This is a genomic window from Agromyces sp. LHK192, from assembly GCF_004006235.1.
In the GTDB taxonomy this organism is placed as follows: domain Bacteria; phylum Actinomycetota; class Actinomycetes; order Actinomycetales; family Microbacteriaceae; genus Agromyces.
In genome coordinates this window covers 3,707,028-3,822,370 of the sequence record NZ_CP034753.1, presented here as the reverse complement: position 1 = coordinate 3,822,370, position 115,343 = coordinate 3,707,028, and the positions used below count along the sequence as shown (strand labels likewise).

The 115,343-nt window shown below is 70.8% G+C and carries 90 protein-coding genes and 3 rRNA genes (1 of these 93 only partly in view); 63 read left to right on the top strand and 30 right to left on the bottom strand.

The window, feature by feature from the left end; genetic code table 11:
- The 4 genes from ELQ40_RS17350 to ELQ40_RS17335 are packed head-to-tail and all read left to right on the top strand — an operon-like array spanning position 1 to position 2,914.
- Complete coding sequence (locus ELQ40_RS17350) at positions 1–843, top strand: ABC transporter ATP-binding protein (protein WP_127794817.1); 843 nt, start codon at positions 1–3, stop codon at positions 841–843.
- Positions 840–1,676 (top strand): ABC transporter permease, encoded by an 837-nt coding sequence (locus ELQ40_RS17345; protein WP_127794816.1) that lies wholly within the window; start codon positions 840–842, stop codon positions 1,674–1,676. The genes ELQ40_RS17350 and ELQ40_RS17345 overlap by 4 nt, the downstream gene beginning before the upstream one ends.
- Complete coding sequence (locus ELQ40_RS17340; RefSeq protein ID WP_127794815.1) at positions 1,673–2,512, top strand: ABC transporter permease; 840 nt, start codon at positions 1,673–1,675, stop codon at positions 2,510–2,512. The genes ELQ40_RS17345 and ELQ40_RS17340 overlap by 4 nt, the downstream gene beginning before the upstream one ends.
- A gap of 9 nt (positions 2,513–2,521) precedes the next feature.
- Complete coding sequence (locus ELQ40_RS17335; RefSeq protein WP_164863685.1) at positions 2,522–2,914, top strand: RidA family protein; 393 nt, start codon at positions 2,522–2,524, stop codon at positions 2,912–2,914.
- A 141-nt stretch (positions 2,915–3,055) separates the two neighbouring features.
- Here ELQ40_RS17335 and ELQ40_RS17330 read toward each other — a convergent pair whose 3' ends face one another.
- Positions 3,056–4,132, bottom strand: coding sequence for an ABC transporter substrate-binding protein (locus ELQ40_RS17330; RefSeq protein ID WP_127794813.1), 1,077 nt, complete (start codon positions 4,130–4,132; stop codon positions 3,056–3,058).
- A 259-nt stretch (positions 4,133–4,391) separates the two neighbouring features.
- Here ELQ40_RS17330 and ELQ40_RS17325 point away from each other — a divergent pair, with 259 nt between their 5' ends.
- The 5 genes from ELQ40_RS17325 to ELQ40_RS17305 are packed head-to-tail and all read left to right on the top strand — an operon-like array spanning position 4,392 to position 8,785.
- Positions 4,392–5,459: an alcohol dehydrogenase catalytic domain-containing protein gene (locus tag ELQ40_RS17325; protein WP_127794812.1), complete on the top strand. Its 1,068-nt coding sequence runs from the start codon at positions 4,392–4,394 to the stop codon at positions 5,457–5,459.
- Positions 5,456–6,718: a CaiB/BaiF CoA-transferase family protein gene (locus tag ELQ40_RS17320; RefSeq protein WP_127794811.1), complete on the top strand. Its 1,263-nt coding sequence runs from the start codon at positions 5,456–5,458 to the stop codon at positions 6,716–6,718. The genes ELQ40_RS17325 and ELQ40_RS17320 overlap by 4 nt, the downstream gene beginning before the upstream one ends.
- Positions 6,715–7,578: an amidohydrolase family protein gene (locus tag ELQ40_RS17315; protein WP_127794810.1), complete on the top strand. Its 864-nt coding sequence runs from the start codon at positions 6,715–6,717 to the stop codon at positions 7,576–7,578. Before ELQ40_RS17320 ends, ELQ40_RS17315 begins: the two co-directional genes overlap by 4 nt.
- 20 nt (positions 7,579–7,598) lie before the next feature.
- Complete coding sequence (locus tag ELQ40_RS17310; RefSeq protein WP_127794809.1) at positions 7,599–8,438, top strand: hypothetical protein; 840 nt, start codon at positions 7,599–7,601, stop codon at positions 8,436–8,438.
- Positions 8,438–8,785, top strand: coding sequence for a hypothetical protein (locus ELQ40_RS17305; protein WP_127794808.1), 348 nt, complete (start codon positions 8,438–8,440; stop codon positions 8,783–8,785). Before ELQ40_RS17310 ends, ELQ40_RS17305 begins: the two co-directional genes overlap by 1 nt.
- Here ELQ40_RS17305 and cofD read toward each other — a convergent pair.
- Positions 8,773–9,798 (bottom strand): 2-phospho-L-lactate transferase, encoded by a 1,026-nt coding sequence (cofD, locus tag ELQ40_RS17300; RefSeq protein ID WP_127794807.1) that lies wholly within the window; start codon positions 9,796–9,798, stop codon positions 8,773–8,775. The two genes, ELQ40_RS17305 and cofD, sit on opposite strands and share 13 nt — an antisense overlap.
- Before the next feature lie 184 nt (positions 9,799–9,982).
- Between cofD and ELQ40_RS17295 the strand changes: the two genes are divergently transcribed.
- Both ELQ40_RS17295 and ELQ40_RS19290 read left to right on the top strand, forming a co-directional pair.
- Entirely contained in the window at positions 9,983–10,381 is a 399-nt protein-coding gene (locus ELQ40_RS17295; protein ID WP_127794806.1) for a hypothetical protein, read from the top strand.
- Positions 10,356–13,271, top strand: a complete 2,916-nt coding sequence (locus tag ELQ40_RS19290) for an HYR domain-containing protein (protein WP_127794805.1) — start codon at positions 10,356–10,358, stop codon at positions 13,269–13,271. Before ELQ40_RS17295 ends, ELQ40_RS19290 begins: the two co-directional genes overlap by 26 nt.
- A gap of 41 nt (positions 13,272–13,312) precedes the next feature.
- On the opposite strand, the gene ELQ40_RS17285 is transcribed toward ELQ40_RS19290, so the two are convergent.
- Both ELQ40_RS17285 and ELQ40_RS17280 read right to left on the bottom strand, forming a co-directional pair.
- The gene (locus ELQ40_RS17285) at positions 13,313–15,442 is read right to left on the bottom strand and encodes a bifunctional lysylphosphatidylglycerol flippase/synthetase MprF (RefSeq protein ID WP_127794804.1); all 2,130 of its coding nucleotides are present in this window, start codon (positions 15,440–15,442) and stop codon (positions 13,313–13,315) included.
- 134 nt (positions 15,443–15,576) lie between these two features.
- Positions 15,577–16,971 carry a PLP-dependent aminotransferase family protein gene (locus ELQ40_RS17280; RefSeq protein ID WP_240665846.1) on the bottom strand — a complete coding sequence of 465 codons (1,395 nt, stop codon included), beginning with the start codon at positions 16,969–16,971 and terminating at the stop codon, positions 15,577–15,579.
- 271 nt (positions 16,972–17,242) lie between these two features.
- On the opposite strand from ELQ40_RS17280, the gene ELQ40_RS17275 reads away from it, so the two are divergent.
- From ELQ40_RS17275 to ELQ40_RS17235, 9 genes are all read left to right on the top strand, one after another.
- Positions 17,243–18,091 carry a nitrilase-related carbon-nitrogen hydrolase gene (locus tag ELQ40_RS17275; RefSeq protein WP_127794802.1) on the top strand — a complete coding sequence of 283 codons (849 nt, stop codon included), beginning with the start codon at positions 17,243–17,245 and terminating at the stop codon, positions 18,089–18,091.
- 13 nt (positions 18,092–18,104) lie between these two features.
- Positions 18,105–19,541, top strand: a complete 1,437-nt coding sequence (hydA, locus tag ELQ40_RS17270) for a dihydropyrimidinase (RefSeq protein WP_127794801.1) — start codon at positions 18,105–18,107, stop codon at positions 19,539–19,541.
- 106 nt (positions 19,542–19,647) lie between these two features.
- Positions 19,648–20,664 carry a TIGR03842 family LLM class F420-dependent oxidoreductase gene (locus tag ELQ40_RS17265; protein WP_127794800.1) on the top strand — a complete coding sequence of 339 codons (1,017 nt, stop codon included), beginning with the start codon at positions 19,648–19,650 and terminating at the stop codon, positions 20,662–20,664.
- Positions 20,661–21,554: an ABC transporter permease gene (locus tag ELQ40_RS17260; protein WP_127794799.1), complete on the top strand. Its 894-nt coding sequence runs from the start codon at positions 20,661–20,663 to the stop codon at positions 21,552–21,554. Before ELQ40_RS17265 ends, ELQ40_RS17260 begins: the two co-directional genes overlap by 4 nt.
- The gene (locus tag ELQ40_RS17255; protein ID WP_127794798.1) at positions 21,551–22,462 is read left to right on the top strand and encodes an ABC transporter ATP-binding protein; all 912 of its coding nucleotides are present in this window, start codon (positions 21,551–21,553) and stop codon (positions 22,460–22,462) included. Before ELQ40_RS17260 ends, ELQ40_RS17255 begins: the two co-directional genes overlap by 4 nt.
- A complete protein-coding gene (locus ELQ40_RS17250; protein WP_127794797.1) occupies positions 22,462–23,325 on the top strand; it encodes an ABC transporter permease in 864 nt (287 codons plus the stop codon). The genes ELQ40_RS17255 and ELQ40_RS17250 overlap by 1 nt, the downstream gene beginning before the upstream one ends.
- A gap of 130 nt (positions 23,326–23,455) precedes the next feature.
- Positions 23,456–24,607: an ABC transporter substrate-binding protein gene (locus ELQ40_RS17245; RefSeq protein ID WP_127794796.1), complete on the top strand. Its 1,152-nt coding sequence runs from the start codon at positions 23,456–23,458 to the stop codon at positions 24,605–24,607.
- Between the two features lie 127 nt (positions 24,608–24,734).
- The gene (locus tag ELQ40_RS17240) at positions 24,735–26,048 is read left to right on the top strand and encodes an aspartate aminotransferase family protein (RefSeq protein WP_127794795.1); all 1,314 of its coding nucleotides are present in this window, start codon (positions 24,735–24,737) and stop codon (positions 26,046–26,048) included.
- A 2-nt stretch (positions 26,049–26,050) separates the two neighbouring features.
- A complete protein-coding gene (locus ELQ40_RS17235) occupies positions 26,051–27,583 on the top strand; it encodes a CoA-acylating methylmalonate-semialdehyde dehydrogenase (RefSeq protein WP_127794794.1) in 1,533 nt (510 codons plus the stop codon).
- A 42-nt stretch (positions 27,584–27,625) separates the two neighbouring features.
- Here the strand turns inward: ELQ40_RS17235 and ELQ40_RS17230 are convergent, their stop codons facing one another.
- On the bottom strand, positions 27,626–28,411 hold the full coding sequence (locus tag ELQ40_RS17230) for an enoyl-CoA hydratase/isomerase family protein (RefSeq protein ID WP_127794793.1): 786 nt from the start codon (positions 28,409–28,411) through the stop codon (positions 27,626–27,628).
- Positions 28,412–28,422: 11 nt separating this feature from the next.
- Positions 28,423–29,355 (bottom strand): LysR family transcriptional regulator, encoded by a 933-nt coding sequence (locus tag ELQ40_RS17225; protein ID WP_127794792.1) that lies wholly within the window; start codon positions 29,353–29,355, stop codon positions 28,423–28,425.
- A gap of 131 nt (positions 29,356–29,486) precedes the next feature.
- Between ELQ40_RS17225 and ELQ40_RS19285 the strand changes: the two genes are divergently transcribed.
- From ELQ40_RS19285 to ELQ40_RS17165, 13 genes are all read left to right on the top strand, one after another.
- On the top strand, positions 29,487–29,618 hold the full coding sequence (locus tag ELQ40_RS19285; RefSeq protein WP_255424707.1) for a hypothetical protein: 132 nt from the start codon (positions 29,487–29,489) through the stop codon (positions 29,616–29,618).
- 276 nt (positions 29,619–29,894) lie between these two features.
- On the top strand, positions 29,895–31,376 hold the full coding sequence (locus ELQ40_RS17220) for a threonine/serine exporter ThrE family protein (protein ID WP_127794791.1): 1,482 nt from the start codon (positions 29,895–29,897) through the stop codon (positions 31,374–31,376).
- 45 nt (positions 31,377–31,421) lie between these two features.
- Complete coding sequence (pyrE, locus tag ELQ40_RS17215) at positions 31,422–31,994, top strand: orotate phosphoribosyltransferase (RefSeq protein ID WP_240665845.1); 573 nt, start codon at positions 31,422–31,424, stop codon at positions 31,992–31,994.
- Positions 31,994–35,029, top strand: a complete 3,036-nt coding sequence (locus ELQ40_RS17210) for a septum formation family protein (protein ID WP_127794790.1) — start codon at positions 31,994–31,996, stop codon at positions 35,027–35,029. The genes pyrE and ELQ40_RS17210 overlap by 1 nt, the downstream gene beginning before the upstream one ends.
- Complete coding sequence (locus ELQ40_RS17205; protein WP_127794789.1) at positions 35,026–36,012, top strand: ribokinase; 987 nt, start codon at positions 35,026–35,028, stop codon at positions 36,010–36,012. The genes ELQ40_RS17210 and ELQ40_RS17205 overlap by 4 nt, the downstream gene beginning before the upstream one ends.
- Positions 36,009–36,941: a nucleoside hydrolase gene (locus ELQ40_RS17200; RefSeq protein WP_127794788.1), complete on the top strand. Its 933-nt coding sequence runs from the start codon at positions 36,009–36,011 to the stop codon at positions 36,939–36,941. Before ELQ40_RS17205 ends, ELQ40_RS17200 begins: the two co-directional genes overlap by 4 nt.
- A 206-nt stretch (positions 36,942–37,147) precedes the next feature.
- Positions 37,148–38,788: an ABC transporter substrate-binding protein gene (locus ELQ40_RS17195; RefSeq protein ID WP_127794787.1), complete on the top strand. Its 1,641-nt coding sequence runs from the start codon at positions 37,148–37,150 to the stop codon at positions 38,786–38,788.
- A complete protein-coding gene (locus ELQ40_RS17190) occupies positions 38,766–39,806 on the top strand; it encodes an ABC transporter permease (RefSeq protein ID WP_127794786.1) in 1,041 nt (346 codons plus the stop codon). The genes ELQ40_RS17195 and ELQ40_RS17190 overlap by 23 nt, the downstream gene beginning before the upstream one ends.
- Positions 39,803–40,708, top strand: a complete 906-nt coding sequence (locus tag ELQ40_RS17185) for an ABC transporter permease (protein WP_127794785.1) — start codon at positions 39,803–39,805, stop codon at positions 40,706–40,708. Before ELQ40_RS17190 ends, ELQ40_RS17185 begins: the two co-directional genes overlap by 4 nt.
- On the top strand, positions 40,708–42,411 hold the full coding sequence (locus ELQ40_RS17180; RefSeq protein ID WP_205649374.1) for an ABC transporter ATP-binding protein: 1,704 nt from the start codon (positions 40,708–40,710) through the stop codon (positions 42,409–42,411). The genes ELQ40_RS17185 and ELQ40_RS17180 overlap by 1 nt, the downstream gene beginning before the upstream one ends.
- The gene (locus tag ELQ40_RS17175; protein ID WP_127794783.1) at positions 42,408–43,904 is read left to right on the top strand and encodes an NtaA/DmoA family FMN-dependent monooxygenase; all 1,497 of its coding nucleotides are present in this window, start codon (positions 42,408–42,410) and stop codon (positions 43,902–43,904) included. The genes ELQ40_RS17180 and ELQ40_RS17175 overlap by 4 nt, the downstream gene beginning before the upstream one ends.
- Entirely contained in the window at positions 43,901–45,151 is a 1,251-nt protein-coding gene (locus ELQ40_RS17170; RefSeq protein ID WP_127794782.1) for an acyl-CoA dehydrogenase family protein, read from the top strand. Before ELQ40_RS17175 ends, ELQ40_RS17170 begins: the two co-directional genes overlap by 4 nt.
- Positions 45,148–46,563: an NtaA/DmoA family FMN-dependent monooxygenase gene (locus ELQ40_RS17165; RefSeq protein WP_127794781.1), complete on the top strand. Its 1,416-nt coding sequence runs from the start codon at positions 45,148–45,150 to the stop codon at positions 46,561–46,563. Before ELQ40_RS17170 ends, ELQ40_RS17165 begins: the two co-directional genes overlap by 4 nt.
- Positions 46,564–46,566: 3 nt before the next feature.
- Here ELQ40_RS17165 and hrpA read toward each other — a convergent pair whose 3' ends face one another.
- Positions 46,567–50,700, bottom strand: coding sequence for an ATP-dependent RNA helicase HrpA (gene hrpA, locus ELQ40_RS17160; RefSeq protein ID WP_255424731.1), 4,134 nt, complete (start codon positions 50,698–50,700; stop codon positions 46,567–46,569).
- Positions 50,701–50,719: 19 nt separating this feature from the next.
- Between hrpA and ELQ40_RS17155 the strand changes: the two genes are divergently transcribed.
- The 6 genes from ELQ40_RS17155 (at position 50,720) to pnuC (ending at position 60,425) form a co-directional block, all read left to right on the top strand.
- Positions 50,720–51,556 (top strand): aldo/keto reductase, encoded by an 837-nt coding sequence (locus tag ELQ40_RS17155; protein ID WP_127794779.1) that lies wholly within the window; start codon positions 50,720–50,722, stop codon positions 51,554–51,556.
- 686 nt (positions 51,557–52,242) lie between these two features.
- Positions 52,243–53,769 (top strand): 16S ribosomal RNA (locus tag ELQ40_RS17150).
- A 503-nt stretch (positions 53,770–54,272) separates the two neighbouring features.
- Positions 54,273–57,372, top strand: a 23S ribosomal RNA gene (locus ELQ40_RS17145).
- Between the two features lie 209 nt (positions 57,373–57,581).
- Positions 57,582–57,698 (top strand): 5S ribosomal RNA (rrf, locus tag ELQ40_RS17140).
- Together the 16S, 23S and 5S rRNA genes form the textbook arrangement of a ribosomal RNA operon.
- 112 nt (positions 57,699–57,810) lie before the next feature.
- Positions 57,811–59,781, top strand: coding sequence for a thioredoxin domain-containing protein (locus tag ELQ40_RS17135; protein WP_127794778.1), 1,971 nt, complete (start codon positions 57,811–57,813; stop codon positions 59,779–59,781).
- The gene (gene pnuC / locus ELQ40_RS17130) at positions 59,778–60,425 is read left to right on the top strand and encodes a nicotinamide riboside transporter PnuC (protein ID WP_127794777.1); all 648 of its coding nucleotides are present in this window, start codon (positions 59,778–59,780) and stop codon (positions 60,423–60,425) included. Before ELQ40_RS17135 ends, pnuC begins: the two co-directional genes overlap by 4 nt.
- Here pnuC and ELQ40_RS17125 read toward each other — a convergent pair.
- Complete coding sequence (locus tag ELQ40_RS17125) at positions 60,409–60,741, bottom strand: hypothetical protein (protein ID WP_127794776.1); 333 nt, start codon at positions 60,739–60,741, stop codon at positions 60,409–60,411. The genes pnuC and ELQ40_RS17125 overlap by 17 nt on opposite strands.
- 144 nt (positions 60,742–60,885) lie before the next feature.
- On the opposite strand from ELQ40_RS17125, the gene ELQ40_RS17120 reads away from it, so the two are divergent.
- On the top strand, positions 60,886–62,550 hold the full coding sequence (locus tag ELQ40_RS17120) for a methyltransferase (RefSeq protein ID WP_127794775.1): 1,665 nt from the start codon (positions 60,886–60,888) through the stop codon (positions 62,548–62,550).
- 31 nt (positions 62,551–62,581) lie between these two features.
- Here ELQ40_RS17120 and ELQ40_RS17115 read toward each other — a convergent pair whose 3' ends face one another.
- Complete coding sequence (locus tag ELQ40_RS17115) at positions 62,582–63,010, bottom strand: DUF1761 domain-containing protein (RefSeq protein ID WP_127794774.1); 429 nt, start codon at positions 63,008–63,010, stop codon at positions 62,582–62,584.
- A gap of 230 nt (positions 63,011–63,240) precedes the next feature.
- Between ELQ40_RS17115 and ELQ40_RS17110 the strand changes: the two genes are divergently transcribed.
- The 6 genes from ELQ40_RS17110 (at position 63,241) to ELQ40_RS17085 (ending at position 69,201) form a co-directional block, all read left to right on the top strand.
- Positions 63,241–64,569, top strand: coding sequence for an MFS transporter (locus tag ELQ40_RS17110; RefSeq protein WP_164863683.1), 1,329 nt, complete (start codon positions 63,241–63,243; stop codon positions 64,567–64,569).
- The gene (locus tag ELQ40_RS17105; RefSeq protein ID WP_127794772.1) at positions 64,566–65,579 is read left to right on the top strand and encodes an alpha/beta hydrolase; all 1,014 of its coding nucleotides are present in this window, start codon (positions 64,566–64,568) and stop codon (positions 65,577–65,579) included. Before ELQ40_RS17110 ends, ELQ40_RS17105 begins: the two co-directional genes overlap by 4 nt.
- Positions 65,500–66,303, top strand: a complete 804-nt coding sequence (locus ELQ40_RS17100) for a FadR/GntR family transcriptional regulator (RefSeq protein ID WP_127794771.1) — start codon at positions 65,500–65,502, stop codon at positions 66,301–66,303. Before ELQ40_RS17105 ends, ELQ40_RS17100 begins: the two co-directional genes overlap by 80 nt.
- Before the next feature lie 60 nt (positions 66,304–66,363).
- Entirely contained in the window at positions 66,364–67,299 is a 936-nt protein-coding gene (locus tag ELQ40_RS17095) for a DnaJ domain-containing protein (protein WP_127794770.1), read from the top strand.
- 10 nt (positions 67,300–67,309) lie between these two features.
- Positions 67,310–68,593 carry a M18 family aminopeptidase gene (locus tag ELQ40_RS17090; RefSeq protein ID WP_127794769.1) on the top strand — a complete coding sequence of 428 codons (1,284 nt, stop codon included), beginning with the start codon at positions 67,310–67,312 and terminating at the stop codon, positions 68,591–68,593.
- Between the two features lie 101 nt (positions 68,594–68,694).
- On the top strand, positions 68,695–69,201 hold the full coding sequence (locus ELQ40_RS17085; RefSeq protein WP_127794768.1) for a rhodanese-like domain-containing protein: 507 nt from the start codon (positions 68,695–68,697) through the stop codon (positions 69,199–69,201).
- 33 nt (positions 69,202–69,234) lie between these two features.
- Here ELQ40_RS17085 and ELQ40_RS17080 read toward each other — a convergent pair whose 3' ends face one another.
- Positions 69,235–70,104 carry a sulfurtransferase gene (locus ELQ40_RS17080; protein ID WP_127794767.1) on the bottom strand — a complete coding sequence of 290 codons (870 nt, stop codon included), beginning with the start codon at positions 70,102–70,104 and terminating at the stop codon, positions 69,235–69,237.
- A 115-nt stretch (positions 70,105–70,219) separates the two neighbouring features.
- Here ELQ40_RS17080 and ELQ40_RS17075 point away from each other — a divergent pair, with 115 nt between their 5' ends.
- Together ELQ40_RS17075 and ELQ40_RS17070 are read left to right on the top strand one after the other, a co-directional pair.
- Positions 70,220–70,786 (top strand): GNAT family N-acetyltransferase, encoded by a 567-nt coding sequence (locus ELQ40_RS17075; RefSeq protein WP_164863681.1) that lies wholly within the window; start codon positions 70,220–70,222, stop codon positions 70,784–70,786.
- A complete protein-coding gene (locus ELQ40_RS17070) occupies positions 70,783–71,505 on the top strand; it encodes a CoA pyrophosphatase (protein WP_127794765.1) in 723 nt (240 codons plus the stop codon). Before ELQ40_RS17075 ends, ELQ40_RS17070 begins: the two co-directional genes overlap by 4 nt.
- A 50-nt stretch (positions 71,506–71,555) precedes the next feature.
- On the opposite strand, the gene ELQ40_RS17065 is transcribed toward ELQ40_RS17070, so the two are convergent.
- The 5 genes from ELQ40_RS17065 to ELQ40_RS17045 all read right to left on the bottom strand — a co-directional run bounded on the left by ELQ40_RS17065 (position 71,556) and on the right by ELQ40_RS17045 (position 76,263).
- The gene (locus ELQ40_RS17065; protein WP_127794764.1) at positions 71,556–72,353 is read right to left on the bottom strand and encodes an HAD-IIA family hydrolase; all 798 of its coding nucleotides are present in this window, start codon (positions 72,351–72,353) and stop codon (positions 71,556–71,558) included.
- The gene (locus tag ELQ40_RS17060; RefSeq protein WP_127794763.1) at positions 72,320–73,375 is read right to left on the bottom strand and encodes a RimK family alpha-L-glutamate ligase; all 1,056 of its coding nucleotides are present in this window, start codon (positions 73,373–73,375) and stop codon (positions 72,320–72,322) included. Before ELQ40_RS17060 ends, ELQ40_RS17065 begins: the two co-directional genes overlap by 34 nt.
- A 194-nt stretch (positions 73,376–73,569) precedes the next feature.
- Positions 73,570–73,902: a UBP-type zinc finger domain-containing protein gene (locus ELQ40_RS17055; protein WP_127794762.1), complete on the bottom strand. Its 333-nt coding sequence runs from the start codon at positions 73,900–73,902 to the stop codon at positions 73,570–73,572.
- The gene (locus tag ELQ40_RS17050) at positions 73,899–75,545 is read right to left on the bottom strand and encodes a cyclic nucleotide-binding domain-containing thioredoxin-disulfide reductase (RefSeq protein WP_127794761.1); all 1,647 of its coding nucleotides are present in this window, start codon (positions 75,543–75,545) and stop codon (positions 73,899–73,901) included. The genes ELQ40_RS17055 and ELQ40_RS17050 overlap by 4 nt, the downstream gene beginning before the upstream one ends.
- 46 nt (positions 75,546–75,591) lie before the next feature.
- Positions 75,592–76,263 carry a metal-dependent transcriptional regulator gene (locus ELQ40_RS17045; RefSeq protein ID WP_127794760.1) on the bottom strand — a complete coding sequence of 224 codons (672 nt, stop codon included), beginning with the start codon at positions 76,261–76,263 and terminating at the stop codon, positions 75,592–75,594.
- Positions 76,264–76,306: 43 nt separating this feature from the next.
- Between ELQ40_RS17045 and ELQ40_RS17040 the strand changes: the two genes are divergently transcribed.
- A complete protein-coding gene (locus tag ELQ40_RS17040) occupies positions 76,307–76,993 on the top strand; it encodes a TrmH family RNA methyltransferase (RefSeq protein WP_127794759.1) in 687 nt (228 codons plus the stop codon).
- Positions 76,994–77,737: 744 nt separating this feature from the next.
- On the opposite strand, the gene ELQ40_RS17035 is transcribed toward ELQ40_RS17040, so the two are convergent.
- The 3 genes from ELQ40_RS17035 to ELQ40_RS17025 all read right to left on the bottom strand — a co-directional run bounded on the left by ELQ40_RS17035 (position 77,738) and on the right by ELQ40_RS17025 (position 80,925).
- A complete protein-coding gene (locus ELQ40_RS17035) occupies positions 77,738–78,613 on the bottom strand; it encodes an NAD(P)-dependent oxidoreductase (RefSeq protein ID WP_127794758.1) in 876 nt (291 codons plus the stop codon).
- The gene (locus ELQ40_RS17030; RefSeq protein ID WP_127794757.1) at positions 78,610–79,686 is read right to left on the bottom strand and encodes a substrate-binding domain-containing protein; all 1,077 of its coding nucleotides are present in this window, start codon (positions 79,684–79,686) and stop codon (positions 78,610–78,612) included. The genes ELQ40_RS17035 and ELQ40_RS17030 overlap by 4 nt, the downstream gene beginning before the upstream one ends.
- A 180-nt stretch (positions 79,687–79,866) precedes the next feature.
- Complete coding sequence (locus ELQ40_RS17025) at positions 79,867–80,925, bottom strand: hydroxyacid dehydrogenase (RefSeq protein WP_205649373.1); 1,059 nt, start codon at positions 80,923–80,925, stop codon at positions 79,867–79,869.
- A gap of 197 nt (positions 80,926–81,122) precedes the next feature.
- Here ELQ40_RS17025 and ELQ40_RS17020 point away from each other — a divergent pair, with 197 nt between their 5' ends.
- The 6 genes from ELQ40_RS17020 (at position 81,123) to ELQ40_RS16995 (ending at position 87,570) form a co-directional block, all read left to right on the top strand.
- On the top strand, positions 81,123–82,493 hold the full coding sequence (locus tag ELQ40_RS17020; RefSeq protein ID WP_127794756.1) for an ABC transporter substrate-binding protein: 1,371 nt from the start codon (positions 81,123–81,125) through the stop codon (positions 82,491–82,493).
- 104 nt (positions 82,494–82,597) lie between these two features.
- Complete coding sequence (locus ELQ40_RS17015) at positions 82,598–83,467, top strand: carbohydrate ABC transporter permease (RefSeq protein ID WP_205649518.1); 870 nt, start codon at positions 82,598–82,600, stop codon at positions 83,465–83,467.
- A complete protein-coding gene (locus tag ELQ40_RS17010; protein WP_240665844.1) occupies positions 83,464–84,351 on the top strand; it encodes a carbohydrate ABC transporter permease in 888 nt (295 codons plus the stop codon). The genes ELQ40_RS17015 and ELQ40_RS17010 overlap by 4 nt, the downstream gene beginning before the upstream one ends.
- 26 nt (positions 84,352–84,377) lie before the next feature.
- Entirely contained in the window at positions 84,378–85,625 is a 1,248-nt protein-coding gene (locus tag ELQ40_RS17005; protein ID WP_127795379.1) for an enolase C-terminal domain-like protein, read from the top strand.
- Positions 85,626–85,684: 59 nt separating this feature from the next.
- Positions 85,685–86,422, top strand: coding sequence for a sugar phosphate isomerase/epimerase (locus ELQ40_RS17000; protein WP_127794754.1), 738 nt, complete (start codon positions 85,685–85,687; stop codon positions 86,420–86,422).
- Complete coding sequence (locus ELQ40_RS16995; protein WP_127794753.1) at positions 86,419–87,570, top strand: Gfo/Idh/MocA family protein; 1,152 nt, start codon at positions 86,419–86,421, stop codon at positions 87,568–87,570. The genes ELQ40_RS17000 and ELQ40_RS16995 overlap by 4 nt, the downstream gene beginning before the upstream one ends.
- A 6-nt stretch (positions 87,571–87,576) precedes the next feature.
- Here ELQ40_RS16995 and ELQ40_RS16990 read toward each other — a convergent pair whose 3' ends face one another.
- On the bottom strand, positions 87,577–87,945 hold the full coding sequence (locus ELQ40_RS16990) for a nuclear transport factor 2 family protein (protein WP_127794752.1): 369 nt from the start codon (positions 87,943–87,945) through the stop codon (positions 87,577–87,579).
- 93 nt (positions 87,946–88,038) lie between these two features.
- On the opposite strand from ELQ40_RS16990, the gene ELQ40_RS16985 reads away from it, so the two are divergent.
- Positions 88,039–88,920: an oxygenase MpaB family protein gene (locus tag ELQ40_RS16985; RefSeq protein WP_205649372.1), complete on the top strand. Its 882-nt coding sequence runs from the start codon at positions 88,039–88,041 to the stop codon at positions 88,918–88,920.
- A gap of 63 nt (positions 88,921–88,983) precedes the next feature.
- Here ELQ40_RS16985 and ELQ40_RS16980 read toward each other — a convergent pair whose 3' ends face one another.
- From ELQ40_RS16980 to ELQ40_RS16970, 3 genes are read right to left on the bottom strand one after another with little or no spacing between them, the layout of a single operon-like run.
- Positions 88,984–90,843: a YhgE/Pip family protein gene (locus ELQ40_RS16980; RefSeq protein WP_127794751.1), complete on the bottom strand. Its 1,860-nt coding sequence runs from the start codon at positions 90,841–90,843 to the stop codon at positions 88,984–88,986.
- Positions 90,840–91,511 carry a hypothetical protein gene (locus tag ELQ40_RS16975; RefSeq protein WP_205649371.1) on the bottom strand — a complete coding sequence of 224 codons (672 nt, stop codon included), beginning with the start codon at positions 91,509–91,511 and terminating at the stop codon, positions 90,840–90,842. The genes ELQ40_RS16980 and ELQ40_RS16975 overlap by 4 nt, the downstream gene beginning before the upstream one ends.
- Positions 91,508–92,164 carry a TetR/AcrR family transcriptional regulator gene (locus tag ELQ40_RS16970; protein ID WP_127794750.1) on the bottom strand — a complete coding sequence of 219 codons (657 nt, stop codon included), beginning with the start codon at positions 92,162–92,164 and terminating at the stop codon, positions 91,508–91,510. The genes ELQ40_RS16975 and ELQ40_RS16970 overlap by 4 nt, the downstream gene beginning before the upstream one ends.
- A 75-nt stretch (positions 92,165–92,239) precedes the next feature.
- On the opposite strand from ELQ40_RS16970, the gene ELQ40_RS16965 reads away from it, so the two are divergent.
- The gene (locus tag ELQ40_RS16965; protein ID WP_127794749.1) at positions 92,240–93,262 is read left to right on the top strand and encodes a magnesium and cobalt transport protein CorA; all 1,023 of its coding nucleotides are present in this window, start codon (positions 92,240–92,242) and stop codon (positions 93,260–93,262) included.
- A gap of 12 nt (positions 93,263–93,274) precedes the next feature.
- On the opposite strand, the gene cls is transcribed toward ELQ40_RS16965, so the two are convergent.
- Positions 93,275–94,753: a cardiolipin synthase gene (gene cls, locus ELQ40_RS16960; protein WP_127794748.1), complete on the bottom strand. Its 1,479-nt coding sequence runs from the start codon at positions 94,751–94,753 to the stop codon at positions 93,275–93,277.
- A 72-nt stretch (positions 94,754–94,825) separates the two neighbouring features.
- Positions 94,826–96,253 (bottom strand): argininosuccinate synthase, encoded by a 1,428-nt coding sequence (argG, locus tag ELQ40_RS16955; RefSeq protein WP_127794747.1) that lies wholly within the window; start codon positions 96,251–96,253, stop codon positions 94,826–94,828.
- Between the two features lie 90 nt (positions 96,254–96,343).
- Between argG and ELQ40_RS16950 the strand changes: the two genes are divergently transcribed.
- From ELQ40_RS16950 to ELQ40_RS16940, 3 genes are all read left to right on the top strand, one after another.
- On the top strand, positions 96,344–96,886 hold the full coding sequence (locus ELQ40_RS16950) for a DUF3151 family protein (RefSeq protein WP_127794746.1): 543 nt from the start codon (positions 96,344–96,346) through the stop codon (positions 96,884–96,886).
- 1 nt (position 96,887) lies between these two features.
- The gene (locus ELQ40_RS16945; RefSeq protein ID WP_127794745.1) at positions 96,888–98,174 is read left to right on the top strand and encodes an adenylosuccinate synthase; all 1,287 of its coding nucleotides are present in this window, start codon (positions 96,888–96,890) and stop codon (positions 98,172–98,174) included.
- 149 nt (positions 98,175–98,323) lie between these two features.
- Positions 98,324–107,734, top strand: coding sequence for a DUF5979 domain-containing protein (locus ELQ40_RS16940; RefSeq protein WP_127794744.1), 9,411 nt, complete (start codon positions 98,324–98,326; stop codon positions 107,732–107,734).
- A gap of 120 nt (positions 107,735–107,854) precedes the next feature.
- Here the strand turns inward: ELQ40_RS16940 and ELQ40_RS16935 are convergent, their stop codons facing one another.
- Positions 107,855–108,073 (bottom strand): Rv0909 family putative TA system antitoxin, encoded by a 219-nt coding sequence (locus ELQ40_RS16935; RefSeq protein ID WP_127794743.1) that lies wholly within the window; start codon positions 108,071–108,073, stop codon positions 107,855–107,857.
- Between the two features lie 81 nt (positions 108,074–108,154).
- On the opposite strand from ELQ40_RS16935, the gene ELQ40_RS16930 reads away from it, so the two are divergent.
- Entirely contained in the window at positions 108,155–108,802 is a 648-nt protein-coding gene (locus ELQ40_RS16930; protein ID WP_127794742.1) for a GNAT family N-acetyltransferase, read from the top strand.
- A 19-nt stretch (positions 108,803–108,821) separates the two neighbouring features.
- Here the strand turns inward: ELQ40_RS16930 and ELQ40_RS16925 are convergent, their stop codons facing one another.
- From ELQ40_RS16925 to ELQ40_RS16905, 5 genes are read right to left on the bottom strand one after another with little or no spacing between them, the layout of a single operon-like run.
- Positions 108,822–109,562: a sulfite exporter TauE/SafE family protein gene (locus ELQ40_RS16925; protein WP_127794741.1), complete on the bottom strand. Its 741-nt coding sequence runs from the start codon at positions 109,560–109,562 to the stop codon at positions 108,822–108,824.
- 56 nt (positions 109,563–109,618) lie between these two features.
- Positions 109,619–111,106: a cation acetate symporter gene (locus ELQ40_RS16920; RefSeq protein WP_127794740.1), complete on the bottom strand. Its 1,488-nt coding sequence runs from the start codon at positions 111,104–111,106 to the stop codon at positions 109,619–109,621.
- Complete coding sequence (locus tag ELQ40_RS19250) at positions 111,103–111,534, bottom strand: hypothetical protein (protein ID WP_240665843.1); 432 nt, start codon at positions 111,532–111,534, stop codon at positions 111,103–111,105. The genes ELQ40_RS16920 and ELQ40_RS19250 overlap by 4 nt, the downstream gene beginning before the upstream one ends.
- Positions 111,531–112,268, bottom strand: a complete 738-nt coding sequence (locus ELQ40_RS16910; protein ID WP_127794739.1) for a LytTR family DNA-binding domain-containing protein — start codon at positions 112,266–112,268, stop codon at positions 111,531–111,533. Before ELQ40_RS16910 ends, ELQ40_RS19250 begins: the two co-directional genes overlap by 4 nt.
- Complete coding sequence (locus ELQ40_RS16905) at positions 112,265–113,458, bottom strand: sensor histidine kinase (RefSeq protein ID WP_127794738.1); 1,194 nt, start codon at positions 113,456–113,458, stop codon at positions 112,265–112,267. The genes ELQ40_RS16910 and ELQ40_RS16905 overlap by 4 nt, the downstream gene beginning before the upstream one ends.
- Positions 113,459–113,623: 165 nt before the next feature.
- On the opposite strand from ELQ40_RS16905, the gene ELQ40_RS16900 reads away from it, so the two are divergent.
- Positions 113,624–114,031 carry a DUF485 domain-containing protein gene (locus tag ELQ40_RS16900; RefSeq protein WP_127794737.1) on the top strand — a complete coding sequence of 136 codons (408 nt, stop codon included), beginning with the start codon at positions 113,624–113,626 and terminating at the stop codon, positions 114,029–114,031.
- A protein-coding gene (locus ELQ40_RS16895; protein WP_127794736.1) for a cation acetate symporter crosses the window boundary here: on the top strand, positions 114,031–115,343 show its 5' portion. Its footprint extends 301 nt past the window's final position; only the first 1,313 of its 1,614 coding nucleotides appear in the window; it begins with the start codon at positions 114,031–114,033; its stop codon lies off the right edge, out of view. The genes ELQ40_RS16900 and ELQ40_RS16895 overlap by 1 nt, the downstream gene beginning before the upstream one ends.

The window sequence follows — 115,343 nt, the reverse complement described above, 5'->3', positions numbered from 1 at the left end:
ATGACATCGATCGAACCGGGCGGTGCCGAGGCGCCACCCGAGCGGGAGCCCGAGGCGCTGATCTCGGTGCGGGGGCTCTCGGTCGCCTACGACGTGGCGAGGACCGGGCGCAAGCTCGTCGCGATCGACGGGGTCGACCTCGACGTCCGCGAGGGCGAGTTCGTCACCGTGCTGGGGCCGTCGGGCTGCGGCAAGACGACGTTCATGAACGTGATCGCGGGGCTCGTGAAGCCGACCGCGGGTGAGGTCGTCGTGGCCGGGGAGCGGGTGACCGGCCCCGGCCCGGACCGCGCCGTCGTGTTCCAGGATTACGCGCTGCTGCCCTGGCGCACCGTGTTCGACAACGTGCGGTTCGGGCTCGAGATGCAGAAGGGGCTGAAGGGCCCCGGGTGGCGCGACCGCGTCGCCGAGGCCATCGAGCTCGTCGGGCTCGGCGGGTTCGAGCACTCGTACCCGCGCGAGCTGTCGGGCGGCATGCAGCAGCGCGTCGGCCTCGCCCGGGCGATCGTGGCGCAGCCGCGGATCCTGCTCATGGACGAGCCGCTCGGCGCCGTCGACGCACTCACCCGCGAGGTCATGCGGGACGAGATCGAGAAGCTCATCGCCGCGACCGGCAAGACGGTGCTCTTCATCACCCACTCGATCGAGGAGGCGATCCTCCTCGGCGACCGCATCGTGGTGTTCAAGAGCCACCCCGGCGCGATCAAGGAGGTCATCGAGACCCGGCTCGAGCGCCCCCGGTCGGAGCGCAGCGTGCAGAGCGACCCACGGTTCCTCGAGCTGCGCGACCACCTGTGGGACGCGCTGCAGGGCGAGGCGACCGCGGCGGCGGTGTCGAAGTGACGAGCACGCTCCTCGCGGGCGGCCCCAACGTCGGACGCGGCGGCATCGGCGCGTGGCTGGCCGGGCTGAGCCCGCGCGGCAAGGCGGCGGTGCTCGCGGCCGAGGTCGTCGTGATGCTCGCCCTGTGGCAGCTCGTCGTCGGCGTGCTCGGCTGGATCAATCCCGTCTTCTTCCCGCCGCCGTCGGCGATCTGGCAGGGGTTCACCGAACTCGTCGCGAGCGGAACGCTGGCGACGAACGCGCTCGTCTCGCTCCAGGCCTGGCTCACCGGGTTCGCGATCGCGGTCGTGGTCGGCATCCCGATCGGCCTGCTCATGGGCACCTCGCTCCCGGTCGACCGGGTCGTCGGGCCGATCGCGTGGACGATCTACGCGACGCCGACGATCGCGTACCAGCCGCTCGCGAAGGCGTGGTTCGGGTTCGGCATCGGCCCGGTCGTCTTCCTCGTCACGATCAGCGCCCTGTTCCCGATCCTGCTGAACGTCGCGGCGGGCATGCGCACGACGAATCCGTCGATCATCCGCGCCGGCCGGGTCTACGGGGCCGGACGGATGCAGCTCTACCGGTCGGTGTACCTGCCGTCGACGGTGCCGTTCCTGTTCGCCGGACTCCGCCAGGCCGTCGTGCTCGCCACGATCGGCATGGTCGTCGCCGAGCTCACGGGTTCGGCGGAGGGCATGGGCGCCGTGATCATCAAGGCGTCGAACACGTACCAGACCGACCAGGCGTTCGCCGCGATCGCGCTCGTCGTGATCTGGAGCGTCGGCATGACGCAGGTGGTGACCCTCGTCGAACGGTGGGTCGCCCCGTGGACGAGGAAGGGCCGCCGATGAGCGTCACGTCTGCCACCGGCACGCGCCGGATCGTCCGACCGAGGCGGGTCGTGCGCACCGACGAGGCGAAGTGGGTGTGGCTGCTCGTCGGCGTGATCGCCGCGATCCTGCTGGTGTGGGAGGCCGCCGTCAGCTGGTTGCACCTCGTGCCCGCGGTCTTCCTCCCGCCGCCCACCGAGGTCTTCGGCGCGTTCGTCGCGCTCCTGTGGGATCCCGAGTTCTGGACCGCCTTCGCGTTCAGCATGCAGAACCTGCTGGTCGGTCTCGTGCTCGCGGTCGTCGTCGGCGTGGTGGTCGGCCTCGCGGTCGGCTGGTCGCCGGTGCTGCGGTTCACGGTCGCACCGTTCCTGTGGCTGCTGTACTCGACGCCGAAGGTCGCGTTGGCACCGCTGTTCATCCTGATCCTCGGTCTCGGGAACGAGTCGAAGATCGCGCTGGTGTTCCTCCTCGCCGTGTTCCCCATCATCCTGAACACGATGGAGGGCGCGGTCACGGTGAGTCCGTCGCTCGTGAACGCCGGGCGCGTGTTCGGCGTGAACGGCATCGCGCTCGGGTGGAAGGTGATCTTCCCGGCGACCCTCCCGTACAGCCTGTCGGGCATCCAGCGCGGAGCCGCCCTCGGGTTCACCGGCGAGGTGCTCGGCGAGTTCCTCGGCGGCACGGGCGGCCTCGGGCACCTGCTCGAGTACGCCGCCTACCAGTTCATGATGGCCGAGGCGATCGCGATGGTGATCGTGATGGTGATCATCGCGAACCTCACGCTGTGGCTCATCTCGACGCTGCGGCGCCGCCTGGCGCCCTGGTACGACGACCGCAGGATCGTCGGGGCGTCGTAGGGGCCGATGGTGCGACGCGAGATCGTGCGGCCGGAGGGCGTGTACCCGCCCACCGCCGACTTCAGCCAGGCCGTCCGGGTCTCCGGCGGCGACCTGGTGTTCGTGAGCGGCATCATCGGCATGCGGCCCGACGGCACGATGCCGGCCGGCGCGCGCGAGCAGGTCGAGCTCGCGTTCGCGAACCTCGCCGTCGTGCTGGATGCCGCGGGCGCGACCCCGGCCGACGTCGTGAAGGTGACCCTCTTCGTCCGCGACGACTTCGCGCTCGTGCGCGACGACGTGCGCGAGATCCGGGCGAGGTACTTCACGCACGACTTCCCGGTGTCGACGCTCGTGCAGGTCGCCGGCTTCGCCGGCGCCGACTACCGGTTCGAGATCGAGGCGATCGCCGCCGTCTCCTGAAGCCCACCGGCCCCCGTCTCATGCGCGATGACGGGGGCCGGTGTCGTGCCGGTGGGGTTGTCTGGTGCGAACCGCCGGGGCATGCGAAGGGCCCCCGCCGTCATGCGCTGCGGCGGGGGCCCTTCGTGGTGGCGGCCGGGATCAGGGGTAGGGCAGCGTCTCCGGGCCCGAGTTGTCGAGGTCGAGCAGTTCCTGCGCCTTCTCGAGGTACACGAGCTGTGCATCGTCGAACTCGATCGGCTCGAGCTCCTGCGTCTCGACGGTGGTGTCCCAGGCCTCGGCGTCGAAGTAGAGGTTCTGGCACGCCAGGTGTCCGTCGAGCACCCAGACGCTGTCCGACCCGCGGAGCGCCTCGACGTCGAAGTCGTTGGCCTCGTAGATCTCGAGCACCTCGCTGACGTTCTCGGGGAACTGCCCGGGCGCGGGTGCGGTCATGAAGTCGACGCCCTTGAGCGTCGCCCGCAGGAACCGCACCAGCGTGTTCGGGTTCTCCTGCGCGTACGACGAGCCGGCGACCATGACGTCGTTGGCCCAGTTGCGCAGCGCTTCGACGGGGAACTCCGCTCCGTGCTCCTCGAGCGCGGGACGGTCGTCGCCGTAGAAGGGCTGGAGGGTGATCTTGTCGTTGACGAAGAACTCGGTCCACGATTCCGACCCGGGGCCGGGGTAGACGACCTCGGTGTCCACGCCCTCGAGGTCCCAGCCCTCCTCGGCCAGCACGCGTGCGCGCTGGAACTCGGCGGGGTCGCCCGGCGTGCCCGCGAGCACGATCGAGGTACCCTCGAGGTCGTCGACCGACTCGATGCCCGGCTGGACCGCGAAATCGAAGTTCTGCCGGCAGTAGTGTCCGGAGACGAGGTCGACCTCGACGCCGCCGCGGATCGCCTCGATGACGGTTCCGGTCGACTCGACGCCGATGTCGGCACTGCCGCTCGCGACGGCCGCCGTCACGTTGTCGGCCGTGATGACCTCGACGGTGAGTCCTTCCTCCTCGTAGTAGCCCAGGTCGGTCGCGAGGATGAACATGGAGTACATCGTGATGTCGGGGAACGGGATGGCCACCGTGATCTCGGTGTCCTCGGCGGCGGCGGGCTCGCCGTCGGCGAGTTCGACGGGGTCGGATGCCCCGGCGGTGCCGCCGGCGCATCCGGTGAGCAGTGCGAACACGGCGATGCCGGCTGCGGCTGCGAGGCTCGATCGGGGGATGGATCTGCGCATGTCTCTCCATTCTTGGCGGGTGACTCGCGGTCGGCTCCCGCGGAGACTGGAGCCTCGCGCGAATTGCTGGATACGGTATCCAAAATGCCGTGCGATGTCCATGGATGGGCATGGATTGCGACGGAATCGGGATGGCTCGGGGCTTCCGGGGCGACCGTGGCGCGTCGAGCATGGGAGGGAGTGCTGGACGAAGTGGCGTAGTTTTGGATACAGTATCCAAGAATTGCAGTGACGCGGATCGAACGAGACAGGGGGCCACGTGCACGCAGCCGTCCTCATGACCCACGGTCTCGACGGCATCGCCGTCCGCCAGGTCGATCGTCCCGCGCCGGGACCGGGCGACGTGCTCATCGAGGTCGAGACCGTCGGCGTCAACCAGCTCGACCTCAACGTGATCGCCGGCCACGGACCCGGTGCCGCGGCACGGCTGCCGCGCGTCCTCGGCATCGACCCCGCAGGCACCGTCGTCGAGGTCGGCTCCGGGGTCGATCCCGCCAGGGTCGGCTCGCGCGTCGTGGTCAAGCCGAACGTTCCCTGCGGTGCCTGCCACGCCTGCATGGCAGGGCGTGAGTCGAACTGCCCCGCCCAGCAGGTGGTCGGAGTCCATCGCGACGGGGGAGCCGCACGATACGTCGCGGTCCCCGCCGTCGTCGCCTTCGACCGCGGCGATCTGTCGGCCGAGCAGGCGACGGCCGCCGTGCACAGCGTGCCCATCGTGCTCAACGCGCTCGAGACCGCGGGTGTCGAACCCGGTGAGCGCCTGCTCGTGACCGGCGCCGGGGGAACGCTCGGCCGCGTCGCCGTGCAGCTCGCGCACCACCTCGGTGCGCGGGTCGTCGCGGCATCCAGGAACCCGATCGACGGGTTGCCGCCGGGCGTCGAGGACCTCGTCACCGGCCCCGAGGCCGATCTCGCCGGAGCGCTCGCGCGCGCCACGGCGCCGGCCGAACCGTTCGACGTCGTCATCGACGTCGGCGGCAGCGCACGCGTGCTCGCCGACGCGATCGCCGTGCTCGGATGGGGCGGCCGGGCCGTGCTGTGCGCGGGATCCGTCGACACCGACCTGCGACTCGACTCGCGCGCCTTCTACCTCGGCCGGCGACGGCTGATCGGGGTGGCGAGCGCCGACCTCGACCAGGTGCGACGCGGCCTCGGACTCGTCGCCGACGGCGCCTCCCGGCCCGCGATCGCGGCTCGCTACTGCCTCGCCGACATCGCGTCCGCCTACCGCGAGTTCCCCGCGATCCACGGCGGCAAGGTCCTGATCGACGTGCACCCCAGTCCCGAGCCCTCCCGCACGGAGGACCGAGAGGAGCAGACCGCATGACCGAGGCATCCCGAACCGGGGCATCCCGAACCGGGGCATCCCGGACCCGACCCGCCGGCGCCGGCGCCGGTCGCGGACCGCTCGCCGGCGTCCGCGTGGTCGAACTCGGCCAGTACATCTCGGGCCCCTATGCGGCCAAGCTCCTCGCCGACCTCGGCGCCGACGTCGTCAAGGTCGAGTCCCCCGACGGCGACCCGATGCGGCGGTGGGAGGGGCACGGGCAGATGAGCCCGCAGTTCGCCGCCTACAACCGCGGCAAGCGCTCGGTCGTGCTCGACCTCAAGAGCGAGGCCGGACTGGCGGCGCTGCACGACCTCGCTCGCACCGCCGACGTGCTCATCGAGAACTTCCGGCCGGGGGTGGCCGACCGGCTCGGCTTCGGACCCGACGTGCTTCGCGACCTGAACCCGCGGCTGATCACCTGCTCGATCACCGGGTTCGGGCACGACGGACCGTACGCGGCGCGCCCCGCCTACGACACCGTGATCTCCGCGGTCGGCGCGATGTACAGCCAGGTGGTGCCGGCCGGCACGCTGCGCCCGCTCGGCCCCGCGTTCTCCGACCTGCTCTCGGGGATGTCGGCGGCGCAGGCGGTGCTCGCGGCGCTGCACGCCCGCACCGCGCGCGCGGCGAACGGCGCGGGCGGCGGCGACGGCGCAGACGACCGGGGCGTCGAGGTCGGCGAGCATCTCGAGGTCTCGATGGTGGGCTCGCTCATCGACTTCCTCACCGAGGCGGCATCGACCTACCTCGAGACCGGGCAGGTCGCCGGGCCCGACTCGCGTCCGCGCCGCGCGCAGGCGTACGCGTGCGTCGGATCCGACGGCCGCGCCTTCGTCGTGCACCTGTCGGTCCCCGAGAAGTTCTGGACCGGACTGCTCACCGTGCTCGAGCGCCCCGACCTCGCCGCCGACCCCCGTTTCGCCACGCGCGAGGCGCGCGTACGCAACTACGACGCGCTCGACGCCGAACTCAAGGTCGCGACGGCGGCGCGGCCGCGGCAGCACTGGCTCGACCGGCTCGCCGCCCACGACATCCCGCACGGGCCGCTCAACACGGTCGCCGACCTCTTCGACGACCCCCAGGTCGCGTCGATGGGCCTCGTCGAGACCATCGCCGGGCCCGACGGCGAGCCGTTGCGCGTCCCGGTGCCGAGCACCGTGTTCCACCGCAGCGGCCGCCCGCCGCTGACCGCGGCACCCGCGCTCGGTGCCGACGGCGAACGACTCCTCGCGCTCGAGAACGGAGCCCGCGCATGAACCGCATCGACGACCTCGTCGCCATCGACGTGCACACCCACCCGCAGACCGAGGAGTTCCTCGCGGCGATGGGCCGGCGGCACCTCGAGATGGCCAAGCACTTCGGTCGCGAACGGCCCGTCGTGTCCTTCGCCGAGCAGGCCGACCAGTACCGGGAGCGGCGCATGATGGCGGTCCTCCTGAACTCCGACTCGGAGACCACGTCGGGCATCCCCGGCGCGCCCAACGACCTCCTCGGCCGCGCACAGGCCGACCACCCCGACGTGTTCATCGCCTTCGCGGGCATCGACCCGTGGAAGGGCGAGGCGGCGATCGCGGAGATCCGTCGGATGCACGCCGAGTACGGCATCAAGGGCGTCGGCGAGCTCAATGCGTCGCGCCAGCGATTCCTGCCGAACGACCGCCGGTTCTTCCCGATCTGGGAGGCGTGCGCCGAGCTCGGCCTCGTGGTGCTCTTCCACTCGGGCTTCCCGGGTGCGGGCGCCGGGACCCCCGGCGGCGGGGGCTACCGGCTCGAGAACGCGCGGCCGATCCCCTACCTCGACGACGTCGCGGCCGAGTTCCCGGAGCTGCGCATCATCAGCGCCCACCCCGCCTGGCCGTGGCACCTCGAGAACCTCGCGATGGTCTGGCACAAGTCGAACGTGTACCTCGACCTCTCCGGGTGGGCCCCCAAGTACCTGCCGCCCGAGGTCGTGCGGTACGCCGACTCGCTCATCACCGACCGGGTGCTCTTCGGTTCCGACTGGCCGGTGATGACCCCCGACCGCTGGATGGACGAGTTCGCCGAACTGCCGTTCAAGGAGGCGTCGCGACGCAGGATCCTGCTCGACAACGCCCGCACCCTCTTCGGACTCTGAGCGAAGGAGCACACGACCGCATGGCCGAACTCGTCATGGCGGCGGCGACGCCGCACAACCCCCTGCTCTGGCGCGCGATGGTCGAGCCGATGCCCGACGACCTCGTCGCCGTACGAGACCGCTTCGCGCTGATCCGGAACACGATCGCCGAGCTCGGCGTCGACGTGCTCGTCGTGGTCGGCACGGACCACATCCGGCAGTTCTTCTTCGACAACTCGCCCGCGTTCGTGATCGGCAAGGCCGAGCGGTACCACGGCACGTACGAGAACGAGGTCCGTACGTTCGGCATGGAGTACGTCGAGGTGGAGGGGCATCCGGAGCTCGCCGACGCCATCTCGGGGCGCGAGGTGCTCGACGAGTCGATCGACTTCGCAGTGAGCCGCGAGTGGCGGCTCGACCACGGATTCGTGATCCCGCTGCAGTACCTCACCCCGGACCTGCACCTGCCGGTCGTGCCGATCCACACGAACGCCGCCCTGCCGCCGCTGCCGAGCCCCCGCCGGTTCGCGGCTCTGGGCACGCGCATCCGCGAGGCCGTCGGCGCCTGGCGGTCGGACGCCCGCGTGGCGCTGATCACCTCGGGTCACATGGCGACGGATGTCGGCGGCCCACGGCAGTTCGCCGGGTCCCCCGACCCCGCCTTCGACGAGGAGGCGGTCGGCTGGATGCGCGACGGCGACCTCGAGGCCGCAATCGACGGATGCCGCTACGACCGGCTGATGGCCGCGGGCAACGTCACCTACCAGTACGTCAACGTCATCACTGCGCTCGCCGCGATGGGCGGCCGGCCCGCCGACCTGGCCGAGGCCACCACGTCGCGGTTCGCGTCGAGCCCGTTCTTCATGTGGAGGGACCGCTGATGGGCAAGTACCTCGTCGACAAGTTCATGCGCGCGGTCGAGATGAGCGACACCGAGGTGTCCCGGTACGTCGCCGACCCGCGGGCCTACGTCGAGGCGTGGTGTGCCGCGCCCGGCGGACCCGACGGGCCGACCGACGACCGCGGGTTGACCGGGCCCGAGCGCGAGGCGTTTGCCGGGCGCGACTTCGAGCGGCTCTACGCCCTCGGCGCGCACCCGTACCTGCTCTGGCACTTCACGGAGGCGGTGTATTCGCACGAGTTCACGCCGGAGTCGGGCTGGCGGGCGCTGGTCGAGCGGTACCGCGCGGCGGTCGCGCCGCACGGCCACGTCGACTACCTGCCCTGAGCTCCCACCACGGCCGCGAGGTCGAGCGCCGCGCCCGCGAGTGCGGCGCTCGTGTCGAGGTCGTGCATCCACAGCGGGGCGGCGGCCGCGACGATCGCATCGGTGCCGAGCGCCTCGGCGGCCGCGGCATCCGCGTCGTCGACGAGCCACCCGTCGAGGATGCCGCCGGTCACACGTGACCCGTAGTGCCGCGCGACCGCGTCGGCGTCGGTGTCGACGCCGATCGCGCTGAGGCACGCGTCGGCCATGCCGCGCACGACACGGCCGCCGATGATCGGCGAGACGCCGACGACGGAGGCTGCGGTCTCGCGGAGCGCCTCGCGCATGCCGGGGATCGCGAGGATCGTGCCGATCGAGACCACCGGGTTCGAGGGTGCGAGCAGCACGACGTCGGCGCCGCGGATCGCCTCGGCCACGCCGGGCGCCGGGCGGGCCTGCTCGATGCCGGGCTGGTGGAACGCGACCGCGGGAATCGCGGCGCGGTAGCGGGTCCACCACTCCTGGAAGTGCATGGTGCGGCGGCCCGCGGATGCCCCGCCGGCGCCGGAGCTGTCGTCCACGACTTCGACCTGCGTGTCGACCTCGGTGTCCGTCGCAGGCCGGAGGGTCACGCCCAGCGGCCACCGGCGTTGCAGGCGCTCGCCGACCTCGGTCGGCGTGAGCCCCTCCCGAAGCCAGGACGTGCGGGCGAGGTGCGTGCCGAGGTCGAGGTCGCCGAGCGTGAACCACGGCCAGCCCACGCCCCACTCCCGCAGTTCGGCGGCGACCCGCTCGCTCTCGCCGGCCCGGCCCCAGCCGCGCTCGGTGTCGTTGACGCCCGCGAGCGCGTACAGCAGCGAGTCGAAGTCGGGCATGAGGCGCACGCCCGCGAGCCACAGGTCGTCGCCGGTGTTCACGACGACGTCGACGGATGCCTCGGCGCCGCCGGCCTCGCTGCGCCGCCGCACCTCCTCGCGCAATCCGCGCACGAATCGCGCGCCCCCGACGCCGCCGGCCAGAACTGTGATCCGCACCGTGTCAGCCTAGGCGGCGCGGCGACACGCCCGGCCATCGAAGGCGGCAACGCCTGACCCCTGAAATGGGGGCACGAAACGATGATGCGTCCTCACTTTCGGCTTGACGGCGCGAGCGTCGGCTGGTTGCGTGTCGACTGCATGGCGCGCCGGGTGGGCGCGCCCCGTTGCGCTTGGAGGCGTGATGCGCGGAGTCGGTCGGCATCGGGTGATTCGGCAGGGCGGGCGGGGCGGCATCCGGCTGCTCGCGCTCGGCACGGTGGTCGGGGCGATCGCGGCGGTATCGCTCGCGGTACCGGCGTCGGCTGCCCCACCGTCGCTCGTCGACCCGCCCACTCGCCTCTACATGGCGCCGGCCGGGTCGCTGCCCGTGCCGATCCCCGACGGATTCCCGACCGTGATCCCCGAGGGCGAGCTTCCCTTCGACGGTGGCACCGACCTCATCTCCCAGGACGTGCGCACCATCGAGATCGAGTCCGGCGAGGTTGGCTGCGCCATGGCCGCGCCCGACTGGAACCAGGGCGGCTGCACCGCCGTGCACGCTCACCTTCGACCCGTTGCCGACCGTCGAGGACGACGGTGACAGCGACTTCGACGTGCTGAAGTTCGCCGACGGCGCGCTCGAGCGCGACAAGCACGAGCTCAGCGAACTGCCCGCGCCCGCGGTCGCCATCATCGGCACCACCGCGCAGGTGAACGCCGCGCTCGCGACGCTCGTGTACACGCCCGACACCGATGAGGACGACGACGGCACCGCCGACGACCCCTACTCCTACAACGGATCGAACCCCGAGTCGATCGACCTCCTCATGGCGCCCGGCGACCCAGCAATGGACACCGTGAGTGCAGACATCGAGATCCGGGTGCAGAAGATCAACGAGTTCCCCGAGGTGACCGTACCCGACCAGGTGTTCCAGATCCCCTCGGGAGGCACCGGATACCTCGGCGACGCGGGCGACGATGTCGGCCAACCCGATGAGGAGGACTGGAACGTCGTCGATGAGGACAACGACGAGAACGACGAGAACGACACGCTCGACGGCCCGGGCGACGAGTGGCTGCTCATCTCGTGGGCCGACTGCGGCATGTTCTCGATGCCGGCCTCGCCGTTCACGGTCTACGACGACCTCGAGCAGCTCTTCGGCGATGCGCTCGACGTCGGGCTCGAACCCGACCCGGTGACCGAACCCGACGCGTACGCCGAGTACCAGGCCAACAAGACCGCCGTTATCGAGGCGGCCATGGCGGCGTTGCCCGACGAAGTGAAGAACCTTCCGTTCGCGACCGGCAACCCGAGCGATCCGCACAGCGCGTTCGCGGGCGTCGTGAGCGGGCTCAACGCGATCGACTCGCTGAACTACGCCCTCGACAACGTCGAGTTCCAGGCGACCGGCCTGGCCGACGTGACGTGCACCGTTCGCTACCTCGTCAGCGACCTCGGCAACAACGGCCTCCCGCTCCAGTACCTCGGCGACCCGCCGTACGGCATCCAGGTGCCGTTCTTCGGCTTCGACCTCGACACCAACGACTTCCCGACGACCGAGAAGGTGGTCGTCGAGGTCGGCGACGGCACGATGATCGAGGTCGCGTTGCCGTCGGATGTCTCGGTGGCCGAGGGCGGGATGAACACGGTGCCGTTGCTGGTGTCGCCGGCGACGCATCCGGCGTTCGACGTGACGATCTCGACGACGGCAGTGCCCCCGACCGGCCCCGGCGACTTCACGCCGATCAACTCGGTGACGTTCACCGTGCCGGCCGATGCGCCGTCGATCGACATCCCGGTCGATGCGCTGCAGGACGGTGATGTCGACCCCGGCGAGACCTACGTCGTGTCGATCGACGGCTTCCCCGCCGATCCGCCGTTCCCGCCCGGGTTCGACGTGGCGATCACCGACGGCTCCGCCACGGTGACGATCCTCGACGACGAGGTGCCGAACACGTTGCTCGAGCTGTCATTGCCGTCGGATGTCGCGGTCGCCGAGGGTGGGATGAACACGGTGCCGTTGCTGGTGTCGCCGGCGACGCATCCGGCGTTCAGCGTGACGGTGTCGACGGTCGTGGTGCCGCCGACGTCGGCGGCGGACTTCACACCGATCAACTCGGTGACGTTCCCGGTGCCGGCCGATGCGCCCTCGATCGACATCCCGGTCGATGCGTTGTTCGACGGGGTCGCGGATCCGGGCGAGACGTACACGGTGGTGCTCGAGGGCGTGGTGGGTTCGCCGCCGCCCGGGTTCGACGTCGCGATCACCGACGGGTCGGCGACCGTCACGATCCTCGACGTGCCCAACACGCTGCTCGAGTTGTCGTTGCCGTCGGATGTCTCGGTGGCCGAGGGTGGGGTGAACACGGTGCCGTTGCTGGTGTCGCCGGTGACGCATCCGGCGTTCAGCGTGACGGTGTCGACGGTGGTGGTGCCGCCGACGTCGGCGGCGGACTTCACGCCGATCAACTCGGTGACGTTCCCGGTGCCGGCCGATGCGCCGGCGATCGACATCCCGGTCGACGCGCTCCAGGACATCGACCTGGATCCCGGCGAGACCTACACGGTCATGATCGAGGGGATCCTCGGGTCGCCGCCGCCCGGCTTCGACGTGGCGATCACCGACGGGTCGGCGACCGTCACGATCCTCGACGACGAGACCGAGGACACGGTCGCGCCGTCGGTGACGGTCGAGCAGGGGTCGGGTCAGGCGGATCCGACGGGGGTGTCGCCGGTGGTGTTCGAGGTGGTGTTCAGTGAGCCGGTGACGGGGTTCGTGAACACGGATGTGGTGTTGTCGGGTTCGGCGGGTCCGACGTCGGCGGTGGTGTCGGGGTCGGGTGCGTCGTACACGGTCGAGGTGTCGGGCATGAGTGTCGACGGGTTGGTGGTCGCGGAGGTTGCTGCGGGTGCGGCGGAGGATGCGGCGGGGAACCTGTCGGAGGCGTCGACGTCGGTGGACAACGAGGTCACGTTCGAGGTCCTCGTCGGCACGGATCCGCTCACGATCACCGCGCCCGACGACATCGTCGTGGATGCCCCGCCCGGCGAACCCGGCGTGGCCGTCGACTTCCCCGCCCCGACCGTCTCCGGCGGCGTTGCGCCGATCGACGTGTCGTGCGACTTCGAGTCGGGCGACGTCTTCCCGATCGGTGTGACGACCGTGACGTGCACCGCGCAGGACTCGGCTCCCGAGGGGGAGATCGTGCTCTTCGCGCTGGTGACGGACGACTTCACGATCACCGTCAACGAGGGCGTCGGGGAAACGCCGCCGACGGGTGAGCCGACCCCGCCCGGCGGAGGGCCCGGTGGTTCCGGTTCAGGCGGTTCGGGTTCCGGCTCCGGCACCGCGGGCTCCGGCTCAGGCGGCATCGCGTCGACCGGGGTCGAGTCCGGGCTCACGCTCACGGTCGCGTTCGCGCTGCTCCTCGCCGGCGCCGCAGCGCTCCGGATCGGGGCGCGCCGGCGCGGGGCATCCGCTCGCCGCTGACCGCCCGCCGGAGCCGACGGAAGGACGGAGACGGCGGCCGACTACTTGCCGATCGTGAGCCCTGCGCGCACGAGCTGCGGCACCGACGCGTCCGGCAGGTACGCGCGCACCAGCGCGAGGCCGATGCGGGCGAGGTCGGACTCGTCGGCGTAGAGCAGGTACATCGGTTCGGCGCGCGGGTTGAACTTCTGCTTGAAGCGGTGCAGCGAGCGGAAGCCGTACGCGGGCTCGAGCATGCCGCCGAGCCGGTCGAGGATCTGCTCGATCTGGTTCTCGCCCTCGCCGCCGTCCGAGCGGGCCAGCGGCGCGCCCGACAGCGACAGGAACTGCGCATCCTCGTCGCGGAACGCGAGCGCCGACGAACCGATCAGGAACTCCATCACCGGCGGGAACGTGCCGCCGTCGCGCCGGCGCATGAGGTCGAGCGTCCAGCCGCGCTGCACGCCGCCCGGCGCGAAGACGGGCAGCCAGCTGAGGAACCCCTCGATCGTGCCGTCTGCGGTCTCGGCGATCGCCATGCGCACCTCGGGGTCGAGCGCCTCGTCGAGCGACCCGAGTGTGAACCGCATCTCGGGGAGCCCCTTGTCGCCCACCCACTGCTCGGAGATCGCGTGGATCTGCGCGCGCACCGAGCGGGGCTCATCGGCGAGCGTCGCGAACCGGAACCGCATGTCCTCGCGCTGGGCCCGGTTCATCGCGGTGCGTACCGCGCCCCACTTCTTGCCCGTGAACTCGAGGCCGGGCAGGTCCAGGATCGTGTCCTCGGCGATCTGCAGTGCCCGCCACCCGTCGGGCATCGCGGCAACCGATGCGGCGCTCGCGCCGAACACGCTGACCGTGAATCCGGCTCCCTCGGCGGCGCCGATGAACTCCCTGAGGCTGGCTCCGGATGCCTCGGGCGACGCGATCGGGTCCCCGAGCACGAGGGCGACGCCCTGGTGCGTCTGGTACGCGACGACCGAGTCGTCGTCGGAGCCGAAGTAGTGCCGGTTGTCGCGCCACGTCGCCATCCACGACAGCACGCCCCCGCCCGTGCGCTCGACGACCGCTCGGGTCTGGTCGAGGCGGGCGCCCGGCCGGTCGGCGCCGCGGTCGCCCGAGAGCCGGCGCCGGAGGCGCGCGCGGAACGCCCGTCGGCAGGCGACCATCCAGACGAGCAGGATCGCCCAGAGGAATCCGGTGGCGGCGGCGAAGGCGAGCCCCTCGCGCGTCTCGTAGTCTCCCGAATCGAGCACGTCGGGGTGGGCGATGAAGAACACGGCGAGCGCACCGGCGAGCACGTTGAAGGACGCCAGCACGATCGAGACGATCCACGCCACGCGGTATCCGCGGCGCAGGCCGGTCGCGACCACCACGGCGATGACGCCGTCGAACAGCACGTCGAACAGGTCGGTGCCGCCGACGTAGGTCTGCCCGAAGGGACCGGTGGTCGGCGCGACGGACGCGATGAACTGCACGACCACCAGCGTCACGATCATCACGAATGCCACGAACCGCTGTTCGCGCACCGTGGGGCGCTGGAAGGATCCGGCGTTGATCAGCAGCACCATGCCGACCGCCATCGCGTGTTCGACGTCGGCCATCGAGCCGAGGAAGAGCACGCTGACGAGCGTGAACGCCGTCAGCACGAGCAGTGCCCGGCCGCGCCACGGTGACGGCAGGCTCGCCGCCGCGGCGGCCAGGCACGCGAAGATGCCGCCGGACGGTCCGACGTCGACCTGGGTGACCAGGTGGCCGGCCCACGTCGACCCCATCTCGGCGAAACCGGCGATGAGGATCGCCGCGCCGATCACCGCGATGACCTGCCCTCCGGCGAAGTAGGCGGCGGCGCGCCCCGTGCCGCGCCGGAACTCGAGCCAGCCGACGCCGGCCGGGATGAGGAACAACAGGATCACGTACCCCCAGGGGGCGGTGACCAGGAACGTACCGGTGACGGTCGTCCACCAGCGATCGTCGGCGAAGGACGGCACGCCGTATGCGAAGTGCTCGTACCAGTCGGCCTCGGTGGCAGGCGACGTCAGCGTGCCCGTGAGGATGCCGACGACCAGCATCGCGGCCATCAGTGCGAGGGTGAACGGCACGCGTGCGACGAGTCGGAGCACGCGGTTCGGCCTCCGCCTCGGCTCGGGCGCCGGTGCGACATCTGGTGCTGTTGCGGTGGACTGGCTCATCGGCTCCCCCATGCGAACCCATGCGAACGGACTGCGCGCAGCGTATCGCGCGCCCGTTTCCGATCCGAGTCGACGGGCGGCGTCGGGGTGCGATCCGGTGGTCCGATGCTCCGGCGGCTTCGTCCGCCGACGGCTCAGTATCCTCCGGCGACGAGGTGCGAAGCCGCCGCCGCGAGATCGTCCGCGAGATCCTCCACGCCGTCGCGCACGGCGCCGACCGTGACACGCACGAAGTCGCCCCCGGGACGCTGGCGCACGCCGTTCACCGCGTCGGTGGCGTCGGATGCGGCGAGGAACGGTGTGCCTGCCGCGACGCGCACGCCGGCTGCGGCCAATTGCACGAGCGCCGATCGTTCGCCGAGCACGGGCATCCAGAGGTTGATGCCGTCGGCGGGCGCCGCCGCCACGCCGCGGGCCCTGAGCGCGTCGCCGAGTACGCGCTGCCGCGTGAAGTACCGGCGTCTCGCCTCGGCGACGGCGTCGATCGAGGTTCCGTCGGTGAGCAGGTCGAGCAGGATGGTCTGGAGCATCCGCGAGGTCCAGCCCGGCCCGAGCATGCGCCGACCGGCGAGGTGCTCGACCAGGTCGCGCGGGCCGCCGAGGGCGGCGATCCGCAGGTCCGGGCCGTGCGACTTCGAGAAGCTCCGCACGTGCACGACGCGGTCGGGCAGCCAGGTGCCGAGGGTCACGTCGCCCTCGATCGAGATGAGGCCCGAGTGGTCGTCCTCGATCACGACGAGGTCGTCGACGCGTTCGGCGGTCTCGATCGTGCGGGCCAGCGCCTCGGCGCGGGCAGGGGTCATCGAGACGCCGGTGGGATTCTGCGCCCGCGGTTGCAGGAGCACCGCGGCCGGGCGTTTGCGCAGCGCGACGGCGAGCGAGTCGGGGCGGATGCCCTCGTCGTCGAGTCGCACGGGCACGGGCACCGCCCCCAGTACCTCGAGCAGGTCGAGAAACGGCGGGAATCCAGGGCTTTCGACGACGACACGGTCGCCGAAGCGCACCACCTGCTCGAGCGTGCGGGAGATCGCGTCGAGCGCGCCGTCGAGCACCATGATCGACTCGGCCTCGCTCGGCCACGAATCCCGCAGGACGCGCGCCAGCCCCGGGATGACGGGTTCGGCCTGGTAGCTGCCGGTCTCCGCCTTCGCCGAGACCCTCGAGAGGGCCGGGCCGAGCGCGGGCAGCAGCAACGGGTCGGGCGTGCCGCGGGAGAGGTCGAGGCGCACGGGGCCGTCGGGGGCGGCCATGCCGCGCATGCGCGGTGCCAGACGAGCGGATGCGGCATCCCGCACGAAGCTCCCGGCTCGCCCCCGGCTCTCGATGAGGCCGGCGCGCGCGAGGGCCTGCCACGCCTGGCTCACCGTCGCCGGGCTGACGCCGAGCGCCGCGGCGAGTTCGCGGACCGTGGGGAGCCGCTCGCCGGGGCCGATCTCGCCGCCGTTGACGAGACGGGCGACTTCGGCGGCGATCGCTCGTGGTGAGGCATCGGAGAAATCTGCGAGGACGAGCAACCGGGGTGCGTTCACACGAATACCTGACACCACCATTGCCTCCAGCGGGTGCGAGGGACAGGATATGTAACCACAGCGTCACAGAGTGAAACAGAAGAGAAATGTTCAAGCCGAACAATAACAGAACGGGTCGAAAGCCCGGTCTCGCGCACCCAGTTCGGCAGTTCCACCGGCAGTCCAATCGGTACACCTCGGCGTCGCAGCACCCGACGAACACCTGACACGAGCACCACGCCAGGCGATCCTCGAGCAACGGCAACGACGCCGCCCGACTCAGGAGACAGACATGACGATCGTCAGAGCGGCCATCACGCAGACCACGTGGACGGGCGACAAGGCATCGATGCTCGACAAGCACGAGCAGTTCGCGCGAGACGCGAAGGCCGACGGCGCCCAGGTGGTCTGCTTCCAGGAGCTGTTCTACGGGCCGTACTTCGGCATCACCCAGGACCAGAAGTACTACCGATTCGCCGAGTCCGCCGAGGGCCCCATCGTGCAGCGCTTCGCGGACCTCGCCAAGGAGCTCGGCACGGTCATGGTGCTGCCCATCTACGAGGAGGCGCAGACCGGCGTGTACTACAACACGTCCGTGCTCGTCGATGCCGACGGCACGATCCTCGGCAAGTACCGCAAGCACCACCTGCCCCACCTCGACCGGTTCTGGGAGAAGTTCTACTTCCGGCCCGGCAACCTCGGCTACCCCGTCTTCGACACCGCGGTCGGCCGGGTCGGCATGTACATCTGCTACGACCGGCACTTCCCCGAGGGATGGCGCGAGCTCGGGCTGAACGACGCGCACATGGTCTTCAATCCGAACGCCACCAAGCCGGGCCTGTCGAATCGCCTCTGGGAGGTCGAGGGCCCGTGCGCCGCCGTCGCGAACGGCTACTTCGTGCTCCAGCCCAACCGGGTCGGCCGGGAGGACAACGAGTACGGCGACCTCGCCGTCGACTTCTACGGCACGAGCCAGGTGATCGACCCGCGCGGCAACTTCGTCGGCGAACGCGGATCGGGCAACGACGAGGAGGTGCTGGTCCGCGACCTCGACCTCGACATGGTGCAGCAGATGCGCGACGACTGGCAGTTCTACCGCGACCGTCGCCCCGACTCGTACGAGCAGATCGCGAAGCCGTAAGGAGGAGCCCGTCATGACCACCACCCTCATCAGCGGCGGTACCGTCGTCTCCGCCACCGGCCGCGCGGCCGCCGACGTGCTCGTCGACGGCGAGCGCATCGTCGCCGTCCTCGAGCCGGGCAGCACGCTGCTCGGCACGGATGTCTCGGCCGCGGTCGACCGCGTGATCGACGCGACCGGCAAGTACGTGATCCCCGGAGGGATCGACGCGCACACGCACATGCAGCTGCCGTTCGGCGGCACCGAGGCATCCGACACGTTCGAATCGGGCACGCGTGCCGCCGCGCACGGCGGCACGACGAGCATCATCGACTTCGCGGTGCAGACCTACGGCCAGCGCATCGAAGACGGCCTCGCGGCCTGGCACGAGAAGGCCGGCGGCAACTGCGCGATCGACTACGGGTTCCACCAGATCGTCGGCGACGTGAACGAGGCATCGCTCGCGGCCATGCGGAGGCTCCCCGACGAGGGCATCTCGAGCTTCAAGCTCTTCATGGCCTACCCGGGTGTGTTCTACTCCGATGACGCGCAGATCCTGAAGGCCATGCAGGTCTCTCGCGACACCGGCATGCTCACGATGATGCACGCCGAGAACGGCCCCGCGATCGACGTGCTCGCCCAGCAGCTCGTCGACCAGGGCAAGACCGATCCGTACTACCACGGCATCGCGCGCGCCTGGGAGATGGAGGAGGAGGCCACGCACCGGGCGATCATGCTCGCGAAGCTCACCGGCGCTCCGCTCTACGTCGTGCACGTCTCGGCGAAGCAGGCCGTCGAGCAGCTCGCATGGGCGCGCGACAAGGGTCAGAACGTCTACGGCGAGACCTGCCCGCAGTACCTGTACCTGAGCCTCGAGGACCAGCTCGGGGCATCCGGACCCGAATGGGGTTCGTTCGAGGGTGCGAAGTGGGTGTGCTCGACGCCGCTGCGGTCGCGCGCCGAGGGGCATCAGGACTCGATGTGGCAGGCGCTGCGCACCAACGACCTGCAGATGGTCTCGACCGACCACTGCCCGTTCTGCATGAAGGACCAGAAGGAGCTCGGACTCGGCGACTTCCGCAAGATCCCGAACGGCATCGGGTCGATCGAGCACCGCATGGACCTCATGTACCAGGGCGTCGTGACCGGCGAGATCACGCTCGAGCGCTGGGTCGAGCTCACGTCGACCACGCCGGCCCGCATGTTCGGGCTGTACGGGAGGAAGGGCGTGATCCAGCCGGGCGCCGACGCCGACATCGTCGTGTACGACCCGAACGGCCACACGTCGATCGGCCTCGGCAAGACCCACCACATGAACATGGACTACTCGGCGTGGGAGGGCTACGAGATCGACGGCAAGGTCGGCACCGTGCTCTCGCGGGGCAAGGTCGTCGTCGAGGGCGACGAGTACGTCGGCGCCAAGGGCGACGGCCGCTTCCTCAAGCGCGGCCTGTCGCAGTACCTCATCTGAAGAACACCACCGGCCGGTGATCGAGTAGCGCAGCGTATCGAGATCCCGCCACCGGTCTCGATACGGGCTCCGCCCTACTCGACCACCGAACAGGAATGAGACAGCCATGGAATTCGGAGCGGTCCTCCAGACCAACCCGCCGGCGTCGCGCACGATCCAGCTCGCGAAGCTCGCCGAGGTGCACGGGTTCAGCCACGTGTGGACGTTCGACTCGCACCTGCTGTGGCAGGAGCCGTACGTCATCTACAGCCAGATCCTCGCGCAGACCCAGCGCATCAAGGTCGGCCCGTTCGTCACCAACCCCGCCACCCGCGACTGGACGGTGACGGCGTCGACGTTCGCGACCCTGAACGAGATGTACGGCAACCGCACGGTCTGCGGCATCGGCCGCGGCGACTCGGCGGTGCGGGTCACCAACGGCAAGCCGACCACGATGGCCGAGCTTCGCGAATCGATCCACGTCATCCGCGAGCTCGCGAACTCCCGGCCCGTCGAGTACAACGGATCGACCCTGCAGTTCCCCTGGTCGAAGGGCTCCGAACTCGAAGTGTGGGTCGCGGCGTACGGGCCGATGGCGCTCAAGCTGACCGGCGAGGTCGGCGACGGCTTCATCCTGCAGCTCGCCGACGTCGACATCGCCGAGTGGATGATCAAGACGGTGCGGGATGCCGCGGAGCAGGCCGGGCGCGACCCGATGTCGGTCAAGTTCTGCGTCGCCGCGCCCATGTACATCGGCGACGACTGGGCGCACATGCGCGACCAGTGCCGCTGGTTCGGCGGCATGGTCGGCAACCACGTCGCCGACATCGTCGCCAAGTACGGCGCCCACGGCACCGTGCCCGACGCGCTGACCGACTACATCCGCGGACGCGAGGGCTACGACTACAACTCGCACGGCAAAGCCGACAACGACCACGTCGACTTCGTACCCGACGAGATCGTCGAACGCTTCTGCGTGCTCGGTTCGGCCGACCAGCACATCCAGAAGCTCGAGCAGCTCGCCGAGCTCGGCGTCGACCAGTTCGCCGGCTACCTCCAGCACGACAACAAGGAGGAGACCCTGCGCGTCTACGGCGAGACCGTGATCCCGGCGATGACCGAGCACATCAGGGCGAAGGCATGACGCGACCTCCGGGGGCCGCGAGGCGGCGCTGGTCGGCGGTCGCGTGGGGCGTCGGGGGCATCCTCCTGCTCGTCGCCCTGTGGGAGGCGTACAAGCTGCTCGGGCCCGCCGACGGCGTCGTCCTCGGCGAGACCCGAGTGCTGCCCCGCACCTCCGACCTCGCGATGCCGCACGTCTGGGACATGCTCACCCGGCTCGCCGAACCGGTCACGCGCTCGCCGTCGGCGCCGCCGCTCTGGGCCGCGATCGCGCTCGCCGCGCTCACGACGCTGGGCATCGCCGCGGCCGGATGGCTCGTCGGCATGGTCGTCGGCATCGGGCTCGCGCTCGTCATGCAGCGGTGGCGGATCGCCGAGTGGGGCCTGCTGCCATGGATCATCCTCAGCCAGACGGTGCCGCTGATCGCGTTCGCACCCGTGGTGAAGAGCTGGGGATCGCGCGTCGAGATCGGCTCGTTCGAGTGGCAGGACTGGATGTCGGTCGCCCTGATCGCGAGCTACCTCGCGTTCTTCCCGATCGCGGTGGGCGCGCTCAAGGGCCTGCAGTCGCCCGACCGCATCCACGCCGAGCTCATGCAGACCTACGCCGCCGGGTACTGGGCGACGCTGCGCAAGCTCCGGTTCCCCGCCGCCGTGCCGTACCTGCTGCCCGCGCTCCGGCTCGGAGCGGCGAACGCCGTGGTCGGCGCCGTCGTCGCCGAGGTCTCGACCGGCCTGCAGGGCGGCATCGGGCGACTGCTGATCCAGTTCGCCGGTCAGGCGTCGGGCGACCCCGCGAAGGCCTGGGCGCCGATCTTCGGCGCGATCGTGCTCGGCCTCGTGGCTGCCGGCTCAGTGGCGCTGCTCGGCGCGATCCTCAAGAACTACCGCAGAACGGAGCAGGCGGCATGACCGACCCCTCGACCGAATCCGCAGCGGCGGTGGGCGCCGCCCCGTCGACCACCGCACCGGCCGTGCACGTCGCCGGCGTCGACAAGGTGTTCGACACCCGCACCGGGCAGGTGCAGGCGCTCGAGGGCATCGACCTCGCCGTCGCGCCGGGCGAGTTCGTCTCGCTCATCGGGCCGTCGGGCTGCGGCAAGTCGACGCTCATGCGGCTCATCGCCGATCTCGACGAGCCGACGTCGGGTGACCTGCGCGTGTTCGGCAAGACCGCGAAGCAGGCGCGGCTCGACCAGGACTACGGCATCGCGTTCCAGCAGGCCGGGCTCCTGCCGTGGCGCACGGTCGCGGGCAACGTCGCCCTGCCGCTCGAACTGCACGGCGTGGCGACGGCAGCCCGACGCGACCGCGTCGCGGAGTTGCTCGACATGGTCGGGCTCGCCGACTTCGCCGACCGCTACCCCGACCAGCTCTCGGGCGGCATGCAGCAGCGCGTCGCGATCGCGCGGGCGCTCGCCGAACGGCCCCGCCTGCTGCTCATGGACGAGCCGTTCGGTGCGCTCGACGAGATGACCCGCGAGAAGATGCAGGGCGAGCTCGTGCGCATCTCGGGCGAGACGGGTGCCGCGGTCGTGTTCGTCACGCATTCGATCCCCGAGGCCGTCTTCCTCTCCGACCGGGTCGTGGTGATGAGCCCGAGGCCGGGACGCATCCAGGAGGTCCTCGAGATGCGCCTGGGCGCGGATGCCGCGCGCGCCGCAGACGGCCGCGCCGGCACCGGACGCACCGAGGCGCTGCGCGAGGACCGCGCGTTCTTCGAGATGGTCACCGCCGTGCGCGAGGCGCTGCACGGGTCGCCCGTCCCTTCGACAGGCTCAGGACGGCGCGGCGGCGCCCGCGGGGTGGAGACGCGCTGATGGCCACGACCACGACGACCACGCGGGCCACGGCCGTCGCGGGAGCGCGCATCGGCGGCGGTGCCGCGGCCCGCTCCCGCCGCGAGGCCGTGCTGCGGGTCGTGGCGCCCGTCGCCGTCGGGCTCATCGTGCTCGGCGCGTGGCAGTTCCTCGTGAGCGTCGTCGGCGTCTCCGACTACCTGCTCCCGAGCCCGGCGTCGATCGTCGAGGAGTTCGTCGCCTACTGGCCGTCGATCCTCTCGGCGGCGATCATCACCGGCACGAACGCGCTCGTCGGCCTCGTCGCCGGCACGATCCTCGGGCTCGCGCTCGCCGCGCTGGCCGCGAGGTGGCGGGCCATCGACCTGATGAGCGCACCGGTGGTCGCCGCGATCGCGGTCGTGCCGATCGTCGCGCTCGCCCCCGTGCTCAACTCCATGTTCGGCGCCGACAGCCAGTTCGGTCGCCAGGCCATCGCCGCCCTCGCCTCGTTCGTGCCGGTCTTCGTGAACACGCTGCGCGGCTTCCGGCAGACGGCACCGGTGCACCGCGACCTGATGAAGGCGTATGCGGCCACCTCGGGCCAGGTCCTGCGCACCATCACGCTGCCGACCGCGCGTCCCTTCATGCTCACCGGCATCCGCATCGCCTCGTCGCTCGCCGTGATCTCCGCGCTCGTCGCCGAGTACTTCGGTGGCCCGCGCGGCGGCCTCGGCTCGCTCATCTCGACCTCGGCCGCGTCGAGCGCGTATGCCCGGGCGTGGGCGTACGTCGTCGCATCCATCGCGCTCGGCCTGCTCTTCTACCTCGCGACGCTGCTCCTCGAACGCCTGGTCCAGCCGCACCGCACCCAGCCGCACCGCACCGGGGGAGGTGCGCGATGACGCGCCCCGCCCTCGGATGCCGCGCGCACGCCGTCCTCGCACCGCGAGGCGAACCGCACCACCGCACCACGCGCCACGCGGCGCACCACGTTCCGCACCATCCCGCATCACACCCCACGGAAGGACCGACATGAAGCACAGCAGAGGCCGCCTCGCGGCACTCGGCGCGATCGCCGCGAGCGCGGCGCTCGTCCTCGCGGCCTGCTCGGGCGGCGGCACCGAATCCGGCGACTCCGGCGACGGCTCCGGCGAGCTCACGCCCGTCAAGCTCCAGCTCCAGTGGCTCCCGCAGGGCCAGTTCGCCGGCTACTTCGCGGCCGCCGACCAGGGCTTCTTCGAGGAGGAGGGCCTGGACGTCGAGATCATCCCCTCCGGCGGCGACATCGTGCCGCAGGACGCGCTGGCCAACGGCGACGTCGACTACGCGATCGCCTGGGTGCCGAAGGTGCTCGGCTCGATCGAGCAGGGCGCGAACCTCACGAACATCGCCCAGATCTTCCAGCGCTCCGGCACCCTCCAGGTGTCGTGGGCCGACTCGGGCATCGAGTCGGTCGCCGACTTCGAGGGCAAGAAGATCGGCTCGTGGGGCTTCGGCAACGAGTGGGAGATCTTCGCGGCCATGGCCGCCGAGGGCCTCGACGCCACGACCGTGCAGATCATCACCCAGGACTTCAACATGAACGCGTTCCTGTCGGGAGACATCGACGCGGCCCAGGCGATGACGTACAACGAGTACGCGCAGCTGCTCGAGTCGGTGAACCCCGACACCGGTGAGCTCTACACCGAGGACGACTTCAACGTCATCTCGTACGAGGACACCGAGGGTGCCATGCTCCAGGACGCGATCTGGGCCGACACCGAGAAGCTCGAGAGCGACGAGGCGTACCAGGAGACCACGGTCAAGTTCCTCAAGGCCGTCATCAAGGGCTGGATCTACGCGGCCGAGAACCCCGAGGAGGCGTCCGAGATCACGATCGCGGCCGGCTCCGGCTGGGGTCCGAGCCACGAACTCTGGATGGTCAACGAGACGAACAAGCTCATCTGGCCGTCGCCGTCGGGCATCGGCGTGATCGACGAGGCCGCCTTCCAGAAGACCGTCGACGGCGCGCTCGCCGCGGTCAACGAGGCCGGCGCCCACCTCATCACCGAGGAGCCCCCGGCCACGGCCTGGAGCAACGAGTGGATCCAGCAGGCGCTCGACGAGCTCGAGGGCGAAGACCTCGACCTCACGGGCGAGGGCTTCGAGCCCATCGACGTCACCCTCGAAGAGGGCGGCAACTAGCGGGACCGGTGGTCGAGTAGCGCGGAGCGCGTATCGAGACCCGTCCTGGATCTCGATACGTCGCTTCGCTCCTACTCGATCACCGGACGGCGGCGGGGCCATCCCGCCTCACGGAAAGGCAGCACCCATGACCGACACCGACGACCTCGCGCGCGAACTCGATCGCGAGCACGTCTTCCACTCCTGGTCGGCGCAGTCGCAGACCTCCTCGCTCGTCGTCGCGTCGGGGCGCGGATGCCGCGTGTGGGATCACGCCGGCAACGAGTACCTCGACTTCTCGAGCCAACTGGTGAACGTCAACATCGGGCACCAGCACCCCGCGGTCGTCTCGGCGATCCGCGAGCAGGCCGAGCTCCTCACGACCATCGCCCCGTCGACGGTGAACCTGGCGCGCGGCGAGGCCGCGAAACGCATCGTCGACCGGGCGCCCGAGGGCTTCCGACGCGTCTTCTTCACCAACGGCGGTGCCGACGCGAACGAGAACGCCATCCGGATGGCCCGGCTCACGACCGGCCGCGACAAGATCCTCTCGACCTACCGCTCGTACCACGGCAACACCGGCGCGGCCGTCGTGGCCACCGGCGACTGGCGGCGCGTACCCAACGAGTTCGCCCGCGGCCACGTGCACTTCTTCGGCCCGTACCCGTACCGCTCCGAGTTCTGGGCGACGACGCCCGAGCAGGAGACCGAGCGGGCGCTGCAGCACCTGCGCCGCGTGATCGAGTCGGAGGGGCCGTCGACGATCGCCGCGGTCCTCCTCGAGACCGTCGGCGGCACCGCCGGCATCCTCATCCCGCCGCCCGGGTACCTGGCCGGGGTGCGCGAACTCTGCGACCGCCACGGCATCCTGCTCATCCTCGACGAGGTGATGGCCGGGTTCGGCCGCACCGGCCGGTGGTTCGCGTTCGACGGCTACGACGTGCGCCCCGACCTCATCACCTTCGCGAAGGGCGTGAACTCGGGGTACGTGCCGGCGGGCGGGGTCATCATCGACGGGCCGATCGCCGAGCAGTTCGACGAACGCGTGTTCCCCGGCGGGCTCACGTACTCGGGGCATCCGCTCGCGATGGCGTCGATCGTGGCGACGATCGACGCGATGACCTCGGAGGGCATCGTCGAGCACGCCCGGGCGATCGGCGACACGGCGATCGCGCCGGGCCTCGCCGAACTCGCCGACAAGCACGCCGTCATCGGCGAGGTCCGCGGCGAGGGCGTCTTCTGGGCGCTCGAACTCGTCGCCGACCGCGAGTCCCGCGAGCCGCTCGCGGCGGCGGCCATGGGCCGCATCAAGGCCGGCCTCGTGCAGCGAGGCCTGCTGCCGTTCATCCAGGACAACCGCATCCACGTGGTGCCCCCCTGCGTCGTGACCGAGGACGAGGTCGCCCAGGCGATGTCGATCTACGATGAGGTCCTGGGCACCGCACTCGAAGGAGAGGGCTGACCATGAGCCAGACGATCACCGGAACCCCCGATCAGGCGGCAGGCGTCGCCACGGTCGAGCACTGGATCGGCGGGAGAGCCGTCGCCGGAGCATCCGACCGCTCGGGACCCGTCTACGACCCGGCCAAGGGCGTCGAGACGAAACGCGTGCGCTTCGCGAGCGTCGACGACGTGGACCTCGCCGTGCGGGCCGCCGCCGACGCGTTCCCGGCGTGGCGCGACACGTCGATCGCGAAGCGGCAGCAGGTCATGTTCGCGTTCCGCGAGCTGTTGAACGCGCGCAGCGACGAGCTCGCCGCGATCCTCACGAGCGAGCACGGCAAGGTGCTCGGCGACGCCGCCGGCGAGATCGCGCGCGGCCTCGAGGTCGTCGAGCTCGCGTGCGCCATGCCCGGGTACACGAAGGGCGAGTACTCCGAGAACGTGTCGACCGGCATCGACGTCTACACCGTGCGCCAGCCGCTCGGCGTCGTCGGCATCATCTCGCCGTTCAACTTCCCCGCGATGGTGCCGCTGTGGTTCTTCCCGATCGCGATCGCGTCCGGCAACACGGTCGTGCTGAAGCCCAGTGAGAAGGACCCGTCGGCGGCAGTCTGGCTCGCCCGCCTGATGCAGGAGGCGGGACTTCCCGACGGCGTGCTGAACGTCGTGCACGGCGACAAGGTCGCGGTCGACGCGCTGCTCGAGCATCCGACCGTGCGCTCGATCTCGTTCGTGGGATCGACCCCGATCGCGAGGTACATCTACGAGACGGCCTCGGCGAACGGCAAGCGCGTGCAGGCCCTCGGCGGCGCGAAGAACCACATGCTCGTGCTGCCCGACGCCGACCTCGACCTCGCGGCCGACGCCGCCGTCAACGCGGGCTTCGGTTCGGCGGGCGAGCGCTGCATGGCCGTGTCGGTCGTGCTCGCGACCGACACGATCGCCGACGAGCTCGTCGCGAAGGTGCGCGACCGGATGGGCGGGTTGAAGACCGGCGACGGCACCCGCGGCACCGACATGGGGCCGCTCATCACGCGCGAGCACCGCGACAAGGTCGCCGGGTACGTCGACGTCGCGTCCGCCGACGGCGCCGACGTCGTGGTCGACGGCAGGGGCATCGAGGTCGACGGCGAGCCCGACGGCTTCTGGCTCGGGCCGACCCTCGTCGACCGGGTGCCGACCTCGTCGGCCGTGTACCGCGACGAGATCTTCGGACCGGTGCTCTCGGTCGTGCGGGTCGAGGGGTACGAGCAGGGGCTCGAGATCATCAACGGCTCCCGCTACGGCAACGGCACCGCGATCTTCACCAACGACGGCGGTGCCGCCCGGCGCTTCCAGCGCGAGGTCACGGTCGGCATGGTCGGCATCAACGTGCCGATCCCGGTGCCGGTCGCGTACCACTCGTTCGGCGGCTGGAAGGAGTCGCTGTTCGGCTCGGCCAAGTCGTACGGCCCGCACGGGTTCGAGTTCTTCACGCAGGAGAAGGCGATCACCTCGCGCTGGCTCGACCCGAGCCACGGCGGCGTCGACCTGGGGTTCCCGCGGCACGACTGAGGCGGGCGCCGGCGGTCGAGGCCGGCGGCTCGGGCCGCGGCCCTACCGCGCGGTGAACGCCGCGATACGGGCCTGGGCGTCGGCGGTCTCGAACGCCTGCCCGATCGTCACGGCCTCGTCGTCGAGCGAGACGGCGAACGGGCGCTCGCTCGCGGCGCGCACGAGGCGCTTCGCCTGCCCGAACGCCCCGGTGGCGCCGTCGACCCAGGTGCGTGCGATCTCCTCGACGCGGGCCGCGAGGCGATCGGTCGCGACGACCTCGGTCACGAGCCCCCACTCGAGCGCCTCGGCCGGGCCGAGGGTGCGGGAGGTCAGCACGAGCTCGAGCGCGCGACGAGTGCCGACGGCCTCCGGCAGCAGCCAGCTCACGCCGCAGTCCGGCGTCAGCCCGGCATCCGCGTACCGGCTCGAGAACGACGCGGCGTCGGATGCGACGATCAGGTCGGCGACGAGCATGAACCCGAGTCCGCCGCCCGCGACGGGGCCCTGCACGGCCGCGACGATCGGCTTGTCGCTGTTCCGAAGCACCTGGTGGCCCTCGTGGATGACGTCGGCGAGCTTCGTGATCGTGCGGCCGGCCCCGTCGCCGTCGCCGGCGAGCTCGCGCATCGCCCGCAGGTCGCCGCCGGCGCAGAACGCGCGGCCCGCGGCATCCAGGATCACGGCGCCGACGTCGGCCCGCCCGGCGACGTCGTGGGCGATGTCGCGCCACCGTTCGATGGCGGCCGGATCGACCGCGTTGAGGCGATGCGGTCGGTTCAGCGTGATCCGGGCGACCCCGTCGACGACGGAGAGGAGGACGGCATCGGCTTCGGCTGCATCGCTCATGAGGGCCGAGTCTATTCGGCGGATCCGGCGGCGGGCGCGTGCGATCGCACCAGCCGGGCGGCGTGCGACACGAGCACGTCGAGCACGGTTCGCACGGCCAGTCGCTCGGCGACGTCGGGCCGCACGAGCGCGACGATCTGACGAGCGGATGCCACGCCGCGCAGCGGCCGACGGACGAGGCCGGGAGGGAGCTGCCCCGACGTGTACCGGGGGATGAACGCGACGCCGAAGCCGTGTTCGACGAACGCCTCGACGATGCGCATGTCGCTGAACCGCTGGGCGACCTCCACCCGCTGTCCGCCGACCTGCTCGATCTCGTGCAGGATGCGCTCGAACGGGAATCCGGGCGGCACGCCGATCCAGGTCTCGTCGACGAGGTCCTGCGAGGTGACCGACGTGCGTGCGGCCAGTCGGTGACCGGCGGGGAGGAGGATGTCGAGGGGCTCGGTGAGCAGGGGGACCACGGTGAGCCCGCGACCGCCCCACGGCAGGACGCCGGGCATGGTGTGTGCGAGCACGATGTCGTACTCGTTCGCGAGGTCGGTGAATCCGCTGAGCTCGGGGTCGAGGTCGGTCGCGCGGACGACGAGGCCGGTGATGCTCCCGAGGTCGACGAGGACTCCGGGCAGGATCGTGGCTCCGACGGTCGGGAAAGTGACCATGGTGACCTCGCCGCTCGGGTGGTTGCGGAACTCGTCCCAGAGCGCGGTCGCGCGCTCGAGCGCCACCGCGACCTCGGTCGCCGAACGCGCGAGGGCGTGCCCGGCGCTGGTGAGCACGACGCCGCGTCCGCTGCGCTGCGTGAGCGGCATGCCGGCTTCGCGCTCGAGGACCTTGAGCTGTTGGGAGACCGCGGAGGGGGTGCGTCCGGTCGCCTCGGCGACGGCGGTCACGCTGCCGCGCTCGGCGAGTTCCCTGAGCAGATCGAGGCGGCGAACATCCATGTAGTAACGCTACATGTTCCGTAAAGGTCTGTGCGATTGTGCTGAATGGTTTTCTGGGCGATGATTGAGGCGTCGAACACGTGCAATGGAGCCTCCGTCGCTCGACCGCCACCTCTACGAAAGGCCTTGCCGTGTTCTCCGCTGTCGTCCTCCTCTCCATCCTCGGCGTCATCTCGCTCGCCGGCGTCGCGAGCTCGCTCGTCGTCGTCGCACGCGACGGCTACCGCCGGATGCCCAAGGAGCAGTTCGCCCGCACCGTCTAGGTCGCGCGCGCCGGGGCTCGGTCGCCCCGTTTTCGAAGGGCCGCTGCGCGGGGGAGGGACACCCCGCGGAGCGGCCCTTCGTCATTCGGCCGGCGGCGCATCGGGGTGATGGTTGGGGGGACCGCGATGCGTCGCCCACATCCGGCGACGGCGTGGTCGGCGGCACCGTCGGTGCATCCCGCCGATCGTCCCGGGTCGACACGTCCGCGGCACCGGCGTTAGCGTGAGAGCGCGGGCGCCGCTCGGCGCCCCCGGACTGCGCGGGGAGGGCGGCGCATGGCCGACTCGAACGACGATGCGATGCTGCGGCAGTTCCTGCTCGGACTCGCCGAAGGGCTCAACGCCGCCCAGGAATCCGTCGACCGGATCGGTGAGCGGCTCGCCGAGATCGCCGCCGCCTACGATCGCCGCGACATCCAGTTCGTCGTGCTCCCGACCATGATCATCGTCGACAGCGGAGCCGGGCAGGGTGGTCGCGTCGGACTCCGGACCGCCGTCAACCCGCAGTTCCGGCTCGACCAGATCGCCGCGCTCTACGAGCTCGTGGCCCTGGCGCGCGCCGGCTCCGTCGATCCGGAGCGCGGGATCGAGCGCCTGAACCAGATCGGGGCGATGCGGCCGCGGCATCGCTGGCAGGTGCGCGTGCTCGGTCACGCGATCCTCACGACCGGCCTCGCCCTGCTGCTCACGCCCACCTGGCAGGGGCTGCTCGTCGCGTTCGGGCTCGGCGCCGTGCTCGGGCTGGCGAAGCTCATCCGCTCGCCGACGCTGCAGCTCGTGTTCCCGGTCGTCGCGGCCTTCGTCTCGGCGATCACCGTATTCCTCCTCTCCGAGGTGGTGCCGATCGGCAACCCGCTCGAACTGCTCATCGCCCCGCTCGTCACGTTCCTGCCGGGCAGCGCGCTCACGACCGCGACGATGGAGCTGGCGGCGGGCCAGATGATCGCCGGGGCCTCGCGCCTGATCACCGGCCTCGTGCAGCTCGCCCTGCTCTCGTTCGGCATCCTCGCCGCGGGCACGGTGGTCGGCGTCGGAGCGTGGAGCTACGAGGTGCTCGGCGGATCGGGCGACCAATTGCCGTGGTGGACCGCCGCGGCCGGGGTCCTCCTCATCGCCGTCGGCGACCTGCTGCACTTCTCGGCGCCGGGCCGGGCCTTCGGATGGGTGCTGCTCGCACTCGTCGTCGCCTACTTCGGCCAGGCGATCGGCGAGCTCATCGCGGGTGCGACCGTGAGCGGGTTCGTCGGAGCGCTCGCGATGACCCCCGTCGTCCTGTGGATCTCGGACCTGCGACGAGGCGTGCCGTCGCAGCTCACCTTCCTCCCGGCGTTCTGGCTCCTGGTGCCCGGCGCAGCGGGCGTGGCCGGCCTCACCGAGGCATTCGGCACCGAGAGCGGCGTGGGCGACTTCGTCACCGCACTCACGTCGATCATGGCGATCGCACTCGGAGTGCTCATCGGCACCGCGCTCTACCGCGTCGTCCACCGTGGAGCCGAAGAGCTCGCGAACTTCCACATCGAGTTGCCTTCGGCAGACGACGAGGCAGCGGAACCGCCGTTCTGGGCCAGGCTCGTGCCGGGGAGCCGGGATTCGTTCTGGACGCGCCGGCCGAAGCCGAGGCGTCGGCCGGACGGCACCCGCGCGGCGCTCGAGCAGTCGACGGCCGAGCCGGAACGCATCGAAGCCGACGCCGATCCAGCCTCGGCGGGACGGCCCGACGGCGAGTCGGCTCGGGAGATGCGCGATCGGGATTCCTGAGGATTCACCTCCATACGCCCGGTGAGCACCGCGTACACTCGACGGGTGACCCAGCCAGACCCCCGGGCCGCCGCCGACGTGCGCCGCCGCCTGATCGACCACATCTCCGCCGAGGCGGTGTTCCACGGCGACTTCACGCTCACGAGCGGCAAGAAGGCGACGTACTACGTGGACCTCCGCAAGGTGAGCCTCGATCACCGCGTCGCGCCCCTCATCGGCCAGGTCATGCTCGACCTCATCTCCGAGGTCCCCGACATCGCCGCCGTCGGCGGCATGACGATGGGCGCCGACCCCATCGCGTCCGCCATCCTCCACCAGGGCGCGGCCCGCGGTCTCGCGTACGACGCATTCGTCGTGCGCAAGGAGCCGAAGGACCACGGTCGCGGCAAGCAGGTCGAGGGTCCCGAGCTCGCCGGCAAGCGCGTGATCGTGCTCGAGGACACCTCGACGACCGGCGGCTCGCCGCTGAAGGCGATCGAGGCGTTGCGCAAGGTGGGCGCCGAGGTCGCGGCGGTCGCCGTCGTGGTCGACCGGGCCACCGGCGCGCGCGAGGTCATCGAGGCCGAGGGCGTGCCCTACCTCTACGCCATCGGTCTGGAAGACCTGGGACTGGCCTGATGCGTTCGGGCGGCGGGCGCGGCGACGCATTCGAAGACGACGGGGCGGACTGGCTGCTCGGTGCGTTCGACCGTGCGTCCGACCCGTCGACGGCGCCCGTGCCCCTCTCGGAGGAGCCTGCCCAGCCGTTCTCGCCGTTCGCCTTCGAGGCACAGGAGCAGGCCCGGGGATTCCCGTCGGCTCCGGTGCCGCCTGCGGAGCCGTTCCGGCCTGCCGCGCCGTTCGAGCCGGCAGCGTTCGAGCCTGCGGCGTATGCGCCTGAACCCGTCGAGCCGGAGCCCCTCCGTCCGGAGCCGGTACGCCGTCACCAGGAGATCGACGACTGGTTCTCGCTCGCGGAACCGGCTGCGCCCGCAGCGCAGGCCGGCCCGTCGGATGCCCCGCCGCACGCCCAGCCGGTGATCGGGGGGCCGATGGTGACGCCGCAGCCCGAGGCGCTCCAGCAGTTCACGCCGCCGTCCCGGTTCGCCGAGCCCGCTCCCGTGCAGGATGCACCGACGTGGGCGCCGCCGCCCGCCCCGGCGCCGCAGCCGCCCGCGTCCGCACCGTACGCGCCGGCCCCGGAGGTGCCGCCCGGGCCGGTGACGCCCGCCGCGCCGTTCGCGCTCCAGTGGGGCGAATCGTCGGGTGGACCGACCGCGCAGACCAGTGCGGAGGCCTCCCTCCGTGCAGCGTTCGCCCGACTGTCGCAACCCGACGAGTTCGTCGATCCCGTTCCGGCGGAGCACCGAGACCAGGGCCTCGCCGAGGCGACCGACGGTACGGCGTCATGGATGCCCGAACCCACTGCGCCGCCCGTGGCGCGGCAGTCGTTCACGCCGGCGGCGCCGCGCACCGTGGGCGACTACGACGCGGAGATCTGGTCGGCACTGTCCGAACCCGACCCGGCGGTTCCGGCACCGGCCCCGCAGCCCGAACCCCGATACGACGCCGTGCAGTGGATGCCGCAGGCAGACGACCAGCAGTACGGGGACGCTCCGCGGTATGCCGAACCCGATCCGTGGGCGCAGGCGCAGCAGTATGCCGAGCCGCAGCCGTACGCCGAACCGCAGTACGACGGGACCGGCGGATTCGCCGACGCTCCGCAGTACGCCGAGCCGCAGTACGACGGGACCGGCGGATTCGCCGAAGCTCCGCAGTACGCCGAGCCGCCGCAGCCGTACGCGGAGCAGGACCCGTGGGCACAGCCCGTTCCCGCCGAGCCGATGCAGTGGGCGACCCCGCAACAGCCCGTCGAGCACGACCCGTGGGCGCAGCCGCAGCAGCCCTTCGCAGGCGATGACTACGCCGAGCCGGTCGGGTACGCCGAGCCGGCAGGGTACGCCGAGCCGGTCGGGTATGCCGAGCCCGCCGGTGACCCCGAGCCCGAGCCGTATGTCGACCCGGTGCAGTGGGCGCCCCGTGCCTCGTCCTCGCAGCCGGCGCAGCCTCCGGGCGCGCCCCTGACGAACGACGCCCCGCGATTCGACGGTGATCCGCTCCCCTTCCTCGAGGTCCGCGGCCCTGCCGCCGATCTCGAGCCGGTCGCGGCTCAGCACTGGTCCTTGGACGCTCCAGATGAGTCCATGGCCCAGGCGCCGCGCGCCAGGGCCCCGTTCCCGGCTTTCGCCTCCGTCCGCTGGGACGATGCCGACCCTGAGCAATCCGATCCGGAGCCTCCCGTCGACGACCTGCTCGCCGCGCTCGGATCCGGACGCGCCGCGCACCCCACGATCCCGGCGCCCGAACCGGTCGCTCCGGACTCCGGCCCGTCCGGACCCGGCGACGGCGACGACTTCTCGTCGCTCGGGTTCGGCGCCTTCGACGAGGACCCCGACCCGTTCGATTCGGATGACGCCGTCCTCGACGGGGATCCCAGGGGCCTCGACTCCCGGGCCGACACCCTCGCGTACGGCCGGCCCTTCGCCGACCCGGTGCAGGGGGTTGGGCCGGACGCCGATGAGCCGACGTACGCCTGGAACCTTCGGGCCGATCCGCACGCGGCCGATCCGAAGGCCGACCTCGAGGCTCCCGCACCGGATGGCGCCGAGGTGGAGCCGCGACCGGAGCGGCGGACCTGGCTCGCGTCGGCCGAGGAGTCGGCCCAGGCCGACCCGCTCCCGACGGCGCCGTACGACCGCACGGCGCAGTACGACCGCACGGCGCAGTACGACCGCACGGCGCAGTACGACCCGACGTCGCCCTACGGCGAGGCGCCGCGGTCGGATGCCTCGAATGCCGAGTCGACCGACACCGGCCTGACGGCGTTGTTCGGCGCGTCGGCCGTCGCGGCCGGAGCCGTTCCGTCTGCGCAGGGCCCCGGCCGCGCCGGTGCGCAGCCGTTCGCGGCGGCCGGCGGACCGGTCGGATCGACCGGGCCACGAGGATCGGCCGGGCCGGCGGGAGCCGCGGCGGGCTCGCGTCCGCCCGGCGGCGCGGGGTCTTCGGGCACGAACGGCTCCGGCTCCGGCGGCGGTCTTCCGAAGACGCTGATCTGGGTCGCCGGCGGGCTTGCCGCGCTGCTGATCGTCGCCGGTCTGTTCTGGTTCGGCACCCGGCTCGGCGGCGGCTCCGGCACCGCAGCCCTGCCGAGCGGGTCCGCCGGTGCCGAGACGACGGCCGCGCAGACCGCCACCGCGACGCCGCCGCCCGTGCCGACGGCGATCCAGCCGCCGGGCGTGCACGCGTGGGACACGATGTTCGGCGGTGAGTGCATCGAGCCCTTCGCCGGTCCGTGGGCCGAGGAGTTCACCGTGGTCGACTGCGCCGCTCCGCATGGCGCGCAGCTCGTCTACCGTGGTTCGCTCAGCGACGACCCGGCGGCGCCGTTCCCCGGCGAGGCCGAGGCCGGCGCGGCGGCACAGGCTCATTGCGTGTCCGCCGGCGTCGTCGACGTCGCGGCGGCCGCAGGTATCCCCGACCTGCAGATCCAGTCCGCGTACCCGGTGACCGAGGCCCAGTGGACGGCGGGCGTCCGCTCGTACTACTGCTTCGTGAACCGCGCCGGTGGCGAACTCCTCACCGCGTCGCTGCAGGGCACCGGCCCGACCGCATGAGTTCCCGGGTCGTCGTCTTCGGGTCGCTGAACGTCGACGCGACCTGCTACGTCGACGCCTTCGCCCGGCCCGGCGAGACGATCTCGGCTTCCGGGTTCCGGCTCGCGCTCGGTGGCAAGGGCACCAACCAGGCCGTCGCAGCGCACGTCGCCGGAGCCGAGGTCGACCTGCTCGCCCGCATCGGCGACGATGCGAACGGCGCGCTCGCGACCGAGACCCTCGAACGCCTCGGCCTGTCGACCCGGCATCTGGAGCGGATACCGGATGCGCCGACCGGCGTCGCCCTCATCACCGTCACCGCGTCGGGAGAGAACACCGTCGTGGTCGCGGGCGGCGCGAACCTGGACTGGACCGCCGCCGACGTCGAGCTCCGTGGCGACCGGCTGGCCGGTGCGGACATCGTCCTCACGCAGGGCGAGCTCCCCGCCGAAGTGGTCGACCGTGTGGCGGCGGCAGCCGCCGAGGCCGGCATCCGATTCGTGCTCAACCTCGCTCCCCCGGTACCGGTCGCAGCGTCGACGCTGGCGCTCGCCGACCCGCTGGTCGTGAACGAGCACGAGGCCCGCCAGGTCGGCATCGGCCCCCATCTCGACGGCACCGATGCCGATGCCGACGATCTCGTCGACGGCGCCGAGCTCGACGTCTGGCGCGAGGCCACGGCCGCCGCGGTCCGCTCCGGCCTCGCCCGATCCCTCGTGGTGACGCTCGGCGCGGCCGGTGCCGTCGCCGCGACGGAGACCGAGACCGTCGCCGTGACGGCGCCGACCGTGCAGGCGGTCGACACGACCGGTGCCGGCGACGGATTCACCGGCACCCTCGCCGCCTTCCTCGCCGAGGGCCGCGGGCTCGACGACGCCGTCCGCATCGCGGTCGCCGCGGCCTCGCTGGCGGTGCAGCATCCCGGAACGGTCGACGCGTACGCCTCGCGCGAGCGCGTGCTCGAGGCATCCGACGCCGTGACCGGCCGGAAGGGCGGCGCGTGAGCCTCCCCGTCATCGTCGACTGCGATCCCGGGCACGACGACGTGTTCGCGCTCTGGCTGGCGGCGGGGCATCCGGCACTCGACCTGCTCGCGGTGACGACGGTCGGCGGCAACGTGCCGCTCGAGCACACGGGTCGCAATGCGCGCATCGCCCTGACGGTCGCCGGCGTCACCGACGTGCCGGTCGCCGCGGGCGCGGCGGGTCCGCTCAGCCGCGCCCTGTCGACCGCCGAGTGGATCCACGGCGAGAACGGGCTCGGCGGGCCCGAGCTCCCCGAGCCGGCGTTCGAGCTCGACCCGCGAAGCGCGACCGACCTCATGGCCGACACGCTGGCGGAGGCATCCGAACCCGTGGCGATCATCGCGACCGGGCCGATCACGAACGTCGCCGTGCTGGTGCGCGACCGACCCGACGTCGTGTCGCGGATCCGCGAGATCGTGTGGATGGGCGGTTCGACCGAGCGCGGCAACGTCACGCCGTACGCGGAGTTCAACGCGTGGGTCGACCCCGAGGCGCTGGACGTCGTGCTGCGCAGCGGCGTGCCGTTCACGATGGTCGGGCTGAACGTCACGCATCGCGCGCTCGTCACGGCCGAGGTGCGGGCGCGGCTGGCCTCGATCGGCACGGGCACGTCGGCGTTCGGCGACGAACTGCTCGAGTTCTTCTGCCGCACCAACGACGAGGTGTTCGGCATGCCCGACGGACCGCTGCACGACCCGGTCGCCGTCGCGGTGCTCGCCGATCCCGGTTGCGTCGATGTCGTGCGGACCCGCCTCGACGTCGAACTCGTCGGCACCGAGACCGTCGGTGCCACCGTGGCCGACCTCGACGGGATGCTCGCCCGCGAGCCGAACGCCGCCGTCGCGATCGGCATCGACGTCGAACGGTTCTGGAGCGGGCTCGAGCAGGCGGTCTCGCGGCTCGCGTGACGGCGGATGACGCGGCCGCGTCGTCCGCCCCGTGACGAAGCGTTGCGTCGCAGCCGGGTTCGGATGACCCGCGGCGTCGTCGTGTCGCGCCGTCTTTCGCCGCGCGACGGCAGGTGACCCGGTCGCTCGCGGATGCGCCGCGAGCCCTTCAGCATGGTGGCTTCCGACCCACGACACCGGCCGCCGGCCGCCGAAGGAGCCGCACCATGACCACACGATCCCGAGCACTCGCGCTGCTCGCCGCGAGCACCGCCGCGACGTTCGCCCTCGCGGGCTGCGCGGCCGGCACGGTCTCCGACGAGGCCGACGGGCAGCCCGTCGACGGCGGGTCGATCGTCTACGGCCACCAGCAGGAACCCGCGTGCGTGTTCGGCGGCTGGATCGAGCAGTCGTACCTGAGCTACAACGTCCTCGACAGCCTGGTCGCCCTCGACGAGGACCACCAGGTCGTCCCCTGGCTCGCCGAGGAGTGGAACGCGAGCGACGACGGCCTGCACTGGACCTTCTCGCTCAAGCCCGACGTGACGTTCACCGACGGCACCGCCGTCGACGCCGAGGCCGTCGCGTACAACTTCGAGTACTGGGTGAACGGCGGCGGCAACAGCACCGCACTCGCCTGGCTGGGCGGCTACTACGAGTCGGCCGAGGTCGTCGACGAGCTGACCGTGCGGGTGAACCTGTCCCAGCCCTACCCGCGGCTCGCGGACAACCTCACGCAGGGATACTTCGGCATCCAGTCGCAGCAGGCGCTCGAGACGCGGACCAAGGAGGAGAACTGCGCGCAGCCGATCGGCAGCGGCGCGTTCACCGTCGACCACTGGACGCGCGGCCAGGAGATCGTGCTCACGCGCAACGCCGACTACACGTCGTGGCCAGCGAACGCCCGCCACACCGGTCCGGCGCACGTCGAGGAGGTGGTCTGGAAGTTCATCCCGGATGCCACGACCCGGGTCGCAGCCCTGAAGAGCGGCGAACTCGACGCGATCTACGACGTGCCGGCGGTGCAGTGGAAGCCGACCGGCGACGCCGGATTCGAGCTGCACAAGTACATCACCCCCGGCCGGCCGCAGCAGCTGACCTTCAACACCGCGCAGGGCCCGTTCACCGACGAGCGCGTGCGGCAAGCGTTCGCCTACGCGGTCGACCGGGAGCAGATCGTCGAGTCGATCGGCCAGGGCGTGATCCCCTACGAGGGCAACGGCGGGGTGAGCCAGACCACGCCCGGCTGGAGCGAGGACGCCGCGAACCGGTACTCCTACGACCCCGACCGCGCGAACGAGCTGCTCGACGAGGCCGGCTGGACCGATGCCGACGGCGACGGGACGCGCGAGCAGGGCGGCGAGCCGCTCGAGGTGACGCTGCCGTACTTCGCCGGCTCGATCATCAACGCCGACGGGGCATCCATCCTCCAGGGCGTCAAGGAGCAGGCCGAACAGGTCGGCTTCGCCGTCGACCTGATCCCGGTGCCGCAGGCCGAGGCGTTCGCGGGCGCGTACAGCAAGCCCGACGAGCGCGACATCTACCCCGGATACTGGACGGCGGTGACCAGCGGCATCCTCCAGATCAACTGGGGCGCGGGCGCCGGAGGCAACCCCAACAACTGGAACGCCTCGTTCACCGACTACCCCGAACTGCAGGCGATCATCCTGCAGGCCAACTCCGAGCCCGACGTCGAGGCGCAGAACGCGCTCTACGCGCAGGCGCAGGAGTACATCGCCGACCACGCGCTGGCCATCGGCGTCTACGACCGACTCTCCACGCTCGCCGTCTCGCCCGACCTGAAGGACGTCTGGCAGGAGCACGCACAGGGAGGACCGACCTTCTATGACGCGCACTTCGTCCAGTAGCACCGCCGTCTCGTCGACGGGCGCCGTGCTCGGCGGCGCCGCCCCGGTCGAACCGGGGCGGCCGCCGCGGGGCTTCGCCGTCCTGACGCTCATCGCCCGGAAGCTGGGCGGCGCGGTGCTCGTGCTGCTCGGTGCGGCCACCGCGGCGTTCTTCGCCCAGGCCTCGCTGCCCGGGGACCGGGCCACCGTCATCCTGAACATCCGCGCCGGCCAGGCGGTCGAGCGGACCGCGGAGGAGCTCGCGCCGATTCGTGCCGAGTACCACCTCGAGGACCCGCTCGTCCTGCAGTACCTGGGGTATCTCAAGGGCCTGTTCCTCGGCGACCTCGGGCTGTCGTACCAGCAGCATCGGCCGGTGGGCGCGATCATCGCCGACCAGCTCGGCGCGACGATCGTGCTCTCGCTGACCGCGATCGCGTTCGCGTGGATCATCATGGTGGTCTGGGTGACGCTCACGGCCGGCCGCGGACCCGCCGCGAACGCCGTCGGGGGCTTCGCGGACACCGTGGCGGCGGGCCTCCCGCACTACTGGCTCGGGATCATCCTCCTGCTCGTCTTCGCGCTCACGCTGGGTTGGTTCCCGGTGATCGGCGGCACGGGCCCCGTCGGGATCGTCCTCCCGGCACTCACGCTCGCGATCCCGCTCGCGGGATTCCTCGGGCAGGCCACCCGCACCGAGTTCGAACGCGCGCTGGACGCGCCGTTCGTGCTCACCGCGCGGACGCGGGGCATGGGCGACGTCGGCATCCGGCTCCGCCACGTGCTCCGGCACGCCGTGCTCCCCGCGGTCACGCTGTCGGGGTGGGCGCTCGGCGCCACCCTGTCCGGCGCGGTCGTCGTCGAGTCGGTGTTCGCGAGGCCCGGCATCGGGCAGGTGCTCGTGACCGCCGTGAGCAGCCAGGACATGCCCGTCGTGATCGGGATCGTGATGCTCATCGCCGGCTTCTACGTGATCGCGAACCTGCTCGTCGACCTCGCCTACGTGCTCATCGACCCGCGCCTGAGGAGGACCGCATGACCGCACTCACCGACCGCGCGCCCGCCGATCGCACGCCCGCCGATCGCCCGGACGCCGGGCCGGCGACCGACCGGCGCGCCTTCGCGCGCCGGCTCGCCGGGCACCCGTGGGACCTGTACGCCGCGCTCGCGGCGACCGCCGTCTTCGCGGTCGCCGCCCTGTGGCCGTACCTGCTGTCCGCCCAGGGCCCGTACGCGATGGACTTCGAGTCCACCCTCCAGCCGCCGTCGGCGGATCACTGGTTCGGCACCGACGAGGCCGGCCGCGACCTCTACGCCCGCGTCGTGCACGGCACGTCCGCCTCGCTCGGCGTCGGCATCGGGGCGGCGGGGGTGAGCCTCGCCATCGCCGTGGTGCTCGGCGGGCTGGCCGCACTCGGCAACCGGGTCGTCGCGGGGCTCGTGGGCTGGACGCTCGAGGTCGCCTTCGCCTTCCCCGCGCTGCTGCTCTCGCTCCTGCTCATCGCGGTCCTCGGCCCGTCGGCGCTCACGCTCGTGCTCGCGGTCGGGCTCGGCACGGCACCGGGCTACGCGCGCATGGTGCGCGGGCAGATCCTCGCCGCGAGGCGCGCGCCGTACGTCGAGGCCGCGGTCGCGCTGGGGCACTCGCGAGCACGCATCCTCCGCCGACATGTGCTGCCGAACGCCCTCCGGCCGCTGGTCGCCGTGTTCGCGTTGTCGATCGGCCAGTCGATCGTGTGGGCGTCGAGCCTGTCGTTCCTCGGGCTCGGCATCGCGCCGCCTGCACCCGAATGGGGCGCCCTGCTCGACGCCGGTCGCCAGTACATCACGGTCTCGCCGTGGCTCACGGTGATCCCGGGCCTGGTGATCGTGCTGCTTGCGCTCACGACCACGACACTCGGCCGCCACCTCCAGACGTTCCTCGAGAAGGGGGAGAGATGATGAGCACCATCCAGTCCGAGGCGGGGCCTGCGCTCGCCGCGGCGATCGACGACCTGCCGGCATTCCGTTCGCGGGTACGCGTACGCGACCTGTCGGTCGGATTCGAGACGCGCGACGGCATCCGACCCATCGTGCACGGCGTGTCGTTCGACCTCGACCCGGGGCAGTGCGTCGCGATCGTCGGAGAGTCGGGGTCGGGCAAGTCCGTCACCGCGCGGACGATCGTGGGCCTCACCGGTCGTGGGGCGCAGGTGCGCGCAGACGAGCTGGTGCTGCACGAGCGCGACGTGCGCCGGCTCGGCGAACGCCGGTGGCGGGGCATCCGCGGCCGTGAGGTCGGATTCATCCTGCAGGACGCGCTCGTGTCGCTCGACCCGCTCCGCCCGGTGGGCGCCGAGATCGAGGAGAGCCTGCGGCTGCACGGCTGGGGCGACCGCACCTCGCGGCGCCGGAAGGCCGTCGAGCTGCTGGGGGCGGTCGGCGTGCCGGCGCCCGAGCGGCGGGCGCGGCAGCGTCCCGACCAGCTGTCGGGCGGGCTCCGCCAGCGCGCGCTCATCGCGTCGGCGCTCGCGCTCGACCCCGACGTCGTCATCGCCGATGAGCCGACGACGGCGCTCGACGTGACCGTGCAGGCGCAGGTGCTCGCTCTCCTCGAGGACGCGAAGCGCCGCGGCTCGTCGATCCTGCTGATCAGCCACGACCTGTCGGTCGTCGCGCAACTGGCCGATCACATCCTCGTCATGCGGGACGGCCGGGTCGTCGAGCAGGGCCCGGCGGCCCGAGTGCTGCGCGAGCCGCACGAGGAGTACACCCGTGCGCTCATCGCGGCCGTACCCGACGAGGCCACCCGCGGCACGGCGCTCAGCCCAGAGGGTGCAGAGCTGCTGGTCGCGGCGCCGCCGCAGCCCGAGGTGCTCGACACGGTCGTGCTCGAGGCGACCGGGCTCGTGAAGCGGTTCCGCGGGCCCGACGGCGTCGCCACGACGGCGGTCGACGACGTATCGTTTCGGCTGCATCGCGGCGAGACGCTCGGGATCGTCGGCGAGTCCGGTTCGGGCAAGAGCACGACGGGTCGCATCGCGCTGGCCCTCGAGAAGGCGGATGCCGGCACGGTGACGTTGCTCGGCGAGCCGTGGACCGGGGTCCGCGAGACCCGGCGCCGGGCGTTGCGGTCGCGGATCGCCGTGGTGTCGCAGGATCCGTTGTCCAGCTTCGACCCGCGCTGGAACGTCGAACGCATCCTGCGCGATGCGCTCCCGGCGGACGTCCACCGCACGTCGGCCGGCCGCGACGAGCGGATCCTGGAACTGCTCGGCCAGGTGGGACTGCCGCCGGGCGTGCTCCGCCGCTTCCCTCGGACGCTCTCCGGCGGGCAGCGCCAGCGCATCGCGATCGCCCGCGCGCTCGCGACCGCGCCCGACATCATCGTGCTCGACGAGGCCGTCTCGGCCCTCGACGTGACGATCCAGGCGCAGATCCTCGACCTGCTCGTCGTCCTGCAACGGCGACTGGGCCTGTCGTACCTGTTCATCTCGCATGATCTCGGCGTCATCGCCCACCTCAGCCACCGCGTGCTCGTCATGAAGGACGGACGCGTGGTCGAGGAGGGCGCGCCCGACCGCATCTTCCACCACCCGGCGCACGAGTACACGCGCCGCCTCATCGCCTCCATTCCCGCATTCGAACCGAGGAGCCGGTCATGACCATCCCGCTGCACTTCAACGCGTTCGTGATGAACACGAACTCCCACATCCACCACGGCCAGTGGCGGCGCCCCGACGCCCGGCAGGTCGACTTCGAGGACGTGGAGGTCTGGATCGACCTCGCGAAGACGCTCGAGGCCGCGAAGTTCGACGCGCTGTTCTTCGCCGACGTGACCGGCGTCTACGGCGACGCGGACGCCGACTTCGACGTGTACATCCGCGAGGGGCTGCAGATCCCGTCGAACGACCCGATCCCGCTCGTGGCCGCGCTCGCCGTGCACACCGAGCGGATCGGCCTCGCGCTGACGTCGAACGTGGCCCAGAGCCATCCGTACCAGTTCGCCCGACAGGTCTCGACGCTCGACCACATCTCGAAGGGCCGCGTGGCGTGGAACATCGTGACGGGGCTGCAGGACAACGGCGCACGCAACTTCGGGTACCCGCGACTGACCGACCACGCCGAGCGGTACGCGTGGGCGGCCGAGTACGTCGACGTCGCCTACAAGCTCTGGGAGGGATCGTGGGAGGACGACGCCCTCCTCAAGGATCGCGAACGCGGCATCTACTCCGACCCGGCGAAGATCCACAAGATCCATCACGAGTCCGAGCGCTACTCGGTGCAGGGGCCGCACCTGCCCTCCCCGTCGCCGCAGCGCACGCCCGTGCTCTACCAGGCGGGCTCCTCGACATCGGGGCGCGCCTTCGCGGCGCAGCACGCCGAGGCGACGTTCATCATCGCGCCGAACCCGGCGCTCGCGAGGGAGCTCATCGACGACACGCGCAGGCAGGCCGTCGAAGCGGGTCGGCGGCCCGAGGACGTCAAGTTCTTCCAGGGCCTGTCGTTCGTGATCGGCGACACCGAGGAGGAAGCGCTGGCGAAGGCCGCCGAGTACGAGCGCTACGTGTCGATCGACGGCTACCTCGCGCACTCGGCGCTCGTCGACAAGACCGGCCGCGTCTACGATCCGGAGACGCCGATCAGGGACGTCGACACCAACACGGCGAAGGGCCTGACCGAGTGGGCCGCGAAGGCGATCACCGACCGTGAGCCGGTGGTCCGCGACGTCGCCCTGCTGATCTCGCGCTCGACGCGGATCGTCGGGACGCCCGAGCAGATCGCCGATGCGCTCGCCGAGTGGCAGGCGGCCGGCATCGACGGCGTCAACGTCATCAACTGGGTGATCCCGGGTTCGTTCGAGGAGTTCGCCGAGAAGGTCCTGCCGGTGCTCCGCGAGCGCGGCCTCGCGCAGCGCGAGTACGGTCCCGAGCCGACGCTGCGCGGCCGGCTCTTCGGCGCCGCGAGACTGAACGACCGTCACCCGGCGGCCCGGTATCGCGGGGCGTTCGGGCCGGGCGGATGGGCGGCCGCCGGTACGGATGCCTCAGCGCCGGATGCCTCAGCGCCGGATGCCGCACCGTCGCACACCCGGGAGGCGGGTGCCGCCGCATCCGATGCGTCCGAGCCGGCCGCGGCGGCGGGAGCGACGGCATGACCGCCGCGGCACCCGTGACCGGGACCGGCCTGGCCGCGGTCCGTGCGCGGTTCGCGCCGCTCTTCGAGGCGATCGCCGCAGCCGCGCCCGTGCACGAGCGCGAGGGGACGCGCCCGCACCGGGAGGTCGCCGAGCTCGCCGCGGCCGGCTTCGGGGCATTGCGCATCCCGACCGAGCTCGGCGGCGCCGGCCTGGGCGTCGAGGACTTCTTCGCCCTCCTCGTCGACCTCGCGGCCGCCGACTCGAACCAGCCGCAGCTCTGGCGCAACCACATCGCCTTCGTCGAGGATCGCCTCGCGGGCGGGACCGACGACGACCAGCGCAGGCTCCGGCGGATCGCGCGGGGCGACGTCATCGGCGGCGCGTGGTCGGAGGTCGGCTCGGCGGGCATCCTCGGCGACACCCGGCTCGAGCGCGTCGACGGGACCCTCCGCCTCAACGGCACGAAGTACTACAGCACCGGTTCGCTCTTCGCCGACGAGATCGGCGTGTTCGCGCTCGACGAGGCCGGCGACGCCAGGATCGCGCTGGTGGACGCGACGGCCGAGGGGGTCGAGTTGCGCGACGACTGGACGGGGTTCGGTCAGCGTGCGACCGGGAGCGGAACCACCGTGCTGCGCGACGTCGTCGTGGCCGACGAGGACGTCCTGCCGTTCGCGGAGCGGTCGCCCGTGCAGGAGGCGGTCTACCAGCTGGTGCTCGTCGCGACCCTCGCGGGCATCGGTCGGGCGGCGCGCGACGACGTGATCGGGCGGGTGCGCGCCCGCACGCGCACCCACGTGCACGCCAACGCCACCGTCGCCGCCGACGATGTGCAGGTCCAGCAGGTCGTCGGCCGAGTCGCAGCGCTCGCCGCGTCGGCCGAGGGCTCGGTGGGCCGCGCCGCGCGAGCGCTCGACGAGGCGATCCGTGCGGAGGAGGCCGCGGCGACGGCCGCGGCGCGTGCTGCCGCGATCGCGGTGTACGAGGCGCAGGTCTCGGTCGCACCGGCGGTGCTCGAGGCCTCCGCACTGCTGTTCGACGCCCTCGGGTCGTCGGGCGTGCAACGGGACGCCGCCCTCGACCGGCACTGGCGGAACGCGCGCACGGTCGCCTCGCACAATCCGCTCGTGTACAAGGAGCGGGTACTGGGCGACTGGTACCTGAACGCCGCGGACCCGCTCGCGATCTTCTCGACGGCGCTCCAAGGTGCCGCGGATGCCCCGGGGCCCGCCGACGACGCGGCACGGGAGGGGGACCGGGCATGACCGAGCGCAAGCAGCTCATCCTGAACCTCTTCGAGATGGCGTGCATCAGCCACATCTCGCACGGGCTCTGGCCGCTGGAGGGCAACAACCGCCACCGCTTCGACGAGCTCTCGTATTGGACCGAACTGGCGCAGATCCTCGAGGACGGCGGGTTCGACGCGGTGTTCCTCGCCGACGTGGTCGGCGCGTACGACGTGTTCCGCGACGGGCCGGAGACGGCGTTGCGCGAGGGCCTGCAGTCGCCGAACCTCGACCCGTTGCTCGTCGTGCCCGCGATGGCGGCGGTCACGCAGCGGCTCGGGTTCGGCGTGACGTTCTCGACGACGTACGAGCCGCCCTTCGCCTTCGCCCGGCGCGCCTCGACGCTCGACCACCTGACGAAGGGCCGGTTCGGCTGGAACGTCGTGACGAGCTACCTGCCGAACGCCGCGCGCAACTTCGGCCTGGACGGCGAAATCCCCCACGACCGCCGCTACGAGCTCGCCGACGAGTACCTCGACGTGCTCTACAAGCTGTGGGAGGGCTCGTGGGACGACGACGCGGTGGTGTACGACCGCGACCGCCGCATCGCGACCGATCCGACGAAGGTCAGGTACATCGACCACGTGGGTGAGGTGCACCGGGTCGCGGGTCCCCACCTCGTGCATCCTTCGCGGCAGCGGACCCCGGTCCTGTTCCAGGCGACGGGTTCGCCGGCCGGCACGGAATTCGCGGGACGGCACGCGGAGGTCGTGTTCACCGGCGGGCGCACCACCGAGGAGTTCCGCGCCAACGCGCGGGCGATGCGGGCGGCGGCGGTCCGCAACGGCAGGGCGGCCGACGACGTGAAGTTCATCGCGAGCGCGGTCGTCGTGGTCGGACGCTCCGAGGAGGAGGCCGACGAGAAATGGCGCCGCTACCGTGAGCACGCGAGCGTCGACGGGTACCTCGCGCACGCGAGCCTGCCGGTCGACCTGACCGTCGCGCCGCCCGACATCACGGTCCGGGAGGCGATCGAGCGATCGGGTCGCGAGTTGACGCGGTCGTCGTTCCTTCCGCTGCACCTCACGGTCGGGCAGCTGCTCGACGGTCTCGTGGGCGGCCGGCGGGAGCGGTTCCACGTGGTGGGAACCCCGAAGGTCGTGGCCGACGAGATCGAGCGGTGGCTCGACGAGGACGGCGTCGACGGCATCAACCTGCGCCAGTACCACTCGTTCGACACGGCCCGGGACTTCGCCGAGCTCGTCGTCCCCGAGCTCCGGCGTCGCGGGCGGCTGCCGGCGGAGGCGGCTGCCACGAGCCTGCGCGATCGCCTGTTCGGCCGGGGAGACCGGCTCCCGGACTCGCATATCGCCACGAGGTACCGCGGCGGAGCGAACCTCGATCGCCCGATCCCGCCGCTGGTGTTCCCTCCGGCCGCCGAGGTCGCGTGATCGTCAGCCCGCGAGCGCCTTCGCGATCCGCTGCGGCGACACGGGCTCGGCCGCGCGCAGTTCCTGGGCGAAGAGCGCGATGCGAAGCTCCTCGAGCATCCAGCGCACGCGGACGAGCCGGGGGTCGGCGTCGGGTGCGACCGGCACCGTGCCGCCGGCCTTCGCGTACGCCGTCGCGGCCGTCTCGTAGTCGTTCATGAACCGGCGGTCGCGACCGGGGTCGTCCTGCATCTTGCGCACGCGCAGGGCGATGCCGTCGAGGTAGCGCGGCAGGTGCCGCAACCGGTCGAGGCCGGTGGTCGACACGAACCCGGCGGGCACGAGCGCCTCGAGCTGCGAGCGCGCGTCGGCGAGCGGCGACATGAGCGAGAGGCTCGCGGCCTTCGTGATCGCCTGGTCCGCCTCGCGTGCGGCCTTCAGGATCCGCGTCACGAGCGCGACCGTGTCGAACATGCGCTCCATGACGGCCGCCGACACGGCGTCGCGCGTCGCGTCGAACGCCGCACGCGTGTACAGCAGCCCGTCGGGATGCCTCGCCCGCAGTTCCTCGTCGACGACGGCGAGCAGGCAGTCGTCGAGCAGTGCGCGCGGCCCCGCGTACGCGCTGGCGGCGAGCCGCAGCTTCTCGTCGTTCGAGAGGTGCTCCTGCACGTAGGCGACCGGCGACGGCGTCGCGAGCACCAACAGGCGCCGGATGCCCCGCCGCGTCGCGGCGTCCCGTTCGTCGGCGGTCGCGAGCAGTCGGAGCGACACGGATGCCCCGTCGTCCACGAGTGCCGGGTAGGCGCGGATGACGTTGCCGGCCTGCCGGGTGTCGACGTGGGTGGGCAGCTCGTCCCAGTCCCACGCGGTGAGGCCGGTGCGCTCGGTGAGCCCGGGGCCCGCGCCGCGCCCCGGGGCACGGTCGGTCGCCCCGCGTCCGCCGCGGGACGCGCCATCCCGCGGCGTCGAATCGGGACCCGTCTCGGTGCCGGTGCAGGCGCCGGCGCCCGTCGGGCCTCGATCGCCGCGACCGCGCGCCGTGCTCGCCGCCGCGACCGCGCGCCCCGCGCGTTCGGCCAGTCGCGCCTGCAGCGCACCGAGGTCCTTGTCGTCGCCGACGGCCCGCCCCCGCTCGTCGACCGCACGGAACGTGACCCGCAGATGCGGCGGCACGCGCTCGAGCTCGAAGTCGGACGGGTCGACCGGCGCGAACGTGAGCCGGCGGATCGCCTGCGCCACCACGGCCGCGAACGGTTCGCGGGCGTCGCCGCCCTCGGGCCCGGAGGGGAGCTCGGCCGAGATCTTCGCCGCCCATTCGGCGGCGGGCACCACCTGTCGGCGCAGCACCTTCGGCAGGGTGCGCAGCATGGCCGTGAGCAGCTCGTCGCGCAGGCCCGGAACCGACCAGTCGAAGCCCGAGGCCTCCAGTCGCGGCAGCAGCACCAGCGGAACGACCACGGTCACGCCGTCGTCCTCCGCACCGGGTTCGAAGCGATAGGCGAGCCGCAACGTCTGGTCGCCCTGCTTCCACCGGTCGGGGAACCCGGCGTCGCCGTCGTCGGCGGACTCCTCGAGCAGGTCGGAGCGGGTCATCGTCAACAGGTCGGGATCCCGGCGGGACTCGCCGCGCCACCAGGACTCGAAGGCGCGCACGTCGGTCGCCTCGCGCGCGACGCGCGCGTCGTAGAAGGCGAAGACCGCCTCGTCGCCGGCGAGGATGTCGCGTCGCCGCGTGCGCTCCTCGAGGTCGCCGAGTTCGCGCCGCAGGTCGCGGTTTCGTCGCACGAAGGCGAACACCCGCCTGTCGAGCCGGCTGGTGTCCCATTCCTCCTGCACGAGCGCATGACGCACGAAGAGCTCGCGGGCGAGCTCCGCATCGATCCGCGCGAGCTGGATGCGCCGCTTCGGCACGATCGGCACGCCGAACAGGGTGACCTTCTCGTCGGCCACCGCGCTGCCCTGGCGCTGCTCCCACCGCGGTTCGCTCCAGGTGCGACGCACGAGCGAGCCCGCGAGCGGCTCGGCCCAGGCCGGGTCGATCGCGGCGTTCATCCGGGCGAAGAGCCGGCTCGTCTCGACGAGCTCGGCGCTCATGATCGCCACGGGCGGCTTCTTGGCGAGCGCAGACCCGGGGAACACGACGAACCGCGCGCCCCGCGCGCCGAGGAACTCGGCCTGCGGCCTGCGGCCCTTGCGCTCGGCCTCGCGGTCGCGGCCGGCGCCGCCGCGACCCGACGAGGTGCGGGCGTCGTCGCGCAGGCCGATGTGCGAGAGCAGGCCCGACAGCAGTGCGCGGTGGATGCCGTCGGGATTCGGCGCACCCGGCCGGCCCGCGACGTGCAGGCCGAGCGGCTTCGCGAGGCGCACGAGCTGGCGGTACAGGTCCTGCCACTCGCGCACGCGCAGGTAGTTCAGGAACTCGGCCTTGCACGCCCGCCGGAACGCGCTGCCCGACAGCTCGCGCTGCTGCTCCTCGAGGTGGTTCCAGAGGTTCAGCAGCGTGAGGAAGTCGCTGGTCGGATCGACGAACCGCGCGTGCGCGGCATCCGCCTGCTCGCGGCGGTCGAGCGGCCGCTCGCGCGGGTCCTGGATCGTCATCCCGGCAACGATCGCGAGCACCTCGCGCGAGACCGCCTGCGCCTTCGACTCGAGCACCATGCGCGCGAAGCGCGGCTCGATCGGCAGGCGGGAGAGTTGCCGCCCCACGCGCGTCAGCCGCGGTCCGCGCTCGACCGGTGATCGAGTAGCGTCCGACGAAGTCGGACGCGTATCGAGATCGCCGCCCTCGAGGGCGCCGAGTTCGCGCAGCAGGTCGAGCCCGTCGCGGATCCCGCGCGAGTCCGGCGGCGTGAGGAACGGGAACTCCTCGATCGCGCCGAGCCCGAGCGACGCCATCTGCAGGATGACCGCGGCGAGGTTCGTGCGCAGGATCTCGGGGTCGGTGAACTCGTCGCGCCGGTCGAAGTCGTCCTCGCCGTAGAGGCGGATCGCGATGCCGTCGCTCGTACGACCCGACCGGCCCGAGCGCTGGTTCGCCGACGCCTGGGAGATCGCCTCGATCGGCAGCCGCTGCACCTTCGAACGTGCGGAGTAGCGGCTGATGCGCGCCGTTCCGGCGTCGATGACGTAGCGGATGCCGGGCACGGTGAGGCTCGTCTCCGCGACGTTCGTGGCGAGCACGACGCGCCGTCGCAGTCCGGCGACCTTCGACGGTTCGAACACGCGGTGCTGATCGGCCGACGACAGCCGGCCGTACAGCGGCAGCACCTCGGTGACACCGGCGCCGCCGCGCCGCATCGTGTGCGCCCGCACCGCCTGCTCGGCATCGCGGATCTCGCCCTCGCCCGACAGGAACACGAGGACGTCGCCCGACGACTCGCGTTCCAGCTCGTCGAGCGCATCGAGGATGCCCCGCTGCACGTCGCGATCGGATGCCGCGGCCCCCTCGTCGTCGGACTCCCCCGAGCCGTCGGCGCCGGCACCGGCGTCGCCGACGAGCGGCCGGTACCGGATCTCCACCGGGTAGGTGCGCCCCGACACCTCGATGACGGGTGCGGGCTCGCCGGAGGCATCCGCGAAGTGCCGCGCGAAGCTCTCGGGATCGATCGTGGCGCTGGTGATGATCACCTTGAGGTCGGGTCGGCGCGGCAGCAGCCGCTTCAGGTAGCCCAGCAGGAAGTCGATGTTGAGGCTGCGCTCGTGCGCCTCGTCGATGATGATCGTGTCGTAGCGGCGCAGTTCGCGGTCGCGGTGGATCTCGTTGAGCAGGATCCCGTCGGTCATCACCTTGATACGCGTGGACTCGCTCACCCGGTCGGTGAAGCGCACCTGGTAGCCGACGAGGTCGCCGACCTCGCTGCCGAGCTCCTCGGCGACGCGCTCGGCGATGGTGCGGGCGGCGATGCGTCGCGGCTGGGTGTGCGCGATCGACTCGCGTCCGAGCTCGAGGCAGATCTTCGGCAGCTGCGTGGTCTTGCCCGACCCGGTGGCGCCCGCGACGATCACGACCTGGTGATCGCGCAGCGCGCGCGCGATCTCGTCCCGCTGCGCGGAGACCGGCAGTTCGGGCGGGTACGTGATGGTCGTGGGCATAGCGTTCCATCGTACGACGGGGCCTGATCGCGCTCGGCGAACGGACCGCCGGATGCCCCGCACCACGTGGTGGGATGGACGTATGACGGATTCGCTCGTTCCCCGTGTCCAGCTCAACGACGGCCACTCGATCCCGCAGCTGGGATTCGGCGTGTTCAAGGTCGACCCCGATGAGACGCACCGGATCGTGACCGACGCGCTCGAGGTCGGATACCGGCACATCGACACGGCCCGCATCTACGGCAACGAGGAGGGAGTCGGGCGCGCGATCGCCGAGTCGGGCGTCCCTCGGGACGAACTCTTCATCACGACCAAGCTGTGGAACGACGACCAGGGCACGCAGTCGGTGTTCGACGCGTTCGACCGCAGTCTGGAACGGCTCGGCCTCGAGTACCTCGACCTGTACCTGATCCACTGGCCGACGCCGGCGAACGACCGCTACGTCGAGACGTGGAAGGCGTTCGAGCAGTTGCGCGAGACCGGACGCGTGCGCTCGATCGGCGTCTCGAACTTCCTGAAGCACCACCTCGAGCGCCTCCTCGGCGAGACCGACGTGGTGCCCGCGGTCGACCAGATCGAACTCCACCCGGCGCACCAGCAGCCCGCGACGACGGTCTTCGCCGCCGAGCAGGGGATCCGGATCGAGGCGTGGGGACCGCTCGGGCAGGGCAAGTACCCGCTGTTCGACCTGCCCGAGGTGACGGATGCCGCCGCCGCGCACGGCAAGACGCCGGCCCAGGTCGTCATCCGCTGGCACCTGCAGCGCGGGAACATCCTGTTCCCGAAGTCGAACCGCCGCGAGCGGATGGCGGAGAACCTCGACGTCTTCGACTTCGAGCTGTCGGAGTCGGAGGTCGCGGCGATCACGGGCCTCGAGCGCGAGGGTCGCGTGAGCGCGCATCCCGACGAGTTCAACTGACGCGAGCTCGGCTGACGCGAGTTCGACCGTGTGATCGACGTGTCGTCCAGGCCCCCGGCACTCGGCCGGGGGCCTTCGTCGTCTTCGCGGAGGCTCGCGGCGCCGGCCCCGCATCGTCGTCCGGACCCGCTCGGCGGGGCGGTTCCGCCCGGGCCGGCTCCCGTCATCAGGTGCGACACGCCCGGGATGCAGCCGCGATTTGCCCGGTCGGTCCCGGCCGCGTAGATTCTTTCTTGTCGCCACGGCGGCCGGGAAGCGCGAGAGCGGGGCCCGGGCCGGCGGGTGAAGATCTTAGCCAAATAACCTCGAAGGCGCATTTGCGACTCGGTGATTTCAAGCCTAAGGTCGAAACCTCCATCACTTCGGATTGATCCGGCCTTCGGGTTCGAGATCATCCGGTCCGGAAATCGAATCAACCGAATGGTTCAGATCGGTGCCGGCTTGGTGGTATGGTTGACAGGTTGCCCTTCTGGGGGCTGGCCCGGTTTTGGGTTGGTTCTGGTTGGTGCGTCCGTTTCTTGAGAACTCAACAGCGTGCACTATGTTCAATGCCAATTTATTGAACCCCGACCAGCATTTCGGTGTTGGTGGGATTCCTTTGGATTGATGGACAGTCAGCAATGATTGTTTCTCAGTCAGAGATCAACTCTTGACCGGCCTCTTTTGGGGGTTTGGTTGAATCATTTTTTTTGGAGAGTTTGATCCTGGCTCAGGACGAACGCTGGCGGCGTGCTTAACACATGCAAGTCGAACGATGATCCAGGAGCTTGCTTCTGGGGATTAGTGGCGAACGGGTGAGTAACACGTGAGTAACCTGCCCTGGACTCTGGGATAACCCCGAGAAATCGGAGCTAATACCGGATAGGACCCTGTACCGCATGGTGTGGGGTGGAAAGTTTTTTCGGTCTGGGATGGACTCGCGGCCTATCAGCTTGTTGGTGAGGTAACGGCTCACCAAGGCGTCGACGGGTAGCCGGCCTGAGAGGGTGACCGGCCACACTGGGACTGAGACACGGCCCAGACTCCTACGGGAGGCAGCAGTGGGGAATATTGCACAATGGGCGAAAGCCTGATGCAGCAACGCCGCGTGCGGGATGACGGCCTTCGGGTTGTAAACCGCTTTTAGTAGGGAAGAAGGGCTTCGGCTTGACGGTACCTGCAGAAAAAGGACCGGCTAACTACGTGCCAGCAGCCGCGGTAATACGTAGGGTCCGAGCGTTGTCCGGAATTATTGGGCGTAAAGAGCTCGTAGGCGGTTTGTCGCGTCTGCTGTGAAAACTAGAGGCTCAACCTCTAGCCTGCAGTGGGTACGGGCAGACTTGAGTGCGGTAGGGGAGAATGGAATTCCTGGTGTAGCGGTGGAATGCGCAGATATCAGGAGGAACACCGATGGCGAAGGCAGTTCTCTGGGCCGTAACTGACGCTGAGGAGCGAAAGCGTGGGGAGCGAACAGGATTAGATACCCTGGTAGTCCACGCCGTAAACGTTGGGCGCTAGATGTGGGGACCTTTCCACGGTTTCCGTGTCGTAGCTAACGCATTAAGCGCCCCGCCTGGGGAGTACGGCCGCAAGGCTAAAACTCAAAGGAATTGACGGGGCCCGCACAAGCGGCGGAGCATGCGGATTAATTCGATGCAACGCGAAGAACCTTACCAAGGCTTGACATACACGAGAACGGGCCAGAAATGGTCAACTCTTTGGACACTCGTGAACAGGTGGTGCATGGTTGTCGTCAGCTCGTGTCGTGAGATGTTGGGTTAAGTCCCGCAACGAGCGCAACCCTCGTCGCATGTTGCCAGCACGTAATGGTGGGGACTCATGTGAGACTGCCGGGGTCAACTCGGAGGAAGGTGGGGATGACGTCAAATCATCATGCCCCTTATGTCTTGGGCTTCACGCATGCTACAATGGCCGGTACAAAGGGCTGCGATGTCGTAAGGCGGAGCGAATCCCAAAAAGCCGGTCTCAGTTCGGATTGAGGTCTGCAACTCGACCTCATGAAGTCGGAGTCGCTAGTAATCGCAGATCAGCAACGCTGCGGTGAATACGTTCCCGGGCCTTGTACACACCGCCCGTCAAGTCATGAAAGTCGGTAACACCCGAAGCCGGTGGCCTAACCCTTGTGGAGGGAGCCGTCGAAGGTGGGATCGGTGATTAGGACTAAGTCGTAACAAGGTAGCCGTACCGGAAGGTGCGGCTGGATCACCTCCTTTCTAAGGAGCACTGGACCAGCTTGCTGGTTCCAGGAGTCCCAGATCAGACCGGCTCTGCTCATTCGGAGTATGAGATTGGGTCTGCTGGGAGCTCATGGGTGGAACATTGACATAGGCATCCAGGCCAAGGGTTCTGGTTCAGTACGCGTCTCTTCGGGGGCGTTGGAACGACTGGGGCCGGCGGGTTGGGTGCGTGCACGCTGTTGGGTCCTGAGGGACCGGGCGCTGCTGCCTTTCGTGGGTGGCGCGGTTTGGGCCTTTGCAGGCCTTCACGATGTCGGCGGTTTTTCGTTGGCGGGTTGGGGGTTCTGGCCGTCTGTTGAGAACTACATAGTGGACGCGAGCATCTTAGATTGATGCCTGCTGTTGCCGGGTTTTCCTGGTGTGGTGGGTGTCGATCACAAAGATTTCGTAGGCGCGAACCTTTCGTAGGTTCGTGTTCGACGAATCATTGGTCAATCTCGCACTCCTTCGGGGGTGCGCGATCGATTCAACTCATGTGATTTCAAGTTTCTAAGAGCAAACGGTGGATGCCTTGGCATCTGGAGCCGAAGAAGGACGTCGTAATCTGCGATAAGCCTCGGGGAGCTGATAAACGAGCTGTGATCCGAGGATTTCCGAATGGGGAAACCCCGCCAGGCCCTTTGGGTGACCTGGTGACTCCCGCCTGAATATATAGGGCGGGTAGAGGGAACGTGGGAAGTGAAACATCTCAGTACCCACAGGAAGAGAAAACAACCGTGATTCCGTAAGTAGTGGCGAGCGAACGCGGAAGAGGCCAAACCGGTCATGTGTGATACCCGGCAGGGGTTGCATGGTCGGGGTTGTGGGACCTTTCGGACTGTACTGCCGTGCAGTCACGGTGACGCGTATGCGATAGACGAACCGGATTGAAAGCCGGACCGGAGTGGGTGTGAGTCCCGTAGTCGAAATCGTGTGCGGCCCGGAGAGGTATCCCAAGTAGCACGGGGCCCGAGAAATCCCGTGTGAATCTGCCAGGACCACCTGGTAAGCCTAAATACTCCCAGATGACCGATAGCGGACAAGTACCGTGAGGGAAAGGTGAAAAGTACCCCGGGAGGGGAGTGAAATAGTACCTGAAACCGTTTGCTTACAAACCGTTGGAGCAGCCTTGTTGCTGTGACAGCGTGCCTTTTGAAGAATGAGCCTGCGAGTTAGCGATCTGTGGCGAGGTTAACCCGTGTGGGGTAGCCGTAGCGAAAGCGAGTCTGAATAGGGCGATTCAGTCGCAGGTCCTAGACCCGAAGCGAAGTGATCTATCCATGGCCAGGTTGAAGCGACGGTAAGACGTCGTGGAGGACCGAACCCACTTCAGTTGAAAATGGAGGGGATGAGCTGTGGATAGGGGTGAAAGGCCAATCAAACTTCGTGATAGCTGGTTCTCTCCGAAATGCATTTAGGTGCAGCGTTGCGTGTTTCTTGCCGGAGGTAGAGCTACTGGATGGCCGATGGGCCCCAACAGGTTACTGACGTCAGCCAAACTCCGAATGCCGGTAAGTGAGAGCGCAGCAGTGAGACGGTGGGGGATAAGCTTCATCGTCGAGAGGGAAACAACCCAGACCACCGACTAAGGTCCCTAAGCGCGTGCTAAGTGGGAAAGGATGTGGAGTTGCACAGACAACCAGGAGGTTGGCTTAGAAGCAGCCACCCTTGAAAGAGTGCGTAATAGCTCACTGGTCAAGTGATTCCGCGCCGACAATGTAACGGGGCTCAAGCACGCCACCGAAGTCGTGGCATTCATACAATCGATAGGCCTTCGTGGTCCAGTCGTGTGGATGGGTAGGAGAGCGTCGTGTGCCGGGTGAAGCGGCGGTGGAAACCAGCCGTGGATGGCACACGAGTGAGAATGCAGGCATGAGTAGCGAAAGACGGGTGAGAAACCCGTCCTCCGGAAGACCAAGGGTTCCAGGGTCAAGCTAATCTGCCCTGGGTAAGTCGGGACCTAAGGCGAGGCCGACAGGCGTAGTCGATGGACAACGGGTTGATATTCCCGTACCGGCGAAGAACCGCCCACATGAAATCAGGAGTGCTAAGCATCCCAAGACACGTGGATCCCTTCGGGGACGATCGTGTGGCGGCATGCGACCCCATCTGGTGGAGTGAGCGTATTAACAGGTGTGACGCAGGAAGGTAGCCCAGCCCGGGCGATGGTTGACCCGGGCAAGCGTGTAGGCCGAGTCGTAGGCAAATCCGCGACTCGTGATGGCTGAGACGCGATGCGGATGAAAAGTGGGTGATCCTATGCTGCCGAGAAAAGCATCGACGCGAGGTTCCAGCCGCCCGTACCCCAAACCGACTCAGGTGGTCAGGTAGAGAATACCAAGGAGATCGAGAGAATCGTGGTTAAGGAACTCGGCAAAATGCCCCGTAACTTCGGGAGAAGGGGGCCTGAAGCGTGAAGGCACTTGCTGCCGGCAGCGTGGATGGCCGCAGAGACCAGTGGGAAGCGACTGTTTACTAAAAACACAGGTCCGTGCCAAGTCGCAAGACGATGTATACGGACTGACGCCTGCCCGGTGCTGGAAGGTTAAGCGGAACGGTTAGCTCTTCGGAGCGAAGCTGAGAAGTTAAGCCCCAGTAAACGGCGGTGGTAACTATAACCATCCTAAGGTAGCGAAATTCCTTGTCGGGTAAGTTCCGACCTGCACGAATGGCGTAACGACTTCCCAGCTGTCTCAACCGCGAACTCGGCGAAATTGCATTACGAGTAAAGATGCTCGTTACGCGCAGCAGGACGGAAAGACCCCGTGACCTTTACTACAGCTTGGTATTGGTGTTCGGTGTGGCTTGTGTAGGATAGGTGGGAGACTTTGAAGCGGGCACGCCAGTGTTCGTGGAGTCATTGTTGAAATACCACTCTGGTCACTCTGGATGTCTAACTTCGAACCGTGATCCGGTTCAGGGACAGTGCCTGGTGGGTAGTTTAACTGGGGCGGTTGCCTCCCAAAAAGTAACGGAGGCGCCCAAAGGTTCCCTCAACCTGGTTGGCAATCAGGTGGCGAGTGTAAGTGCACAAGGGAGCTTGACTGTGAGACTGACAGGTCGAGCAGGGACGAAAGTCGGGACTAGTGATCCGGCAGTGGCTTGTGGAAGCGCTGTCGCTCAACGGATAAAAGGTACCTCGGGGATAACAGGCTGATCTTGCCCAAGAGTCCATATCGACGGCATGGTTTGGCACCTCGATGTCGGCTCGTCGCATCCTGGGGCTGGAGTAGGTCCCAAGGGTTGGGCTGTTCGCCCATTAAAGCGGTACGCGAGCTGGGTTTAGAACGTCGTGAGACAGTTCGGTCCCTATCCGCTGCGCGCGTAGGAAATTTGAGAGGATCTGACCCTAGTACGAGAGGACCGGGTTGGACGAACCTCTGGTGTGCCAGTTGTTCCGCCAGGAGCACCGCTGGTTAGCTACGTTCGGGATGGATAACCGCTGAAAGCATCTAAGCGGGAAGCCGGCCTCGAGATGAGATTTCCATCCCTTCGGGGGAGAGGCTCCCAGTAGACGACTGGGTTGATAGGCCGGATGTGGAAGCAAGGACGAAAGACTTGTGCAGCTGACCGGTACTAATAAGCCGATAACTTGACAATCACTACACACACACGAAGTGTTCATTCATGTAAAGGCCGTGTGTGTGGCCTCAAAGAATTGCTCGCGTCCACTCTGTGGTTCCCAGCAGACGGAACCCAACACATTTCAATACAGACACGCCCAACCACGGTCGGCACCACGCCACCAGGGAAGGCACCCGAAACCACCCAACACCCCACAACACCGGGGGTGAACTGGGTTCTAGAGTTTCGGCGGCCATAGCGCGAGGGAAACGCCCGGACACATTCCGAACCCGGAAGCTAAGACTCGCAGCGCCGATGGTACTGCAGGGGCGACCCTGTGGGAGAGTAGGACACCGCCGGACATTATTTCGAGAAGAGCCGACCAGTGATGGTCGGCTCTTCTTGGTTTAACGCGCACTGGTTCGACGTGCGCAACCGTTCCGACCGCTCCGGAGAGTCACTACCGTTGAGCGCATGGCCGAACGACTCCGCGACGCGGTGAGCCCCTACCTGCGGGCGCACGCCGACAACCCCGTCGACTGGCATGCGTGGGGTCCGGAGGCGTTTCGCGAGGCATCCGATCGCGACGTCCCGGTGATGATCTCGATCGGGTACGCGACCTGCCACTGGTGCCATGTCATGGCCCGCGAGAGCTTCGAGGATCCTGCGATCGCGGACGTGCTCAACGCCGGGTACGTCGCGATCAAGGTCGATCGCGAGGAGCACGCCGACGTCGACGCGACCTACCTCGCCGCCGCGAGCGCGTTCACCCGCCAGCTCGGCTGGCCGCTCACCGTCTTCACCGACCCCCTGGGTCGGGCCTTCTACGCCGGCACCTACTTCCCGCCGCGCGCGATCCAGGGCGTGCCCGCGTTCGGGGAGGTGCTCGCCGCCGTGTCCGAAGCGTGGCGTGAGCGGCGCGGCGCGCTCGAGCAGACCGCCTCCGAGGTGGCCGCCGCGATCGCCGCAGCGGGATCCGCGGGGACCGCAGTGCCGCTGCCCGACGACACGGCCCTGCGATCGGCGTCTGCTCGGCTCGCGGAGGAAGAGGATACCGCCCATGGTGGTTTCGGCGGTGCGCCGAAGTTCCCGGTGGCTCCAGTGCTCGCGTTCCTCGCGGCCGGAGGTGCCGACAGCCGTGCGTTGGCGCGGCGCACGCTCCGGCGCATGGGTGCGTCGGCCCTGCGCGACCCCGTCGAGGGCGGGTTCTTCCGCTACGCCACCCGGGCCGATTGGACGGAGCCGCACTACGAGCGCATGCTCTCGGACAACGCGTTGCTGCTGGCCGTGTCCGCGGATCTGGCGAGGGACGTCGACTCAGTCGAGGACGGCGCCGGCGACCGGTCGGCCGAGGAGATCGCGCGCGGCCTGATCGCATTCCTCCTCGAGGTGATGCGGCTGCCGTCGGGCGGATTCGCGAGCGCGCAGGATTCCGAGAGCGTGATCGACGGCAGGCGCGACGAGGGCGGGTACTACCGGCGGGATGCCGCGGCGCGGGCCGAGCTCGCACCACCCGCACTCGACGAGAAGGTGCTCACCGGCTGGAACGGGCTCGCGATCGGGGCGCTCGCCCGCGCGGGTGCCCTCCTCGACGACGAGGGTGGCCGGGCAGCGATCGATGCCGCAGCGTCGGCCGCGCGCCTGCTGCTGTCCGAACACGTCCGCGACGACGGCACCGTGCTGCGCGCCTCGAGGGACGGCGTCGTCTCGGGGGCCCACGCCGCGCTCGAGGACACGGGCATGCTCGCCGAAGGGCTGCTCGAACTCGCGCTGGCAACGGGTGACGCGCAGTGGGCGGTCGAGGCCCGCACCCTCGTGGATCGTGCCCTGGCCGCGGGCGCGGCATCCGGCGCAGGTGCGTTCGACGTGCCGGGCGGCGCGGACCCGGTGCTCGTTGCGCACGGACTCGCGATGCCCGCCGATCCCGCCGAAGGTGCCGCGCCATCGGGACTCACGGCGGTCGCCCGTGCGGCGTGGCTGCTCTCCGCGCTCGGCGCCGGCGACCGGTATCGCGTCGCGGCCGAGCGGGCGATGGCCTCGGTCGCCGAACTCGCACTCCCCCGGCCCATGGCCTTCGGCGGATCGCTGCGACTCATGACCGAACTCGCAGCGCCGCTCGTGCAGGTCGTCACGGTCGTGCCGAACAGCGCGACGGACGGGACCGCGTCGATCGACAACAGCGCGCCGATCGACGGCAGCGCGGTCGGCGACGTCGGGGCGGGCATCCGTGCGCTCGTCCACGCGACCCGCCGCGCGGAGGCATCCGTCGCCGTCGTGGTGACCGACGATCAGGCGCGGAGGTTCGCCTCGGCCGGCTTCGAGCTCTTCGAGGGCCGCGTCAGCGACGCGACCCGCGGAGCGGCGCTCGCGTACCGATGCGAGGCGTTCGTCTGCGCACTGCCGACGAGCGATCCGCGCGCACTCGGAGGGGCATCCGACGCATGAACGTGTTCGAGTGGCTGTTCACCGCGACGCTGACGATCGGCGATCAACAGGTGCTGTGGCGCGAGATCGTCGGCAACGCGTTCGGGCTGGCGAGCGCGCTCGGCGGGCTGCGGCGCAAGGTCTGGGCGTGGCCGGTCGGCATCATCGGCAACGTGCTGCTGTTCACCGTGTTCATGGGCGCGGTGTTCGGTGCGCCGAACCCGGTCAACCTGCTCGGGCAGGCCGGACGGCAGGTGATGTTCATCGTCGTCTCGATCTACGGCTGGGTCGCGTGGGTGCGACATCGGGAGGCGAGCGGCGTGGCCGTCGAGCCGCGATGGGCGAGCTGGAAGGTGCGGGTCGGCCTCGGGGTGGCGATGGTCGGCGGCACGCTGCTGCTCACGCCGATCTTCCGGGCGCTCGGCTCTTTCGAGCCGGTCTGGGCCGACGCGTGGATCTTCGTCGGGTCGCTCCTCGCCACGTGGGGCATGGCCAAGGGGTGGACCGAGTTCTGGCTGATCTGGATCGCGGTCGACCTCGTCGGCGTGCCGCTGCTCGTGAGCGCCGGGTACTACGCGTCGGCCCTGATGTACGCCTTCTACGGCGTGTTCACCTTCATCGGGTTCCTGACCTGGCGGCGGGTGCAGCTCACCAGGGCGCGGTGACGCGATCGAGCATCGACCACACGGCCTTCGAGAGTTCGGGGTGGTCGACCGCGATGTCGCGCAGGATCTCGAACTCGAACCGTTCGGCCTCGCCCTGTCGGGCAGTCGGGTGGTGGGCGCGCGCGCGGGCGCGGCTCCAGTGTTCATCCTGCAGTCGATCTTCGCGAAGCGTCGCGACGACCTGCTCGTCGACGGACGGCAGGTCCGGGAGGAACACCCACGGGTCCTCGCCGAGGCGGCAACGCAATTCGATGAGCGCGGCGAGTTCGTCGCGCGCGTCCTGCCTGAGCCGTTCGAGTGTCGTGGCTTCGTGCATCGAGACCTCCCCTCTCGCTGGTGTCGATGCTACCCAACGTAAGCGGCGAGGATGACGGGAGGGTTACGGGAAAGGGCCGCTGATGACATCCGTGTGACGGACGGGAGCGATCCGGGGCTGGTTGAATGGCCGGGGAGGTGGCGCATGGGCGGCGATGCGGGGGTTCCTGCCACGGGTGGTGGACGCGAGGTGTTCCCGTCGCGATGGCGGTCGGACCACCCCGACGCCGAGACACGCGACCTCGTCGGGCGCCTGCGGCGCGATCTCGCTGCGGCCGAATACACCGTCGACGGCGTCGCCGCGCTGTGGGCGCGCACGGCCGAGGCGGCCCGCACCGACCCGGGTGAGGCCCTGCGGCGCGGGCACCGCGTGCCGGCGCTCCGGGCGTTGGCCTCGGTCGGCGATGAGGACCGCGCCATCGCCGCGCTCGTCCGGTCGTTCCTGCTCGGACTCGCGCAGCCCGCGGAGCTGCTCGCGTCCGCGCTGCCCGCACTCGGCGTCGACGGCGCCCGCGCGCTCGGCATCGTCGGACCGGCGGATTCGGCCGGCGACCTGCGGGCGCTGGTCGACCTGCGGCCGTACGCCTTCGCGGATGCCGCGGGCGAGGGCGAGTGGTGGATCGCCTCCGATCCCGGAGAGCTCGCGATGGGCGGAGCGCTGCCCGAGGACCACGTGCTCGGCGTCGGCGGGGCGTCCACGACGCTCAGCGGGCTGCTCCTGCAGCGCCCTGCCCGGCGCACGCTCGACCTCGGCACGGGCAGCGGCATCCAGGCCCTGCATGCATCGCGGTTCAGCGAGCGGGTCGTCGCGACCGACCTGTCGTCGCGGGCGGTCGCGTTCGCCCGGTTCACCGTGTGCCTGAACGGCGTCGAGTCGATCGAGTTCCGCGAGGGCTCGCTCTACGAGCCGGTCGCCGGCGAGCGCTTCGACCGGATCGTCTCGAACCCGCCGTTCGTGATCACCCCGCGCCGCGAGGGCGTGCCGTCGTACGAGTACCGCGACGGCGGGCTGGTCGGCGACGCGCTCGTGCGGGAGGTGCTGACCGGCGCTGGCGACCACCTCGAGCCCGGCGGGGTCGCGCAGTTCCTCGCGAACTGGGAGATCCACGAACGCCCCGACGCGGGCGACGGTGCCGGCGCGGATGACGACGGTCTCGACCGCGTCGCCGGCTGGCTCGAGTCGGCGGGCCTGGAGTACTGGGTCATCGAACGGGAGCAGCTCGACCCGAGCGAGTACGCCGAGACCTGGATCCGCGACGGCGGGACTCGGCCGGGCTCGACCGCGTTCGAGGAACTGCACGCGGCATGGCTCGACGACTTCGCTGCGCGCGGGGTCTCCGGCGTGGGGTTCGGGTACGTGCTGCTGCGTCGTCCGCTCGACGGCGCCGCCCCGCGTCTGCGTCGACTCGAGCGCGTGCACGCGGCGGCGGGCGTCAACCCGGGTGGGCTCGGCGTGCACCTCGATGCGGTGCTCGAGGCATCCGATCGGATCGACGGGCTCGACGACGCCGCGCTGCGGGAGGTGGTGACGACGGTGGCCGGGGATGTCTCGGAGGAGCGGCACCACCTGCCCGGCGCCGAGTCGCCGACCGCGATCCTGCTGCGGCAGGGCGGCGGGTTCGGCAGGACGATCGACGCCGGCACGGCGCTCGTCGCGCTCGTCGGTGCGGCCGACGGCGAGCTCCCGGTCGGCGTGCTGAACGACGCGATCGCCGACCTCCTCGACGTCGACCGCGACGCGCTGTGGGCCGAGCTCGCGCCGCAGGTGCGCGGTCTCGTGCACGCGGGGATGCTGCTGCCGGCCGGCTGAGAGGCGGGGCGAGGCCTGCGCCGCAGCGGCGTCAGACGGTGCCGGCCGGCGGCCAGACGCCGATGATGATCGCCATCACGACGGCGGTCACGAGCTCGTGCGAGATGTTCAGCAGCGTCAGCTGCGGGGGCCTGCCCTCGAACGCGTCGTGCGTGATGAACCGGGCGGCGGTGAAGCCCGCCCAGAGCATGACCCCGACCATGATGGCGAGCACGAGGTATCCGCCGCCGTACGCGAGCCAGGCGGTCTGCGTAAAGATCGCGAGGACCCAGGCGCTGATGAAGCTCACGACGACGGTCGTCAGGATGGCCCCGACCCCGCTGCCGACCTTCTCGAGGTCGACCTTCGCGAGCTCGGCCCAACGTGTGCCGAAGACCTTCGGCGTGTACCAGACCGAACCGATGACGAGGGTCGAGAGGGTCGCGAGCACGACCGCCCAGTAGTTGACGTCGACGAACATGCGCGGACCTCCTCGGGCGGCCGGCGGCCGTTGCCCGGATTCTAGCGGCGAGGATGCCTCGGAGACGAGTGCGTCATCGTCGGTGCGCGCCCGTCCGGTCGACGCGCACGCGACCGAGCGTGTTGCAGGCTCGGGCCGTTGGTGATAGAACTACCTGAGTTACTCAATGAATTGGAGTCCCTATGTCACAACGTGGTGATGCGGTGTCCAGTGCCCGGACCCGGCGCGCAGTGTCCGCCTCGACGATCGGCGCGATCATCGAGGGGTACGACCTGATCATCTTCGGCGTGTACTCCGCGCTGATCTTCCCGACCCTGTTCTTCCCCGGATCCGATCCCGCGACCGGCATCCTGCTCGCGTTCGGCACCTACTTCGTGGGATTCCTCGCGCGCCCGATCGGCGGGATCGTGTTCGGCCATCTCGGCGATCGGATCGGACGCAAGCCGATCATGCTCGTCACGTTGGTCATGGTCGCGATCGGCACGGTCGGAGCCGGCGCGTTGCCGGTGTACGAGCAGGTGGGCATCTGGGCGCCGGTGCTGCTGCTGCTCTGCCGCGTGGTGCAAGGCGTCGGCTTCGGGGGCGAATGGGGCGGAGCCACGCTCCTCTCGATGGAGTCGGGGCGCGCGGCGCGCGCGGCACTGCTCGCGGCCTTCCCGCAGTCGGGCGCGATGTGGGGGCTCGCGCTGGCGAACTTCGCCGTGCTGATGCTGCAGGTGCGGCTCGCGCCGGACGTGCTGTTCGACTGGGGCTGGCGGATCCCGCTGCTCGCGAGCGCGGTACTGCTGCTCGTCGGGCTGTATCTGCGGCTCAAGGTCGAGGAGACGCCCGTCTTCGAGCGAGCGATGAGCGCACACGCGCTGGTGCGCCGTCCCCTCGTCGAGGTCGTCCGGAATCAGCCGGTGACGCTGGTGAGCGCGATCCTCGTGAAGGCGGGATCGAGCGTGTCGGTCTTCATCTTCACGTCGTTCGTGCTGTCGTACGCGCCCACGAAGGAGATCTCGAGCGCGGGGGTGCTGGCAGCGGTCATGATCGCGGCGGTCCTCGGCGGGATCGCCACGCCGTTCGCCGGACTTCTCGCCGACCGATTCGGCGCGTATCTCATCTGGCGGATCGGCGCGATCAGCATCTCGGTGGTCACGGTCGCATTCTTCGTCGCGATCGAGAGCGGCGCGGGTGCTCCGTCGCTGGTGCTGCTGGCGCTCGCGTTGCTGCCCTACTCGCTCATGTTCGGCCCCGAGGCGTCGATGATCAGTCGCACGTTCGATCCGGTGTGGCGCTACAGCGGCAGCTCGCTCGCCTTCAACTTCGGCAACGTCGTCGGCGGGGGGTTGGCCCCCGTTCTCGCGCAGACCCTCGTCGTCACCACGGGAAGCGGGTTCGCGGTCGCCGTCTACCTCGTCGGCGCGGCGGCCGTCGGCTTCGTCGCCACGTTCGTGCTGCAGCGCTCGGCCGCGCGCGGTACGGGCTTCCACGCGGCCGAGGCCGCGGCCGAGCCCGCGGACGCGATTGCCGTCGCGCGCACGGACGCCACGTCCGTCGAGGCGGAGATCCGATGAGTTCGGTCGACGGAGCCGCGCGAGCGCGCGTCTTCCTGGAACGCGCCGCGATCGACCCCGCGGCGCTGGGCGTCGCGGGCTTCCGCGACGCGCTCTCCTCGAGCCCCGCGCTCATCGGGCCGGTTCCGCCCGTCGAGCTCGTCGACGACCTCGACGTCGCCGGGGTCCGCGTGCGACGGTACGATCCCGCACCGGGCGAGGTCGGCCGCGCGGTCATGGTGTACCTGCACGGGGGCGCCTTCGTCCGGGGCACGCTCGACACCGCCGATCCGGTCTGCAGGCGGCTCGCCGTCGGGGCGGGCTGCGTGGTCATCTCCGTCGACTACCGTCTCGCTCCCGAGCATCAGCACCCGGCCGCCCTCTCGGACGCGGAGTCGGTGCTCAGGTGGGTTGCCGGACAGGCCGCCGCGCTCGGGATCTCGCCGGAGCGGGTCTGCATCGGCGGGGACAGTGCCGGAGCGACGCTCGCCACGACCGTCGCTCGGCGGTGCCCGGACCTGGTCGCCATGCAGGTGCTGCTCTGCGGGCTGTACGATCTCTCGGCTCCGGTCGTCTCGAGCGCGAGCGCCGAGGAGCTGCTCGACCTCGAGCGCGAGCAGCGCACGTTGGACTGGGTGGTCTCGCTCTACCTCGCGGAGCGGGCCGGTGCCCGCGACGCCGATGTCAGCCCGGCACGCGCGGACGATCACCGAGGTGTTCCCGAAGCCGTCGTCGTCACCTCCGATCTCGATCCGTTCGCGCAGCAGAGCCGCGACTACGTCGACGCCCTCAGGCGCGATCGCGTGCCCGTCACCTCGATCGACCTGGCGGGTCTGCCCCACGCGTTCACCAATTTCGGCGGCGTATTCGTCGAGGCGATCACCGTCGTCGACACCGTGGCGGGCATCGTGCGGCGCCTAGGATCGGAGCACCGGATCGGCAGGAGGCCCGATGACCTTGGAGCGACGTCGGGCGTCCGACCAGATCTTCGACGAACTGCGCCGGAGGGTCCTCTCCGGAGAGTGGGCTGACGGAGAGCGCCTCCCGACGGAACGTCAACTCGCGGGTGAGTTCGACGTCAGCCCCAACACCGTTCGCGAGGCGATCCGGGCGCTCGGCGCCGTCGGTCTCGTCGAGGTGCGTCAGGGAAGCGGGGCGTTCGTCCACCTGATGCCGTCGACCCTGGTGTCGGAATCGCTCGGGACCGTCATGCGACTCGGCGTGGTGCCGCTCTCGGACGTCGTCGAACTCAGCCGGCACCTGCATGTACGCGTCGTCGAACTCGGAGTCGAGCGCGCGCAGGCCGGCGACCTCGAGAGACTCTCCGAGCTGAGCCGTGTCGAACCTGCCTCCGATGCGGCGACGAATGCAGATCACGCGGCGGCATTCCTCTCGGGCCTCGCGCGCGCAGCCCACGAGCCGCTGCTCGAGGTGCTGGTCGGGACCTTGGACGCCCTCGTCATCGAGCTCACCTCGCTCTCGATCGGGTACGGCGCCGAGCTGCTCCCCGAGCTGAGGGCGATCCGCGGCGCCTGGGCGCCCATCGCGGATGCGCTCGTCGATCGCGATGCCGACCGCGCGCGCGCCGCCGTTCACGCCTACTTCGACGGTGTCGAGCACATCATCTCCGCACACGCCGAGCTGCGCACCGCTCGGATGAGCGACGATCTCTGGGCGTCCGCGCTCGACGCGCTCGCGCTCGGGCAGCGGCGGTCGGCATCGCGATCGTCGAGCCCGTCATCGTCCAGCGCGTGATTCCGGGCATACCCCCGGCGTCGCGCGGGTAGTCTCGTGGGGCATCCCGAAAGCGAGCCCATGCCCGACAGTCCGCTCTCCGCGTCACCGTACGAGATCCTCGGCGTCCCGTTCGACGCCGACGACGCCGCGCTCCGCGTCGCGTACCGCCGCGCGCTGCGCCGGGCGCACCCGGACACCGGCGGCAGCACCACGGAGTTCCACGCGGTGCAGCGCGCCTGGGTGCTCGTCGGCACCCCGGACGCGCGCGCCGCGTTCGACCGCGGACGTGGCGGAGCCGCCGCCGCGGATGCGACGAGCGCCGCGTGGGCCCCGCCGCCGCCCCGGCCGCGCCGCGACTCGCGACCGCTCGCGCGATCGCACGGTCATCCCGGCGGGCTCTCGCGCGGGCGCTACCTCGAACTCGTCCGGGAGTGGGTCGGCCGCGGCGTCGAGCTCGACGACCCCTACGACCCGGCGCTCGTGCGCAGCGCACCGAGGCACCTGCGCCACCTCCTCGCCGACGCCATCGCCGAGGAGGCCACCGCGCGGGCGCTGCCGAACCTCGGCATCGCCTACACGATCTGGCACGACCTCGCGACGGATGCCGCGGGCCCGGGCCTGCCCCCGAAACTCGACCATCTCGTGCTCGGGCCGACGGGCCTGTTCGCGATCCAGTCCGAGGACTGGGGTGCGCCGGTCGCCTTCAAGCGCGGCGAGCTGATCGGCGAGGGGCTCGACGGCGAGCGGCCGTTCCGGGCGCTCGGGGCGAGGGCGAAGGCGATCGGCCGCGCGGCCCGGGTGAAGCCGACCGCGCTCGTGGTCGTCGTCCCCGACGAGCACGCCGTCGAGCCGTTGCAGGTCGGGGGCAGCCTGCGCGGGGCGACCGTGGCGCTGGTGCGCCGATCTCGACTGGTCAGCGCGATCCGCGAGGGCCTCCCCGGCAGTGCGCACATCGGCGGCACCGAGGTCATGGAGGTGCGGGCGCGCCTGCAGGCCGCCGTGCGCTTCGCATAGGGTCGTTTCCATGCCCGTGACCTCGACCGACGCGTACGTCTCCGACTTCTCGGAGTTCATCCAGGCCTCGCCCTCCTCGTACCACGCCGCCGAGGCGGTGGCCCGTCGCCTCGAGTCGGCGGGTTTCGAACGACTGGACGAGCGGGATGCCTGGCCGACCGGCCCGGGACGCCGGGTGGTCGTGCGCGACGGCGCCGTGATCGCCTGGGTCCAGCCGCCGGCCGCGAGCGCGACCGCGCCGTTCCGCATCCTCGGTGCGCACACCGACTCGCCGGGGTTCAAGCTGAAGCCGACGACGACGACCGAGGCCGCCGGGTTCAGCCAGGCGAGTGTTGAAGTGTACGGCGGCCCGTTGCTGAACTCCTGGCTCGACCGCGAGCTCGAGCTCGCCGGCCGGATCGTGACGATCGGCGGCGACGAGCACCTCGTGCGCACCGGCGCGATGCTGCGCATCCCGCAGCTCGCCGTCCACCTCGACCGTGAGGCCAACAAGGCGCTGACCCTCGACCGGCAGCGGCACGTGCAGCCGATCTGGGCCGCCGGCGAGGGCGGCGACGTGCTCGAACTGCTCGCCGCGGACGCGGGCATCGACGCCGCCGACATCGCCGGCTTCGACGTGCTGACCGCACCGACGACCGCGCCCGAGCGGTTCGGTCGCGACGACGCGTTCTTCGCCTCGGGCCGGCTCGACAACCTGACCTCCGTGTTCGCCGGGCTCGTCGGCATCGAGGCCGCCGCCGACGCGGCGTGGGAGCGCGCCGGGCACGTCAGCGTGCTCGCCGCGTTCGACCACGAGGAGCTCGGGTCGGCCTCGCGATCGGGCGCGGCCGGCCCCTTCCTCGAGGACGTGCTCGGCCGCATCTCGTCGGCGCTCGGCGCGAGCGACGACGAGCGGCGTCAAGCGATCGCCGGCTCGTGGATCGTGTCGGCCGACGCCGGCCACGCCGTGCACCCGAACTACCCCGAGAAGCACGACCCGGCGACGCGTCCCCTGTTCGGCGAGGGCGTGCTGCTCAAGCTGAACGCGAACCAGCGCTACGCGAGCGACGCGGTCGGGTCGGCGATGTGGGAGGCCGTGTGCCGCCGCGCGGGAACCGCGACGCAACCGTTCGTCTCGAACAACACCGTGCCGTGCGGGTCGACGATCGGGCCGATCTCGGCGACGCGGCTCGGCATCCGCACCGTCGACGTCGGCGTGCCGCTGCTGTCGATGCACTCGGCGCGCGAGCTCGCGCACGTCGATGACCTCGTCGGCCTCGGGCGCGCCGTCGCGGAGTTCCTCGCCGGGGAGTGAAGCGCCGGCAGCGGCCCACCGGCCACCGAATGGCGCGATCTCGCCGACGGGTGACCGGATGCGGACCGCCGGAATCCGGGACGGGGATGCAGGGTGGTCGTATGACCGAGGTCCGCACCGCCAGCCCCCTGTTCGAGCACGTCGCCACCGCCGAGGACGCGATCGCGCATTTCCGCGGCCGGCTCGGGTTCGAATCGGATGTCTCGGACGTGTATGCCGCGCTGCAGTCCGGCGACGCCGGATTCGCGCTGATCGATACGCGCAGCGACGCCGCCTGGGCGCAGGGCCACGTGCCCGGGGCCGTGAACCTGCCGACCCGACGCATCGGCGACGGGGCCGCAGCGATCGTCGAACCCGGTACCCCGGTCGTCGTCTACTGCTGGGGACCGGGATGCAACGGGGCGACGCGCGCGGCGCTCGAGTTCGCCCTGCTCGGCCACCCGGTCAAGGAGATGATCGGCGGCTTCGAGTACTGGGCTCGGGAGGGGTTCCCGATCGAGGCCGACGGCGTGGTGGGGCAGGCGACGCCCGACCCGCTCACCAACGTGTCGACCGCCGTGCTGCCGCGCGGCGAACTCGCGGCGCAGCCGATCAGCTGCGCCTGCTGACCCGGGCGCGCAGCCGTCGGGAGGGCTGCCCGGTCACGCGAGCGTGACCAGCGGCGCGGTCGGGTCGGCGCTCCACTCGTCGAGCGATCCGTCGTACACCGCGACATCCGATCGGCCCGCCTGACGGAGGACGAAGCCGGTTCCGGTGGCGGCGATGCCCGCACCGCAGTAGAGCACGACGCGGCCGTCGCCGACCTCGGAGACGGCGGAGTCGCGCGCCTCGTCGTCGACGAACCGCTTCGTCTCCCGGTCGACGACCGAGGAGACCGGCACGCTGACGCTGCCGGGGATGTGCCCCCGGCGCGAGAAGCGGCCGGTCTCGCCGGCGAAGTCGCTGCGGGGCAGCGCGCACACGAGCGAGGCATCCGCTTCACCGTCGACGATGCGCCGCACCTCGTCGCCGTCGGCCCACCACCCCGACTGCTCGATGAGGGTCAGGGGGCCGGCGGGCGACGGAGCCTCGTAACCGGTCTCGAGTGCGCGGCCGTCGGCGACCCAGCGTGCGAGACCGCCGTCGAGGACCGCGACGTGCGGGAACCCGGCCGACTGCAGCAGCCACCAGAGGCGTGTCGCCCACTGGCCCAGGGATGCGTCGTAGACCACGACCGTGCGAGAGTCGTCGATGCCGAGCTCGGTCGCGGCATCCCGCAGCCGATCGAGGTCGGGGCGGGCGAACGAGAAGCGACCGTCGGGGTCGCTGAACGACTCGATCAGGTCGGCGAAGACCGCGCCGGGCACATGGCCGTCGACCAGGTAGGCGTCGAGGCCCGAGAGCCAGCGGAACCCGGCCTCGGTCTGCGAGCCGATCACCGTCGCGTCCACCACGACGAGCCGCTCGTCGCCGAGGTGCTCGGCGACCCAGTCGGCCGAGACGAGTGCGGAGGGGAGTTCGAGCGAGGTCATGCCGGGCACGCTACGCCCGGGCATCCGCGGAGAACAGGCCGGGCGCAACAGGCCGTAACCGCCCGCTGCGGCGTGAACCGGGCCGGTGCTCAGGGAACCGGCGTATCGTGGATCGGTGACCACGACCGCCGAACGGGCCGCAGCGCCCCTGCTGATCCGCCGCCTCCGCGCCGAAGAGGTCGAATCCGTCGGTCGCCTGGCGAGAGACGCCTACGCGGCCGACTACCGGCTCGCGCCCGAGTACCTGGACGAGATTGAGGCCGTCGGCGATCGCGACGGCGAGCACGAGGTCTGGGTCGCCGAGAACGTCGTGACCGGCGAACTGCTCGGCACGGTGACCACGCCGCGCGAGGGCGTTCGCCTGTCGGGTGTCGCGGTCCACGACGACGAGCTCGACTTCCGGTTCCTCGGCGTCGCCGGCTCCGCTCGCGGACGCGGCGTCGGCGAGGCGATGGTCCGGCACGTGCTCGCGCTCGCCGCGGAGCGCGGCCTCCGTCGCGTCGTGCTCAACACCGGCACCCAGATGCGCGGTGCGCAGCGGCTCTACGAGCGGATGGGATTCGAGCGGATTCCCGAGCGCGACTTCGCGTTCGATCGGTCCGACGGCGTTCGCATCGTCATCCTCGCGTACGGGATCGACGTCGCACCGGCGACGGCGCGAGCCGGGATCGCGGCGGGATGACGCACGGACAGCGTTCGGCGCACGACGGGCGCTTCGCGCGCGACGAACTCGCCGCGCTCATCGGGCATCCGACGCTGTTCCGCGATTGGGCTGCCGAGCCCACCGGTCCCGAGCTCGAGCCGGCTCGCGAGGCCGCCGTGCTCATCCTGTTCGGCGTGCTCGACGGCCGCCCGTCCGACCACACGGCGCAGGCGTCGGCCGTGTCCCGCGACCTCGACGTGCTCCTTCTCGAGCGGGCCGCGACGCTGCGCTCGCACGCCGGCCAGGTCGCGTTCCCCGGCGGCCGGGTCGACCCGGGCGACGTCGACTCCGTCGCGGCCGCCCTGCGCGAGGCCCGAGAGGAGACCGGGCTCGATCCGACGGGGGTCGAGGTGCTGGGCGAGCTGCGCGGCCTGCCGATGCCCTTCTCGGGCCACCGGGTGACCCCGGTGCTCGGCTGGTGGGCGGAACAGTCGCCCGTCGGGGTCGTCGACCTCGCCGAGTCGTCGCACGTGTTCCGTACGCCGGTCGCCGACCTGCTCGACCCGGGCAACCGCGTCATGACCGTCATCCGCCGCGACGGCCACGAGTGGCGCGGACCGGGATGGCTCGTCACGGTCGCCGGTGTCGAGCACCTGGTGTGGGGGTTCACCGGCCGCATCCTCGACGAGGTGTTCGACGCGCTCGGCTGGACCGAACCGTGGGATCGCAGCCGGGAGTACGAGCTGCGGAACATCTGATGCTCCGGACCGCCTGATGCTCCGGACCGCCTGACGCGCGGGGTACCGCCCTACAGGTCGCTCTCGCCCGGCTCCTCGTCGAGGAGTTCGAAGACCCCCTGCAGCACCTCGTCGGGGCGGAACGGATAGCGCTCGATCTCTCGCTGGTCGCTGATGCCGGTGAGCACGAGCACCGTGTGCAGGCCCGCCTCGATGCCGGCGACGATGTCGGTGTCCATGCGGTCGCCGATCATCGCGGTGTTCTCGGAGTGCGCACCGATCTTGTTGAGCGCCGAGCGGAACATCATGGGGTTCGGCTTGCCGACGACGTACGGCTCCTTGCCGGTGGCCTTGGTGATCAGGGCCGCGATCGCTCCCGTGGCCGGAAGCGGGCCGTCGGCCGAGGGGCCCGTGGCATCCGGATTCGTGACGATGAACCGGGCGCCCGCGCCGATCAACCGGATCGCCTTCGTGATCGCGTCGAACGAGTAGTTCCGGGTCTCGCCGACCACCACGAAGTCGGGGTCGGTCTCGGTCATGATGTAGCCGGCGTCGTGCAGCGCGGTGAGGATGCCCGCCTCGCCGATGACGAACGCCGAGCCGCCGGGCACCTGTTGGCGGAGGAAGTCGGCCGTCGCGAGCGCGGAGGTCCAGATGCGGTCTTCGGGCACGTTGAGACCCGACGCGCGCAGCCGCGCCGACAGGTCGCGGGCGGTGAAGATCGAGTTGTTCGTCAGCACCAGGTAGGGCGTGCCGGAGTCCTCCCACTGCTGGAGCAGGGCCGCCGCTCCGGGCAGCGCATGGTTCTCATGGACGAGCACGCCGTCCATGTCGGTCAGCCAGCACTCGACCTCGTTGCGGTGTCCCATCCTCCAAGCGTAGGGCGCGACGATGACGAGGCCGTGAACGCCGCCGCCGACGGATGCAGGAGCGGGTCCTGGTCGCGCTCCGCGAGGCGGCCCGCGACGGCGTCGGTGATCGGGAGCCCGGTCGCACGCTCGATGAACAACCACGCCCCCGACGGGTCCAGGTCGAGGACGACGTGTCGGTCGTCGTCGGTCCGGCGGAGGTCGATCGTGGCGTGGCCGAGGCCGAGCCGCTGCACGAATCCGACGAGCGCCTCGTCGAGGCGGCCCGGCAGGGCGACCGCGGTCACGCGCGGGGTCCCCGCGCCACGACGGAGATCCCAGGGCAGCAGGATGTCGATCGGGTCGAGGGGCGGTTCGATCCGGACGGCGAACGCCTGCTCGCCGACGACGACGACGCGGAGGTCGACCCCCTCGACGTACTCCTGGATCAGGGTCGGCGCCGCACGCACGTGCTCGAACGCGTCGTCATCGCCGGGGTCGAGGCGGCGGATCTCCTCCGCGCCGTCGCCGTGCGGGCGGAGCGACTTGGTCACCAGCGATCGCCCGGGGAGTCCGTCGGCGAAGGAGCGCGCCCGGTCGGGGTTCCGCGTCACGATCGTCCGGGGGAGGGCGAAGCCGAGTTCGGCGGCGATCGTCCACTGCAGCACCGCATGGTTGGCGGCGCTGTCCGCCGCGGGCGGATTCAGCCAGTCCAACGCCAGCGAGGCGATGACCCCTTCCGCGACCGCGAACGACTCCGCCCGGGCGCGCTCGCCGCCGACCGACGGAGACGGGCGCCCGCTGCGCTGCCGCCACCATCCGACGCTCGCGCGGGCGAGGTCGATGTCGCCCGCCGTATCGGAGTCGCGGTGCGAGTGGAGCAGGAGTTCGGGGTGGTGCCCGCCGCCGAACGATAGCTCGAGCGACGACGACTCGGTGAGCTCGGCCGGGTCGAGTCGGATCACGCGTCGCCGCAGGGTCAGCAGTCGGTCGGCGACCGCTGCGGCGTGGGCGTCGTCGCGGCTCGCGGCGATCAGGATCATGCGGCCGTACCGCTGACGGCTGCGGGGATCGGCGCGTGCATGGGTCCTCCCGTCGACGGGCCGGCGGACCGTACCGCGGCCGGACCATCAGCCTGACCTGAGCGACCCGGACGGGCATCCGGGGCAGCCCTGAGGCGGGCGGTCCGAGCCGGGCGGATCACGTCCGGGGCGGCCGGCTCACTTCCGAGCCGGGCTCAATGGATGAGCTCGCGCCAGTTCGGCGGCGGATCACCGCCGGGAACCGCCTGGTCCGCGGGGCGCGATCGCGGCGGCGACAACGGAACCGGCGGGGCGGGAACCTCCTCGACGTAGTCCCAGAACCAGTCCTCGCCCGGCTCGAACGAGGTCGCGACCGGATGCCCCGCCTCCGCGGCATGCGCCCGCGCATGGCGCATGGGCGAGGAATCGCAGCATCCGACGTGTCCGCACTCGACGCAGCGTCGCAGGTGCACCCACCACCCGTCGCGGTCGAGGCACTCGACGCATCCATCGCCGGACGGCGGCGGCGCGACCGCCTGCCCGTTCATGCGAACACCTCCATCGCGGCCAGCGCACGGTGCACGGATGCCACCGCACTCGAGCCCTCGCCGACCGCCGCCGCGACGCGCTTCATCGATCCACGGCGGACGTCTCCGGCCGCGAAGACCGCGGGCACCGACGTCTCGAACGGCAGCGGCATCCGGCCGAGGTCCCGCCAGGCGCCGTCGAGCCCGACGACGTCGGCCCCGGTGCGGATGAACCCCCGTTCGTCGCGCTCGACCCCGACCAGCCAGTCCGTCGCGGGCTCGGCGCCGATGAAGCAGAACAGTCCGCGGCAGTCGACCTCGCCCTCGTGCCCGCCCGCGAGCCGGACGCGTTCGAGGTCACCGCCACCCTCGAGGCCGACCACCTGGGTGCCCGTGAGCACATCGATCCGGGCGTCGTCGAGCAGCCGCTCGACGAGGTAACTCGACATCTGGGCGCCGAGTTCCGGGGCGCGAACGACCAGCCGGACGCGGCATCCGCTCGCGGCCAGGGCCAGCGCAGCCTGGCCGGCCGAGTTCGCGCCGCCGACGACGACGACCTCGGACCCGGCGACCTGGCGGATCTCGAGCGCCGATGCCGCGTAGTGGATGCCGGCACCCTCGAACTCCGCCCACCGATCGATGGGAAGCGACCGGTACGACACCCCGGTGGTGACCACGGCGGCACGCGCGAGGACGACGGCCCCGTCTGCGAGCGTGATCCGGAGCCCGTCGGCGGCGGGCTCGAGTCGGATCGCCTCGCACGGGGCGATGATGCGGACGCCGAACTTGAACGCCTGCAGCGAGGCCTGCGCCGTGAGGTCGTCGCCCGAGACGCCGAAGGGGAACCCCAGGTAGTTCTCGATGCGACTCGTCGCCGACGACTGGCCGCCGGGTGCGACGCCGTCGAGCAGGACCGTGCGAAGGCCCTCGGATGCGCCGTAGATCGCCGCGGCGAGACCCGCCGGCCCGGCACCGACGACGGCGAGGTCGACGGCGGCATCGTCCTCGGCGGCGTACGCGAGGCCGAGTGCCTCGGCGAGCAGTCCCGGGGTCGCCCGCAGCAGGTCCTTGCCCTGCACGATCGCCACCGGGAAGGCGTCGTCGGGGAAGCCGTGGCTCGCGATCGCCTCGCGGTTCGCCGGTTCGTCGGCGTCGAAGAAGCTGTAGACGAGGTCGAGCCGGTCGGCGTACCGCCGAAGCGCGGTGACCTCGCGCGAATGCGCCGACCCGATGATCTTGAGCGTCCAGGCCGCCGGCCCACGCCGCAGCTCCTCGCGCCTGGCCCAGAGCGTGCGCAGCATGAGGTCGCACAGTTCGTCGTCCTCCGCCATCAGCCGCTGGAGCGCCGCGTGGTCGATGCGGTGCACCCGGCCTGCCTCGACGACCCGCGCGGTCAGGAACGAGCGCTGGCCGTTGAGCAACCCGAGCTCGCCCACGAACGTGCGTGGGCCGAGGCTCGCGATCCGCGTCTCCTCGATCCACTTCAGGCGGTCGCGCACGATGTCGACGACACCCGTCTCGACGAGCACCAGGTCGACCCAGCGGTCGCCGGCGTGGAAGAGGACATCGCCTTCGACGGTGTCCTGCGGGACGCCGTAGGAGCGCAACCGCTCCCACTGGTCGTCCGTGAGCGGTGGCGCGATGCGGGGGTCGACCGTACCCATCACCCCATGCTGCACGACGATCGCCGGAAACGGCAGGGTCAACCTGTCAGGCGGTGAGCCAGATCGACTCGGCTGCCGAAGGCGTCAGGGCGACGCCGGGGTGCGCGTCTCCGCCGGACACGAGTGCGACGGAGGTCGCATCCGGAGCGGCATCCGTCACGCGCAGTTCGCATCCGGGTCGGATGCCGGCCTCGTCGAGCAGGCGGAGCGTGGCGGGGTCGCGATCGGAGATCCGGATGACGCTGCCGACATGGCCGATGCGGGCATCGGCGAGCAGTACGAACGGCTCGGACGGGAGCGTGCCGTCGGCCGAGGGGATCGCATCGCCGTGCGGGTCGCGTCGAGGGCGGCCGAGGCGTTCGTCGATCGCCTCGAGCAGCCGGTCGCTGATGGCGTGCTCGAGCACCTCGGCCTCGTCGTGCACCTCGTCCCAGCCGTAGCCGAACTCCTGGACGAGCCACGTCTCGATGAGGCGGTGACGGCGCACGACGGCCAGCGCGCGGTCTCGGCCCACGTCGGTCAGCCGGATCGCCCGGTACGGCGCGTGCGTGACGAGCCCCTGCGCGGCGAGCTTCTTGACCATCTCGGTCACGCTCGACGGCGCGACGCCGAGCTTCGCCGCGAGCACCGACGGCGTGATCGGGTCGACCTGCCACTCGGTGTGCGCGTACACCGTCTTCAGGTAGTCCTCGATCGCGGGGTTCTCGGCTCTCGGCATCGGGCTCAGGATACCGGGCGGGGTTCCGCCTACGCTTGAGGCCGTGGAACCCGAGCACGACGAGCCGCAGCTGCCCACGCACGGGGTCGGCCCCTGGCCCGGCGGCCGCGAGGCGTGGCCCGCCGACCCGCACTACGACCCCGACCTGCTCGAGCACGGCGACTCGCGCAACGTCGTCGACCGATACAGGTACTGGCGGCTCGAGGACATCGTGGCCGACCTCGACCGCACGCGGCATCCGTTCCACGTCGCGATCGAGAACTGGCAGCACGACATGAACATCGGCTCCATCGTGCGCACCGCCAACGCGTTCGCCGCCGACACCGTGCACATCATCGGCCGGAGGCGCTGGAACAAGCGCGGCGCCATGGTCACCGACCGCTACCAGCACCTCGCGCACCACGAGGACGTCGCGGCGTTCGTCGAGTGGGCGCACGGGGAATCCGTGCCGATCATCGCGGTCGACAACGTCGAGGGCGCCGTGCCGATCGAATCGTTCGTGTGGCCGGCGCGCTGCGTCCTGCTGTTCGGACAGGAGGGGCCGGGGCTCTCCCCGGAGGCGCAAACCGCGGCCGACATCGTCGTGGAGATCACGCAGTTCGGCTCGACCCGGTCGCTGAACGCGAGCGCCGCCGCGGCGATCGCGATGCACTCGTGGATCCTGGCTCACGCGGCCGGGGCACGATCGACCAGTCCAGGCGCTGGACGATCCGCCCGCCCGGGGGGATGACTGTGATCGCGGTCATGGCTTCGAGTTCCGCGTACGCGGCCGCGTCGTCGTCGGTCGCCGCCCTCGTGTAGACGGCGACCCGGCTGTCGGAATCGGGATGCGGCGAGCCGGGTTGGGGATCGAATCGCCAGTCGAATCCGGACCCGTCGGCGCGGCGGAACCCGGCGAGCCCGGTGGCGTCCGGGAACCCGACTTTGCCCGTCCGTTTGTGCAGCGGGACGTGTCGCAGCGGGCCGTTCGCCGTCACGGGCAGCCCGCCGCCGAGGTCGACGGGCGCGCCGCCCGACGTCGCCGCGTACACCGTGTCCCCCGGGCCGGCGGGTACTTGGCACACCTCCCAGATCGACCACTCGATCGCGTGGTCGGTGCGGTTGCGGAACACGGTGCGCTGCCGGAACCGGGTGCCGTCTCCCGGGGGAAGGACGAATCGTCGTTCCACCTCGAGACCGGTGGCGGGATCCGGATCGGACGTGAGCGTGAGGTGCTGGGCGCCGCCGTGGCGGGTCAGCTCGACCGCGAACGGTGCCCCGTCGATCGGGCCGGGCGGGCCGCCCCAGCGGGATTGCGGGGCCGGCCAGGCCTTCGTGCCCCCCGCGTTGATCCACGCGCCCTCCGGGCGTCGCCAGGCATCCTCGTCGCGCCACAGGAGCTCCGTCCCGTCGACCCGAATGGTCCAGAGCCGCCCGCCCAATGAGGGGAGGAAGCCCAGATCCACCCGGCCCGTGGAGACGCGGAGGACCTCCGTCACCGCTCCCACGACCAGGTGTGCTCGGCGCGGAAGCCGAGCAGGCGCTCGGCGGGTGCGAGGTCGATCGGCACCTGCCGCCCCGGGAACCGGTGCCGGCGCGGAACGCCGGGGTGATGGGCGTCGAGCAGCGCGTCCGTGTCGAGGGGGCTGAGCACGTCCGGTGCGGCGACGTACACCACGTGGGCGCCGGGGAGGGCGGCGTGCAGCCCGGCGAACATGGCGCGCGCCGCGTCGCGCGTGTCGAGGTAGCTCCACAGGTCCGAGGCACCCGCGGCCGGATCCTCGGCGAGCCGATCGGCCTGTGCGGCGAGCTTGTCGTCGCCCGAACCGACGAAGGGCAGCCGGATCGCCACGACCGACATCCCGTCGCGGCGGGCGAACATGTCGGCGGTCAGCTCGTCGGTGCGCTTCGCGAGGGCGTACGGGTCCGTCGGCTGCAGCACCGCGGCGGCATCGAGCGGCACGTAGGGGACGGCGAGCGGCTTCGTCGCGAACGGCAGGCCGCCGACCGCGTAGCTGCTCGCGATCGATGCGCGCCGGATCCCGTGCCGCGCTGCGGCGTCGAGCACGACGTACGTCGCGCGGGTGTTCTCGCTGAACACCTCGACGTGCGTCCCCTCGTTCGGGGACGGGCGGGCCGCGAGGTGGATCACCGCGTCCGCGTCGGTGATCGCGGCGTCGACGGTCGCGGGGTCGCCGGCATCGCCCGCCCGGACCCGGTCGGCTCCGAGGGACGAGACGGCGTCGTGATCCGACTCCGACCTGATGAGCGCGGTCGCGCCGATGCCCCGGTCGGCGAGCAGCGCGAGCACCGCTCGACCGATCCGACCTCCGGCACCGGTGACGAGGACGCGGCGCGGGTCGAGGCTCATCGGCGGGGCGGCGCGGTGGAGGCGCGGATGTTCAGCCGCGGCTCGACCTGGGCGTGCACGACCGGGGCGTCGGATGCGTCGGAGATCCGGTCGAGCAGCATGCCGGTCGCGAGCGCTCCGACCCGGGCCCGGTCCGGGGCGACCGCGGACAGCGGCGGATCCGCGAGCGCCGAGATCTCGTCGTCGTAGGCGATGATCGACAGGTCGTCGGGGACGGAGAGTCCGAGCCCGCGGGCGCGCTGCATGAGCGCGAGGAGCGAGTTCTCGTCGCCGTGGCAGAACAGCGCGGTCGCCTCGTGCTCGCGGATGCGCTCGAGCACGGCTTCGACCCCGCCGGCCGGCCAACTCGGACCGAGTCCGAGCTCGTCCGCGCCGAGCACCAGCGCATCGTCGTCGAGGCCGGCGCGGCGGAGGGCATCGTGCCAGCCGCTCCGCACGAAGTCCGCGCTCTGCGTGCGGCCGCGGCTGACGATCGCGAGCCTGCGGTGGCCGAGCCCGATGAGGTGCTCGGCGGCCCCTGCCGCGCCGAGTTCGTGCGCGGTCCGAACCGACGAGCACCCGCCGAGTCCACCGCCCGGGAGGCGGCGTTCGATGAGCACGACCGGCACGGGGAGCTCGGCGAGTCGCCGGCGGAGTGCGGCGCCGTCGTCGTCGAGCTGGATCGAGGGCGCGAAGAGGATCCCGGCGACCGCGTCGCGGACGAGCTCGTCCAGCAGGCGGGCCTCGGCGTCCGCGTCGTACTCCGAGACGACGAGCTGCATCTCACCGCCGCGGGCCCGAAGCGTCTCCGCCACGCCCGAGGCGACGTGGCGGTAGTAGTACGACGTCGGGACGAGGACGCCGATCGTTCCGTCGAATTGCGCCGGGTGCTGGGAGCCGGCGTCCTCGCCGCCGGGACGGAGCATCGCACCGCCGCGCACCTTGTCGAGCACGCGTTCGTCCACGAGTGCGTCGAGGTCGCGGCGGATGGTGACGTGCGAGACGCCGAGCTCCTCGACCAGGCGGGCGATCTGCACGGCGCCGTCCTCCTGCGCACGTGCGAGGATGCGGGCACGGCGTTCGGCGGCGAGCATGGCGAGTCCTTCCGGCGCGGGAGGCGTCGGTCCCGGGAGCGGGATCGCCGCTGCCGGTGCCTCCAGATGGTTCACATTATCGATCACGCGGAGTTCCGATCTCGTGCGGTTCGTGCGGATTCGTGCGGTTGCGCTGGGTCGAGCGCGGTGCGCGCGGCGCGGGGCGGGTTCGGGCCGGCCTCACGCCAGGAGGTCCAACCCGGCAGCATCGACGGCCCAGTGCAGCGGCAGGCCCGCGGCGTACCGCTCGAGGTCGTCCAGCGTGGAGTCCGCGAGCCGGTGGGTCTCGCCGTGCATGGCCCCGGCGATGTGCGGGGTCAGCTGCACCGCGGGCAGGTCGTACAGCGGCGAGGACGCCGGCAGCGGCTCGGGCTCGGTGACGTCGAGCACGGCGCGGATCCGCCCGTGGCGGCACGCGTCGACGAGCGCGTCCGTGTCGACGAGCGCCCCACGTGCGGTGTTCACGAGCACGGCGTCGTCGCGCAGCAGGCCGAGCCTCCGCCGGTCGATGAGCCCGCGAGTCTCGGGGAGTTCGGGCGCGTGCAGGCTCACGATGTCCGAGCGTCGCAGCAGGTCGTCGAGCGGTACGAGCTCGACGCCGAGGGCCGCCGCCTGCGGCGCGTCCGTCGTCGGGTCGGCCGCGAGCACCTCGAAGTCGAAGGGGCGCAGCAGTTCGGCGAGTCGCCGTCCGACCCGGGAGAGCCCGACGATGCCGACGGTTCCGCCCAGGTTGACGGTCGGGGCGATCGCGCGCCGCCAGCGGTCGTCGCCGTCGCGATGGATGCGGTAGCCCTCGACGTACTGTCGCGTGCGCTTGCCCTCGAGGAGGATCGTGGCGAGGGCGAACTCGGCGACCGGTGTCGCGTTCGCGGTCGCGGCGGAGGTGACGATGAGTCCGCGCTCCCAGCCGGACGCGTGGACGTGGTGCTTCACCGAGCCCCCCGCGTAGAAGACGGCGCGGAGGTTCGGTGCCGCCGCGAGCACCTGCTCGGTGAGCGGAGGCGAACCCCATCCCGTGACGAGGATCTCGGCGGCTGCCAGCTCGGCGGCGGCGCCGGGGGCGTCGAATCGGGCGCCGGGCAGCGGTCCGCGGATGTCGGCGAGCGTGCGGAGGCGCGCGAGACGGCTCGCGTCGAACAGGTCGCCGAAGTGCGTCGAGCCCATGACCACGAGGCCGCGGGGCCGACGGGCGATGCCTGGGGAGCCTGCCGGGGTTGCGGCGACTGGGCTGATCGTCATGGCAGCGATTGCATCACAGCGAAGATCAAACTTCAACTTATTGAAACTAAAAGAAAGAAATTCACGGAACGACTTGCAAAACTGATTGCTGAGTTGAATGATGATCGAGTCACGACGTGGTGCACCGCCCTCCGAAACCTCCCACGACGTGGCGCAAACGACCCAGCTGCACCCGCAGCACGCCAAGAGGAGTGGACATGCACACACGACAGCGCCGCATCGTCGGCGCGACGGCAGCGATCGCCCTGGTCGCAGGCCTCGCCGCATGCGCGGCACCCGCCGGTGAGGAGGACGACGGCGTCGTCGTCATCACCGTGATGGGGATGCCGGCCGCGACCAACACCGCAGCGCTGGAACTCTTCCAGCAGCAGGTCGCCGAGTTCGAAGAGCTGAACCCCGACATCCGCGTCGTCGGATCCGATGTCCCGTGGGACGCCAAGACCTTCGCCGCACGCCTCGCCGGCGGCAGCGCACCCACGCTTCTGCGCGTCCCGCTGACCGAACCGCCCTCGCTCATCGAGCGAGGCCAGGTCGCCGACATCGCTGCCGAGGCATCCGAACTCGACAGCTTCGAGGAGCTGAACCCGCGCGTCATGGCATTCCTCGAACGCGACGACGCGGTCTACGGGCTCCCGGAGAAGAGCTACGCCTTCGGCCTCGTCTACAACCGCGCGCTCTTCGAGGAGGCGGGACTCGACCCGGATCAGCCTCCTACCACCTGGGACGAGGTGCGCGAGGCCGCGAAGCAGATCTCCGACGCGACCGGCAAGACCGGGTTCGGCGAGATCTCGACCAACAACAGCGGCGGATGGCACCTCACCGGCTACACCTACAGCAACGGCGGGAGCATGATCGAGCCGGGAACCGACGGTGCATACACCGCGTCGTTCAACGACGACGCCGCTCGCGACGTGCTCGAATGGTGGAAGCAGACCCGGTGGACCGACGACTCGCTGGGCGACAACGTCCTCGGCAAGCAGGAGGACATGGTCGCGGCGTTCGCCGCAGGCGAGGTCGGCATGTGGGTCTCGGCGCCGCCGGACCTCTACCCGCAGTTCATCAACGCCGGCGGCGACCCCGAGATCTACGGGGCGGGCGCCATGCCGCAGGGCGGCGCCGACGCCACCCTCGCCGGGGCGACCGTGCTCATGGTCAACGCCAAGGCCAGCGCGGAGGAACGCGACGCCGCCGTGAAGTGGATGGACTTCCGGGCGCTGCGTCCGAACTACGACCCCGAGGTCGCCGCAGCCTACGCCGAGGTCTCCGCCGAGGACGGCCTGCCCGTCGGCGTCCCCGTGCTGCCGATCTTCAGCGAGGAGAAGTACGCCGAGATCCAGGAGGCCATCGCCGAGTACGTCAACGTCGAGGTCGCGAACTTCGACCCGTACGTGGCGTCCCTGGCCGCCTTCGAGTACGTGCCCGAACCGCTCGTCGCCTCGCAGGAGATCTACGCGGCACTCGACCCCATCGTGCAAGCGGTGCTCACCGACCCGAACGCGGACATCGAGCAGCTGCTCGACGACGCGGAGGCGCGGGTGAACACCATCCTGGAGCAGGCGCAGGGATGACCTCCGCCCCCACCCGTCTCCCCGTGCCGGCGCGTGCGCCGGCCGGGGAGGCGCCCCGGCCCCCGGCACCCGCAGGCGAACCTCCCCGCCGGCGGGTGCCGGGGATGCGCCGTCGCGCAGCCGGTGCCGGACTCGTCTTCCTGCTGCCGGCGTTGGTGCTGTTCGGGTACTTCGCCTGGTGGCCGATCGTGCAGAGCGCGATCCTCGCCTTCCAGCGGACGAACCTCGTCGACGCCGCGGAATGGGTGGGCTGGGCCAACTTCGAACAACTGTTCGCCGACCCGCTCCTGCCCACGGCCGCCCTGAACACCCTCTGGTTCACCGCGCTCTCGATGCTGATCGGGCTTCCCCTCCCACTCCTCGTCGCCGTCGCGATGTCCGAACTCCGCCGTGGCGGCGCGCTCGCCCGGGTGCTCGCCTACCTCCCGGTCGTCATCCCGCCGGTCGTCTCGGTACTGCTGTGGAAGGTGTTCTTCGCCCCGGGCGAGAACGGCGTCGTAAACGCCGCGCTCGGGCTCGTGGGCCTCGGGCCGTTCCCCTGGCTCCAGTCCCCGGAGCTCGCCATGCCCAGCCTCGTCGTCGTGGCGACCTGGTCGGGCGCCGGCACGGCGATCCTGATCTACCTCGCCGCGTTGACGGGCGTCGCCACCGAGCTCTACGAGGCGGCCGAGCTCGACGGGGCATCCGTCTGGCGACGCATCTGGCACGTGACCCTGCCGCAGATGCGGGGCGTCATCCTCGTGCTGCTCCTGCTCCAGATCATCGGCGCGCTGCAGGTGTTCACCGAGCCGTACGTGATGACCGACGGCGGTCCGGCGAACGCGACCGTGACCGTGCTGCTGATGATCTACCGCTACGCGTTCCTCTTCGGGAACTTCGGCGTCGCCTCGGCGCTGAGCATCCTGCTCGCCCTCGTGCTCGTCGTGGTGTCCGCCGTGTACCTCCGACTCACCCGATCCTGGAGCAGCTCGTGACCGCACCCGCCGCACGCGACCGCCGCATCCTCTCGCCGCACGACTGGGGCCGCCGCGCCACGAGGTACGGCTGGCGGGGCATCCACACGGCGCTCTTCGCCGGCCTGGTGCTCCTCGGCGCGCTCCCGCTGGTCTGGATGGTCAGGGCCGCGGTCTCCACCACCACCGACCTCGTCCAGCGGCCGCTCGCGCTCTGGCCGGACCCGGCGATGTGGTCCAACATCGCGGATGCGTGGAATCTCCTCGGCATCGGCCAGTACCTCTGGAACACCGTCTGGCTCGTCGCCGGGTCATGGATCGTGCAGTTGATCGTGGCGACGACGGCCGGCTTCGCGCTCGCCGTGGTCCGGCCGTGGTACGGCAGGTACGTCTACGGCGCGCTCCTCGTGACGCTGTTCGTGCCCGGAACCGTGACGCTCATCGCCCTCTACCTGACCGTGCTCGACCTGCCGGGCCTCGGCATCTCGATCGCGGACACCCCGTGGGCCGTCTGGCTGCCGGCCGGCGCCCACGCCTTCAACATCCTCCTCGCGAAGCAGTTCTTCGACGCGATCCCCCGCGAACTGTTCGAGGCCGCACAGGTCGACGGCGCGGGGTGGTTCACGATCTTCCGGCGGATCGTGCTGCCCATGTCGAAGCCGATCCTCGCCGTCATCTCGCTGCTGTCGATCATGACGGCGTGGAAGGACTTCCTGTGGCCCCTCATCGTGCTGACGGACCCGGCGCTCCAGCCGCTCTCCGTGGCGCTGCCGAGACTCGCGCAGAACACCGACCCCGCGTACCTGATCGCGGGGCTGCTGATTGCGAGCGTCCCGCCGATCGTGGTGTTCCTGGTCTTCCAGCGGCAGATCGTCAGCGGCATCGGCTTCACGGGGCTCAAGTGACGACGCTTCCCGCACTCGACGAACCCATGACCGAGACCCGGGCGCCGTGGGCCGACCGCGACGGGGTGCGCATCACGCGCGTGCGCCCGATCGTGACCGCACCCGAGGGCGTCGCCCTGGTCGTCGTGCGGATCGAGACCAGCGAGGCCGGGCTCGTCGGATACGGCTGCGCGACGTTCGCGCAGCAGTACGCGGCGGTCGCGAGACTCGTGGTGCACCTCGCCCCGTTGATCGTCGGCCGGAGCCCGGCCGACCGGGGCGACATCGCGCGGATGCTGCACCACTCGGGATACTGGCGCGACGGGCCGGTCGGCAACTCGGCGATCTCGGGCATCGACCAGGCCCTGTGGGACCTCGCGGGCAAGCGAGCGGGCATGCCGGTGTACGAGCTGCTCGGCGGTCGCGTCCGCGATTCGGCGCCGATCTACCTGCACGCCGGCGGCGACACGATCGAGGAGACCCTCGACGAGGCCCGGGCCATCCTCTCGTCGGGCGTGCGGCACGTGCGGATCCAGTCGAGGCAGCCGGGATTCGGCAGCTACGGCACCCCGCGCCGCGGCGGCGGGTATCCCGGTACGCCGAATCCCGACGGATGGGATCCGCGGCACTACCTCAGGGCCACGCCGGAACTCTTCCGGCGCGCCCGCGAGGAACTCGGCGGCGACGTCGAACTCCTGCACGACGTGCACTCGCGCCTGTCGGTGCGCGAGGCGAGGACGCTGGCCGACGACCTCGCCTTCGCCCGGCCGTACTTCCTCGAGGACCCGGTCCCGCCCGACCAGTACGACCGGCTCCCCGAACTCGGCGCCTCGTCACCGGTGCCGATCGCGGTCGGCGAGCTCTTCACCTCGGCGACCGCGGCCGCCGGTGCCGTCCGGCGGGGCGGGATCGACTTCCTGCGCGTGCACGTCTCGGCGATCGGCGGCCTCACGCCCGCGGTGCGGTTGAACGCGCTGTGCGAACTCGAGGGAGTGCGCACGGCGTGGCACGCCCCGGCCGACGTGTCGCCCTTCGGTGCGGCCGCGAACGTCGCGCTCGACGTCTCGAGCACGGCGTTCGGCATCCAGGAGGGTCACGTGTACCCCGACCAGGTGCTCGACGTGTTCCCCGGGACCCTGCAACCGGCGGCGGGGTTCCTCGCGCCGTCGCCGGAACCGGGGTGGGGCATCGGTCTCGACGAGCGGGCGGCCGCCCGCCACGAACCACAGCCCTACGCCCACGAGCGGTGGGCGGCGCAGGTGCGCCGGCCCGACGGGTTCCTCGAGTCCCCGTGACCGCCGCGGGTGCGCCATCACCCGCCCAGTACCCGATCCATCACCAGAGAGGCATCCCAGTGGCATCCTTGTCCGTCCAGCTGTACTCCGTGCGCGACGCGCTCGCCGCCGATCCGTCGGCGGCGCTCGCCCGGCTCGCCGGGATCGGGTTCGAGGAGGTCGAGCTGTTCGACCTCGTGCGATGGGGTCCGGCCCTCGAGGCTCCGCTCGCCGACCTCGGCCTGGTATCGGCCGTGGCGCACGCCTCGATCGTCGGGCTCGACGACCCGGAGCCGGTCTTCGCGGCGGCCCGCTCGCTTGGCGTGACGACCGTCATCGAGCCGACCGTCCGCGACGGATGGACGGATGCCGCGGGCGTCGAGCGCATCGCGCAGCGCCTGAATGCGCTCGCCGGAGCGGCGGCCGAGCACGGTCTCACGATCGGGTACCACAACCACTGGTGGGAGTTCGGCGAGATCGGTCGGCGCACGGCACTCGAGCACCTCGACGAGCACCTGGAACCCTCCGTCGTGCTGGAGTTCGACGCGTACTGGGCCGCGGTCGCCGGCATGGACATCGCCCCGCTCGCAGCGCGACTCGCGGGCCGGATCCGCCACCTCCACGTCAAGGACGGACCGGTGGAGCCGGATCCGTCGACGCAGGTCGCGGCCGGTTCGGGAGCCGCCGACCTGACCGGGGTCCTGGCAGCGGTTCCCGACGCGACCAGGGTGCTCGAGTTCGACCGATCGGATGCCGAGGTGTTCGCCGACCTCGCCGCCGGGGTGCGCTGGGTGCGCGCGCAGGAGGTCGGCCGATGAGCGCGAGGACCGCGCACGACGGTGCGAAGAATGGGCCGGTCGGCGTCGGGGTCGTCGGCGCCGGCGTGATCAGCGACCAGTACCTCGGCAACCTCACGCGGTTCGCCGACCTCGAGGTGCGCTTCGTCGCAGACCTGGACCGCGACCGCGCCGCTGCGCAGGCGTCGCGGTTCGGCGTCGCGGCATCCGGTTCGCTCGACGAACTCCTGACGGACGACGGCGTCGAACTCGTCGTGAACCTCACCGTTCCGAGCGCGCACGTGGAGGTCGGCCTGCTGGCGCTCGAAGCCGGCAAGCATGTGTTCGCCGAGAAGCCGCTCGCGCTCGACCCCGCCGATGGACGCCGTCTGCTCGCGCGGGCCGATGAGCTCGCGCTGCGGGTCGGGAGCGCACCGGACACCTTCCTCGGGCCGGGCCTGCAGGCGGTGCAACGGCTCGTCGACGATGGCGAGATCGGCACGCCCCTGACCGCGATCGCCCAGTTCCAGGGGACGGGCCCCGAGGCGTGGCATCCCAACCCGGAGTTCCTGTTCGCGCCGGGCGCCGGACCGCTCTTCGACATGGGGCCGTACTACCTCACCGCGCTCGTGCAGGTGCTCGGCCCGGTCGCGAGGGTGAGCGCCGCGTCGTCGACCTCGTCGGCGGTGCGCACGATCGGCTCCGGGCCGCGCGCCGGCACGGTGTTCCCGGTGCGGGTCCCGACGTTCCATGCCGCGCTGCTGGAATTCCGCGACGGCGCGGTCGCGCAGGCGGCCTTCAGCTTCCAGTCGCCGCGTCGGGTGCAGCCGGTGCTCGAGGTCTCCGGCACGTCGGGGGCGATCGCGATGCCGGACCCGAACGGGTTCCACGGCAGCGCCGTCCTCTGGAGGGGGACTGCCGAACCGGTCGAGTTCGCGGCGCCGCCGACGACCGACACCCGCGGAATCGGCGTGGTCGAGTTCGCCCGCGCCCTCCGTGCCGGAGCGACGCCGCGGGCGAGCGGCGAACTCGCGTTCCACGTGCTGGAGGTGCTGGCGGCGATCTCCGAGGCCGCGCGCGGCGGCGCACCGGTCGAGATCACGAGCGCACCCCAGCGGCCGCTGGCGCTGCCCGACGGGTGGGACCCGGCCGAAGCGACGCTCGAGCGGCAGGTGCGCGTCGGAGGCTGAAGTCCGTCAGGCGGGCGTCTGCTGGTGCGCGGCCACGCGCCAGGCGCCGTCGTCGTAGAGGTAGGTCGTCGACATCCGGAGGTTCGCGGTCTCGTCGCCGCGCTTCGCGACGGCCCGGTAGACGAGCACGCCGGCGTGGTCGCCGAGTCGGATGACCGCGGGCTCGCGCAATTCGTACGAGTCCCACGGCGTGGTGCCGCGGAACGCGGCGAGGATCTCGTCGCGGCCGAGGACGGCGCCTTCGACGACCATCAGGGCGTCGCGGGTCATCGCGCGGGCGTAGTGCTCGCCGCCGCGGCCGTCGAGGATGGCTCGCCAGCCGGCGTGCTCCTCGTGCAGGAGCCGGGCGGGCAGATCGTCGGTGATCTCCGTCATGCCACCACGGTAGTCGGGCGATCCCGGATCGGCGAGCGGTTCGGGCGGTCGGCCAGAAGTGAATCCCGGTTCACTTCGGACTAGGATCACGGCATGGACATGGACGACGGCGTCGATGACCGCGGCGACACCCGGACCGCGAAGCGACGCAGCGAGCTCGACGCGATCGACAACTCCGCACTGCGCGAGGCCGTGAACTGGTTCGTGCTCGCGGCCGGGACCTCGAACGTCGTCATGCAGTTGTCGCGCCGTCCCGTGGCGTACGGCGTCATGGAGAGTCGTGTGGTCGAGGGCAACCTCTTCACCAATCCGAAGCGTCGTGCCCGAACGACCGTCGCGTACCTCGCCGTCGTCATGCTCGGCGGGCCCGACGAGCGCGCGGCGATGCGGCGCGCCACCAATCGCTCGCACGCGCAGGTGCGGTCCGAGGCGGGTGCGCCGGTCGCGTACCACGCGTTCGACCCCGAGCTGCAGACCTGGGTCGCAGCCTGCCTGTTCAAGGGCGCCGAGGACGCGTACGTCCGAGCGCACGGCCCGATGCACGGCGTGTTCCGTGACGAGTTCTACCGCCAGTCGATGGCGTTCGGCACGACGCTGCAGATGCCGCCGGAGAACTGGCCCGCGACCCGCGACGCCTTCGAGGCGTACTGGCGCGAACAGGTCGCGACGCTCGAGGTCGACGATGCGACCCGCGAGTACCTCACCCGCATCGTGCGGCTCGAGTACCTCGGGCGCACGCTGCCCGAGCGCGTGCTGCGCTACCGGGCGCGACTCGTGGCCGGATACCTGCCGCCCGAGTTCCGGGCGCTCATGCACCTGCCGTGGACCGACGACGACCAGCGCCGGTTCGACCGGTTCGACCGACGCCTCGCGCGGCTGACGCGCGCGATGCCGCGCCGCGTCCGCGAGCGACCGCTCGCGAGGCAGCTCACCGACGTCCGACGCCGGCTCGCCGACGGCCGCCCGCTGTTCTGAGTCGCCCGCTGTTCTGAGCCGCCCGGACCCACGCAGGGCGCGCGTCGCAGGACGCGCCGCCGGTCACCCGATCAAGCTCGGCTGGAGGTCGCGCAGCGTGCGCGCGTGGGTCATCCTCGTCACGCCGATCGCGGCGACGGCCAGCGCGCCGACCAGCCAGACACCCAGGACGACGGCGTCGCCCGCGGCGCGCGAGAGGTCGCCGCCGTACATGAACTGGCGCACCGCGTCCACGACGTACCCCATCGGCAGCACCTGATGCAGCGCGGCGAGCGGTGCCGGCAGCGTCTGCCACGGGAAGGTGCCGCCGGCAGTGACAAGCTGCAGGACCATGAGCACGAGCCCGAGGAACTGCCCGACCGAGCCCAGCCAGACGTTGAGCGCGAGGATGATCGCGGCGTACGTCGCCGAGGCGAGCACCATCGTGGCGACGACGCCGAGCGGATGGCTCATCGAGAAGCCGAGCGTCACCGCGAGGATCGTGTACAGGCCGAGCATCTGCACGGCGCCGAGCATCGCCGGGGTGAGCCATCCGGCCAGCGTCACGCGGATCGGCGAGTGCAGGGCCGTGATCGCACGGCGGGAGATCGGCTTCACGATCAGGAACAGTGCGTAGATGCCGATCCAGCCCGCGAGGGCGGCGAAGAAGGGGGCGAGCCCGGCGCCGTAGCTGTCGGCGCGCGCGACGGCGTCGGACTCGACGTCGATCGGATCGGCGATGGTCGACGCCTGCGCGGCACGGACCTCGTCGGTGGAATCGGGCAGTTGCGCCGCGCCGTCGGCGAGCCCGTCGCGCAGCGTGGACGTGCCCGTCGCGAGCTCGCCGAGCCCGGACTCCAGCGTGCCGGCGCCGTCGCGCAGTCGTGCTGCACCGTCGGCGGCGCGCGCGGCTCCATCGGCGGCGGTCGCAGCCCCGTCTGCGAGGGCGGATGCACCGTCGGCGACCTGCCTGCTGCCGGTCGCGAGGCGGTCGATGTCGCCGACCGCCTCCTGGACGCGGTCGTTGCCGGCCTCGATGCGTTCGCCGACCACGTCGAGTCGGGCGAGCACGGCGTCGATCGTCGCCCGGTCGACGCCCTGGGCGACGAGCGCGGCCTCGATGTCGGCTCGGGCCTGCGGAACGGTCGAGGCGGCCTCGCCGACTGCCGCCCCGACGCGGTCGGCGGTCTGCGCGAGCTGTTCGTTGCCGTCGGCGACCTGTGCGGCACCGTCGGCGACCTCCGCCGATCCGTCGGCCAGCTGGGCCGTGCCGTCTCGCAGCTGCGCGGTCCCGCCGGCGAGGGTCGCGGATCCGTCGGCGAGCTGCGAGGCGCCCCCTGCTGCGGTCGCGGCGCCGTCGGCGAGCTTCGTGGCGCTGTCGGCGGCCTCCACGAGGCTGCCGCGGACGGTGTGGATCGCGTCGAGGAGCGTCGCTGCGGCCTCCTCGCCGACCTGCTTCGCGACCGTGGTCCGGATCCGCTCGACGGCCTGCGCGCCGATCGTGCCCGCGAGGTAGCTGTTCGCGTCGTTCGTCGAGAGCACGAGTTGCGCCTGGCGCGGGGCATCCGTGGACACCGACGTGAGGGCGGCGGAGAACCCGGCCGGAAACGTCACGGCGAAGTCGTAGGTGGACTCGTCGAGGCCCGTCTCGGCGTCGGCGGCCGAGACGCGGTGCCAGTCGAAGGCGCCGTCGGCCACGAGCTCGTCGGCGACCTCGTCGCCGATGTTGCGGGCCGCTGCGCCGTCGGAGGCCGGTACCCCGGCGTCGTCGACCACGAGTGCGACGGGCACGTCGTGGAACTTCGCGTACGGGTCCTGGTTCGCCCAGAGGTACAGCCCGCCGTAGAGGATGGGCACGGCGACCAGCGCGATGAGGGCGAGCACCGACATCCTGGTCGAGGTCAGCCGGCGGAATTCCGCGGCGATCATCTGGGGGACCTTCACGCGAGGCCTCCCTTGGACAGCGGCATCCCCCGGTCGTCGTCGATCTCGGATTCGTCGCCGTGCAGGCGCGCGAGCATCGCGTTCGCGCCGATCGCGGCGGCGGAGGCGTCGCCGGCGATCACGAGGACCGCGAAGCCCCGTTCGGCGAGGCGCCCGGCGAGGGCCCACCAGGCGTTCGGGTCGCCGCCGTGGCGGTCCGGCGCGACGAGCACGACGCCATCCACGCCGTCGCGGAGGATCGCGAGCTCCGTGAGCAGGTGCAACCGGTCGACGGGATCGACGTTCGAGATCGGCCGCCGGGCGATGCCATCGAGGTCGAGGTCGCGGAGCTTGCGGGCGACCGCCGCGGGGTTGGACGGCGCGCCGGCGAACATCAGTTCCTCGGCCGTGACCCCGGCCACGGTCACGTTCGGCGCGGGGTCGGAGACGTCGGGCGCGTCGACGAGGGCGACACGACGCCGGATGCCCGACGCGTCGGGTCGGCCGTCGAGGGTCACGGTGCCGGCATCGGGCCGCATCCGGCCGGAGGCGAGCAGGCCGAGCACGGTCGGGCGCTGCTCGGTCTCGGCACGGGCGAGGGTCGCGCGCCCCGACTCGTACCGCACCGTGGTGCTCGGCAGGGCGTCGCCGTCGCGGCCCTTCGAGACTCCTCGCAGCTCGATCCTCATGCGGTGGCCTCCCCGGCGGGTGCGGCGGCCGGATCCAGTTCCGGCGAGCGGTCGACGAGCGTGCCGGCCTGTTCCCACGAGAGCCCGGCGGCGCCGAGCGTGGCGAGCATCACGATGCGCCTCCCGGCCGGCGGATCGAGCCGGTCGGCCTCGTCGAGCACGGCGATCGCGGCCTGCTCGACGAGCCTCGCGACGAGGTCGGCGTCGAGGTCGCTGCGCAGCGTCCGGTCGAGGGCGCCCCGGGCGACGATCGCGCGAAGGCCCGCGCGGACGGGCTCGAGCGCGGACGCGGCATACGCGGTGTACGGGTCGTGGACGGCCATCGACGCGAGGAGTCGCACGTGGGCGACTGCGTCCCACAGTCGGGCAGCGAGCAGGGCGAGGGCGATCCGCGCGTCGGGGTGCACGGCCTCGCCGGCCGTGCGGTTGAGCCGCGCACTGCCCCGCTCGATGAGCGCGAGCACGAGGTCGTCGCGATTCGCGAAGTGGCCGTACACCGATCGCCGGGTCAGCCCGGCGGCGCGGGCGATGGCGTCGAGCGAGGCATCCGGTGCGGTGGCGAGCACGGCGGATGCCGCGTTGAGGAGGGATTCGCGGTTCGCCGTCGCGTCCCGGCGAGGGGCTCGGCGGCCCGCATCGACGGAGGTCGGCATGCGGTCCATCGTACAAACTTGCACATGATTGTGCAAGTTATGCCATCGGGCCACCGCGCCCGCGAGAATCGGACCATGGCAGTGGTCGACAACGGCATCTACCGGGACGGCGTCCGCGTCGCCTCGCCCACCTCGCTCGAGGAGACCTTCGAGGCGTACGAGGCCGAGGGTGAGGGCGCCTTCGCCTGGATCGGGCTCTACCGCCCCACCGACGACGAACTCGACGCCGTCGCGGCCGAATTCGGGTTGCATCCGCTCGCCGTCGAGGATGCACGCAAGGGCCACCAGCGCGCGAAGCTCGAACGCTACGGGCACACCCTCTTCGTCGTCCTCCGACCCGCGAGGTACCTCGACGACGTCGAGCGCGTCGAGTTCGGCGAGGTGCACCTCTTCGTGGGCGACGGCTTCGCCGTCACGATCCGGCGGGCCGAGCGCCCGGACCTCGCGCGCGTCCGCCGCAGGCTCGAGGGCGACCCCGCGCTCCTTCGGCGCGGGCCCGAAGCGGTGCTCTACGCCGTGCTCGACGAGACCGTCGACGAGTACTCGCCGGTCGTCGCCGGCCTCGAGAACGACATCGACGAGATCGAGGACCAACTGTTCTCCGGCGACCCCGAGGTCACCCGGCGCATCTACGACCTCTCGGCCGAGGTCATGGAATTCCAGCGGGCCACGAAGCCGCTGATCGAGATGTTCGCCGCACTCGAGCGCGGGTTCGAGAAGTACGCGGTCGACCTCGAGCTGCAGCGCTACCTGCGCGACGTGAAGGATCACGTGTTGCGCATCGTCGAGCGCGGCGAGACGTTCCGCCAACTCCTGCAGAACGCGCTCAGCGTGCACGCGACGCTCGTGACGCAGCGCCAGAACGACGAGGTGCGGGCGCTGACCGAGACCAGCGTCGCCCAGAGCGAGCAGACCAAGAAGATCTCCAGCTGGGCGGCGATCATCTTCGCGCCCAGCCTCATCGCGGGCATCTACGGCATGAACTTCGTCTTCATGCCCGAACTCGACCAGCCCTGGGGGTACCCGTTCGCGATCGTCCTGATGTTCGGGTTCGCGTTCGTGCTCTACACGATCTTCAAGCGCAAGAAGTGGCTGTGAGCGTCCGCTGCGCTACTGCAGCGCCGACGTGAGCCGTGCGACCCCGTCGAGGAACGTCGCCTTCGCGGGCTCGCGGTTCCACTCGTCGAGCGTGAGCTCGCGGCTGATCGACCGGTAGCCCTCCTCGACGCCGCGCATGTCGTCGACGAACGAACGGCCGCGCACGAGCAGCGAGATCTCGAAGTTCAGGTTGAACGACCGGATGTCCATGTTGCTCGACCCGATGACCGCGACGTCATCGTCGATCGACAGGTGCTTGGCATGCAGGATGTACGGCCCCGGGTAGAGCCAGATGCGCACGCCGGCCTCGAGCAGCGGCCGGTAGTACGAACGCTGCGCGTGCCACACCGAACCCTGGTCGCCGAGCTCCGACACGAACAGCTGCACGTCGAGCCCGCGCAGCCGCGCGGACGTGATGGCGTACAGCATCGCCTCGTCGGGAACGAAGTACGGGCTCGTGATGATCACGCGTTCCTGCGCCGAGGCGACCAGCGCGAGGAACAGCCGCAGGTTGTTCTCCGAGTCGTACGACGGGCCGCTCGGCACGACCTGGCAGACGAGGGCGTCGGATGCCCCGTCGGCCGGCACCTCGGACGCCGGCACGTGCTCGGTGTCGAGCAGGTTCTCGTCGGTCTCGGCGTACCAGTCCGACAGGAACACCGCGTTGACGGATGCCACGGCCGGGCCCTGCACGCGAGTCGTGAGCTCCTGCCACATGAGCCCGCGCTTCTGGTTCTTCGGCGAGTCGTAATCACGCGAGATGAGGTTCTGCGACCCCGTCCAGGCGACCCGGCCGTCGACGACGACGAGCTTGCGGTGGTTGCGCAGGTCGGGCCGCTGGTACTGGCCCTTGAGCGGCGCGACCGGCAGCAGGAACGCCCACGTGACGCCGATGCGGTCGAGTTCGGCGAACGTCTGTTCGTGGACGGTGACGCGCTTGGATGCCACGTGGTCGATCAGCACCCGCACGCTCACGCCGCGCTGCACCGCGCGCTCCATGGCGGCGAAGAAGCCCCGGGTCGTGTCGTCGAGGGCGCCGATGTAGAACTCGACGTGCACGAACCGCTCGGCGGTGTCGATGTCGGCGGCCATCGCGTCGATCGAGGCCTGGTAGTCGCCGAACAGTTCGGCGCGGTTGCCCCCGGCCGCAGGCAGCGCCGTGAGCGCGCGGTTCTGCTCGACCGTGGAGGCGAACCACGACGGCCAATCGTCGCGGTCGGTCACGAGGTCGAGCCCTGCGGTGCGGTCGGCGATGATGCCGTCGATCTCACGCTGTCGTTCGCGGCGACGCTTCGGCAGCTTCACGTTGCCGATGAGCAGGAACAGCACGATGCCGACGAACGGGATCAGGAAGATCGCGAGCAACCACGACATGGCCGCGGTCGGCTTGCGACCGGCCGGGATGACGATCAGCGCGATGATGCGGATGACCCAGTCGAGCAGGATCAGCGCCGTCGCGATCAGCCACGGCAGTTCGTCTCTCCACCACATGCAGCGCCCTCCCCGAGGCTCGACTGGGGAGAGTATGGCACGCCGGTGCGGCCGTGCCCGCGGCGGGACGGGTCAGTCGGTGCCGAGGTCGAACGCCGCGGCCTCGTTCGCGGCATCCGTGGCCGCCTCGAGGTCGGTCTCGTCGGCGCCGGCGGTGATCTCGGCCGCCTCGCCCTCGGCGAGGTCGCCCACCAGGGCGGCCGTCGCGCCGCCGACGATGCCGAGGTGCGCGTACTGCTCGAGGCGGGCGCGCGAGTCGGCGATGTCGAGGTTGCGCATCGTGAGCTGGCCGATGCGGTCCTCCGGGCCGAACGCCTGGTCGCCGACGCGCTCCATCGAGAGCTTCTCGGCCTGGTAGCTCAGCGCGGGACCCGTGGTGTTCAGGATCGTGTAGTCGTCGCCGCGGCGCAGGCGAAGCGTGACCTCGCCGGTGACCGCCGACGCGACCCAGCGCACGATCGACTCGCGCAGCATGAGTGACTGCGGGTCGAGCCAGCGGCCCTCGTACATGAGGCGACCGAGCCGGCGGCCCTCGTTGTGGTAGTTCGCGATCGTGTCCTCGTTGTGGATCGCGTTGAGCAGCCGCTCGTACGTGATGTGCAGCAGCGCCATGCCGGGGGCCTCGTAGATGCCGCGCGACTTCGCCTCGATGATGCGGTTCTCGATCTGGTCGCTCATGCCGAGGCCGTGGCGACCGCCGATGCGGTTCGCCTCGAGCACGAGCTCGACCGCGTCGTCGAAGCGGGTGCCGTTGATGGCGACCGGCCGGCCCTGCTCGAACGCGACGGTGACGTCCTCGCTCGGGATCTCGACCGCGTCGTCCCAGAACTTCACGCCCATGATCGGCTCGACCGTCGTGATGCCCTCGCTGAGCTCCTCGAGCACCTTCGCCTCGTGGGTCGCACCCCAGATGTTCGCGTCGGTCGAATACGCCTTCTCGGCGCTCGCGCGGTACGGCAGGTCGCGCTCCTGCAGCCACTCGCTCATCTCCTGGCGGCCGCCGAGCTCGGTGACGAAGTCGGCGTCGAGCCACGGCTTGTAGATGCGCAGGCGAGGGTTGGCCATCAGGCCGTAGCGGTAGAACCGCTCGATGTCGTTGCCCTTGTAGGTGGAGCCGTCGCCCCAGATGTCGACGCCATCGTCCATCATCGCGCGTACGAGGAGCGTGCCCGTGACCGCACGGCCGAGGGGCGTGGTGTTGAAGTACGCCTTGCCGCCCGAGCGGATGTGGAACGCGCCGCACTGCAGGGCGACGAGACCCTCCTCGACGAGGGCCGCACGGCAGTCGACCAGGCGGCTCAGTTCGGCGCCGTACTCGATCGCGCGGCCGGGCACCGCCTCGACGTCGGGCTCGTCGGGCTGTCCGAGGTCGGCGGTGTAGGTGCAGGGCACCGCGCCCTTCTCGCGCATCCACGCGACCGCGACGGAGGTGTCGAGGCCACCGGAGAAGGCGATGCCGACGCGCTCGCCGACGGGAAGGGACGTGAGGACCTTGGACATGCGCTCCAGCCTACCTTCGCGCGCGCGAGCGCCTGATCGGCGCGTGCGCCCTCCCGAGGCCCCAGGACACCCCCGCGATAGGGTTGGTCCGTGACTCCAGACGAAACCACGCCGAACGAGGCGTCGCTCGCGGACGAGCCCGAGGTGCGGCAGGCGATCGCGGAGGGCGATCGCACCGACATCCGGGCCATCGTCTCGGGGCATCCGTCGTCACCGCTCGCCTGGGCCGAACTGGCGGACTCCGCCGACTCGGCCGGCCACGCGATCGAGGCGTTCGCCTTCGCGACCGTCGCGGCCGACCTGGCACGCGAGCAGTTGACCGCGGCCGGGTGGGAGCCCGGCTCGCCGGTGTCGTGGGCCGATGAGCCCAACCGCGCCTACCTCCGGGCCCTCGACGCGCAACGCCGCGCCGCCGAGACGCTCGGCCTCTCCGACCGTGCTGCGCGAGCGGCGGACGAACTCGCGGCAGCCGACGCCGAGGCGCCGGCCCGCATCGCGAGCGAGTTCACGCCCACGCAGCTGATCTCGATCGCCGACATCCGCGCCGCCACCGGCGGTTCGGTCGCGGCGTTCGCCGTCGTCGGCGACCCGGTCGACGCACCCGATGCGGCGGCAGCCGCCGGAGAGGACTGACATGCCCGCAGTCGTACTGGTCGGAGCGCAGTGGGGCGACGAGGGCAAGGGCAAGGCGACCGACCTGCTCGGCTCGCGCCTCGACTACGTCGTGAAGTTCAACGGCGGCAACAACGCCGGCCACACCGTCGTCGTCGGCGACGAGAAGTACGCGCTGCACCTGCTGCCCTCGGGCATTCTGACGCCTGGCGTGACCCCGGTCATCGCGAACGGCGTCGTGGTCGACATCGAGGTCCTCTTCGAGGAGCTCGAGGGGCTGTCGAGCCGCGGCGTCGACGTGTCGAAGCTCAAGATCTCGGCGAACGCGCACGTGATCACCCAGTACCACCGCACGCTCGACAAGGTGACGGAGCGGTTCCTCGGCAAGCGCCAGATCGGCACGACGGGCCGCGGCATCGGGCCGACTTACGCGGACAAGATCAACCGCGTCGGCATCCGCTTGCAGGACCTCTTCGACGAGAACATCCTGCGGCAGAAGGTCGAGGGCGCGCTCGACCAGAAGAACCACCTGCTCGTGAAGGTCTACAACCGGAGGGCGATCGCGGCCGACGAGATCGTCGACGAACTGCTCGGCTACGCCGACCGGCTCCGGCCGATGGTGACCGACACCGCGCTCGAACTGCACCAGGCCCTCGATCGCGGCGAGACCGTGCTGTTCGAGGGCGGTCAGGCGACCATGCTCGACGTCGACCACGGCACCTACCCGTTCGTGACGTCGTCGAACGCGACGTCGGGCGGCGCCGTGACCGGCTCGGGCGTCGCGCCGAACCGGATCGACCGCGTCATCGCGGTCATCAAGGCGTACACGACGCGCGTGGGCGCGGGCCCGTTCCCGACCGAGCTGTTCGACGAGTGGGGCGACTTCCTCACCGAGCAGGGGCACGAGTTCGGCACGACCACCGGGCGCAAGCGCCGCACCGGTTGGTACGACGCCCCGATCGCGAGGTATGCGAGCCGGATCAACGGCGTGACCGACTTCGTGCTCACGAAGCTCGATGTGCTCACCGGCGTCGAGCGGATCCCGGTCTGCGTGGGGTACGACGTCGACGGCGAGATCGTCGACGAGGTGCCCGTGTCGCAGTCCGACTTCCACCACGCGAAGCCCGTGTACGAGGAGTTCCCCGGGTGGTCCGAGGACCTCTCGGGCGCGCGCGAGTTCGCCGACCTGCCGCCGAACGCGCAGAGCTACGTGCGTGAACTCGAGGCGATGTCGGGCTCGCGCATCTCGGCGATCGGGGTCGGGCCCGCGCGCGACGAGATCGTGCAGGTGCACGACCTGCTCGACTGAGCTTCGGGCGCGACGCGCCCGGGAATCGTTTCCCGGCAGGTCTCGGAAGCGTGACGAAAGGTTCCCTCGGGCATCCCCCGCCGATAGTGTGGCGATGATTGCTGAGTCGCGCCCGCGAGCAGGCAGGCGCGACCGGACCGGGGGGACCGATGCGCAGATTCCGACGTTGGCTTGCAGGATTCGCCGCGTTCGCCGTCGTCGGCGCGCTGGCCCTTCCCGCGACGATGCCGGCGGCCGCAGCCCCCGACGACGCGGAGTTCACGACCTTCACGAAGGTGATCAGCCCGCCGGACGAAGCGCCCTACGAGGCCGGAGACCGGTTCAGTTACACGATCACCCTCACGTGCAACAGCCCGATCGTCGACATCTGCGTCGCGGCGAACGTGACCGACACGCTTCCCGCTCCGCTCGTCTTCGACACCACCGTGCCGAATCCGGTCGTGGTGTCGGGAGGGGGCACCCCCGCACCGACGGTGAGCGTCAGCGGCAACGAGTTCACCGCGTCGTTCAACGAGGCCGGAACCGCGGGTACCGGCCTCGCCACCGGCCAGCAGGTGAGCATCACCGTGTTCGTGCAGGTGCCCGATCCGGTGAGCGCCGACTACGACGGCGACATCACGAATACGGCCACGGCGTCGGCGACCAACGCGCTGCCCGTCACCGATGATGTGACGACCCAGCTCGACATCCCGGAGGAGCTCGACTCGACCGTGACGAAGTCGGTCGACGACCACGTCGCCGATGGGCAGACCGTGCCCTCGCTGCCCGACCAGCCGGTCGACTACGCCATCGGTGGTGGCAACGCGTCGAACCGATCCGTCGATGCCATCGTCGTGCAGGACCCGGCCGACGGCGTCGCGAGCCCGTTCGACAGCTACCTCGACTTCACCGGGATCACCTCGATCACGCCTCCCGCGGGTGCCGATCAGGTGCAGATCGAATACCTCGACGCCGACGGGAACTGGGTCGTGACCTACCCGACCGGTCCGATCCCGACGGACTTCACGAACATTCCCGACGTGCCGCCGACCGACGTGCACGGCCTGCGGTTCACGTTCACGTCGTCGACCGGGCAACTGCCGCCGACGCCGCCCGACCAGCAGGCGTCGATCGGCATCGGAGCGCAGACGAATGACCAGGTGCTCGACATCCCGCTCGGTGAGAGCGAGACGATCCCGAACACCGCGTCGTCGAACGTCGTCGTCGACGACCGGTCGAACACCCCGAACACCGCTGACGGTTCGGTCGTGATCAGCAACACCGGTCCGACGGTGGACGTCGAGAAGGCTTTCGCCGACCCGACGCTCCTGGGCGGGCAGAGCACGACCGCGACGATCGACGCGACCAACGGCCCGAGGCCGGTGACCTCCATGACCATCGCCGACCCGACCGCCGGCCAGCCGAACCTGGCCGAGCAGGGGCTCGTGTTCGGCGGGTTCACGTCCGGGGTCGAATGGCCGCCGAACGCGAACGCCGTCTCGGTCACGTACACCTACGCCGACGGGACGACGGAGACGCTGAACGGGTCGACACCGAACCAGATCCCCGCGCCCAGCGGCGACCCGGCGACGGTCGTGGGATTCTCGATCACGTTCACCGGGCCGATCCAGCCGAACGCGATCGCCGAAATCCCGTTCGATGTCACCGCGAACCCGGTGCCGGGGCAGCTCGACGTCGTGAGCACGAACGACACCACCTCGACGGTGACCGACGCGACGGGGCAGACCGGGCAGGACGACGACGCGGCGGACATCACCCGGCAACCCGCCCGGGTCTCGACGAACATCGACAAGAACATCGTGCAGGACGAGGTCTGGGACATCCCCGGCAGCACGACCGCCGTCACGTTCCTCGCCGACGTGAACGACCAGGGCCCCAACGCCTCGACCGTCGGTGCCGACTCGCTGGTGATCAGCGACCCCGCCGACCCGCAGCCGGGCGATCCGCCGTCGACGTTCTGGAACACGTTCGACGCCAAGCAGATCTCGGCGGACGTGCCGGCGAATGCGAACCTCACCGTGCAGTACTGGGACGGGACGCAATGGGTGACCTTCCCCGGTGCCGACGACATCCAGGGGCCGGCCTCGTTCAACTATTCGGTGCCGGCCGACCTCCAGGACGACGTCCAGGGCATCCGATTCGTCTACACGCCGAAGCCCGGCCAGACGCTGCCGCCGGGGTTCCAGGTGTCGCCGACGATCCAGGTGGCCACGCGCGACCAGTTCCGCGACGGATCGGGCAGCGTGCACGATGCGGCAGAGGCCGCCGATCCGCTGAACGTGCAGAACGACGCCTCGTCGACCGTGACGAACCCCGACGACACCTCCCCGGACGACAACACGGCGACGGACACCGACGACATCGACGTGAACCCGTGGCCGCCGGACGGCCCCGGCGTCGACCTGATCGAGAAGGACTGGCTCGAGGACACCGTCTTCGCGTTCACCGATGACCAGCGCACCGCACGCATCCTCTGGTCGACGCAGGGCGTGCCGTTCGACTCGGTCGAGATCACCGACGACCCGACCGCCGGCGCGGACTTCTCGAACATCGCGGCATCCGCCTACGACGCGTGGGACCTCGCGGCGATCGAGGCGATCGACGCGACGCTCGACCCGCTCATCGTGTACGACCGCATCGAGAGCGTCGAGCTGTACGACGACACGGCAGACGCCTGGGTCGACGTCACCGCTGCCGCCTGCGGTGCCGTGGACACGACCGGCACCGCGTGCGACGGCGGCTTCCCCGGGTTCGAGCTCAGCGAAGCGCAGCGCGAGTCGACGCTGGGCGTCCGCCTGACCTACGTCGAGGGATCGAACCGCGGCGCGGGCGTCGGGCCCGCACCGGGCAGCGGCGTCGCCTCGTCGACGGGCAACGGCCGCGGCCTCGACCTCACGTTCCAACTCCGACAGGAAAAGCGATCGGATGGCGGACCCGTCGTCGGGTCCCTCCACGACGAGCAGTACAACTCGGGGCTGAACGGCGTGGTCGTGAACACCGCCGGCATCCACGGTGAGGGCCCGGCGGTCGTGCCCGACCAGACCGACTCGGACGACATCACCATCCTCGACACGACGGTCAACGTGTCGGTCACGAAGACCTTCGACCAGGACGCCCTGCCGGTGCCGCCCGACACGGCGACGCAGGACGAATATCCGCTCGTCACGGCGACGATCACCGCGCGGAATGAGACCGAGGCGAACATCGCCCAGCTCGTGGTTTCCGATCCCGCCACTCCGCCCGCTGCGGCGACCGACACCTACAACACGTTCAACCTGTACGCGATCGGCACGATCAGCGTGCCCGCGGATGCGACCGAGACCGTCGTGACCCTCACCCGGGAGGGCGGTGGCACCGACGACTACAGCATCGCCGAGGCGCAGGCACTCGCGCCCGCCGACCTCGTCGACGTGGTCGGCGTCAGCGTCGCGCACTTCGACCCCGACCGGGTCGCGATCCTCACGACCGAGCAGACGAGCGTGATGCTCACCTACCAGCTCCGCGATTTCCTCCGCGACGACCCGGCGACCCGGCCGGCGGAGGGCGACATCGTCACGAACGTGGCCTCCGCCGACGGGACGCGACCCGGCGGCGCTCCGACGGATACCGCGCACGGCACCGATGACGACACGCTGCAGTTCGTGCCGGCGACCTACGGGGTCGTGGCCGGCAAGTCGATCTCCCCGTCGTCGCGATACGAGGACGAGTCGCCCGACGGCTACACCGTGACGATCGGCGGACAGCCGACGGGCAACGTGCGCACCACCGTGCTCACGATCACCGACGACGAGCCGACGTTCTGGAACGCGTTCGAGTTCGCATCGTTCCCCGCGTCGACGCTCCCGGCGAACATCGGCCAGCTGCGGGTCAGCGCGCTCACGAACGTCGAGTACTCGGTCGACGGCTCGGGCGCGCTCGTGCAGACCTGCGGCGGAGACGTCGACCTCACCGCGTGCTGGGTGGTCGGGCTCTGGCAGGACGTCGCGTCCGGCGCGGCAGTGACGCCCGCGCTTCCGGTCGGCGTGGACGCGTCGGCGGTGCGAGGGCTTCGCTTCGAGGTGCGCCAGGACGCGGCCGAGAGCAACTGGGAGAACCCGCGCAATCCGATCGTGTCCGTCGCGTTCACGGCGAACCGACTCGACAACCTGCATTACGGCCCGAACGGGGAGATCGACTCCTACCCCGTGCCGTCGACGCTGCCGGGCCTCGAGACCGCCCCGGGCGAGACGGTCCAGGGCACGACGACCGACGTGGTCGACGTGCACGGTGTGGGAGCGTGGACGACTCCCGACGGGGTGATCTGGGAGGCCGATGCGAGCGCCCAGGACACGACGCAACTGCTGCACCGCGTCAATGCGATCCAGGTGACGAAGGCTCCCGGCAACGGGCAGGGCGGTGCGGCTGCGCAGCAGTTCCCGCCGTTCTCCGAGATCCCGTACGTCATGCGGATCGAGAACACCGGCGAGTGGCAGATGACCGGACTCGAACTGACCGACTCGGTCGGCGCCGATGCCCAGGGCTCCTACCTCGTTCCGGTTCCGAACGCCGACCCGGTGTTCGAGTTCTCGCTCACCGACGCCGACGGGAACGACCTGCCCACCGACGGCTTCAGCGGCACGCTCGACACGACGACCGGCGTGGTCACGATCACCGTGCCGACCGACTTCGTGTTCGCGCCCGGCGACGTGCTCGTGATCGCGGCGCACCTGCAGTTCCGAGATGGACTGGCGCCGGGTACCCCGGTCGGCAACTCGATCACCGCGACGAGCGATCGCGACTTCGAGACGTGCGAGCACACGTCGAACAACGTGCCGATCGACGACACGCAGAACACCCCGGACTGCACCGCTGATACGACGGTCACCCCGTCGGCCGCGGCACCGATCGTCATCACGAAGGCGGTCAAGGGCGTCGGTGCGGGTGTTCCGGGTGTGCCCACGACAGATCCGAACTACGACGACTTGGGCGTGCTGAACACCAACCAGGCCCCGGTACTGGGCGAGTGCGAGCTGCCGAATGCGGGCGGCGGCTACTACGTCAACGAGTGCGTGCCGATCACCCGCCCGGGCGGCATCGAGGAGTGGCGGCTCACGTTCACCAACCGCGGCAACGTGCCGGCCGACGCGATCGGCGGCATCGACGTGCTGCCCGCGGTCGGCGACACGGGCGTCGTGGTCGGCACGCCGCGCGGGTCGCAGTGGTCGCCGATCTTCCTCGGAAACTTCAGGCTCGGGTCCGGCGGCGCGCTCCTGCCCACCATCCAGGCCTACTACATGACGACGGTGCCGAACCGAGCTTGCAACGCGGCGGACATCCAATGGTCGACCCTCAACCAGCCGATCCCCGACACCGACCCCTGCTTCGCAGACGTCACCACGCGACCTTGGATCCCCTACGACAACTCGACGCCGAAGCCGGAGCTCGCAACGGCGGTCGCGCTCAAGACCGTGATCGAGTACCCGACTGGGCAGGAGCTCGCGCCGGGCGCGAGCGGCTCCATCCTGTTCCAGACGCAGACGCCGGCATACATCCCCGATGCGTACGACACGCAGCTGCCGATCGCCTACAACACAGCGGCAGCGGGATCGCGCGCCGACTTCCAAGGGCAGGCCGTCTACCGGGGCCCGGTCGAACCGGTACGCGCCGGCGTCGCCTTCCCGATGGGAGAGATCGAGCTGACCAAGGACCAGGAGGTGCCGGACAGCTGGCCGTTCCCGCTGCCGGAATCGTACGAGTTCGACGTGCAGTGCGAGTCGGTCGGCGAGGACGTGCCGCTCGAGGACACGACCGGTGCTCCCGTCTCGCCCGTGACGGTGCCCGCCGACGGCACGCCGGTGGTCGTGGGACCCGGCACCGACCTCCCGTTGTACTCGACGTGCACGATCGCCGAGCTCCCGGCGCAGGGATCGACGGTCGGGTACACACCGCCCGGCGCCGACGGGCGGTCGGGCGAGATCACGGCGAGACTCGACCTCACGGACCGGACCGACGTGCGGCATCCGTTCCCGGCCGACCCGGTGGAGGGCGCGACCGCAACCGTCACGAACACGTACGAGATCGGCGGTTTCACGGTCGAGAAGGACGTGATCGAATCGGGCGCCCTCGACCAGGACGGCAATCCGATCCCAGCCGATCCGACGTTCACCTTCACGGTGAGCTGCATGTGGCTCGGTGCCGACGTGATCCTGCCGGCCGAACGCACCTTCACCCTGCAGGGCGGCGACAGCATCGAGTTCGCGCCCCTTCCCGTCGGTGCGGACTGCACCGTCACCGAGACGGATGTCGCCGGTGCGACCGACACGCTGGTGGTGCTCACCGAGGATGGCACGGGGACCGAGCTCGGAGACACGACCACCGCAGAATTCACGATCCTCCCGGACGACGCCGACGGCACGCACCTCACCGCGCTCGCCGTGACGAACGTCTATACGACCGGGTCGCTCACGATCGAGAAAGACGTCACCGGCACCGGCGCCGACGAATGGGCGCCCGACGAGTTCACGGTGCACCTCGTCTGCACGTGGGATCAGGCGACGACCAACCCCGTGTGGGAAGACGACGTCGTCATCCCCGCGAACGACAGCGTGACCATCGACAACCTGCCGACCGGCGCCGAGTGCGTGGTGACCGAGCCCGACGACGGCGGCGCGACGGGCGACCCGGTGATCACGCCGTCGTCGGTGACCATCGGCGTCGACGGAGAGATCGGCGACCCGGTGACGATCACCGTGACGAATGACTTCCGAACGGGCGGATTCGTCGTCGAGAAGACGGTCACCGGTCCCGGAACGGACCTCAGCGAGAACGCCGTGTTCACCTTCGACTACACCTGCACCTACGAGGGCGCGACGGTCGACGAGGGCGAACTGACGATCACCGGCGACGGCACGGCGGGCCCCTTCACCTCCGCGACGGTGACCGGGCTGCCGGTCGGCAGCGAGTGCGTCATCACCGAGACCGCGAGCGGCGGAGCGGATGCCACGCCGCCGCCCGTGACGATCACGATCCCCGACCAGACCACGGCCGGCGTCGAGGACGTCGAGACCGCGCCGTTCGAGAACGCCTACTCGGCGGGCACGATCTCGGTGACGAAGGAGGTCACCGGTGCGGCGGCCGAGATCCCGGAGATCGCGAACGCCACCTACGTCGTGCACGTGACGTGCTCGCTCACTGCAGACGGCATCCCGTTGTTCGACGGGGACGTGACGGTGATCGGCGGGACCACGGTGACGATCGTCGATCCCGCGACCGGCGATCCGCTGCTGCTGCCCGTCGGCACGCACTGCTGGGGCGACGAGATCGACACGGGCGGCGCGACGGATGCCTCGGTCGACTTCGACTCGTTCGACAACGCGGCGATCGTCGAGGCATCCGGATCGACCGACCCGGGACCGCTGGAGATCACCGCGACCAACACGTTCGACTACGGCGAGATCGCGGTGTCGAAGGCGATCACCGGCAACCCCGACTACGCCGAGGGCCTCACGTTCGAGATCCTCGTGACCTGCACGTTCGACCGAGGCGACGGCAACCCGCCGATCGTGATCTACGACCAGGAGCCGGTCGAACTCGCCGGCGGCGAGACCGTCACGCTGACCGACATCCCGATCGGCTCGGAGTGCTACGCCGAGGAGCCCGACCAGCAGGGCGCCTGGTCGGTCGACATCAGCGCGACCGTCGACGACCCGGTCGAGGTCGTCGACGGGGCGGACATCACCATCACGGTGACGAACGACTACCCGGAGGCCGGCTTCAGCGTGACGAAGACCGTCGACGACGGCGGCGCGGTCGACCAGGACGGCAACCCGATCGTGTACGACACGGTGTTCACCTTCACCGCGGTCTGCACGTTCGAGGGCACGACGGTGCTCGACGAGACCTTCCAGCTCTCAGACGGCGAGGTCGAGGAGTACGGCCCGCTTCCCGCGGGCAGCGAGTGCACGGTCACCGAGACCGATACGGGTGGGGCGATCGGCACGGGCATGGTCATCACGCAGGACGGTACCGCGACCGACCTCGGTGAGACGACGAGTGCGACCTTCACGCTGCTGCCCGATGAGAACGGCGCGAGCGTCAACGCGCTCGGGGTGGACAACCCGTTCACGGTCGGCTCGCTCCAGCTCACGAAGACGGTCAGCGGCACCGGCGCCGACGAGTGGGCCGGCGAGTTCGGCGACTACACGGTGCACGTGACGTGCACGCTCGCCGCCGCCGATCCCGACCTCGTGTACGACGGGGACGTGACGCTGACGACGGACGCCCCTGGGAATGTCGTGACGATCCCGAACCTCCCGACCGGTGCGGAGTGCGAGGTCGACGAGACCGACCTCGGCGGCGCGACCGACTGGAGGGCCGACCCGAACCCCGTGACCATCGGCGACGACACGACGGGACCGATCGGGATCACCGTCGACAACGAGTTCCGCACCGGAGGGCTGAACGTGCTCAAGCAGGTCACCGGCCCCGGCGTGCCGGAGTTCTCGACCGGGCCGTTCGACTTCAGCGTGGTCTGCACCTACGAGGGGCAGACCGTCGAGAGCTCGGTGCTCGTCGTCGTCGGCGAAGAGGACTCGACCGGCCCGTACCTCAGCGAGACGATCACGGGCATCCCGGTCGGCTCGGTGTGCGTCGTCACCGAGATCGACGATGGCGGGGCCGACGAGACACCGGACCCGGTGACCGTGACGATCCCCGACCAGGATCCGGCCGGCATCGAGACCGTGGTCACCGCGGGTCCGTTCCTGAACGAGTTCTCGGTGGGCCTCCTCGGCATCGCCAAGGAGGTCGACGGTGAAGCCGCCGACGCACCGTGGGTGGCCGACACCGTCTTCACGATCGACCTCACCTGCGAGCTCGACGTCAACGGCGTCCGCACCACGGTGTTCTCACGGACGTTGGAGGTGATGGCGGGCGACATCGAGCCGATCACCGACGCCGACGGCAACGTGGTGCAGCTGCCCATCGGCACCCATTGCTACGGCGTCGAGTCCGACCCGGCGGGCGCGACCGCGACCAGCGTCGACTACGACTCGTACGACAACGCGATCATCGTGGTGGCCGACCCGCTGCCGCAGCCGTTGCTCGTGACGGCGACGAACACGTTCGAGTACGGCGAGCTCGAGCTCGAGAAGACGATCAGCGGATCGGCCGAGGCGGCCGCGGGCAAGTCGTTCACGGTCGAGGTGACCTGCACCCTCGACCGCGGTGACAACAACGAGCCATACGTCGCCCTCGACCACGAGCCCGTGACGATCACGGGCGGCCAGACGGTCGTGCTCGACCAGCTGCCGGTCGGTGCCGAGTGCTGGGCCGAGGAGACGGACTCGGGCGGCGCGATCGCGTCGACCGTGAGCGCGACCGAGGCGTCGCCGGTGATCGTCGGCGACGACGAGCCGGTCACGATCACGGTCGACAACGAGTTCGCGCCGCTGCCGTCGACGGCGGTCACCGGCTTCGACGGCGCGCTCCGGTTGACGGCGGCGCTGGCGCTGCTCGGCGGCGGTGCCGCGCTGATCGCGTTCGTGATGATCCGCCGCCGCCGGCACGGCGGGGCGGCCTGACCGCCGGCATCGCCACCACGCACGAGATCGCGCCGGACAAGATCGCGCCGCACGAGATCGCGCCGGACGCGACGAGGGGGCGGATGCCTCGGCATCCGCCCCCTCGTCGATCGACCGGCGCTACTGGTTGCCGATCGACTTGTCGATGTTGCCCTTGACGTCGTCGATCATGCCGTCATGCTCGTCGGGCGTGATCTTCTTGACCGCTTCGCCGATGCCGTCGAGCACCTTGTCGCTGATGTCCTCGGCCTGTTCGCTCTTGAGGACCTCCTGGATCTTGTCCTTGTTCTGCTCGATGAAGTCGCCCGCCTGCTTGGCGAGGTCGTCGATGCCGGCCATGGTTCCCCCGTTCCGCCTCGGCTCCGATGCCGAGCCCGACCAGCCTATTCCGGGCCCCACGGCGCCGGTAGTGTCGAGCGGGTGACCGCGAACCTGCCTCCCCGTGAACCCCTCGTCGGCCGACGCATCCGTCTCACCCCGTTCACCGAGGCCGACCTGCCTGAGCTCGACCGTGTGCTGCGCCGCCCCGAGGTGTTCGCCGGAGGGTTCGGCGGCGGGCCGGCCGGGCTCCCGTCGGATGCCGCCGCCTTCGCCGAGTTCGGTGCGGCGTGCTGGTCTGCGGGCCCTGCCGCGCTGCCGTTCACGGTGCGGATCGAGGGCGGCCCCGACCACGGCGCCGTCATCGGCGCGACCAAGCTCGGCGACCTCGAACCCGAGCGTGAGAAGGCGCACATCGGCTGGACCGCCTACGCGCCCGAGGTCTGGGGCACGGTCGTCAACCCCGAGGCGAAGCTCCTGCTGCTCGGCCTCGCGTTCGACCACGGCTTCGGGCGAGTGCGGCTGCAGGCCGACGCGCTGAACGCGCGCTCGCGCGCCGCGATCCTGAAGCTCGGGGCATCCTTCGAGGGCATCGCGCGCCGCGATCAGCCGCGTGCCGACGGCACCTGGCGCGACACCGCGATCCACTCGATCCTGATCGACGAGTGGCCGGACGTGCGCGAGCGCCTGCAGGCTCGCGTCGATGCGTGGGGCGACCGCCCGGTCGCGCTCGGGGCCGTCGCCGACTGAGGCGCCCGGACCGAGTCGCTCAGGCCAGGAGCTCGATCGCCCCGTCGACCGTCGCCGCGGCCGCGCCGAGATAGGCCAGCACGATCACGCCGATCCGGGCCGCGCGGTTGCCGATTCGGCGGTGCAGCAGTTCGCCGACGACGAGGCCGAGCACGACCGCGACCGCGACGGCGATCCACATCGACGGATCGAGTTCGGGCAGCGACCATCCCGATGCGGCGAACTTGCCGACGAGGGACGCGACGCCGATCGCCACGAAGTACGGCTGGTTCGTCGCCGCGAAGGCCGGCTGCGGCCAGCGGGTCGCGATCGCATAGACCGCGATCGCCGGTCCGCCGACGCCCGCGGCGGCGTTCATGAACCCGGATGCGCCGCCCGCTGCAAGCGTCACCCCGAGCCGATCGGGAACGCGTGCGGTGCGCGACGCGAGGAGCGTCGCCGTCAGCGCGACGAGCACGAGCACGCCGATCCCGAACTGCAGTGCCGGTCCGGGCACGGATGCCGCGACCACGGCGCCGACGGCCGTGCCGACGATGGCGGCGGGCAGCAGGCGGGCGAGTCGCGGCCAGTCGATCGCACGCCACACGCGGGGGAGGATCAGCAGCGAGCTGAGCACGGCGCACAGGTTCACCACGAACACGCCGTCGAACGGCCCGAGCAGCAGCACCAGCGCGGGCGAGGCCACGAGGGCGAAGCCCATCCCGGTCACCCGCTGCGCGAAGGCGCCGACCAGGACCGACAGGGAGACCGCGAGGAGCACTCGGGGAGTCTACGTGGCCCGGCCGCGCCTACGAGTCCGCGCCTACGAGTCCGCGCCTACGAATCCGCCGACGGCCGGCGGGCGTCCTCGGGCACGTGCAGCCGGCGCAGGAACGCGTCGGTGCTGCGAGGCACGCCGCGTCGGTCGGCGACCGACACGATCACCGTCACCGCGACCGCGATCGGCACGGTCCACGCCGCGGGCTGCTCGAGCAGCGGTCGCACCGCAGGCGCCGCCGACGCCAACGGGCCGCCGAGCAGGATCGCCGCGCCCGAGAGGACCGCTCCCGTCACCATCCCCGAGATCGCCCCGCGCGAGGTGAGCCCCCGCCACCAGATGCCGAGCAGCAGCACCGGGCACAGCGTCGACGCCGTGAACGCGAACACCAACCCCACGCTGCCCGCGAGCCCGGTCGACTCGGTCGCCAGCGCGACCGCGAGCGGCACCAGCGACGACACGAGTGCCGCCGCGCGGAAGCCCCGCACGCTGCCGCCGAGCAGGTCCTGGCTGATGACGCCGGCGAGCGAGACGACGAGACCCGACGACGTCGACAGGAAGGCCGCGAACGCCCCGGCGATCACCAGTGCCGTCAGGAGTTGCCCGACCGGACCGGGCACCAGCCGGTCGGGCAGCACGAGGATGAGCGCGTCGGCCTCGCCGGTCGTCGCGAGATCGGGCGCGAACGCCCGCCCCAGCAGGCCGAACGCGGTCGGGAACAGGTAGAAGACCGAGAGCAGCCCGAGCACGATCACGGTCGTGCGCCGCGCCGCGGGCCCGTCGGGGTTCGTGTAGAACCGCACCAGCACGTGCGGCAGGCCGAGCGTGCCGAGCAGCAGCGCGACCATGAGCGACACCGTGCGGTACCAGTCGAGGCTGCTCGGCCCGGCCTCGGCCGGGAACGCCGCGACCGGTTCGAGCACGGGCTCGACCGATCCCGAACCCACGACGATCAGCAGCGCGAACACCGGCACCGCGAGCGCCGTCAGCTTCAGCCAGAACTGGAAGGCCTGCACGAACGTGATCGAACGCATGCCGCCCGCCGCGACCACGCCCGCGACGATCAGCGCGACCGCCACCGACCCGGCCCACGAGGGCAGGCCCGTGGTGATGCGCACCGTCAACGCCGCACCCTGGAGCTGCGGCACGATGTAGAACCATCCGATGACGATCACGAGCACGCTCGTCACCCGGCGTGCCGCGATCGAGTCGAGGCGCGCCCGCACGAAGTCGGGGATCGTGTACGCGCCCGAACGGCGCAGCGGCGCGGCGACGAAGAGCAGCAGCATGAGGTACCCGGCCGTGTACCCGATCGGGAACCAGAACCCGCCGACGCCCGTCAGCAGGATGAGCCCGGCGACGCCGAGGAAGGATGCCGCAGACAGGTACTCGCCGCCGATCGCCGACGCGTTCCACCACGGCCGAACCGTTCGACTCGCGACGTAGAAATCGCTGGTCGTCCGGGAGACCCGCAGGCCGTAGAACCCGATCAGCACGCTGGTCACGGCCACCGCGACGATCGCCGAGTAGCCGACGGCGGGGTTCACGAACCCTCCAGCAGCGACCGGTAGCGCGCCTCGTTGCGCGACGCCGCGCGCACGTAGAGGGCGCCGATCGTGAGGGCGAGCGGGTAGACGCCGACCCCGATCAGCAGCCACGATGCGGGCACGCCGGCCACGAACGCGCCGTCGAGCGCCGGCGTCAGCACGACGGCCGCCACGAACAGCGCCGTCGCGAGCACGAACCCGGCGGCGCAGACCAGCCCCAGCCGGAGCTGCGAGCGGATCAGCGAGCGCAGGTAGACGCCCTGCACGTCGCCGCCGGAGCCACCGGGCGCGCTCGCCGACCCCGCAGCGCCCGCCGGCCCCGCAGCGCCCGGCGCACCGGCATCCGAACCGGGGCTCGTCCCCGTACTCGTCCCCGCCCGCGGCGCGGTCACGCGCACCCGCGGGGGAGGCGCCGCGTCGTCGGTCACGACCGGCCCCGGAGCGTCGTCGAGTCGAGCCGCTCGCGAAGGCCCGGCAGCAGGCGCCGGCTCACCGGCAGCTCCGCACCGCCGACCGAGACGCTCGCGTGGTCCCCGCCGAGCCGGACCCGCGTCACGTGCCCGAGGGCGACGAGGTAGGAGCGGTGGATGCGCACGAACCCGGCGTCGGCCCACTGCCGCTCCAGGTCGGCCATCGGCACGCGAACGAGGAAGCTCGCCTCCTCGGTGTGCAGGCGCGCGTAGTCGCCCTGCGCCTGCACGTAGCGCACGTCGTCGCGGCGGATCATGCGGGTCGTGCCGCCGAGCGTGACGGCGATGAGTTCGGGCTGCGGCGCAGTCGACGGCGTCGGCGCCGGGGCGCCCAGTGCCTCGACCACCCGGCCGACCGACCGCTGGAGCCGCTCGGTGCGCACGGGCTTGAGCAGGTAGTCGACCGCGGCGAGGTCGAACGCCTCGAGGGCGCCCTCCTCGTCGGCGGTGACGAACACGAGCGCGGGCGCGCGGTCGAACCGCTGGAGGGCGCGGGCGAGGTCGAACCCCGTCAGACCTGGCATGTGGATGTCGAGGAACGCGGCGTCGACGGTCTCGCGGGTGAGGAGCCGGATCGCCTCCGAGCCGGAGTTCGCGACGTGGATGACGCCGATCCGCGGATCCTGGCCCAACAGGAACGCGAGCTCGTCGATCGCGGGCTGCTCGTCGTCGGCGATGAGGACGGAGATCACCGGTCGTTCCTTCCCTCGTGGTCGTGCCCCGGTTGCGACTTCGGCACGCGCATGCGCACCAGGGTGCCCGCGCCGAGGTTCGTCTCGACGACGAGGCCGTGCTCCTCGCCGTACACCTGGCGGAGCCGGGCGTCGACGTTGCGCAGCCCCACGTGCTCGCCCGCGGCACCGCCGGCGAGCACGCGCTCGAGCACCGCGGGGTCGATGCCGACTCCGTCGTCCTCCACGCTGATGTCGGCGAAGGCGCCCTGGTCGGATGCCTCGATCGTGATGCGCCCGCCGCCCTCCTTCGACTCCAGGCCGTGCCTGACCGCGTTCTCCACGAGCGGCTGGATCGACAGGAACGGCACGACCGTCGACAGCACCTCCGGGGCGATCTGGAGCGTGACCCGCAGCCGGTCGCCGAACCGGGCCCGCTCGAGGCGGAGGTAGCTGTCGATCGAACGGAGCTCCTCGGCGACGGTCGTGAAATCGCCGTGGCGCCGGAACGAGTACCGCGTGAAGTCGGCGAACTCGAGCACGAGTTCGCGAGCCGTCGCCGGGTCGGTGTTGATGAACGAGGCGATCGCGTTCAGCGAGTTGTAGATGAAGTGCGGGCTGATCTGGGCGCGAAGCGCCCGCACCTCGGCTTCGGCCAACGCGGCGCGCGACGCCTCGAGCTCGCCGAGCTCGACCTGCGCGGCCACCCAGTCGGCCACCTCGCCGGTGGCGCGCACGAGCCCCGAGCGCACCGTCGGTTCGAACGCCACGACCGCGCCGACCGCGCGGCGCCCGACGAGCACGGGCGCGGCCGCGGCATCCGTCTCGAACGAACCGGCACGGATGCCGCGTTGCACCTGTGGTCGGCCCGACGCGGCGACCTGCGCCGCGAGCGTCGCGGCCTGCTCGCGCAGCGCCTCGTCGCCGTCGATCGACACGGCGCCCGAGGCATCCGCGAGGGCGAGCGTCCGCGATGCGAGGAGGGCCCGGAGGTGCCGGGTCGCGCGCGCGGCATCCTGCTCGCCGAGACCGCCGCGCAGGTGGGCCGCGGCCCGCGACGCGAGGTGGAGCGTGCGGTAGGTCGCCCGCTCCTCGTCGGTGCCGAGATCGCGTGACGCGAGCACGATCCGGCGCAACAGGACCACGAGTCCGACGGCGAGCGCACCGGCGACCACGCCGGCAGCGGCTGCGAGCAACGTCGACTCGGGCATCCCCCCACGGTAGCCGCCGTTGAGCGGTGCACGCGCGCCGTTCGTCGCAGCTTCCGCGCCGTTCGGCGACGACGAGCGGCGAAGCCTTCCGGCCGGTCGCCGGGATCGGGAGCATGGCAGCGGCGTGGCTGCCGCCTCGCCGGACCCCCTCGAAGGAGAGACGCCATGGGCAACGACGCCCTGAGTGCGGAGCAGACGGCGCTGGACCGCGTCGACTACCCCGCCGTGCAAGCATCACCTGAATTCCAGAAGCTGCGGCGGACCCACCGCAGCTTCGTGTTCCCCGTCCTCGGTGCCTGCCTCGTCTGGTACCTCGCCTACGTGCTGCTGGCCGTGTACGCGCACGACTTCATGTCGACTCGCGTGTTCGGCAGCGTGAACCTCGCGATGATCCTCGGCCTCGCCCAGGTCGTCACGACGTTCGCCGTGACCATGTGGTACGTGAGCTACGCGAACAAGCACCTCGACCCGAAGGCCGAGCAGCTGCGCGACGAGATCGAGCAGGGCGACTTCGACCTGGCCGCCGCCGGCACCGCCACGACGGGCACCGACGCCGAGGGGGTGACCCGCTGATGCTGCACCTCGAAGCCGCCACGACCTCGCCCGGCGAGCCGTGGCTCAACATCGCCATCTTCGGCGCGTTCGTCGCCGTCACCATGGTCATCGTGTTCCGCGCCAGCCGGAACAACAAGACCGCCGCCGACTACTACGCCGCCGGGCGCTCGTTCACGGGCGGCCAGAACGGCTCCGCCATCGCGGGCGACTACCTGTCGGCGGCGTCCTTCCTCGGCATCGTCGGCGCGATCGCCATGACCGGGTACGACGGGTTCCTCTACTCGATCGGATTCCTCGTCGCGTGGCTCGTGGCCCTGCTGCTGGTCGCCGAACTCCTGCGCAACACCGGCAAGTTCACGATGGCCGACGTCCTGTCGTTCCGCCTCAAGCAGCGCCCCGTGCGCATCGCCGCCGCGACCACGACCCTCGTCGTCTGCTTCTTCTACCTGCTCGCCCAGATGGCCGGCGCCGGCGGACTCGTGTCGCTGCTGCTCGGCGTCGGCGACCAGCTCGGCCAGGCGCTCGTCATCACTGTCGTCGGTGCGCTGATGATCCTGTACGTGCTCATCGGCGGCATGAAGGGCACCACGTGGGTGCAGATCATCAAGGCGGTGCTGCTCATCGCGGGCGCCGGCCTGATGACCGTCTGGGTGCTCGCGATCAACGGGTTCGACTTCTCGGCGCTGCTCGACAAGGCCGTGGAGGTCGCCGGCAACCCGGCCATCCTCGACCCGGGACTCAAGTACGGCGTCTCCGACGTCTCGAAGATCGACTTCGTCTCGCTCGGCCTCGCGCTCGTGCTCGGCACCGCCGCGCTGCCGCACGTGCTGATGCGGTTCTACACCGTGCCCACCGCGAAGGAGGCCCGCAAGTCGGTCGTCTGGGCGATCTGGCTGATCGGCATCTTCTACGTGTTCACCCTGGTGCTCGGCTACGGCGCTGCCGCGCTCGTCGGCCCCGAGGTGATCGCGGCCGCGCCCGGCGGACCCAACTCGGCGGCACCGCTGCTCGCGTTCGAACTCGGCGGACCGCTGCTGCTGGGACTCATCTCGGCGATCGCGTTCGCGACGATCCTCGCGGTCGTCGCCGGCCTCACGATCACCGCGGCAGCGAGCTTCGCGCACGACATCTACGCGTCGGTCGTGAAGAAGGGCAAGCCCGAGCCGGGCGCCGAGGTCAAGGTCGCCCGCCGCACGGTGCTCATCATCGGCGTCGTCGCGATCATCGGCGGCATCGGGGCGAACGGCCAGAACGTCGCGTTCCTCGTGGCGCTCGCGTTCGCCGTGGCCGCGTCGGCCAACCTGCCGACGATCGTCTACTCGCTCTTCTG

Coding starts and splice junctions, on each gene's coding strand:
- ELQ40_RS17350 (WP_127794817.1), top strand. CDS start 1: ATGACATCGATCGAACCGGGCGGTGCCGAGGCGCCACCCGAGCGGGAG.
- ELQ40_RS17340 (WP_127794815.1), top strand. CDS start 1,673: ATGAGCGTCACGTCTGCCACCGGCACGCGCCGGATCGTCCGACCGAGG.
- ELQ40_RS17330 (WP_127794813.1), bottom strand. CDS start 4,132: ATGCGCAGATCCATCCCCCGATCGAGCCTCGCAGCCGCAGCCGGCATC.
- ELQ40_RS17320 (WP_127794811.1), top strand. CDS start 5,456: ATGACCGAGGCATCCCGAACCGGGGCATCCCGAACCGGGGCATCCCGG.
- ELQ40_RS17315 (WP_127794810.1), top strand. CDS start 6,715: ATGAACCGCATCGACGACCTCGTCGCCATCGACGTGCACACCCACCCG.
- ELQ40_RS17310 (WP_127794809.1), top strand. CDS start 7,599: ATGGCCGAACTCGTCATGGCGGCGGCGACGCCGCACAACCCCCTGCTC.
- ELQ40_RS17305 (WP_127794808.1), top strand. CDS start 8,438: ATGGGCAAGTACCTCGTCGACAAGTTCATGCGCGCGGTCGAGATGAGC.
- ELQ40_RS17295 (WP_127794806.1), top strand. CDS start 9,983: ATGCGCGGAGTCGGTCGGCATCGGGTGATTCGGCAGGGCGGGCGGGGC.
- ELQ40_RS17285 (WP_127794804.1), bottom strand. CDS start 15,442: ATGAGCCAGTCCACCGCAACAGCACCAGATGTCGCACCGGCGCCCGAG.
- ELQ40_RS17275 (WP_127794802.1), top strand. CDS start 17,243: ATGACGATCGTCAGAGCGGCCATCACGCAGACCACGTGGACGGGCGAC.
- hydA (WP_127794801.1), top strand. CDS start 18,105: ATGACCACCACCCTCATCAGCGGCGGTACCGTCGTCTCCGCCACCGGC.
- ELQ40_RS17265 (WP_127794800.1), top strand. CDS start 19,648: ATGGAATTCGGAGCGGTCCTCCAGACCAACCCGCCGGCGTCGCGCACG.
- ELQ40_RS17260 (WP_127794799.1), top strand. CDS start 20,661: ATGACGCGACCTCCGGGGGCCGCGAGGCGGCGCTGGTCGGCGGTCGCG.
- ELQ40_RS17255 (WP_127794798.1), top strand. CDS start 21,551: ATGACCGACCCCTCGACCGAATCCGCAGCGGCGGTGGGCGCCGCCCCG.
- ELQ40_RS17250 (WP_127794797.1), top strand. CDS start 22,462: ATGGCCACGACCACGACGACCACGCGGGCCACGGCCGTCGCGGGAGCG.
- ELQ40_RS17245 (WP_127794796.1), top strand. CDS start 23,456: ATGAAGCACAGCAGAGGCCGCCTCGCGGCACTCGGCGCGATCGCCGCG.
- ELQ40_RS17240 (WP_127794795.1), top strand. CDS start 24,735: ATGACCGACACCGACGACCTCGCGCGCGAACTCGATCGCGAGCACGTC.
- ELQ40_RS17235 (WP_127794794.1), top strand. CDS start 26,051: ATGAGCCAGACGATCACCGGAACCCCCGATCAGGCGGCAGGCGTCGCC.
- ELQ40_RS17230 (WP_127794793.1), bottom strand. CDS start 28,411: ATGAGCGATGCAGCCGAAGCCGATGCCGTCCTCCTCTCCGTCGTCGAC.
- ELQ40_RS17225 (WP_127794792.1), bottom strand. CDS start 29,355: ATGGATGTTCGCCGCCTCGATCTGCTCAGGGAACTCGCCGAGCGCGGC.
- ELQ40_RS17220 (WP_127794791.1), top strand. CDS start 29,895: ATGGCCGACTCGAACGACGATGCGATGCTGCGGCAGTTCCTGCTCGGA.
- ELQ40_RS17210 (WP_127794790.1), top strand. CDS start 31,994: ATGCGTTCGGGCGGCGGGCGCGGCGACGCATTCGAAGACGACGGGGCG.
- ELQ40_RS17205 (WP_127794789.1), top strand. CDS start 35,026: ATGAGTTCCCGGGTCGTCGTCTTCGGGTCGCTGAACGTCGACGCGACC.
- ELQ40_RS17195 (WP_127794787.1), top strand. CDS start 37,148: ATGACCACACGATCCCGAGCACTCGCGCTGCTCGCCGCGAGCACCGCC.
- ELQ40_RS17190 (WP_127794786.1), top strand. CDS start 38,766: ATGACGCGCACTTCGTCCAGTAGCACCGCCGTCTCGTCGACGGGCGCC.
- ELQ40_RS17185 (WP_127794785.1), top strand. CDS start 39,803: ATGACCGCACTCACCGACCGCGCGCCCGCCGATCGCACGCCCGCCGAT.
- ELQ40_RS17180 (WP_205649374.1), top strand. CDS start 40,708: ATGAGCACCATCCAGTCCGAGGCGGGGCCTGCGCTCGCCGCGGCGATC.
- ELQ40_RS17175 (WP_127794783.1), top strand. CDS start 42,408: ATGACCATCCCGCTGCACTTCAACGCGTTCGTGATGAACACGAACTCC.
- ELQ40_RS17170 (WP_127794782.1), top strand. CDS start 43,901: ATGACCGCCGCGGCACCCGTGACCGGGACCGGCCTGGCCGCGGTCCGT.
- ELQ40_RS17165 (WP_127794781.1), top strand. CDS start 45,148: ATGACCGAGCGCAAGCAGCTCATCCTGAACCTCTTCGAGATGGCGTGC.
- ELQ40_RS17155 (WP_127794779.1), top strand. CDS start 50,720: ATGACGGATTCGCTCGTTCCCCGTGTCCAGCTCAACGACGGCCACTCG.
- ELQ40_RS17135 (WP_127794778.1), top strand. CDS start 57,811: ATGGCCGAACGACTCCGCGACGCGGTGAGCCCCTACCTGCGGGCGCAC.
- pnuC (WP_127794777.1), top strand. CDS start 59,778: ATGAACGTGTTCGAGTGGCTGTTCACCGCGACGCTGACGATCGGCGAT.
- ELQ40_RS17125 (WP_127794776.1), bottom strand. CDS start 60,741: ATGCACGAAGCCACGACACTCGAACGGCTCAGGCAGGACGCGCGCGAC.
- ELQ40_RS17120 (WP_127794775.1), top strand. CDS start 60,886: ATGGGCGGCGATGCGGGGGTTCCTGCCACGGGTGGTGGACGCGAGGTG.
- ELQ40_RS17115 (WP_127794774.1), bottom strand. CDS start 63,010: ATGTTCGTCGACGTCAACTACTGGGCGGTCGTGCTCGCGACCCTCTCG.
- ELQ40_RS17105 (WP_127794772.1), top strand. CDS start 64,566: ATGAGTTCGGTCGACGGAGCCGCGCGAGCGCGCGTCTTCCTGGAACGC.
- ELQ40_RS17100 (WP_127794771.1), top strand. CDS start 65,500: ATGACCTTGGAGCGACGTCGGGCGTCCGACCAGATCTTCGACGAACTG.
- ELQ40_RS17095 (WP_127794770.1), top strand. CDS start 66,364: ATGCCCGACAGTCCGCTCTCCGCGTCACCGTACGAGATCCTCGGCGTC.
- ELQ40_RS17090 (WP_127794769.1), top strand. CDS start 67,310: ATGCCCGTGACCTCGACCGACGCGTACGTCTCCGACTTCTCGGAGTTC.
- ELQ40_RS17085 (WP_127794768.1), top strand. CDS start 68,695: ATGACCGAGGTCCGCACCGCCAGCCCCCTGTTCGAGCACGTCGCCACC.
- ELQ40_RS17080 (WP_127794767.1), bottom strand. CDS start 70,104: ATGACCTCGCTCGAACTCCCCTCCGCACTCGTCTCGGCCGACTGGGTC.
- ELQ40_RS17070 (WP_127794765.1), top strand. CDS start 70,783: ATGACGCACGGACAGCGTTCGGCGCACGACGGGCGCTTCGCGCGCGAC.
- ELQ40_RS17065 (WP_127794764.1), bottom strand. CDS start 72,353: ATGGGACACCGCAACGAGGTCGAGTGCTGGCTGACCGACATGGACGGC.
- ELQ40_RS17060 (WP_127794763.1), bottom strand. CDS start 73,375: ATGATCCTGATCGCCGCGAGCCGCGACGACGCCCACGCCGCAGCGGTC.
- ELQ40_RS17055 (WP_127794762.1), bottom strand. CDS start 73,902: ATGAACGGGCAGGCGGTCGCGCCGCCGCCGTCCGGCGATGGATGCGTC.
- ELQ40_RS17050 (WP_127794761.1), bottom strand. CDS start 75,545: ATGGGTACGGTCGACCCCCGCATCGCGCCACCGCTCACGGACGACCAG.
- ELQ40_RS17045 (WP_127794760.1), bottom strand. CDS start 76,263: ATGCCGAGAGCCGAGAACCCCGCGATCGAGGACTACCTGAAGACGGTG.
- ELQ40_RS17035 (WP_127794758.1), bottom strand. CDS start 78,613: ATGAGCCTCGACCCGCGCCGCGTCCTCGTCACCGGTGCCGGAGGTCGG.
- ELQ40_RS17030 (WP_127794757.1), bottom strand. CDS start 79,686: ATGCTCGCCGCCGAACGCCGTGCCCGCATCCTCGCACGTGCGCAGGAG.
- ELQ40_RS17025 (WP_205649373.1), bottom strand. CDS start 80,925: ATGACGATCAGCCCAGTCGCCGCAACCCCGGCAGGCTCCCCAGGCATC.
- ELQ40_RS17020 (WP_127794756.1), top strand. CDS start 81,123: ATGCACACACGACAGCGCCGCATCGTCGGCGCGACGGCAGCGATCGCC.
- ELQ40_RS17015 (WP_205649518.1), top strand. CDS start 82,598: ATGCGCCGTCGCGCAGCCGGTGCCGGACTCGTCTTCCTGCTGCCGGCG.
- ELQ40_RS17005 (WP_127795379.1), top strand. CDS start 84,378: ATGACCGAGACCCGGGCGCCGTGGGCCGACCGCGACGGGGTGCGCATC.
- ELQ40_RS16995 (WP_127794753.1), top strand. CDS start 86,419: ATGAGCGCGAGGACCGCGCACGACGGTGCGAAGAATGGGCCGGTCGGC.
- ELQ40_RS16990 (WP_127794752.1), bottom strand. CDS start 87,945: ATGACGGAGATCACCGACGATCTGCCCGCCCGGCTCCTGCACGAGGAG.
- ELQ40_RS16985 (WP_205649372.1), top strand. CDS start 88,039: ATGGACATGGACGACGGCGTCGATGACCGCGGCGACACCCGGACCGCG.
- ELQ40_RS16975 (WP_205649371.1), bottom strand. CDS start 91,511: ATGAGGATCGAGCTGCGAGGAGTCTCGAAGGGCCGCGACGGCGACGCC.
- ELQ40_RS16970 (WP_127794750.1), bottom strand. CDS start 92,164: ATGCCGACCTCCGTCGATGCGGGCCGCCGAGCCCCTCGCCGGGACGCG.
- ELQ40_RS16965 (WP_127794749.1), top strand. CDS start 92,240: ATGGCAGTGGTCGACAACGGCATCTACCGGGACGGCGTCCGCGTCGCC.
- cls (WP_127794748.1), bottom strand. CDS start 94,753: ATGTGGTGGAGAGACGAACTGCCGTGGCTGATCGCGACGGCGCTGATC.
- argG (WP_127794747.1), bottom strand. CDS start 96,253: ATGTCCAAGGTCCTCACGTCCCTTCCCGTCGGCGAGCGCGTCGGCATC.
- ELQ40_RS16945 (WP_127794745.1), top strand. CDS start 96,888: ATGCCCGCAGTCGTACTGGTCGGAGCGCAGTGGGGCGACGAGGGCAAG.
- ELQ40_RS16940 (WP_127794744.1), top strand. CDS start 98,324: ATGCGCAGATTCCGACGTTGGCTTGCAGGATTCGCCGCGTTCGCCGTC.
- ELQ40_RS16935 (WP_127794743.1), bottom strand. CDS start 108,073: ATGGCCGGCATCGACGACCTCGCCAAGCAGGCGGGCGACTTCATCGAG.
- ELQ40_RS16905 (WP_127794738.1), bottom strand. CDS start 113,458: ATGCCCGAGTCGACGTTGCTCGCAGCCGCTGCCGGCGTGGTCGCCGGT.
- ELQ40_RS16900 (WP_127794737.1), top strand. CDS start 113,624: ATGGGCAACGACGCCCTGAGTGCGGAGCAGACGGCGCTGGACCGCGTC.